This is a genomic window from Massilia sp. YIM B02769, from assembly GCF_030411995.1.
Lineage (GTDB): Bacteria > Pseudomonadota > Gammaproteobacteria > Burkholderiales > Burkholderiaceae_D > Telluria.
This window is the reverse complement of record NZ_JASNRC010000008.1, coordinates 171,646-254,108: the sequence shown is the minus strand read 5'-3', so window position 1 is coordinate 254,108 and position 82,463 is coordinate 171,646. Positions and strand designations below refer to the sequence as shown.

Sequence of the window (82,463 nt, the reverse complement as noted above, 5' to 3'; positions counted from 1 at the left end):
GCCCCCCCCCCCCACCGGGTAGGGCGCATGAACAATCTACATCGGTCGTAGGGTGGGTTCTCGAACCCACCTGGTAGCGCGCGCGACGGTCGATATGCATGCATCTCCACCTGCGGTAACATGTTGCGATTCTCGTCACCCATGGAATCCCCACGATGCGTCTTCGTCCTCCCGTATTGACGGCCTGCGCCGCCTTCGTCCTGTCCTGCCCGGCCTTTGCCCAGGAAGCCCCGCTGCTGAAAGAGCCGGCCCTGCGCGCCCACCTCTCCTTCCTGGCCGACGACCTGCTGGAAGGCCGTGGCACCGGCCAGCGCGGCGGCGACCTGGCGGTGCGCTACCTGGAAACCCAGGCGGCGGCGATCGGCCTGCAGCCGATGCCGGGCGGCGGCTACCGCCAGCCGGTGCCGATCGTCGGCACGCGCCTGGTGTCGGGCGAGGTCAGCTTCGAGGCCGGCGGCAAGCGCATCGCGCCCAAGCTTGGCCAGGAGATCGTGTTCGGCACGGCCAGCGGAAAGGCGGACCTGGCGTTCGACGCGCCGCTGGTCTTCGTTGGCTACGGCGTGTCGGCGCCGGAAGAAAAATGGGACGACTACAAGGGCCAGGACGTGAAGGGCAAGATCCTGGTCATGATGGTCAACGATCCGCAGCCGACCGCCGAGGAACCGAACCGCTTCGCCGGCAAGGCCTACACCTGGTACGGCCGCTGGCTGTACAAATTCGAGGAAGCGGTACGGCGCGGCGCGGCCGGTGCGCTGCTGATCCACACCACGCCGTCGGCGTCCTACGCCTGGAGCGTGCCGGCCAACAGCTTCTCGCACGAGCGCTTCCGCCTGGCCAGCCCGGGCAACCCGGTCGAAGGCTGGCTGCAGGAAGACACGGCGCGCGGGCTGTTCGCCGCCGCCGGCTTCGACCTCGACACCCTGCGCGCCCAGGCCGAGCGGCGCGACTTCAAACCGGTCGACCTGAAGACTTCCGTGAAGGTGCGGATGAAGTCGGCCGTGCGCCAGGTCGAGCAGTTCAACGTGGTCGGCGTCGTGCCGGGCAGCGATCCAAAGTTGAAAGACCAGGCGGTGGTGTACTCGGCCCACTGGGACCACTTCGGCATCGACGAGAAGCTGGGCAGCGAAGGCGACCACGTGTTCAACGGCGCCATCGACAACGCCACCGGCACCGCCGCCTTATTGGCGATGGCGGCCGAAGCCGTGCGCAAGCCGGCGCGCCGCACCCAGGTCTTCCTGTGGCCGGCGGCCGAGGAGCAGGGCCTGCTGGGCAGCGCCGCGTATGTGGCCAATCCGGTCGTGCCGCTGGCGAAGACCGCCGCCGACCTGAACCTCGACAGCCTGAACTTCGTCGGACGCACGCGCGACATCGGCGTGCCCGGCGCCGAGCGCAGCAGCCTGTACGACACGGCCGCCGTGGTGGCGAAGAAGATGGGCCTGAGCCTGGCGCCGACGATTCCCGACATGTCGGGCGCCTACTTCCGCGCCGACCACTTCAACTTCGCCAAGGCCGGCGTGCCGGCCTTTAACGTCGGCTCGGCGGTGTTCTCGGGCGACGGCCACTTCACCTTCGAGCACGACCAGGCGCATGCCAGCGCGCAGATGGTCGGCTTCAAGCAGGACTACCACCAGGTGAGCGACGAGTACCGTCCGGAGTGGGACTTGTCGGGCATGCTGCAGCAGGCCCAGTTCACCCTGAACCTGGGCTATGCGGTGGCCAACGCGCCGGGCATGCCGACCTGGAAGAAGGGCGACCCGTTCGGCAGCGTGAAACGATGAACTTGGCGTGGACGGCTCCGCCGTCCACGCGTTCAGCTGCACTGCGCCTTGCTTCGGTACGGGGTGCGTCACTGCGGGCACTGGCTGAACGCGTGGGCGGCGCACACGCCATGGCTGTGCGCATGCACGGGTGGAGCCGACCACCCTACGCACCTGGTCGGCAGCGTGAGGTGGCAGGGCGGATCGTCGCAATCACGGTGCCGGCGGGCAGATGCGCCCCTTGCCGGCGCGCTTGGCCTGGTACATGCGCTCGTCGGCTTCCTTGATCAGCCCCTCGGGCGTCGCCTCGCCGTTCGGCGCGAACAGGGCGAGGCCGATGCTGGCGCCGACACTGGCCTCGCCGCCGTCGACCGCGACCGGACGGCTGACGGCCTCGATGATCTTGGCCGCCGCCACGTGGGCGCTGCGGGCGTCGTGCAGGCCTTCCAGCAGCACGGTGAACTCGTCGCCGGCGAGGCGGAACACGCTGTCGGTCTTGCGCACCACGCCGCGCAGGCGGGTGGCGATCTCGGTGAGCAGACGGTCGCCGGCCTCGTGGCCGTGGGTGTCGTTGACGGCCTTGAAGCCGTCGAGGTCGATGAACAGCAGGCCCAGGCTCTGGCCGCCGCGGTTGACGCGCGACTGCGCGATCGGCAGCGTCTCCATCAGGGCGCGCCGGTTCAGCAGGCCCGTCAGCATGTCATGGCGCGATTCGAATTCGCGCCGGGCCTCGGCCTGCTTGCGTTCGGAGATGTCGTGCAGGAAGGCGCTGTACATCCTCGTCCCGCGCACCTCAAGTTCGTTGATGCGCACTTCCACCGTCAGGAGCGTGCCGTCCTTGCGCATCGCCGGCAGCTCCACGCGTTTGCCGAGCGTGGATGCCGCGCTGCCCGTCAGGTAGCGCAGCAGGCTGCCGCGGTGCTCGCGCAGCAGTGCCGGCGGCACGATCAGGCTTTCCAGCTGGCGCCCGGCTGCTTCCAGCGGGCCGTAGCCGAAGGTGTCTTCGGCGGCGCGGTTCCAGACCGTGACCGCGCCGTTCTCGTCCAGGCCGATGTAGGCGTCGTTGGCGTTCTCGATCACGCTGCGCAGTTCCGCTTCGCGCTCGCGCAGTTCATCCGTGCGGCTGGCCACCCGCCTTTCCAGGTCGGCATGCAGGGTGTCGAGCGCGGCCTGGGCTTCCTTCTGGGCCTGGATGTCCTTCACCACCGAGATCAGGTATTCGATCTCGCCGCCGGCCTTGCGCTTCGGGCTGACATTCAGGTTGATCCAGACCGTGCTGCCGTCCTTGCGGATGTAGCGCTTCTCGAGCTGGTACTGGCCGATCGTCCCCGCGCGCAGCTGTTCCAGCTGGCGGAGGTCGAGGTCGAGGTCGTCGGGGTGGGTGATGTCCTGGAAGGTCTTGCGCATCAACTCTTCCTCGGTATAGCCGACGATGTCGCACAAGGCGCGGTTGACGCTCAGCCAGCCGCCATGCGGCGAGAGCAGGGCGATGCCGATACTGGCCAGGTCGAAGATGGTGCGGAAACGCGCCTCGCTGGCGTCGAGCACGGCCTCGGACTGCTCCAGGTGGCGTCCGGCCACGGCCAGGCGCTCGCGGTATTGCACTTCCTTCTGCACGATGTCGGCCAGGTCGATCATGATGCACAGCTCGTCGGCGGTGAGCACGCGCGCATGGTCGTCGATGGCGCACAGGGTGCCGATCGGCAGGCCGCCCGAGGAGCGGATCGGCACGCCGGCATAGAAGCGGATGTTCGGCGCACCGGTCACCAGCGGGTTGTCGGCGAAGCGCGCGTCGGTGGCGGCGTCGGCCACCACCAGCGGCTGGTCCTGCAGGATGGCGTGGGCGCAGAACGCCTGCTCGCGTGGCGTTTCAAGGGCGTCAAGGCCGACGCGCGACTTGAACCATTGGCGGTCGGCGTCGACCAGCGAGAACAGGGCGGTCGGTACCTTCAGCAGGCGCGCCACCAGGCGGGTGATGCGGTCGAATACCTCCTCGGCTTCGGTGTCGAGCAGGCGGAGCGAATCCAGCAGTTCCTGGCGTTCGGCTTCGTTGGTCGGATAAGCGGCTGCGGGCATGGGTTCCTGGTCCGGCGTCCGGCGGGACCGGGCACCATGTTGGCACATTGTTGATACATTCGCACCCTTACTGTAGCAGATCGGCGCCGCCGCTTCGCTCGGCAGTTGTCTCACGTAAATACAAACGGACGCTGCCGTTCCGGCATTGCCGCTTCGTTCACGGCTGTCGCATTTCGGCAATAACGCACGCCGAATTCACACTTTTTTTCACGAACTTAACAGTTCTCCATCGAGTTCCTAGCCGGCAGGCCGTAATCTGCTTTCCATGCGGCAATTTATGCCATCGCAGTGATCGATGAATACCGGAGTAAGCGTGAGCGAAGCAAACAACAACGAACTGGAAGTGCTGTCCTTCCGCCTGGGTAAGGAAGAGTACGGCATCAGCATCCTGAAGGTGCAGGAAATCCGCGGCTACGACGCCGTGACGCGCATCGCGAATGCGCCTGCCTTCCTGAAAGGCGTGATCAACCTGCGCGGCCAGATCGTGCCGATCGTCGACATGCGCATCAGGTTCGCGCTGGGCCAGGCCGAGTACGACGCCTTTACCGTCGTGATCATCCTGAACATCGGCCGCCAGGTGATCGGCATGGTGGTCGATAGCGTGTCCGACGTGGTCACGCTCGCGCCCGAGCAGGTGCGCCCGGCCCCGAGCATCGGCGGCGGCATCGACGCCGACCATCTGCTGGGCCTGGGCACGGTCGGCGAACGCATGCTGATCCTGCTCGACATCGAGCGCCTGATGGCCTCGCCCGACATGGGCCTGGTGACCACGATGGCCGACGCGGCCTGATTCAACCTTTATCCCGACTTCCATGAACCTCTCGAACATGAATATCGCAAAGCGCCTGGCCATCGGCTTCGGCATCGTCGGCGTCCTGCTGCTGGGCAGCCAGACCTTCGGCATCACCATGGTGTCGCGCGTCAGCGCCGGCACGGCCGAACTGGCCGAGCGCAGCATCCCGAACACCAACGCCACCAATGCCGTGCTGGCGGAAATCAACGACGTCGCCGTCGCCCTGCGCAACATGATGCTCGACGCCGATCCGGCCGACCGCCAGAAGCAGCTCGAGGAAATCGCTTCCTCGCGCAAGGCCGGCCAGGAAAAACTCGAGCTGCTGCGCAAGAACCTGACCAAGCCGGATACGGTGGCGGCGCTCGAGCGCATGCTGGCCGCGAACGACAAGTACGTGCAGGGCCAGGAAGAGCTGATCAAGCGCATCAACGCGGGTGACGACGCCGGTGCGCGCGCCTACCTGAAGGAGGTGCTGCGCCCGGCGCTGCGCGACCTGAAGGCCGCCGTCAACGACGAGCTGGTGCTGCAGCAGCGGCTGGCCAGCGACCGTGCCGCCGAGGCGCGTGCCACCGAATCCTCGACCCGCACCCTGATGATCGCGCTGGCGCTGGTGTCCCTGGGCCTGGCCGCGCTGGTCGCCTGGTGGAACACGCGTTCGATCACCCGTCCGCTGGCGCGTGCGCTGGAAGTGGCGAACACGGTCGCCGCCGGCGACCTGACCAGCCGCATCGAGGTCACCTCGCGCGACGAAACCGGCATGCTGCTGCTGGCCCTGAAGACCATGAACGAAAACCTGGTGCGCACCGTCACCACCGTGCGCACGAGCAGCGAGACCATCGGCACCGCCTCGGGCGAGGTCGCGGCCGGCAACCTCGACCTGTCGAGCCGCACCGAGCAGCAGGCCAGCTCGCTGGAAGAAACCGCGTCGTCGATGGAAGAACTGACCTCGACCGTCAAGCAGAACGCCGACAACGCGCGCCAGGCCAACACCCTGGCCGAGGCGGCGTCGCACGTGGCCGAGCGCGGCGGCCAGGTGATCGGCGAAGTGGTCGGCACCATGGAACGCATCAACAGCTCGGCCGGCAAGATCGCCGACATCATCGGCGTCATCGACGGCATCGCCTTCCAGACCAACATCCTGGCGCTGAACGCCGCCGTCGAAGCGGCGCGTGCGGGCGAGCAGGGCAGGGGCTTTGCCGTGGTCGCCACCGAAGTGCGCAACCTGGCCCAGCGCTCGGCCGCCGCCGCCAAGGAGATCAAGGGCCTGATCGGCGACTCGACCGACGCCGTGGCAGCGGGCAGCAAGCTGGTGAACGACGCCGGCGCCACCATGAGCGAGATCGTCGACAGCGTGCGCCGCGTGACCGACATCATGAGCGAAATCACCGCCGCCAGCAGCGAGCAAACGGCCGGCATCGAGCAGATCAACGAAGCCGTGGCCCAGATGGACCAGGTGACCCAGCAGAACGCCGCGCTGGTCGAACAGGCCGCCGCCGCCTCGGCCTCGATGCAGGAGCAGACCGTGAAGCTGGCGGAAGCGGTGAGCGTGTTCCGCATCGACGGTTCGGCGGCGGCGCCGGTCCAGGCGTCCGTGCAGCCGGTCGTTCGCGCTGCGCCGGCACGGCCGGCCCTGGCCAAGCCCGCCGCCCGTCCTGCAGCACCCGCAGCGCGCAAGACCGCGGCCAAGCAGTCCGCCAAGGCCAGCGCCGACGGCGAGTGGGAAGAGTTCTGATTCCTGGCAAGGAATCAGAACGGTAGGGTGGGTTCTCGAACCCACCACTGCACTGGGAAGAGTTCTGATTCCTGGGAAGGGATCAAAACGGTAGGGTGGGTTCTCGAACCCACCACTGCACTGGCAAGAGTTCTGATTCCTGGGAAGGGATCAAAACGGTCGGGTGGGTTCTCGAACCCACCACTGCACTGGCACGAGTTCTGATTCCTGGGAAGGGATCAAACCGGTAGGGTGGGTTCTCGAACCCACCACAGCACAGGCAAGAGTTCTGATTCCAGGGAAGGGATCAAAACGGTAGGGTGGGGTCTCGAACCCACCACTGCACTGGCAAGAGTTCTGATTCCTGGGAAGGGATCAAAACGGTAGGGTGGGTTCTCGAACCCACCAGGCTGTACCTGGCGCCTGGGGCGGCGCACGCTACGAAAACCGGGCAGTGGCGGGAGCCGGAGTCATGCCGGCTGTGCAGTGGTGGGTTCGAGAACCCACCCTACGCCATATCGCTCCTACATTCCCACCGGCAAAGCTGCGCAATCCCCCGCCAGCTCCATGCTAGGATCGATCCACCATCACCACAGGATCCGATCCCCGTGCACGCCCCCATCCAGCAAGCCTCCTTCGGCACCCTCCCCAACGGCGACGAAGTCAGCGTCTTCACCCTGACCAACGGCGCCGGCATGACGGTCAAAATCCTCGACCTCGGCGGCGTCATCACCGAAATCCACGTCCCCGACCGCGACGGCGTGTTCGCCGACGTCGCCCTCGGCTTCGACACCCTGGCGCCCTATCTCGGCGACAGCCCGTATTTCGGCGCCCTGATCGGCCGCTACGGCAACCGCATCGCCGGCGGCCGCTTCACCCTCGACGGTGAAACCTACTCGCTCCCGGTCAACAACGGCAAGAACCACCTGCACGGCGGCGTCCCCGGCTTCGACCGCGTCAAGTGGCAGGCCCGCATCGAGGGGCAGGAACTGGTGCTCACCTACCGCAGCCCGGATGGCGAGCAGGGCTACCCCGGCAACCTGGACGCCACCGTGCGCTACAGCCTCGACGAGGACAACGAGCTCGCCGTGCACTTCCACGCCGTGACCGACCGCGCCACCCCGGTCAACCTGACCCAGCACAGCTACTTCAACCTGGCCGGCGGCGGCTCCATCCTCGGCCACCGCATCGCCATCGACGCCGACGCCTTCATCGCCATCGACGCCGACCTGATTCCCTTCGGCGCGCTGGCGCCGGTCGACGGCACGCCCTTCGATTTCCGAGAAGCGCGGCCCATCGGCGAACGCATCGCCGAGGATGACGAACAGCTGCGCCACGGCGGCGGCTACGACCACTGCTTCGCGCTGAACAAGCCGCTGGAAAACGCGATGCGCGTGGCCGCGCGCGTGGTCGACCCACAATCGGGCCGCGTGCTGGAACTGATCACCCAGGAACCGGGCGTGCAGTTCTACAGCGGGAACTTCCTCGACGGCTCCCTGCGCGGCAAGGGCCAGACCTACGGCCACCGCAGCGGCTTCGCCCTCGAACCCCAGCACTTCCCGGATTCGCCGAACCAGCCGGCCTTTCCGAACACGATCCTGCGGCCGGGCGAGGTGTACGAGACGGAGTCGCGCTTCCGCTTCTCGGTGGAGGCGTAACGCGCCATGCGGGCGCCTGGCGGGTATGCCATCTGGTGTGAGCGCACGGGGCGCCTGTTCTGGACCGATGGCGGAGGCATGCAGCTGTGGGCCTGGACGCCGGCGACGGGCCAGCGCCAATCCTGGCGCATGTCCGAACCGTTGTGCTGCTTTGCGCTTACCGCAAGCCGCGAGCGCCTGCTGCTGGCGCTCGCATCGCGGCTGGCCTTCCTCGACCTGCATACTGGCCTGCCCGCACCGGTCTGCGAGGTGCCGTCTTCCACGATGCCGAGCGATGGACGCTGCGACCGCCAGGGGCGCTTCGTGTTCGGCAGCGCCGGCATCGGGAAGGGTATGCGCGGCGCCTTCTGGCGCCTGAACCACGACCTGTCGCTCGAACGGCTGCCGCTGGGAGACGCCGGCGTCGCCGGCAGCATCGGCTTCAGTCCGAACGGACGCACCCTGTATTACGCGGACGCTGCGCAAGAGGCGATCGGTTGCTGCGACTACCACCCCTGTTCGGGCGAGATCACGCGGCCGCGGCGGTTTGCCGATAAAGGCGCCGGGGATGGATCAGCGGTTGATGCCGAAGGCGGCCTGTGGACCGCACGCCAGGGCGCCATGGGGCTGCACCGCATCGCTGCGGACGGCAGCAGCCGGCCTTCGGTACGACTGGAGATGGCCTGCGCGGGATGGCCGGTATTCGGCGGCGCGGATTTTGGTACGCTCTACCTGCCGGGCGCGGACGGCATCGCCGAACTGGCGCCCGGCGTGCATGGCCTGGCCGAGCAGCGTTTCCTCGGCCGCCTGCCATCGCGCTGACGGCGCTTCAAGCAGCCATCACGCGCCAGGCCAGGCGCACGGCAATCGTCCAGCAGATGGCCAGGCTGCCCAGGTACAGGATGGCGCGCCAGGGCTGCAATCCCGCCAGATAGGCGCCGGTATGCAGCCAGCGCAGGCCCACGTACAGGCCGAACAGCAGCCAGGCCTCGACAGCCCCCGCACCCGACAGCATCCAGCTCAATGCCAGCACCAGGAACAGCGGCAGGTTCTCGACATCGTTGCGCCACACGCCAGCTGGTGGCTGTCGAGCTGGTTCCGCCACAAGTTCCCCGACGTGCGGCTCGATGCCGATGCGCTGGTGGTGCAGGATGGGGCCTTGGTGTCGTCGGGCGGCTTCGGCTCGACGCTGGATTTGGCGCTGTGGCTGGTCGGGCATTTCGGCGGCGAGGAGCTGCGCCAGCTGACCGCCAGGATCCTGGTGATGGATGCGCACCGCGCGAGCCAGGCGCCGTATGTGTCGGACGCCATCGCGGCCCAGGGCGCGCACCCGACGATCGAACGCGCGCGGCGCTGGCTGAATGCGCGGCTGGACCAGCCGTGGACGATGGCGGAGCTGGCCACGCATTGCGCCCTGAGCCAGCGCACGCTGCTGCGGCGCTTCCAGGAGGCGCTCGGTGTGAGTCCGGTGCAGTACGCGCAACAGCTGCGGGTGGAGCGCGCCAAGGCGCTGCTGGAGACGACCGGGTTGTCGCTGGAAGAGATCACGGTGCGCTGCGGGTACGAGGATGCGGCGACGTTCAGCAAGGTGTTCAAGCGGTGGGCGGCGTTGACGCCGCGGGAGTATCGGCAGCGGTTTGCGTTGGTGAGGTGAGGGCGCAGGTTTGCATGCTTAAACGCGTGGGCACAGGGCGCCCACCCTACGTACGCATAAGCCTACAGCTTCGATGACCGTAGGGTGGGCGCCCCGTGCCCACGCGTAAACCTCGATCAGCCACCTGCTTTGGAAAGCAACCCTGCCATCTGCTCCAGCAAACGTGCACGCGCCCCATCTAGCTGATCCGCATTCGTCTTCCCCGACAAGGCCGCACGCTCCTTGCGCCCCAGGAAGTAGGCCACCCGCTCCGCATTCGCCCCCGACGGATGCGGCAAGCCATGCAAAATGCGCTCGCGCCGGATCACGCCTTCGCCCGCCAGCCACGCCAAGCCCTCAGCGACGCTCGCCCCCATCGGAATGTACAAGGCATCCGGCAAGGCCGCCGCTTCCTCGGCAAAATAACGCAGCACCTGCTCGCGCAGGAAAGCCACCTTCGCCATGCCGGGCGAGCCGCTGTAGTTCTTCTCGCCGTCGAACACCGGATGCCTCAGGATGGCGCCGATGTGCACCAGGTCCGCATCCACATCGAACAGCGTCGCGCAGCTTTCGATGCCAAGCCAGCGCTGCACCCCGATCGCATCGAGCAGCGCCACGAAATTCGGCCGGATCGCACCACTGAAGGCGCCGGTCAAACGGGCTGCGCGCAGCAGGTCATCGGTCGACGCGCCAGCCGCCAGCTGCCGCTGCGCCTCGCGCATCGCATTCTTCCACTGCACGAAGCCCGGCGCGATGCCGACGATGACCAGCCGCGCCCGCGTATTCACGTGTTCGAACGGGATGTAGTGCACGCTGTAGCGCCCTTCGCGCGCCAGCAGGAATTCCGGCGGAATCTGCGCCGACGTGTTGATCGCGGCGAGATCGAGACGCGCGATCTCATCCAGGTAGCGCGGCAGCAGCAGTTCCGCCATGGGCGCCTCAGTTCACCAACTCAGTTAACCAGGTTTCGCTGGACAATGGCATCGGTCGCCGCCTGCGCCTGCTGCAGCGGCTGGTCCAGCGCCTTTGTCGCATAATGCGCCGGCGTGGCTGCCACCGCACCGAGCGCCGTGCCATCCTTCTTGCTGATGTCGACATCGACCGTCGCCGACAGCCCCACGCGCAGCGGGTGCTTGGCCAGTTCCGCCGGGTCGAGCGCAATGCGCACCGGGACGCGTTGCACCACCTTGATCCAGTTGCCGCTGGCGTTCTGCGCCGGCAGCAGCGAGAAGGCGCTGCCGGTGCCGGCGGCCAGGCCCACCACCTTGCCGTGGAAGGTGACGGCGCCGCCGTACATGTCGGCCTCGATCTTCACCGGCTGGCCGACGCGGATGTCGCGCAGTTCCGATTCCTTGAAGTTGGCGTCGACCCAGAGCTGGTCCAGCGGCACCACCGACAGCAGCGGCGCACCCGGCGCGATGCGGCTGCCGACCTGCACGCTGCGCTTGGCCACGTAGCCCGACACCGGCGCCACGATGGTGTTGCGGCGTGTCGCCAGCCAAGCCTGGGTGTAGTCGGCTTTCGCCGCCAGCACGCTCGGGTGGTGGGCGGCGTCGACCCCGGCCAGGCCGGCGCGCGCGGCCGACACCTGCTTCAAGGCCACGTCCAGCGCGGCGCGCGCATCCTCGACCGCGCGGCGCGCATGCGCCACGTCTTCGCCCGAGACCACCTGCTCGGCTGCCAGCGGTGCGCGGCGGGCCAGGTCTTCCTGGGCCGTCGCCAGGGCGATCTTGCGCTGCTCGACCACGGCCAGCAGCTGGTCGACGTTCGAATAGCGCTCGCGCTGCTGGCGCACGGCGCTGCCCAGGCGCGCTTCGGCCTGGGCCAGGGCGACTTCGGCGTCGGCCGGATCAAGGCGCACGATCTCGGCGCCGGCCTGCACCTGCTGGGTTTCGTCGGCGCGGATCTCGACCACGCTGCCGGCCACCTGGGCCGACACGTTGACCAGGTTGCCGCCGACATAGGCGTTGTCGGTCTCGACGCGTTGCGACAGCACCAGCGTGTAGTAGGCGCCGTAGGCGATGCCGGCGACGACGAAGACGCCGGTGATGCCCAGCAGGACGGCCTTGCGCTTGTTCGGGTTCTTGGAAGTTTCGGTAGTCATGGAAGCAGGTTCAATGTTGTTGGGTCGATGCCGATGCCGATGCAGAGACTGCTGCGGTGGCGATGGGCTGGGCGCGGTAGCCGCCGCCGAGCGCACGCACCAGCGCCACTTCGGTCTGCAGGCGTGCGTCCTGCAATTGCAGGGCGCCGTCGCGCTGGCGCAGGGTTTCAAGCTGGGCCTGGAGCAGGGAAGAGCGCTCGGCCAGGCCGCGCTTCAGGCGCGTTTCGGCGCTGGACGCGAGGCGTGCGGCGGCTTGTTCCGCCATGGCGTGGGCGCCGATTTCGTTCCCGATGCCTTGCAGGGTCGCCCCTTCGGCCGCCACGTCGCGCACGGCGGCCAGCACGGCGTCGTTGTACTCGGCCAGCAGGGCGTCGCGTTCGGCGCGCGCCACGCCGAGGCCCGCTTCCAGGCGGCCGCTGTCGAACAGCGGCAGTTCCAGCGTCACGCCGCCCAGCATCGTACGGCTGGCGCCGCGCAGCAGTTTGCCGAGCGAGATCGCATTCAGGCCGAAGGAGCCGGCCAGGTTCAGGTCCGGGTAAAAGGCGGCTTCGCTGGCGCGCACACGGCCCAGCGCCGCTTCCACGCGCCAGCGCGCCGCCTGCAAGTCCGGGCGCCGCGCCAGCAGTTCGATGCCGAGGGTGCGCGGCAGCGTGGCCGGCGTCATTGGCGGCAGTTGGCGTTCCAGGTTGGCCAGGTCGTCGGGGCCGGCCGCGACCAGCGCGCGCAGGATCTCGCGTTCGCGCGCGGCCTGGGTGCGCAGCAATTCGCTTTGCTCCAAGGTGCGGCCCAGTTCGAGTTCGACGCCGCGCTGGGCGTCGACAGTGGCCAGGCCGTGCGCCAGGCGCGCGTTGCGGTCGGCCAGCAGCGCGCGCTGCACCTTGGCCAGCGCGGCCATGTTGTCGTCGCGCGCCCACAGCAGTTGCAGGCGGAAATAGGACTGGGCCACCAGGGCCGTCAGGGCCTGGCGCGCCTGCGCCGCTTCGGCGGCATTCGCGTTGGCTTCGCCGACGGCGGCGGCCACCTGGGCGCGGTGCTTGCCCCACCAGTCGACGTCGTAGCTGGCGCGCACCTGCAGGGTCGAGTCGGTGTAGAAGCTGCCGCCGATCGGTTCCGGGAACAGGCCGTTGGCCGAATAGCGCTGGCGGTTCAGGCCCGCACCGACGCCCACCTGGGCGCCGCCGGCGGCTTGCTCGGATTTCACCACGGCCTGGGCCACGGCGAAGCGGGCCTGGGCCGCGGCCAGGCTGGGGCTGGCGGCGAGCGCCCCCTCCATCAGCGCGTCGAGCTGGTTGTCGCGGTAGTCGCGCCACCACGTTTCAACGGGCCAGGCATCGCGTGCCAGGACAATCGTGTCCGCATGCTGGGCCTGCGCGAAGTCGGGCCCCTTGGCCGTGCTTTGGTCAACCGGCACGTGGGCGCAGCCGGCAAGCGTCAGCAGCGCGCCCGCAAATAAGGTAAGTGAAAAGTGTCGCACTGTTATACGAGTCATGGTTAATCGAGGGCGGCGTGGTCGACCGCTGCCGGCGCATCGGTGCGCTTGGGCGGGCGGATCAGGAGCAGCATCGGGATCACGGCGGCGGTGAGCAGCATCATCAGCCAGTAGTCATCGACGTAGGCGATCATCGAGGCCTGGCGCCCGATCTCGTTGTTGATCAGGGCGGCGCCGGCATCGGTGGCCAGGTTATAGACGCTCGATGGATCCTGCAGCGCCGGATTGGCGTTGTGGACCTGGCTTGCAAGCTCCGCTTGCACGGTGGAGGTGTTGCGCACCAGGAGCGTCTGCACCAGGGCGATGCCGATGCTGCTGCCGATATTCCGGATCAGGCTATACAGGGCCGTGCCTTCGGCGCGCATCTGCGGCGACAGCGTAGCGAAGGTCGCCGCCGACAGCGGCACGAACACCAGGCCCAGACCGATGCCCTGGATGATGCCGGGCCAGACGATGTCGGACTGCGACAGCACCAAGGTGTAATGGGTCATCTGCCATAGCGAGAACGCGGTGATGGCGAAGCCGGCGCCCAGCAGCAGGCGGAAGTCGACCTTGCCGGTCAGGCGCCCGACCACCAGCATCGCCAGCATCGTGCCCAGTCCCGACGGCGCGGTCACCAGGCCGGCCAGCGCCGCCGGATAGCCCATCAGCCCTTGCAGCATGGTCGGCATCAGCGCGCGCGTGGCGAACAGCACCATGCCGACGATGAAAATCAAAAATAGGCCGGTCACGTAGTTCGGGTTCTTCAGCAGGCGGTAGTCGAGGAAGGACTGGCCGGCCGGGCGCAGCAGGGTGTGCGCGACGAAGTACGAGAGGCTCAGGGCCAGCAGCACCGCCTCGAACCAGGTTTCGGCGGACTGGAACCAGTCGTTCTGCTCGCCGCGGTCGAGCAGCATCTGCAGCGCGCCGATGGCCAGGCTGAGGGTGACGAAACCGAACATGTCGAACTTCACGCGGCGCTGGGCCGGCGTGGGGCGGATGTAGCGCCAGATGCCGTAGAAGGCGAGGGCGCCGACCGGCACGTTGATGAAGAAGACCCAGCGCCAGTTGTAGCTGTCGGTCAACCAGCCGCCCAGCGTCGGGCCGAGAATGGGGCCGATCATCACGCCCATGCCCCACACCGCCATCGCCGAGCCATGCTTCTCCTTCGGATTGATGTCGAGCAGGACCGACTGCGACAAGGGCACCAGGGCCGCGCCGAACACGCCCTGCAGCACGCGCGCGGCGACGATCTGCGCCAGCGAGCCGGCCACGCCGCACAGCACCGAGGCGACCGTGAAACCGGCCACCGAGACCAGGAACACCTTTTTCAGGCCGAAGCGGTCGACCAGCCAGCCGTTCAGCGGCGTGGCAATCGCGGCGGCGACGATGAAGGAAGTCAGGACCCAGGTGATCTGGTCGGTCGACGCCGACAAACTGCCCTGCATGTGCGGCAGGGCGACGTTGGCGATTGTCCCGTCCAGGGCCTGGATGATGGTGGCGAGCATGATCGAAATGGTGATCATGCGCCGGTTCAGCGGCGCCTCCGGCACTGCGGCGGCGGTAGCGGCAGCGCTCACGGACCCTCTCCAATGCGGGCGCGCAGGCCTTCCAGCAGGTCGGCGGCGGCGTTCAGGGTGGCGGGGTCGAGACCGTCGAGCATGGCCGAGCGGAAGGCGTCGGCTTCCTCGCGCACCTTGGCGTACAGGGCGCGGCCGTCGTCGGTGAGGTGGGCCAGCTTGACGCGGCGGTCGAGCGGCGAGGGTTCGCGCCGCACCAGGCCGTCGCGTTCCAGGCGGTCGAGCATGGAGACGACCGACGGGCCTTCGATGCCGAGCAGATCAGCCAGGGCGCGCTGCGACAGCGGTTCCCTGGCCTTGGCGATCATGGCGATGGTCATCCAGCCGGACTGGCCGACGCCCAGGTCCTTCAGCCGCTTGTCGATGGCGATGCGCCATTCGCGGGCAGTGGCGTGCAGCGCCATCGAGAAGCGCTCGGCCGGCGTGAGCACCGGGTTCGGTAGGTGAGACATGATGAGTTATCTATTCAGTAGGTAGCTATCTATTCTAATCTGAGCAACATCTCTGAGTAAAGCGGCTTTGTGCGGAGGGCGAGACTGCCGTTGTGCGATGCGCGTGCGCGGCGGTGGAGTGGTAAGCTGGTGATCGGAATTTGCTTCAACTATTAAGCAAATTCTTACTCTTCCAGAGGAGGCCGCCATGCCCACTGTCGCACTCGTCTCGGTCCACGGAATGGGCGAGACGCCGCGCAACTACGCGGCCGAGGTGTTCGGGCAGATGCGCTCGCGCCTCGGCCCCGACCTGCGCGAGCGCCTGGCCTGTTACTCGGTGTACTACCAGGACATCCTGCAAAAGAACGAGCAGCTGGTGTGGAACCGGGTCGACCGCCAGAGCAAGGTGCATTACGACGAGCTGCGCAAGTTCATGCTGTTCGGCTTTGCCGACGCCGCCGGGCTGGAAAACCGCAAGGAAATCCCGGGCTCGGTGTACGAGCTGGCCCAGGGCGAGATCGCGCGCAACCTGCTCGGCGCCTGCACCGCGAACCACGCGATGCCGGTGGTGTTCCTGGCGCATTCGCTCGGTTGCCAGGTGCTGTCCAGCTATCTGTACGACGCCCAGAAGGCGCGCGCCGGCGGGCGCGTGGAGGCGGGCGTGTGGCGCGACATCGATGGCTGGGCGCGCATGGCGGTGGGCAGGGTGCTGAGCGAGCGCGAGAAGCTGTACCTGGCCGGCGGCACCTGCAGCGGCTTGATGACCACCGGCTGCAATATCCCGATCTTCGTGGCTGCGCACCGCAACATGCAGATCAAGCCGATCGCGCCGCCGACGCCGATCTTTCACTGGCTGAACCTGTACGATCCGGACGATGTGCTGGGCTGGCCGTTGCAGCCCTTGTCCGAGGATTACCGGGTACTGGTGGAAGACCGCGCAATCAATGCGGGGCAGGGGGCGGTGAACTGGATGCTCAAGAGCTGGAATCCGCTGTCGCACAGTGCGTACTGGCAGGATAACGCGGTGCTGGCGCCCTTGGCGGGGATGATCCGGCGGATGATCGAGTAACCGCGGCGGCATTGCGGTGGCAACGGTGACCGTACGGTGGGGTCTTTGAGGCCGGGGGCCTCAAAGACGAAGTGCCCACGCGGAAGGATGCATGGTGATGACGCTGTTGGACGACGCATCGGGTGAATGTCGAAACGTTTCGAGATGATCATCTGGACACGCTGACAAACATCGCATGGCTTGGCCAGAACAACGCCAACACGGCGGCACGTTCCGCGTGGGCACAGGGTGCCCACCGTACGAGGCACGCCTCGTATCGTTCATTCGATTCGACTACGCCCGCTGCAACGTGAACAGCGTCCGGATATCCCCCGCCAGCGTGCCGCGCGCATTGTGGATCTCCGGCCGGCGGAAGCGTTCCAGCACAGTGCGTTTGGCGTCGTCGAGCAGGCCGAGTTGGTCGAGCACGTTGTAGGTCACCGTGTGCATGCCGCGGTTGTTGCCGTCGGCGATCTTGATGGCGATGCCGATGCCGGCCGAGCGGATGCCGATGGCCTGCACCGCGTCGGCGCCGACCTTGGCCACCCAGTCGCCGCCGCCGGCCGTCATGATCACGAGGTCGCTGCGCTCGGTGCCCGAGACCATGTCGGGCCGGCCGGTCATGGCGTCGAACAGCGGGCCGAGGGCGTTGCCGAGGCGCGCATCCTGGCCGCCTTGCCCCAGGCGCGCATACAGGTGGGCGAGTTTCGACAGCGGCAGCGCATAGTTCGGCGCCGAGCAGCCGTCGATCCCGGTCGGCATGCTGGATTCGGGCAGGTCCACTGCATCGGCCAGGCTCGCGCGGATCGCACGTTGCAGCGGGTGCTCCGGATCCACATACCCGGCGGTCGGCGCGCCGTGCAGGCGGCACCAGCCCAGGAAGCCGCTGTGCTTGCCCGAGCAGTTGTGGTGCAGCGGTGTCCACTGGCGGTCGATCGACGCCGGCAGGTTGACGAAGTCGTAGTACAGGGGCACGCCGCAGCCGCATTCCAGGTGCCCGGCATCGAGCCCGATCTTGCCGAGGATGGACTGCACGCCGGCCAGGTGCTTTTCTTCGCCGGAGTGGCTGGCGCACAGCAGCGCCAGTTCTTCCTGGGCCAGGCCGAATTTATTGGGACCATCGGACAGCAGGAAGGGCAGGGCCTGGAAAGGCTTCAGGGCCGAGCGGGTAAAGGTCTGGTAGTGCGGGTCGCCGGCCCAGGCGACCAGGCGCCCGGAGGCGTCGACGACGGCAACCGAACCGGCGTGCACGTTTTCGATCGTGTAGCCGGTGGAGGGGTAGCCACGCGTGGTGGCCACCAATGGAACGGGAACGGCTTGCATGCTCGGGTCTCGCAGGGAAGTGATAGACCCGGTCACTCTAGCGCAGGGCGCGCAAACGCAGCGCCACGGCTGCGTTGGCGCCGCTTCGACCCTTGCTTACATCGGCGCGCCGAACTTGCCCGCCTGGTAATCGCGGATCGCCTGCTCGATCTCGGCGCGCGTATTCATCACGAAGGGACCGTGCGCCACCACTGGCGCGCCGATCGGCTCGGCGTGCCCGAACAGCACCAAAGCGCCTTCGGCCGAGGACAGCAGGATCTCGTCGCCGTCGCCGCTCAGCTCTACCAGGTGGAAGGCGCCGACGCGGTCTTCGTAGTTGCCGACCTGGGCGGCGCCCCGTACCACGTACAGGAAGACGCTGCGGCGCGCCATGTCGCCGATGCGCAGGCTGGCGCCGGGCCGCAGTTCGATCGTGCTCATGAAGACGCCGGTGAGCGACTCCACCGGCCCGGCTGTGCCATCCCAGGTACCCGCGATCAGGTTCATGGTGACCTTGCCGTCGTCCAGCGACAGCGCAGGAATCTGGTCCTTCTGCAGGCCGGTGTAGGCCGGCTGGGTCATCTTCAAATGCGGCGGCAGGTTCACCCACAGCTGCAGGATCTCCAGCGGGCCGCCGGTTTCCAGGAATTCGCGCGGCGAGATCTCGGCGTGAATCAGGCCGCTGCCGGCCGTCATCCACTGTACGCCGCCGGCGCGGATGATGCTTTCGTGGCCGGCGCTGTCCTTGTGGGTCAGCATGCCCTCCAGGATGAAGGTGACGGTCTCGAAGCCGCGGTGCGGGTGCGGGCCGAAGGGCAGGCCGCGGTTGTGCGGCGGGTAGGTTTGCGGGCCGTGGTGGTTCAGGAACAGGAAGGGATCGACCTGGTCCAGGTGGGCGCTGGGCACCGGACGCTGGGTGATCAGGTCGCCGATGTCGTCGCGCAGGGCCGGGTGGACCCGGGTGACGGTCTTGTCGCTCATGGTGGGCTCTCAGTATGCTTGGATGCTCGTTACGATACCGGATTGCCGGATAACCCGCCGCGAGGTGCTGTGCTAGACTCGTTGCGCCTTTGCAATGGAGACTACGGCACCTATGAAAAGAACGATACTTGCCAGCCTGCTGCTGGCCTGCGCGGCGCATGCCGTCGCTGCGCCCCAGGACAGCGCCGCACCTGCTACCCCTACCAACCCCGATACGAAATCCACCGCCGCCGCCCCGAGCGACGCCGCCGTCAAGGCCGCCAAGTACGCCGTCACGACCTACCGTACGGCGGTGGTCGACACCCTGTCGAAACTGGTCAGCTACAACACGGTGGCCGACCTGAATGTCCCGTCCGACCGCGATCCGCAGCACATTGCCTTCAAGGCTTACCTGAAAAGCGAGGCAGACCGTCTCGGTTTCGATTTCGCCGACCATGGCTGGGTGGTGGTCGTCGGCATGGGGCAGGGTACCGAGCGTGTCGGCGTCGTGACCCATGGCGACGTGCAGCCGGTCGATCCGAAGAAGTGGAAGAAGTCGCCTTTCGTGCTGGACCAGACCAGCGAGCCAGGCAAGCTGCTGGCGCGCGGCGCCGAGGACGACAAGGGGCCGATTGCCACCGCGCTGTACGCGATGAAGGCGCTGAAGGACCAGCAACTGCCGCTCTCGAAACGCATCGAACTGTACGTGTACATGGGCGAGGAATCGAACTGGCAGCCGCTGGTCGACTTCCTCAAGACCCACGAGCCGCCGCAGGTGAGCATCACGCTCGACGCCGAATATCCGGCGGTGGTGGCCGAAAAGGCCTCGGGCACGATCGCGGTGACGATTCCCAAGACCGGCGCCGCGACGCCGGCTGAAGGCGAACCGCATGTCTCTGCCTTTGCCGGCGGCTTCTTCGGCAGCCAGATTCCGGAAGACGCCAGCGCCGTCGTCGCCAACGCCACCCCAGCCCTGGAAGCCCAGATCAAGGCGCGCGGCGCGAAGCAGGACGGCATGCGCTACACCTTCGAGCGCAAGGACAAGGACCTGCACATCACCGCCCACGGCCTGTCCGCGCACTCGTCGAAACCGGAAGACGGCGTGAACGCGATTGCCATGCTGGCCGATGCGCTGGCCGTGCGTAGCTGGCCGAACACGGTAGCGGGCGGCGTGGTGAACTACCTGAACGAGCTGGTGGGGACGGGCCTGTACGGCGAGAAGTTCGGCGCGATCGCCTACCGCGACAGCTTCATGGGACCGATGACGGTGGCGCCCACCGTGATCAAGCAACGGGACGATGGCATCGAGGTGTCGATCAATTTGCGCCGCCCGCAGGGCAAGAGCATCGAGCAGCTGACCAACGAGGTGAATGCGGCGCTGGCCCAGTGGCAGGGGCGCAACCTTGAACTGGCCAACATCACGGTGCGCACGGGCGAGCCCTGGGTACGCAAGGATGCGCCGCAGCTGCCGGTGCTGATGAATGTGTTCTCCTACTTCACCGGCGTCAAGGACCCGAAGCCGGTGGCGATTGGCGGCGGCACCAATTCGCGCCTGTTCCCGAACGCGGTGAGTTTCGGTCCGGCGATGCCGGGCAAGGTGTACACGGGGCACTCCGAGCACGAGTTCATCACGCTCAAGCAGTTGCTGCTCAATTTGCAGATGTACACGGCAGTGCTGGCCGAGCTGGCCAAGTAAAGCTGGCTGGATCGAAACGGTGTTTTCATTGGTGGGCACAAGTGCCCACCCTACAAAACCCCATATCCCACCCTGTTGAGCTTGTAAGAGCTTTTCTCCCTGCGCAGTGTCAATACTGCCATTCATTTTGTAGGTTTAGGCCTACAACATTGCTCCCTCTCCTAAGCCAACCCAGCCATTCCTCCCGCTCTTCATAGGAGCGCACTACGCACCTGCAGCAATTCCTTTGGTCCGCTTCCGAAGAGTCATTAACCAGCGGAAAATCCCTCCCTTCCCTCCAGAAAGTGTGGCGAAAACGCCATGTTAGGATCGTTCCCTAGCCGCGTTCGCAGGGCCTGCCGTGCCTGCGAGTGCTTGTGGACTGCCCGACATTAGCGAAGCCATGTACAGCAAAGAACTGACCAAGCCCGACGGACGACACCTTACTCTCTACAGCAACCAGCCGATCCCGGACGGGCTCATCGCGCCCAGTCCATTCCCCGACCCGATGAACGCGAACCCGCACCTGCGCTGGCACCCCCTGCGCGGCGAGTGGGTGACCTATGCCGGGTTCCGCCAGAACCGCACCTTCCAGCCGCCGCCGCAGTACAACCCGCTGGCGGTGACGGTCGATCCGGACAACCCGACCGAGCTGCCCCAGGGCGACTACGAAGTGGCCGTGTTCGACAACCGCTTTCCCTCGCTGGCGCTGGAATCGCACGATCCGCCGGCACTGACGGTGCCGACCGCGCCCGCCAACGGCCATTGCGAAGTGGTGGTCTTCACCCAGGACCCGAATGCGGCCCTGGTGCACCTGCCGCTGTCGCGCATCGAGCTGCTGTTCAAGGTCTGGGGCGACCGCACCACGCGCATCGGCGCCCAGCCGCACATCCAGTACGTGCTGCCGTTCGAGAACCGCGGCAGCGAAGTGGGCGTGACCCTGCACCACCCGCACGGCCAGATTTATTCCTACCCCTTCATCCCGCAGGTGCCCGAGCGCATGCTGGCCCAGGAACGCGACTGGTACCTCGAACACGGCACCAGCCTGCTGTGCGACATGGCGAAGAAGGAATCCGAAGATGGCCGGCGCGTTCTGTTCGAGGATGAGCACGCGATCGCCTTCGTGCCGGCCTGTGCCCGCTACCCGTACGAGGTATGGGTAATGCCGAGCGCGCCCTGCAAGGACTTCGCGTCATTGAGCGACGCCCAGCGCACCAGCCTGGCGCGCGCCCTCAAGACGGTGCTGCTGAAGTACGAAACCATGTGGAACCGGCCTTTCCCTTACCTGATGGCTTGGTACCAGGCGCCGACCGACGGCATGGACCATCCGGAAACCCAGCTGCACGCCCAGTTCTATCCGCCTTACCGCTCGCGCGAGCGCCTGAAATACCTGGCCGGCACCGAGCTGGGCGCCGGCATGTTCGCGATGGACGTCCTGCCTGAGAACACCGCCGCTGAACTGCAGGCGGTGCAGGTGTCGCTCGAGGAGGACGCATGAGCGTGGCTCCCGACGCATTGGCGATCCGCGTGGCCGAAGTCCAGGCCAAGCTGGCCGTGCTGCGCGAATGCCTGGGCAAGACCGGCGCCGCCGCGATCCGCCTGCGCGGCATCGACTGGTTCGCCTGGGTCACCGCCGGCGGTTCCAGCGCCGTGCTGCATTGCGCGGAAACCGGCGTGGCCGAAGTACTGGTCACCCAGGACGAAGCCGTCATCCTGACCGACGAAATCGAGCTTGCGCGCCTGCGCGAGGAAGAGATACCGGCCGGTTTCAGCTTCCACGCCTCGCCCTGGGCGCAAGTCGAGCTGCGCGAACGTTACGTGCTGGGCCTGGCCGGCGACGCCATCGTGCTGTCGGACCGTCCGCACAACGGCGAGCAGCCGCTGCCGAACGCGCTGCGCCTGCGCCGCCTGGTGCTGGGCGAGGCCGAGCAGATGCGCTACCGCGCGCTCGGGCGCGAAGCGGCCGAGGCGATGAGCGAAGTGCTGCGCACGGCCCGCCCCGACTGGACCGAATACCAGCTGGCCGGCGCCGGGGCGCACGCCCTGTGGCGGCGCGGCATCCATCCGGCCCTGGTGCTGGCGGCCGGCGAACGGCGCCTGCCCCTGTACCACCATCCGGTGCCGACGCACGAGCCGATCGGCAAGCGCGCGATGCTGGTGTTCTGCGCACGCCGCCATGGGCTGTATGCCAATCTGACGCGCTTTGTCAGCTTTGGTGCGGCGCCCGAGGAGCAGGCGGCGCTGATGGAAGTCGAAGCCACCGGCCTGAGCGCGGTGGAGCCGGGCAAGTCGCTCTCGGCCGTGTACCACGCCTTCGATGCCGCCTACAAGCATGCGGACCGCGCCGAGGCCCTGAACGAGCATCACCAGGGCGGCATCACCGGCTACCTGGCGCGCGAGATCGTGGCCACGCCGAGTACCGCCACCGGGCTGGAAACCGGCATGGCCTTCGCATTCAACCCCAGCTTTGCGGGCATCAAGATCGAGGACACCTTCCTCCTCGGTCCGCAAGGACTGGACAACCTGACGTACGACCCGCAGTGGCCTGCCTCAAGCGTGCATGGCCGCCAGCGCCCACTCTGGCTGGAGGTGACCTGATGCTCACGAGCGACTCCTTCTTCGGCGGCGCGCCCGAAGTCAACGCATCCGCACCCGGACGCGTGAATTTGCTGGGCGAGCATACCGACTACAACGATGGCTTCATGCTGCCGGTGGCCACGCCCCAGCGCACCACGGTGGCGATGAGCCGCAGCGGCGACGGCCATTTCCACTTCTATTCGAGCACGCTCGACGCCCACGTCACGTTCGCGCCCGACGGTAGCGCGCCATCCGGCTACGGCAGCTATATCGAAGGCTGCATCCGCCTTGTCGAGGCCGAGGGCGTCGAGGTGCCGCCGCTACGCGTGTGGGTCTCGACCGACGTGCCCGTGGGTTCCGGCCTGTCGTCGAGCGCGGCGCTGGAAGTGGCGACCTTGCGTGCGCTGCGCGAATTGCTGGCTTTTGAGCTCGACGACGTCAAACTGGCGCGCATCGCCCAGCGCGCCGAAATCGAATACGCCCGCGTGAACTGCGGGATCATGGACCAGATGGCGTCCAGCCTGGCCGACGAAGGCCACATGCTGTTCATCGACGCCCGCTCGCTGGAACACCGCCTCGCGCCCTTGCCGCCCGATGCCGAGATCATCGTCATCGACTCCGGCATCGCGCGCAAGCTGGCCGGCAGCAAGTACAACGAACGGCGCGCCGAATGCGAGGAAGCCTCGCGCAAGCTGGGTGTGCAGGCGCTGCGCGATGTCCTTGAACCGGCCCTGGTGGAAAACCTGCCCGAGCCGATCCGCCGCCGCGCGCGCCACGTGGTGCTGGAAGACCTGCGCGTGCTCGAAGCGGTGAAGGGTGTGTCCGCCGAGCGCTTCGGTGCGTTGATGAACGATTCGCACACCAGCCTGCGCGACGACTACGAAGTGTCGATCCCCGAACTCGACGAACTGTGCGAATTGCTGCGCCAACAAGAGGGCGTGTACGGTGCGCGCCTGACCGGCGCCGGTTTCGGCGGCGCCTGCGTGGCCCTGTGCCGCGCCGGCATGGGCACGCAGGCAGGGCAGGCGGCAGTGGATGCTTACAACAACAAGGACGGACGGCAGGGGCGGCTCCTGATTCCCGTTCCGGCTGAATGAAGGCTGAAAGAAAGGAAAACGATGAGTCAATTCGAATATCCCCGTCCCCAACTGGTACGCGACGACTGGACCAGCCTGAATGGCACATGGCGCTTCTGCTTCGACGACGAGATGCGCTACAAGCTGCCGGGCGACGTGGCGGAATGGACCCACGAGATCGAGGTGCCGTTCGCGCCCGAGACCGCGCTGTCGGGCATCGGCGACACGGGCTTTCACCGGGTCTGCTGGTACGAGCGCGAGTTCACGGTCATGCCGACCGAAGGGCGGACCATCCTGCACTTCGGCGCGGTCGACTATTCGGCGCGTGTGTGGGTGAACGGCCAGCTGGTGGCCGAGCACGAGGGCGGCCATACGCCGTTCGCGGCCGACATCACCTCGGCGCTGAAGGCCGACGGCCGGCAAACCGTCACCGTGTTCGTGGAAGACGATCCGGCCGACCTGGCCAAGCCGCGCGGCAAGCAGGACTGGCTGCTGGAACCGCACTCGATCTGGTATCCGCGCACCACCGGCATCTGGCAGACGGTCTGGCTCGAGCAGGTCGACAAGACCTATATCGCCAAGCTGAAATGGACTCCGATCTTCGAGACCTTCGAGATCGGCTGCGAAGTCTTCGCCGGCGGCCAGATTCAGCCCGACATGTTCGTCGAAGTGAAGATCTGGCACGGCGAACACCTGCTGGCCGACGACCACTACAAGCTGCTGGGCGGCGAGGCGAACCGCAAGATCGCGCTGTCCGACCCCGGCATCGACGACTCGCGCAACGAACTGCTGTGGAGCCCCGAGCGTCCGACCCTGCTCGACGCCGAGGTCACGCTGCGCTGCGGCGACCGCGTGGTCGACCGCATCCGCTCGTACACGGCGCTGCGCTCGTTCGCGATCAACCGCGACCGCCTGATGCTCAATGGAAGGCCGTATCAATTGCGCCTGGTGCTGGACCAGGGCTACTGGCCCGAGTCCTTCCTCACCGGCCCGTCCGACGAGCACTTGAAGCGCGACGTGGAGCTGGCCAAGCTGATGGGCTTCAATGGCGTGCGCAAGCACCAGAAGATCGAGGACCCGCGCTACCTGTACTGGGCCGACAAACTCGGCCTGCTGGTGTGGGAAGAAATGCCTTCGGCCTACCGCTTCAGCCCGCGCGCGATCACGCGCATGGTGCGCGAGTGGACCGAAGCCATCGAGCGCGACTACAGCCATCCCTGCATCATCGTCTGGGTGGCGTTCAACGAATCCTGGGGCGTGCCGAACCTGACGCTGACCCAGGCGCACCGCAACGCGGTCGAGGCGCTGTACCACCTGACGCGCACGCTCGATGCGACGCGCCCGGTGATCGGCAACGACGGCTGGGAAGCCTCGGCCACCGACATCCTCGGCATCCACGACTACGACTGCGATCCGGAAAAGGTCAAGGCGCGCTACGAAGTCACCGACCCGGTGCGCACCCTGTTCGACCAGCGCCGTCCGGGTGGACGCATCCTGACCCTGGACGGCTTCCCGCACCGCGGCCAGCCGATCGTGCTGACCGAATTCGGCGGCATCGCCTTCGATACCAAGGGCGAGCCGGAAGAGGGCACCTGGGGTTACTCGCGCTCGACCACGGCCGACGGCTTCCATAACCTGTACCGCTCGCTGCTGAAGGTGGTGAACGAGACCTTCATGTTCGCCGGCTTCTGCTACACGCAGTTCGCCGACACCTTCCAGGAAGCGAACGGCCTGCTGAACGCCGACCGCACGCCCAAGCTGCCGTTCGACGTGATCTCGGCGGCCACGCGCAACGCGGCGCTGCCACCCGCGAAAGACGAGGACAACGACAAGGAGGAACGGGGACCAGATCCTGCTTGATTATGCGCCTTCGAGCGCTGGGCGGTCGGCGCGGTAGCGAAGGAACCAAACAACCGGCCGCCCACGAGGAGTGATCATGGTGACGATTGTCGTATTCAGCCACTTGCGCTGGGATTTTGTGTTTCAGAGGCCGCAGCACCTGCTCACGCGGCTGGCGCGGCATTACCGCATCGTGATCGTCGAGGAGCCGCTGCACGACGCCGCCGGGCCGACCCGGCTCGAGCGCTCCGAACCGCTGCCGAACATCACCGTCTGCCGCCCGCGCACCCCGCTCGACGTGCCCGGCTTCCACGACGACCAGATCGCCCTGGTGGCGCCGCTGCTGGCGGACCTGCTGCCGCCGGGCGAGACGCCGATCGCCTGGTTCTATACGCCGATGGCCCTGCCGCTGCTGCAGGAACTCACGCCGCGCCTGGTGGTCTACGATTGCATGGATGAACTGGCCTCGTTCAAGAAAGCGCCTCGCCAGCTGCTGCAGCGCGAATCGGCGCTGTTGAACCTGGCCGACCTGGTGTTCGCCGGCGGTCCCAGCCTGTACGAGGCCAAGCGCCACCGCCACCCGCACGTGCACTGCTTCCCGAGCAGCGTCGACGTCGCCCATTTCGCCCAGGCCCAGGGCCTTGTTGCCAGCCATCCCGACCAGGAACACATTCCCGGGCCGCGCCTGGGCTTCTACGGCGTCATCGACGAGCGCGTCGACCTGGCGCTGGTGGCGGCGCTGGCCGACGGCCATCCCGACTGGCAATTGGTGCTGGTGGGGCCGGTGGTCAAGATCGGCGAAGACGAACTGCCGCGCCGCCCGAACATCCATTACCTCGGCCAGCGCGACTATGCCGACTTGCCGCGCTTCCTGGCCGGCTGGGATGTGTGCCTGATGCCGTTCGCGATCAACGAGGCGACCCGCTTCATCAGCCCGACCAAGGTGCTCGAATACATGGCGGCCGAGCTGCCGATCGTCAGTACGCCGATTGCCGACGTGGTCGGGCCGTACGGCGACGTGGTCGCGATCGCCGCCGGCGCCCAGGAGTTCGGGGTGGCCTGCGCCGAAGCGTTGGCGCTCGGACCGTCCGAACGCGCGGCGCGGTTGGCGGCGATGCGCGAGCAGGTGGCGCGCACGTCCTGGGAGCGCACCGCGCAGGCGATGGCGGGCTTGCTGGACGCGGCGTATGCCGAGGCGGCGCTGGCTGCCGAGGAAGCCGCCAGCACACTGGTGCGACGCGCAGGCACGGCCTGAACGGGCGGCGCGCGCCAGCGGCTTGAACCAGCAGCTTCGACCAGCGGCCAGCGCCAACGGATCGACCGCGGACTTGTTCAAGCCAGCATATGGATGCGTCATGCGGTGATGTGCGGGAAGCGGGCATGGCGGTGGGCTTGCCGGCCGGCGTGCGCACGGCGTTGACACTGCTGATGCCGCTGACGCTGCTGACGCCGCTGACGCCGCTGACGCCGCTGACGCTGCTGACGCCGCTGACGCTGCTGACGCCGCTGACGCTGCTGACGCCGCTGACGCTGCTGACGCTGCTGACGCCGCTGACGCTGCTGAAGCCGCTGAAGCCGCTGACGCTGGCATGGAGTTTCTTTCTCGCATGGAGCATGCGCGCGCTGCCAGCCGCAGGCGCGGCGCTGATCGCGGGTGCAGGCCCGTCCCTGTTCGCAGGGACACTGGCGGCGCTCCTGCCCGCACACATGGCCCGGGCCGAGCCCCTGGCTTCGAGCGAATACGCCATGCATGCGCCGCACGCCGACGGCCCGGCGCCGGTACGGGCCCGCCACCAGGGCGGCTTCTACCGTATCAGCGGGCACGGCCGTGTTGCCTACCTGTTCGGCACCATCCACGTCGGGCAACGCTCGTTCTATCCGCTGGCGCCGGAAGCCGAGCGCGCGCTGGCCGGCGCGGACCACCTGGTGGTCGAGCTCGATACCCGCGCCGACACGGCTTTCCTGCGCGCGGTCGACCTGCATGGCCGCTACGCCGCCGGCGGCGACCTGCGGCGCCGCCTGGACCCGGAGACCCTGGCGCGCCTGCGCACGGCCCTGCACGCGCAAGGCGTCAGCCTGGCGAGCATGGCGCACCTGAAGCCCTGGCTGGTCGCCAACCTGCTGCTCGGCATGCGCCTGGAGCGCGAGGGCTTCCGCCGCAGCGATGGCGTCGAGCAGGTGCTGCTGGCCCAGGCGCGCCAGCGCGGCACCCGGGTGGCCGAGCTCGAAAGCGCGGAGGCCCAGTTGGCGCTGTTCGACAGCATGAACGACATCGAAGCCGAACGCTACCTGCGCGAGACCCTGGCCGGCCTGGAAGACGGCAGCGCCGTGCGCCAGGCCGGACGCGTCATCGAGGCCTGGCGCTCGGGCGACACCGCCGCCCTCGATGCGCTGTTGCCGGACGCAACGGCGGGCGGCAGCACGATTGCCGACTTCACGCGGCGCAAGCTGCTGGGACGGCGCAATGCCGACATGGCGGCGCATATCGACACGCTGATGGGGCAGGGCGGGGTGATGTTCGTGGGTGTTGGCTTGTTGCACCTCCTGGGCGCGAATGGCTTGCCGGCCTTGATGGCGCAGCGCGGCTACCTGGTCGAGCGCGTGTATTGAAGGGAGTTCATGACCGTGCAGGCGATGGGTCTGCCTGCACGGCCGGCTTCCGTGGGCTGGCCTGTCAGCGCCCGATCACGCCACTGTTCAGGCTCACGCGGTCGCCGCTGCGGAAGTCGGGCGTGGTTTCCTGGGTAACGACCTGGGTGCTGCCGTCGTCCATGCGCAGGGTGATGCGGTAGACGCGGTCCGAGGCCATCGAGCTGCCGGTGGCGCCGCTGCCGCTGCTGCCGACCGCGGCGCCCGCCACCGTGCCGCCGCCGATGCTGCCGCTGGGGCGGGGCACCAGTTCGATGGCGACCACGGTGCTGTTCGGGCTGGCGCCCGACGCCGTGGCGGTGCCCGCGCTCGTGCTGCCCTGGGCGCTGCCGGAGGCGGTATCGCTCATGGTGCCGGCGGAGCTGCCTTCGCCCATGCTGCTGGCGCTGCCGGTGGCGCCGCTGGTGCCGCTGGTGCCCGAGCTGCCGGACTGGTCGGTGCCGCTGCTGCCGGATGTCCCGGACGTGCCCGAGGAACCGGACTGGTCGCCGCTGCTGCCGCTGCTGCCGCTACTGCCGCTCGTGCCCGAGCTGCCCGAGCTGCCCGACGAGCCCGAGCTGCCGCTGCCCCAGCTGCCCGCGCCGCTGGTGCCCGTGCCGGCGCCGGTGCCCGACATGCCGCCGCTGCTTTCGGTGCCGCTGCTGCCGCTGCTTCCCGTTGCGCCGCTGCTGCCGGAACTGCCGCTGGCGCCTTCGCCGCCGCGCATGCCGGAGCAGCCGGCCAGGCCGAGCGCCATGGCCAGCAAGCCCGCCAAGACCACGCCTTGGTGTTTTTGGTTCATGATCGACTCCTTGGTTGGATTTTGTCAGTGGGTATGCGTGACGATGTCGTCTGCCACCCGGGTAAGAGGGGCGAACGGGCACGACGTTCCAGCTGACTCGGGTAGGCACTGAGCCAGATCAAGTCATATTCAAAGGCACGAAACTCAAGGAAATTTTGCTCAGCCGCGAGCGAGCTCGGCTTTCGGCAAGACCAGCCACAGGATCGCACAAGTGACGATCGCGGCGCAGCAATCCACCATCCAGTCGTGCACGTCGGCGCCGCGGTAGGGAAAGAAGCTCTGGACGAACTCGTCGATGGCGCCCATCACGGCGATCGCACCCACGGCGGCCAGGCTGCGCGCCGCGCCGCTGCCGCGGCTGGCGGTGAACCAGAGCAGGGCCAGGCTTGCATAAGCGAGCGAATGCAGCACCACGCCGGAAGCGTACTGGCCGATGTCGGCGCGGGCGCCGGGAATCGATCCGGCGATCACGATGGCCAGGAACAGGACGATGGCAGTGGCGTAGCGCAGCGTGCGCAGGCGCGTGTCGAGCAGGAGTAGATGGAGGAGCGAAGGCATGGTTGACGCAATGGCAAAATGTCAACCATACCATGTTGGACAGCCGTGCGCGTACACGGCCGCCGGTGGACGGAAAGCGTCAGATCGTCAGCGCCGGTTCGCCGTCGGCGTATTGCGCATCGAAACAGCTTTCGCATTCGGCGCAGAACAGGTGCGCCATGCGCACCGAGGCCTGGCGCAGGACCAGCTTCAGGCTGCCCTGCTGGCACTTGGGACAAAATTCGCGCACGCTGCCGAAGGTCATGATGGTCAGGGTTGCCTGGTCGGCCTGGCCCGCCTCGACGTGATCGATCACGACGTGCGGGTTGAGTTCGCGGAGGATCAGGTGATCGACGCCATCGTTGCGGCGGCGGCTGTCGTTTGCTTGCGGGTGTTGGTTTTCAGGCGATTGAACATTCATCGGTCCGACTCCCTATTTTGGTTGGTTTGACGCAAGGCCGCGGCACGAGCTGAGCGCGCTGCAACCGGGCGCGAACTTCATCATAGTCAAATGTGCGTGGTCTTCAAGCCCCGAGCTGGACTTTTGCGCTGCACCGCACATAAAAAAATGCCCGCCAGGAGAGAGGTGGCGGGCACAACCCAAGATCGGGCCAAGAGACGTTGTTCGGTGGGTGTGCAGCGCGATTGCGCTACACACCTGTCTGCCGTCACGCATATCGGTTGCGTGTACCGCAGATGAATCCAGTATAGGCAGGGTTTGTGACGCGGACATGACACAGCGCAAGCTCATGCGTGGTTAGGCGAACCGCTGGGGCTGCGGCTGGTCTACTGATATACAAGGCAAAATGCCGCGTCGAGGAGGAGACGATCTGGAGTTTCTTGAGCGAGGTCAAATCGAAGCACAAAAAAAAAGCCCGCTGGTTGAGCGGGCTTAAAACTATTTTCTTGGAGGAGAATAGTGGAGACAGGTGCCATTATGCTGCGTTGCGGCATACGTGTCTAATTGCAAATACAGATACCAGACATACGAAGCGTGAATAGCAAGGCTCCTGATGCTGGCCGCATGGGTCATTGCTGCTCGTCGTCGCGCACCGCCACCGTGTAGTTCAGTGGCATGCGTCCGCCGTCCGCGTACAGGGTCTGGCCGGTCATGTAGGAGGCGTCGTCGCTGGCCAGGAAGGCGACGATGGACGCTACTTCCTCCGGCTCGCCGCAGCGGCCCAGCGGCGTGCGCGACAGGATGGTGTGGCGCGCCTGCGGGCTGCCGAGCACGGCCTGCTTGGCCAGTTCGGTGAGGATCGTGCCGGGGCCGACCGCGTTCACGCGGATGCCGTGCTGGGCCAGGCTGATCGCGGCCACACGGGTCAGCTGGTTCACACCGCCCTTGGACACGACATACGGAATCTGGTTCGGAATCACCAGCTCGGCGTTCACGCTCGACATGTTGATGATGCAGCCGCTGTTGCGCTTGACCATGTCGCGCGCCGCCGCCTGGCTGCACAGGAACATCGATTTCAGGTTGATGCGCAGCACGCGGTCGAAGTCGTCTTCGTGGAGGTCGAGGAAGTCGGCGGCATGGGTCACGCCGGCATTGTTCACCAAGATGTCGATGTGGCCAAAGGCGTCCAGGGTGGCGGCGAACAGGGCGTCGACGTCGGATTTCTGGCTGACGTCGGCGCAAAAGAAGCGGGCGGCGTCGCCCAGGGCTTCGGCCGCGGCCGCGCCTTCCGGGCGCACGTCCGCCAGCATCACGCGCGCGCCTTCGCGCACCAGGCGTTGGGCGCAGGCCAGGCCGATGCCCTGGCTGGCTCCGGTGACGATGGCGGTCTTGTTGGCGAGTTTCATGGCAGGGCTTTCAGGGTGTCTGGAAAGCCCAGATTGTAGCGAGAACCTGCGCAGGCAGGTAGGCGTTGCCCCTATAGCATGATCGGATGGTCCGGCAATTCATTGGGGCGCTCGCCATTGGCCGGGAAGTGCTCGCGCAGCAGCGAATTGACTTGCTCGACCGCCGCCAGCGCCGCCTGGTGGAAGTCGCCGCGCCGGAAGCCGTCGGTCATGGTGCGGCACACGGTTTGCCAGGTGCCGGTGTCGATCTTGCGGTCGATGCCGCGGTCGGCCACGATGTCGACCTTGTGGTCGGCCAGGTTCACATAGATCAGCACGCCGCAATTGTCCTCGGTGTCCCAGACGCCGTAGTCGGCGAACAGGGCCAGGGCGCGCTGGCGATTGGTGACGCCGTCCCAGATCTCGTCGGCCGGCAAGGCCTTTTCGACGATGAAGCGCACCTCGCCGCGGTGGGTGCGTTCGCCGGCCGTGATGGCCTGGGCCACGGCTTCCAGGGTGGCGTCGGGGAAGGCGCGCCGCGCATCGGCCTTCGTACTGCGCCAGTGGCGCAAGACGCGTCCCAGGCGCTGGCCGAAGGAAGCTGCTGTTTCTTGTGTCATCACCAGTCTCCCGAGGCGCCGCCGCCATCAAAACTGCCGCCACCGCCGGAGAACCCGCCTCCGCCGAAGCCGCCGCCACCGCCCGAAAAGCCGCCGAAGCCGCCACCGCCACCGCCGCGGCCCATGTTCGCAAGAACGTTACCGAGGATGAAGCCGGTGGCGCCGCTGCCCCAGCCGCCGCGCGACAAGCGGGTACGGCGCGGGCGCAACATCGAACGCACCAGGGTGAAGCCGACCACCAGCAGCACGATGCCGACAATACCGATGCCGCCGCCGCCATCGCCCTGGGGCACGCGCGCCGGTTGTGGCTGCTGTTTGGGCGCCGGGAATTGTTCCTGGTTCAGCAGGGTAGCGATGGCGCCGACGCCGGCGACCAGGCCTTCGTAATAATGCTCTTGCCGGAAGTGGGGCGCGATCGTGTCCTGCAGGATGCGTTTCGATTGGGCGTCGGTCAGCACGCCCTGCACGCCGCGCCCGGCCTCGATGCGCAGGCGGCGCAGGGAACTCGGATTGTCGCGCGCCACCATCAGCAGCACGCCGTCGTCCACGCCCTTGCGGCCCAGCTTCCAGGCGTCGGCCACGCGGATGCCGAACTGCTCGATGGCTTCCGGCTCGGTCGACTTGACCAGCAGCACGGCGATCTGGCTGCCGGTCTTCGCCTCGTAGTCGGTCAGCACGGCTTCCAGGCGCCCGTGCTGGTCGGCGTCCAGCATGCCGGCCTCGTCGGTGACGTGGCCGGCCAGCGGCGGCACTTCCTTCAGCTGCGCCCGGGCCGATGTCGGCACCACGGCGGCGAGCGTCGCAGCCAGCACGAACAGCCAGAGCGTGCGCAGGACAGTCATCGCTGCGCCTTATTTGCCGAAGTCGACCGTCGGCGCGGTCGAGATCGCTTTTTCGTTCTCGACCGTGAACGAGGGCTTGGCGTCGTAGCCGAACATCATCGCCGTCAGGTTGGTCGGGAACTTGCGCACGGTGACGTTGTAGTCCTGGACCGAGGCAATGTAGCGCTGGCGCGCCACGGTGATGCGGTTTTCCGTGCCTTCGAGCTGCGATTGCAGGTCGCGGAAACTGGTGTCCGCTTTCAGGTCCGGGTATTTTTCGGAGACGGCCATCAGGCGCGACAGCGCACCCGACAGTTCACCCTGCACCTGCTGGAATTTCTGGAAGGCTTCCGGGTTGTTCAGCACTTCCGGCGTGATCTGGAAACTGGTGGCGGCGGAACGGGCGCGCGTGACCGCTTCCAGCGTTTCGCGTTCGTGCGAGGCATAGCCTTTGACCGTGTTGACCAGGTTCGGGATCAGGTCGGCGCGGCGCTGGTACTGGTTGACCACTTCGCCCCAGGCGGCCTTGGTCGCTTCGTCCTTGGTCTGGAAATCGTTGTAGCCGCAGCCCGAGAGCAGGGAACCGGCCAGCAGGGCGCCGGCCAGCATGCGCGTCCAGCGCGCGAGTAGGGAAGACGTCATCATGTGCTTGTCCATGGCGAGTTGTCGAATGAATAAAATATACCCCAAGAGGCGCTGCCCTGGTCGCACGGCCGGGCCGGCGCCGGCGACCGTCGCGGCGGCGACAGGTAAAATAGCGGGTTTGCATTGACACCGTGAAGAGGGGCTAGAGTGAATTTCATCAATAAACTGTCCGCAGCCTGGACCCGCAACGATTCGCTGCTGTGCGTGGGCCTGGACCCCGACCTGGCGCGTTTTCCGGAAGAACTGCGCGACGCACCGGACGGTATCGTCCGCTTCTGCAAGGCCATCATCGATGCCACCGCCGACCTGGCCTGCGCCTTCAAGCCGCAGATCGCCTATTTCGCCGCGCTCGGCGCCGAAGCGCAGCTGGAGGAAATCTGCCGCTACCTGCGCGAGACCTATCCCCACATTCCGCTGATCCTCGACGCCAAGCGCGGCGACATCGGCGCCACCGCGCACCAGTACGCGCGCGAAGCCTTCGACCGGTATGGCGCGGATGCGGTCACCGTCAACCCGTACATGGGCTTCGATTCGGTCGAGCCTTACATGGAATGGGCGGACCGCGGCGTGATCGTGCTGTGCCGCACCTCGAATGCGGGCGGCTCGGATCTGCAGTTCCTGGATGTGGGTGGGCAGCCGTTGTACCAGCACGTGGCGCGGCTGGTGGCGGAGAAGTGGAACCGCAACGGGCAGTGCGCGCTGGTGGTGGGGGCGACCTTCCCGGAAGAGCTGGCGCAGGTGCGGGCGATTATTGGCGACATGCCGCTGCTGGTGCCAGGGATTGGCGCGCAGGGTGGGGATGTGGGGGCGACCGTGCGTTCGGGGCGGACCGCTGATGGGGCCGGGATGATGATCAATTCCTCGCGGGCGATTATTTATGCGAAGCCGGAAGCGGGTGAGGATTTCGCGGCGGCGGCGCGCAGGGTGGCGCGTGAGACGCGGGATGAGATCAATCGGTATCGGGGGTGATGTGGGCGTGGCCGACGGCGTTGTTGCGGTCGGCCGTGTTGTCCCGAATTGAGGGACGTGGGGCTGTTGCCTGTGCCGGTATCGGTGTGCATGATCCGCGTGGGCTCGAGAGCCCACCCTACGGAATACGGTCGTAGCGAGTTCAAGCGAACCCCGATTTGGTTTTCGTATGAACTCGCCTATAACGTATCCTGTAGGGTGGGCTCTCGAGCCCACGCGGATTCAACCTACCAGTAACGCCACAGGCAACAGCCCCAATAACGCCAGCATACGCCAGACTCAATATCGCTCAGGCGCAATCATCTCCACGTAATCATACAAGGCGCCAAGAACCTCCTGCGCCCGCTCATCCGCCGTCTCCGACAACGCATCGATCTCCCCAAACAACTGATCGACCGTCCGCGCATTCCCCGCCCCATCGAACAAGCGCGCCGCGCGGTGCTCTTCCCAACGCGCCATCTCCACTTCGTTCAAGGTCTCGGGGAAATTACGCGCACGGTAGCGGAACAGCAGTTCAGTCAAGCGCTCGTCCTCGAACGCCGCCTGCATTGTCGCCAGCCGCGCCGGCGTTTCGCCGCGCATGGAATCGAGCTTGCGCCGGTCGTTGTTGCCGACAAACCCGCCATACAGGTCTTCATCCACATCCGTCTCGTTCACCGACGACGGCTTCTTGAACACCTCCGCCCACACCGCCGCCATCTCCGGCGCCTGCGCCGCCACCTGGGCGTGCGCGCGGTGCTGCGCCACGTCGATGCCCCAGCGCTCGGCCATGGCCGGGCTCAGTGTTTTCAGATTCCCGACCAGCATCGGCGACTTGTTCAGGTGCACGCTCTTGATCGGCAGCCGCGTCACGCCCTCGGGCAAGTCGCTTGAGCGCGTGAACATGCGCAGGCGAATCGTCTCGACGTCCAGGCCAAACAGTTCCGACGGATCGTGGCGGCAATCCCAGACCAGGATCTCGTTCTTGTTCGACGGATGCTGGGCCAGCGGCCATACCAGTCCCAGGCAACCCTGTTCCGCCGGGAACATGCCCGACACGTGGAGGAAAGGCTGGCGCAGCGCCGGCTCCAGGTGCAGCCCCATCTCGGCCGCGACCCGGTCCTTGCGCCGCAGTTCCAGGCAGAAGTCGAAGAGTTTCGGCTGCTTGCTGCGGATCAGGCGCGCCAGGGCGATGGTGGCGCGCACGTCGGACAGCGCGTCGTGCGCCGCTTCGTGGGCCAGGCCGTTTGCGGCCGTCAGGTGTTCCAGGCGGAAGCTCGGACGGCCATCCTCGTGGCGCGGCCACTCGATGCCCTCGGGACGCAGCGCATAGGTCATGCGCACCACGTCGAGCAGGTCCCAGCGGCCGCAGCCGTTCTTCCACTCGCGCGCATACGGATCGATCAGATTGCGCCAGAACAGGAAGCGCGTCACCTCGTCGTCGAAACGGATGGTGTTGTAGCCGACACCGACCGTACCTGGCTCGCTGAAGACGGCCTCGATCTGGCGCGCGAACGCGTGCTCGGGCACGCCCAGTTCCAGGCATTGCTGGGGCGTGATGCCGGTGATCAGGCAGGACTGCGGATCGGGCAGGTAATCGTTGGCTGGCCGGCAGTACAGCATGATCGGCTCGTCGATCTCGTTGAGCTCGGCATCGGTGCGGATCGCGGCAAACTGGGCCGGACGGTCGCGGCGCGGCTGGGCGCCGAAGGTTTCGTAGTCGTGCCAGAGGAAGGTGTGGTTGCTCATCGAAGTCCAGGAAGGTAACGCTGGTGAAGGTGTCGCTCAGCGTGGCACGGAATTGTCGTGGGCAAGTCCCGTTCCGTCAACCGTCCATGGACTCGATGGCTTATAAACTGACGCAGTTGCGGCCAGCTTCCTTGGCGCGATACAAGGCGGCATCGGCCGCTTCGATGAGGGCGGTTTCGTCGGCGCTCGGGTCGAGCACGGCCACGCCGAAGCAGGCGGTCAGGTGCGGCATCGGCACGCGCATGTCGGGGAAGAGCACGGTCTCGCGCATCTTCTGGCACAGGCGGTTCGCGACCATGTGCGCCATTTCGGCATTGGTGTCGGGCAGCACAGCCATCAATTCTTCGCCGCCATAGCGCACCGCAAAGTCCGACGGACGCAAGCCGTCGCGGATGACGTTCGCCGCCGCGCACAGGGCGGCGTCGCCGACCAGGTGACCATGGGTGTCGTTGAACTTCTTGAAGTTGTCGAGGTCAACCATGAGCAAGGCCAGCGGGCTGCCCTGGGCACGGGCGCGGCCCACCAGTTTCGGCAGCATGTCGGCCAGCCAGGTGCGATTATAGAGCCCGGTCAGGGTGTCGTTCAGCGAGAGCTGGCGATAGAACTCGCCCAGCTTCTGGCGCCGGCGCAGCAGGGCGTTCGCAGCGCGGATGCGGAAGGACAGCAGGCGCAGCAGGTTGCGCGCCACCGCGTTCGAATGGTCGATGAGTTCCCAGGCCAGTTCGGATTCGATCACGAGCAGGGTGGTTTCTTCCACCGCGCGCACGGCATCCAGGTTCACGGCATCGTCCAGCACCGATTGTTCGCCCACGCTTTCGCCCGGCAGGATGCGGTTGACGTTGCCGTCCGAGGTGCCGGCGTGGCCGTCGGTTTCGACCTCGAGCATGCCGCTGAGCACGATATACAGGCGGGCGCGGACCGTGTCTTCGATGAGTTCGCCTTCGGTGACGCGCACGATGTCGCACTCGGCGATCGAGCGTGCGGCTGCGGCCATGTCGGCTCCGCGAAACAATTGCAGGTCGTCGATTTTGTGACCCGACTGGCCAAACTTACCGATGTGTTTCAAGACTTTCCTCCGCGTGGTTGCTGGCGCAGTGTAAACCATAAGTTGCATGATAAACCATCATGCGAATCGGATCGGCTGGTGTTTCGGAAACATCAGTGTTCCAATAGCGCCATGACTCCTCCCGCCTCCCATCTCGTCGACGCCCTCGGCGTCCAACACCTGCCGGCGCCCGGCGCGCGCATCGTCTCGCTGGTGCCTTCGATCACCGAACTGCTGTGCGATCTCGGCCTGGCAGGGCAGGTGGTCGGGCGCACCGGCTTCTGCATCCATCCGGCCGAGGTCGTCAAAACAATCCCGAAGATCGGCGGCACCAAGGACGTCAACATCGAGAAGATCCGCAAGCTGGCGCCGACCCATCTGGTGGTGAACATCGACGAGAACGAAAAACCGACCGTCGAGGCCCTGGCGGAATTCGTGCCGCACATCGTCGTCACCCATCCGCTGGCGCCGCGCGACAACCTGCACCTGGCGCGTCTGCTGGGCGGCATCTTCGGTGCGCTGGACAAGGCCGAGGCCTGGTGCGCCGCGTTCGAAGCCGAGTACGCGGCGCTGCGTGCCCAGGGAACCGGTCCGGCGCGCACGGTGCTGTACTGCATCTGGCAAGACCCGTGGATGAGTATTTCCAGCGACACGTATATCGCGCGCATGCTGGGCGAGCTGGGCTGGAGCGTGCCGGCCCTGGGCGAGGCCCGCTACCCGCGCTTTGCCTGGTCGAGCGAACTGGTCGATCAATTGGACGCGGTGCTGCTGTCGACCGAACCCTACCGCTTCACGCAGACGCACGCGGACGCCCTCGAGAAGCAGCTCGGCATCCCGGTCTTCCTGGTCGATGGGGAAATGATGTCCTGGTATGGCAGCCGGGCCTTGCCCGGACTGCGTTACCTGCGCGATGTGCGCGCGATGGTCGAGGGGACCGTGCCGGGCTGATGGGGCAAGGCCCCGGCCCGGCAATGCCGCGTGGCGCAGCGTCGAAAATTACACGCCGCTGGTCAGGTTCTTGTCGGACAGGATGTCCACGGCGTCGTCGACTGGCGGCGCCTCGTGGCGGCCCTTGTCGTTCAGGCGGCCGATGGCGCTGTCGAGCGCGCGCTTGAGCTTGCCGCCGGCGTTCGAGATCGCCTGGTGCAGGTTGACCGCGTGCTCTTTCACTACCACTGGTGCGTAGCCGGCGACGCGTGCTTCCATCATGCAGTAGTTGCCGCCGTCCAGCTGCTTCTGGCTGTTTTCATTGCTCAGGTGGACGTCGACGCGGTTGACGTGATCGCTGAAGCGGCCGATCGAGGACTGGACCACGCTTTCGACGTGTTCGTCCAGGCCCTGGTGTTTTTCGATGGTGTGGTCGGTGTTGACATTGATTTGCATAGTTGGCTCCCTATTCGTAAGTCCTGGAGCCGATCTTACACATCCTGCATGTTTTACTGCGTTCGGAAACGCACCTACCTGGCCAACTCGCCTTTCTTCTCGTGGTGCGGGAAGCGGTCCATTTTAGACAGTACCGGGAACAATACGGCCCACAAGCCGGTCACCGCCAGCGTGGCGGCGCCGCCCAGCAGGATCGCACGCGTCAGGCCGAGCCAGCCGGCGGTGATGCCCGATTCGAATTCGCCCAGTTCGTTCGAAGCGCCGATGAAGACCGAATTCACGGCGCTGACGCGGCCGCGGATCTCGTCCGGCGTTTCGTACTGCACCAGCAGATGGCGCACGTAGACGCTGACCATGTCGCCGGCGCCGAGAACGAACAAGGCCGCCAGCGCCACCGGGAAGCGGTCGGTGAACCCGAGGGTCAGCACGGCCAGCCCGAACACGGCCACGCCGCCGAACATCCAGGCGCCTACGTGGCGGCGCAGCGGGAAGAAAGCCAGGGCGATCGAGCACAGCGCGGCGCCGGCGCCGGGTGCGGTACGCAGCCAGCCGAGTGCGGTGGGGCCGGCATGCAGCACGTCGTGGGCATAGGCCGGCAGCAGGGCGGTGGCGCCGCCGAACAGCACCGCGAACAGATCGAGGGAAATCGCGCCCAGCACGATCGGGCGCGACCAGACGAAGCGCAGGCCTTCGAGCAGGGTATGCCAGCTGACCGGCGCCGTGCTGCGCGCCTGCGGGGCGCTTTTCGCCGAGGCCATCAGGATCACCGACACCAGCAGCAGCGCCGCCGACACCGAGTACACGAAGACCGGACCTAACACGTACAGCAGGCCGCCCAGCACCGGGCCGGCGATCACGGCGACGTGGAAGGTGGAGGAGGAGAGGGCAACGGCCTGGCCGAAATCCTTGTCCGGCACCAGGTTGCGCAGCACCGCCTGCGAGGCCGGCATCATGAAAGCACGCGCACTGCCGAACAGCACCAGTACCGCGAACACCGGCCAGACGACCTTGCTGCCGCTGAAGGTAAAGGCCAGCAAGAGGGCGCTGACCAGCAGCTGGGTCAGCATGCAGAAGACGATGATCTTGCGCCGGTCGTGGCGGTCGGCGACGTGGCCGGCCCACAGGATCAGCACCAGGAAAGGCGCGAACTGGGCCAGGCCGATCAGGCCGAGGTCGAACAGGCTGCCCGTGATCTGGTAGACCTGCCAGCCGACGGCGACGCTTTGCATCTGGACGGCCAGGGTGCCGAGGAAACGGGCGGACAGGTAAAAGGAGAGGTTGCGGTTGCGCAGAAAGCCCAGACCGCCGGTGGGGGACAACTGAGACATGGATTAGACACGATGACTGGCGAGGAGCCGGTCATTGTGCCCGAATTAAGACGAGGCTGCTGACGGCAGAGTGATTGGCCACGCAGGGCCTGCGGCCTTGAACACGTAGGGTGGGCGCCCCGTGCCCACGCGTGAACCATGCATCACGTTAACGCATCCGTCAGCTGATCCATGGATATATCAGCTTTGCGCACCGAGGGCATTTGCTAACATGACGCATGCATCACGCGTGGGCACAGGGCGCCCACCCTACCTCATCCAAGCCCGTGACTACGATTGCGCCAGATCCGCCTCGGTCGTGAACGAGTCCGCAAAGAACTCGTCCTCCGGCAGTCCGCACTGCGCCACATACTCGCTGCGCGCCGCATCGACCATCACCGGCGCGCCGCAGGCATACACCTGGTACCCCGACAAATCCGGAATGTCCTGCATCACCGCCGCATGCACGAAACCGGTCCGTCCCGTCCAGTTATCTTCCGGCAGGGCGTCCGAAATCACCGGCACGTACTGGAAGTCGGGCAGGGTGGTGGTCCAGGCCTGGCACAGTTCGTCCATGTACAGGTCTTGCGGACGGCGTCCGCCCCAGTACAGGCGCACCGGGCGTTCGGACTTCAGGTGCATCAGGTGCTCGACCAGCGCCTTCACCGGCGCGAACCCGGTGCCCGAGGCCAGCAGCACGATCGGCTTGTCCGACTCCTCGCGCAGGAAGAAGGTGCCCAGCGGACCCTCGAAGCGCAGGATGTCGCGCTCCTTCATGGCGCCGAACACGTGGTCGGTGAACAGGCCGCCCGGCAGGTGGCGGATGTGCAGTTCCAGCGGACGCTGGAGCGAGGGCGCGCTGGCGATGCTGTAGGCGCGGCGCTTGCCGTCCTTCAGCAGGAATTCGATGTACTGGCCGGCGCGATAGGCCAGCGCCTCGTTGGCCGGCAGTTGCAGGGTGACGATGGCGACATCGGGCGCGGCGCGGGTGATGCTTTGCACGCGGGTCGGCATCTTGCGCAGCGGGTAGTCGCTGCTGCCGCCGACTTCGCGCGCCTCGATGGTCAGGTCGCCATCAGGCACGGCGCAGCAGAACAGCGACATGCCCTGCAGCTTTTCCTGATCGCTCAGGGCGCGCGCCTGGTGCGGCTTGTGGGCGACGCTGCCGTCGACGACCTTGCCCTTGCACGAACCGCAAGCGCCGTTCTTGCAGCCATACGGCAGGCCGACGCCGGCGCGGATCGCGGCGGCGAGCACGGTTTCGTCGGACTCGCAGGCGAATTGGTGGCCGCTGGGCTGGACAGTGATCTGGAACGTCATGGGTGGTATGGGCTGATTAGGCAGTCGGTGATAAAGGAGTGACAGCTTCGCTGCCATAAAGGATGGCTATTTTACACGCCACCGACCAGGCCGAGCGCCGCCAAGGCAGCGGCACGAAACAAGGGGAATTGCACAGCTAACTGGATTACAATTATTTCTTGATAACAATAACCAAGGAAACCCATGCATGCCGGTGATACCGCGTCCCTTCCCGCGCGGTGTGCGCATTTGGTAATCCGCCGCGTGACTGCACGATACGTACTCGACTGGCTGGCCGCTGGCTGGGCCGATTTCCGGCGCGCGCCGGCGCCATTGTCCGTGGCCACCATTGTGCTGTTGATCCTCGCCGTGCTTGGGACCCGTGCCGTTGGCTGGTTGCCGGTCTTGCTGCTACCGATCTACCTCGGGACAGTTGCGGCGTATTCACGTATGGCCGACCAAGGCCAGGTGTTCCTGGCCGGCAGCGGCGCCTGGCGCAACGCGCGCCTGTGGGGCCTCGCGATTGTCATCGTCCTGCTGGGCGCCGTGCTGAATGGCGTGCTGGCGGCCGGTGCGATCTTCACGCTGCAAGCGCTGCTGCACATGCCCACGGAGGTCTACCTCGTGGCACAGGCTTTCCTCATCCTTGTCAGGTTGCTGGGGTTGCTGGTACTGGCCGCATGCTGGCTGGCGCCGGCCTTGATCGTTAATCGCGATGCTGGCGTGCTACAGGCCTTGCGCCTGAGCATGACAGGATCGTTCCGGAACGCCAGCGCTTTCCTGGTCATGGCGCCTGTGGCCTACGGCCTGCTTTCGCTGGCCGCCTTGCCGCTCGGACTGGGGCTGGTCGTGGCGTTGCCGGTGCTGGCAGGCGCCGCCGTGCGTGCGGCGGACGACATCGTCGGCGAGGCGCACTGAGCGAGAAGCCCCGGGTAGCATACAATCGCTGCCGTGAATACCTCATCTTCCCGATTCAATCGGCCGCGCCTGCTGCTGGTGGGCTGCGGCGACGTCGGCATGCGCTTGCTGCCGCTGCTGGTCCGGCGCTACCGCGTGTTCGCCATGACGCGCGACCCCGAGCGCTGCGCCGACCTGCGCGCGGCCGGCGCCGTGCCGGTGCTTGCCGACCTCGACCAACCGGCCTCGCTGGGGCGCCTGCGCGGCCTGGCGCGGCAAGTCGTACACCTGGCGCCGCCGCGTCCCGAAGGCGAACGCGACGTCCGCACGCGCAGCCTGGCGGCGCTCCTGCCCGAAGGCGCGCGTGTCGTCTACGTCAGCACCACCGGCGTATATGGCGACTGCGGCGGCGCACTGGTGACCGAGACGCGCAGCGTGGCGCCGAGGAATGCGCGGGCAGGGCGGCGCGTGGACGCCGAGCGGGTCCTGCGCGCCTGGGCGCGCCGCAACGGCGGGCAATTGTCCATCCTGCGTGTGCCGGGCATCTATGCCGCCGAGCGCCTGCCCCTGAAACGCCTGCGCGAAGGCACGCCCGCCCTGCGGCCCGAGGACGACGTTTATACGAATCACATCCAGGCCGACGACCTGGCGCGGATCATCCTGCAGGCCTTGCGCCGGGCCTTGCCGAACCGCGTGTACCACGCGGTCGACAACACGCGCATGAAGATGGGCGATTATTTCGATGCCGTGGCCGACGCTTATGGCCTGCCGCGTCCGCCGCGCCTGGCGCGCGAGGACTTGCGCGCCCAGGTGTCGCCGATGCTGCTGTCGTTCATGTCGGAATCGCGCCGGCTCGACAATGCGCGCCTGCGCGAACTGGGGGTGCGCCTGCGCTATTCCGACGTGTCCGCGGCCCTGGCGGAATGGGCGCCGGTGGACGCTGGTACAATGCCCGCCTTGAGGAAAGACACATGACTTACGAAGAATACCTGGACGAAGTGACGACCCTGATCGTCGAAAAATACAATCTGGCGGACGAGGCGGCGATCAAGATCGTCGTCGACGCGCAGGACAAGGGCTATTTCATTGCCCATGACGACAAGAAGTCGATGCGCACCCTGGAGCGTGCCCACGAAGACGCACGTGCCTTGTTCAAGGCCAGCGGCAAGAAATAAACGCGCACTCCGCGCTGTTCCACCAAGCTTCATACACCAGCACTTCCTTCCTGCAGGCGCCAGCCGGCGCCTGCACCTTCCCCTTCGACCATTCCTGTGATGCATCCTCGCATGCAGGCATCGTCACGTCGCTTCCGTTGGTTAACTTCTACATTTTCCTTTCAAGTTGTAGGGCTATTCCTACAATTGCTTGAATAAAACGTAACTTTCCCATTATCATTGCTTCTTCAAAAAATCACCATATAAATGGTGCTGTTTTATCTCGTCAGGCCAATTTTTTACGCTCAAAAGTTAATTGTAAAAAATTACTGACGGATTGTGATATTTGGAAAGAATTCAGACAATGCCTATCAGAAGACTGCCGGAAGGCGCAGATTACGACCCCAACCGCGTCCTCGACGCCATCATCACCAAGCTGCAACTGAAGAACGACGCGGCCCTGTCGCGCGCGCTGGAAGTCGCGCCGCCGGTCATCAGCAAGATCCGCCACAACACCCTGCCGATCGGCGCCACCATCCTGTTGCGCATGCATGAGATCAGCGATTTCAGCATCCGCGAACTGCGCGCGCTGATGGTATCGACCAAGTCGGAAGCGGCCGTGGCCTGAGGACAAACAAGCCGGCAAACGATGCCGGCTTCGTGAAGGGCAGGGCGGTGCAAACCGGCCCTGCCTTTTTTATTTGGAACGAACGCTTCAGGCGGCGACCGGCGCCCGGCCGCACCATGCGGTCTGCACGGCGGCGGCCTCGGCGCCGGCCGGTGCACGGCCGCACCATGCCGTTTCCTTGGCGCCCGTTTCGGTCTTTGCCGGCGCGCGGCCGCACCATGCGGTGTCCCTGGCGCTCGCCTCGGCCTTTGCCGGCGCCCGCCCGCACCATGCGGTCTCGTTGGCGCCCGCCTTGGCCTTCAGCGGTGTCCGGCCGCACCAAGCGGGGTCCTGGGCGATGGTCTCCGTCTTGGCCGGCGCACGGCCGCACCATGCGGTCTGCACGGCGTCGGCGATTGCCTTGATCGGCGCACGGCCACACCATGCGGTCTTCGCCAGGGCGGCGTTGGCCGTGGCCGGTGCGCGTCCGCACCAGGCGGTCTGGGTGGCGCCCTCGGCGGCAACCGCGGGAGCGCGGCCGCACCAGGCGGTTTGCGCGGCGCCCTCGGCGGCGGCCGGCGCACGGCCGCACCATGCCGCCTGCGAAGCAGCCTCGATCACGTCGGCTGGCGCACGGCCGCACCAGGCAGCGTCGGCTGCCGCTTCGGCTTCGAAGCGGAAGTAGGCTTCGCCGAAAGTCGATTCGTAGAGTTCGCGCATGCGGTCGCCGGCTTGCTGCTGGACGACGACGTCGTCTTCGCTGCGCAGGCCGATATAGGGGTAGTGATGCAGGAAGTAGCCGAAGGCCTGTTCGCAGTCCTTGGCGTACTTCATGGTGTCCAGGATATGGTAATGCCAGAAGGTGTCGACATCGACCTGCGGCGCCGTCTCGTCGTTCGGGAAAGCTTTCATCAGATACAGGAAGCGGCGGTACTCGATTTCCATGGCATTCGCCTTTTCCGGCGACCAGCCTTCGCCGGATTCCTTGTGCATCAGCTTGACCTTGATCGGGTTTAAGTCGAGAGCGGCAATAGCTTCAAAATCGTTATTCGAGATCATGATTCATCCTTTAGTTTTGGACACTGCATCGTTATTGTGTGTGTTCTGCGTGGACGGTCGATGATGTCTGCTGACGAATGATGTGGTCCTCCTCGTGTCGGTTGCTGCGTGCTTTGAAGCGCCCCGTTTGATGCATCACAGTGAGATCCATTCTCTACCCCAAGCTTGCGGAAATAGTTGATTTATCGCAAGTTGAGTGAGGTCAAGCAATTTCCTGTGGTAAATCGCACTACAGGCTTTCAAACGCCTTGCTTTGCACGGCAGCAGCCGGGGACGCCTGCACGACGGAGAGCAAATTGTCGGCGGCGGGAATCGAAACATGGACGGTCGTGCCGGCATTCGGCCGGCTGGTAATCACGCACTTGCCACCGAGGATGCGCACGCGCTCCTCTATGCCGACCAGGCCGAAGGAACCGGGCTTTTGTCCGCCGCCCTTGTTCAGGCCGATGCCGTTGTCGCTCACCGTCATCGCAATCGATTCGGCGTCGAGCGCAAGTTCGACCCGGACGGAAGTGGCGCGCGCGTGGCGCGAGACATTCGTCAGCGATTCCTGCAGGATGCGGAACAGGGTGGTGGCGCAGCGGTCGCTGACGTGCAGCTCGCGCCCGTCCGACACCAGCTCGCAGGCAATCCCGGTGCGGCGCTGGAATTCGGCGATCTGCCAGTCGACCGCCGCCGTCAGGCCCAGGTCGAGCACGTGCGGACGCAGGTCGTTGATGATCTGGCGCACGCTCTTGATGGTGGCGTCGATCTGCTCCAGGGTCCAGCGCGCCCGTGCATGCAGGCGCGGATGGCGCCCGCTGGTGCGCGAGGCCAGCAGATCGGCCTCGATGCGCAGGGCCAGCAGGTTCTGGCCGAGGTCGTCGTGGATCTCGCGCGCAATGCGCTTGCGCTCGCTTTCCTTGATGGTTTCGGCGTGGGCCGCCAGGCGCCGCAGGTTGTCGTTGGTCTTTTGCAGCTTGGCTTCGCTGGCGCGCAGTTCGCCGGTCATTTCCTCGGCCAGTTCGATGGCGCGGCGGCGCGAGGAGCTCAGGGTCTGGTACAGCGCGTACAGCAGGCCGGTGCCGATGATACCTGCCAGCATCGCCACCCAGGGCAGATAGACGTCGATCTCCGAATACATCTCGCGCTTGCTGACGCGGAAATCGATGTCCCAGCCGCGCCCGCTCACACCCACCGGCAATAAAGCGCGGAACATGCCAGGATCGTGCTCGGCAGCATTCGGATGATTGTCGAAAAACACGGTGCGCTTGTACACGCCCGGCGGCCCGCCCGGTTCCTCCACCGGGCTCATGCCCGAGATGACGAGCCGCGTGGAGTGTCGCGGCATGTTGTCCAGCACGCCTTTCGCCAGGCGCTCGACGCTGAAGCCGATGCCCACCGAGCCGATGTAGGCGGCGCGGCGCTGGGCCACGTCGTTCAGCGGCATGGCCGGCCGGTAGACCGGCATCCGCATCCCCAGTCCGCTGGCGCTGCTCTTGATCGCCACCCGGGTACCCGAGGTTGAGGCTTCGCCGGTGTCGCGCGAGTGGGCCAGCGCCAGGGCCACGGCCGGGCGCGACTGCAGGTCCATGCCAAGGCGATTGTTCCAGGCCTGGTTCGGCTCGACGAAGGTCAGCACCGTGTATTCGGGGCGCCGGCCTTCGGGCCAGATGCGGAAAGCGTGCTGCCTGCCGTCGAGCTCGCTACGCACCTGTGCCTCGAAGGCGGCGCGGTCGGCATCCAGCACGTGGCGCGCGAAGTTGATGGTCTCGACGCCGGGAAAATGGTTGCTCAGGTCGAGGCCGACCACGAATTGCTGGAACTGCCGGCGCGACAGATTCTCGTCGGTCAGGAACAGGGCCGAGGCGCTGCGCAGCAGGTCGGCATAGGTCTTGATGCGGCCGTCGAGGATGGACTGGACGCTGCGCGCCATGTGCAGGAAGCGCTCGTGAGAATCGTTCTCGATCGCGCGGCCGGTGCTGATGTGCAGGCCGGCGCCGACGGCGAGCGAGAGGAGTGCGCCCAGCCATGACCCGAGCTTGATGGCGCGGATTTTCCCTGTGAAGTCGGCTGTCATCCCCATGTCCGCCTCGATTTGCGCGTTTTTTATGAGTTTTCTGATTTCGATCAGAATCGCGCAGACAGCCCCCGCTGTTACCTAGCAGGTTTACCGGGTTGATTGCGGCGTGCGAACAACATAAAAAAAATCCCGCCGCGGTGACCCGGGCGGGATTGTTTATGCGAGGAAAAGTGCTTATTTACCCCAGCTATCCTTCAGCGTCGTCACGCGGTTGAACACCGGCTTGCCTGGCTGCGAATCGACACGGTCAGCCACGAAATAGCCATGGCGCTCGAACTGGAAGCGCTGGTCGGCCACAGCGTCTGCCATGCCCGGTTCCAGGTAGGCGGTAACGGTTTCCAGCGCGTTCGGATTCAGCGCGGCCTTGAAGTCCTTGCCGCCGGCGTCAGGCTGGGCTTCCAGGAACAGGCGGTCGTAGAGGCGCACTTCCGCTTCCAGTGCAGAGGCGGCGCTGACCCAGGTGATGTTGCCCTTCACCTTGTAGTTGTCGGCGCCCGGCGTGCCCGACTTCGAATCGGCGAAGTATTTCACGTGCACGGCCGTGACTTTGCCGTTCTCGTCCTTGTCGTAACCGGTGCACTCGACCACGTAGCCGTACTTCAGGCGTACGCGCGCGCCCGGCTGGTCGCCGATTGGCGGGGTGAAGCGGAAGTAACCCTTGGTCGGGGTTTCCATGAAGTCTTCCTGCTCGATCCACAGTTCGCGCGTGAACGGGAAGTGGCGCAGGCCCATTTCCGGATGGTGCGGGTGGACCGGCGAGGTGCAGTCGTGTGCTTCGCCTTCGGGGAAATTATCGACGATCAGTTTCAAAGGACGCAGCACGGCGATCGCACGCGGCGCCTTCGGATCGAGGTCGTCGCGCAGCGCGCCTTCCAGCGTGCTCATGTCGATCCAGCCGTCGGCTTTCGACACGCCGATGCGGTCGCAGAACAGCTGCAGCGATTCCGGCGTGTAGCCGCGGCGGCGCAGGCCGACGATGGTCGGCATGCGCGGATCGTCCCAGCCGGTGACCACGCCATCGTCGACCAGGGCGCGCAGCTTGCGCTTCGAGGTGACGACATACGTCAGGTTCAGCCGCGAGAATTCGTACTGGCGCGGCACCGGGCGCGCGAAGAAACCGCCTTCTGCCAGGGTCTCGACCAGCCAGTCGTAGAACGGGCGGTGGTCCTGGAATTCCAGGGTGCACAACGAGTGCGTGATGCTTTCCAGCGCATCCGAAATCGGGTGCGTGTAGTCGTACATCGGGTAGATGCACCAGTCGTCGCCCGTGCGGTGGTGGTGCGCATGGCGGATGCGGTACAGGGCCGGGTCGCGGTTGGTCATGATCGGCGAGGACATCGCGTCCTCGGACATCTTGGCGCGCAGGATGTGTTCGCCGTCCTTGTACTTGCCGGCCTTCATGTCACGGAAGAGCTGCAGCGATTCTTCCGGTGGGCGATTCCGGAAAGGCGAGTTGGTGCCCGGCGTACCGAAGTTGCCGCGGTTTTTCGCCATGTCTTCGGCGCTCTGGCTGTCGACGTAGGCGTAGCCTTTGGTGATCAGGTACTCGGCCATCTCGTACAGCTTGCCGAAGTAGTCCGAGGCGTAGTGCAGGTACTCTTCGCCGCCTTGCTCCCAGGTGAAGCCCAGCCACTTCACGCTGTCCATGATGGTGTCGACGTATTCCTGGTCTTCCTTTTCAGGATTGGTGTCGTCGAAGCGCAGGTGGCAGCGGCCGGCGTAGTCGCGCGCCAGGCCGAAGTTCAGGCAGATCGATTTCGCGTGGCCGATGTGCAGGTAGCCGTTCGGCTCGGGCGGGAAGCGGGTGATGACTTCCGGCATGCCGTCGCGTTTGTGGGTGCCGGCCGCCAGGTCGTTCTCGATAATGGCGCGCACAAAATTCGACGAAGGCGCGTTGGCCGCCGCATTGTTCTTTTCAGTGCTCATGAAAGATGGAGTTTGAATAGGTAAAGTTCTTGCCATTTTACCGTAGACGGGGGCGCCACGGCCCGTGTATGTGGTGGAGCGCACGGAGCGCGTTTCATGCGAAGCCCATACTTGGGCGCTATTACTCGCGCTTGCAAGGGGCTGCCATGGGTTTTCCATCTGTCCGGTGGCCCTGACAAGTTGGTGATTTCTATAGGATAATCTCGTTTTGCCGTTTTTCGGCACCAGCCGGAGAGTTCCAAATTGGAAAATTTATACGCGATCCTCGGCGTCGCGCCGAACGCCAGCGATGACGAGATCAAGAAGGTCTACCGCTCGCTGGCCATGCGCTACCACCCCGACCGTAATCAGGCGCCGGGTGCGGAAGCGCGCTTCAAGGCCGTCACCAAGGCCTACGAGATCCTGTCCGACCGCGCCAAACGCGACGAATACAACCAGAGCGTGAACCACCGCATCGTGCTCGATGCCGAGGCCGAGGCCTTCGAGCTGTGGCGCTCGCTGTTCGCGCTGAACGGCGTGACGCTGCAAGTCTGAGCTGAATAAAGAGCCGTGCCGATCCAGGCACATCCCGGCATGGGCCCTCGAACCCCTACAGGAACAAGAACATGAAAAGAGTACATCCCGAATTCGCCTACCAGTCGCGTGAGCTGGAGGGCCAGATCGACGGCACCCTGGGCGACCCGCCCAACAAGAAGAACTACGACATGATGGTCGGCGCCCTGGTGTCGGAATACGCCGGCGGCTCGGGCATCGACGATGTCAACCTGATGGCCTTCGCCCTCGTTGACAAGATTCGCTTCACCGACCCGAAGGGCCTGCTGCGCGAAGCGGCCGACTACGAAGGCGGCGACCCGGCCCCGGTGTTCGCCATGGCCACGTGCGAAGGCGAGGACGGCGCGGCCATGTACGCGGCCATGACGGAAAACCATCCGGAACTGGCGCGCCAGGCCATCATTACCGCCTTCTTGTATAAACACCAGCAGCGCTGGCAGGACGACGACCAGTCGCTCGACCAGCTGGCCGAAGGCGACGAGGGCGACGACGAAGACGACGTCCAGAGCATGGACGACACCGCCGCCACCGACGACTTCACCCAGATTTTCGATCAGGGAGAACGTGAATGAGTGACAAAGCCAACCTGCCGGCGCTGACCAAACAGGTGAGCGAACTGGTACTGGCCGGCTCGCTGCAGCACGCCGAAGAGGCGTTCTCGCAGGCGGCCGACGAACACGGCGACTACGCCGTGGTGGAGGTGCTGTCGACCCTGCCGCCGCAAGTGACGGCGCTGCACCTGGCCGGCTTCGACGGCGCCAAGACCTCGCTGGCGACCATGCTGGTGCCGCCGAAAGCCTGGGCCGAGAGCCTGGCCTACCTGGCCGCGACCTGGCCCGACAACCTGATCGAGGACGACCCCGAGCGCCTGGCCGAAGGCCTGTTCAACCACGTGCACGGCGTGGTCTACGCCAACGACGACGAGGACCGCCGCCACGAGCTGCTGCAGGAGGCCTCCGCGACCGACCACGGCGCCACCGTGTTCGCCATCATCTGGTCGCTGGCGCCGAAGGAGATCATGGAAGTGGCCGGCGAAATCAACCTGAAGGGCCGCTACGTGACGGGCCAGACCTCGGCCGACAGCGACATCATTCCGCTCGCGGTCGACCTGGCGAAAGCCAGCGAAGACGGCTGGGAGCGTTCGCTGATCGAGCTGTTCCCGGAGTTCCGTCACAGCGCCGAGATGGCCGACGCCGAGTACCCGGACGATCCCGACGAAGACCCGGAGTTCCAGCAGCGCGGCACGCGCGAGCTGCTGTACCGCCTGCGCAAGCAGGTGCCGTCGGTCCGCACCATGCCGCGCCGCAGTACGCGCAAGAGCATGGGCTCGGACATCTTCTCGTGAGCGGGGACGGTTCGCCGATGCTGCCTGCACTCGTTATCGAGAAACTGCCGCGCCTGGTCCGTGCGATCAAGCTGCTGGCGAAGGAAGAGCCGGACGAAGCGGCGATCCTGGCCGACGAACTGTCCGGGGTCACCGCGATGGTGGCCGAGAAGTTCACCAACGACCGCACCGCCGAAGGCATACAGCGCGCGCTGCTGCTGACGGTAGGCGGCGTGTCGCTGGGCCTCGAAAACATGCTGGTGGAAGAGGGGATCAGCGAGGAAGAGGGCGATGCCGTCGCCCTCGACATGCTGATCGAGGAGGGCATCGAGTACGTGTTCCAGACGGGCTTCCGCCTGATCCGCGAGCTGTCGGCGCTGCCCGAGGACAGCCTGGTCGGCGAGTACGACAGCGACCCGGTGTACGCCCAGCGCCGCCTGAAGGAACTGTTCGTCGACCTCTGCACCGCCGACCCGGGCGAAACCTGGAGCGGCTACGAGCGCTACCTCGGCCAGCTGCAGCAGCGCCAGGGCGTGCAGGCCGTCGTGCGCGCCGCCCAGTGGCTGCGCAAGCACCACTTCGAAGGCCCGGTCAACGACCCGGACCTGAACGCCGAAGGCGTGATCGCGCTGGCGGTCATCTTCGCGGTGGAGGGCGGCGGCACCATCGTCGCGCGCACCACGCAGAAGGGCTTCGAACGCTTCGTGAAGGCGGTGCGCAAGGACGACCCCGACTTCGAGACCGGCTGGGCCCATTTCCTCGACAAGATCCCGGCCCCGCACCGCGCAATCATCGCCGAGCGCGTGCAGACCTACCGCGAACATTGCACGGTCCTGCAAAGCATCCGCACCAAGGCACCGATGAAGCAACTGATCGCGGAGCTGGAAAACTATGCCGGGTCGGAGCTGGATACCGAGTATCCATAACAGGTGCAGGGTGGTCGGCTCCACCCGGCTGTGTGCGTGGTGACGGCTTGAACGCCGCCCACGCGTTCAATGGTCTCGGGATATACCGCAACGGATCACCCGCCCGTTGAACGCGTGGGCACGGGAGCGCCCACCCTACGTATGCATCCTTCACCTAAAGTATGACACGTAGGGTGGGCGCCCTGTGCTCACGCGGACATTCGATTCATGTTAACGGACTTCTACCCGCGTTCGATGCATACCGCCGCCCCCGTCAACACACCCACCGAAACCCCGCCCCCTCCAGCAGCCCCGGCCAATCTCCGTTATCATGGGCAGTCGCGTTCCAGGATCACCCCATGTCCAACCCTGCCATCGCTGCCGGCAGCACCGAATTCAAGCGCGTCAACCGCGCCATGGCCTTCGGTGGTTTCTCCACCTTCGCACTGCTCTACAGCGTCCAGCCCCTGATGCCCCTGCTGGCGCGCGACTTTGCCCTCACCCCAGCGCAAAGCAGCCTGGCCCTGTCGATCTCCACCGGCGCCCTGGCGATCTCCCTGCTGATCTCGAGCATCCTGTCCGACCGCTTCGGCCGCAAACCCCTGATGGCCGCCTCGATGTTCAGCGGCGGCCTCCTGACCCTGCTGGCCGCCTTCACGGGCGACTACGCGCAACTGGTTGCCCTGCGCGCCCTGATGGGCTTCATGCTGGGCGGGATGCCGGCCGTCGCCATGGCTTACCTCAGCGAGGAAATCGAAGGCAGCTCGCTCGGCCTGGCCATGGGCATGTACATCAGCGGCAGCGCCTTTGGCGGCATGTTCGGGCGCGTGCTGGCCTCGGTGATCAGCGACTTCTATTCCTGGCGCCTGGCGCTCGGCCTGATGGGCGCCGCCGGCCTGTACGCGGCCTGGGAATTCTGGCGCAGCCTGCCGGTGTCGAAACGCTTCCGGCCGGGGCAGGGCGGTTTGTCCGGCCTGGTCGACGGCGCCCGGCGCCACCTGTTCGATCGCGGCCTGCCTTTCCTCTTCATGCTGGCCTTCCTGCTGATGGGCTCCTTCGTCAGCCTGTACAACTACATCGGCTACCGCCTGCTTGGGCCGGAGTTCGGCCTGCGCCAGAGCGCGGTCGGCGCCTTGTCCGTGCTGTACCTGCTCGGCATCTTCAGCTCGGTCTGGGCCGGGCGCCTGGCCGACCGCCTGGGCCGGCGCAACGTGCTGTGGCTGGTGATGTCGCTGATGCTGGCCGGACTGCTGCTGACGCTCTCCGGCAACCTGGTCGCGGTTGTCGCCGGCGTCGGCCTGTACACCTTCGGCTTCTTCGCCTCGCACTCGGTGGCCAGCAGCTGGGTCGGCCGGCGCGCGCGTCCGCCGCAGGCGCTGGCCTCGGCCTTGTACCTGTTCTTCTACTACCTCGGATCGAGCGTGGTCGGCTGGTTCTCGGGCTACCTGTGGGAGCACGGCGGCTGGTTCGGCGTGGTCGGCCTGCTCGGTGCGATCCTGGTGCTGGCCATGCTGATCGCCTTGCGCCTGCGTAGTTTGGCCCCGCTGGAATCGACGCCAGCTGTCGCGCCGTAAGCGCTCACTGACATCGAAAGCCGGCCTGCATCCGGCAAAATATTTCACTTCTGCATTGATTCCCGTCATGTTGCACGGGCTATTTCCGCACTTTCAGCTTCGGTAAGATCGACGGCTGTGCGTGTCCGGGCGGGCTCGACAATTCGCCTGCCCGACACCTCTTGTCGATTTCCCGCATCGCGAAGGAGTCCCGGATGGCATCGATCGCAGTCCTGTCTGCCCAATGAACGCCCCGCCCGAGTTGGCCGCCCTCGGCATCGCACTGGGCCGGTTTGGCACCGGTCTCAGCCAGCATGCCCGCCTCATCACCCTGGCCAGCGCCCAGGACGCCAGCCTGCCCGAAGCGCCCGCCGTCGAAGCTTTCAACGGACGCGAAGCCGTCAACGAACTGTTCGCCTTCGAGGTCGATGCCCTCAGCACCTCGGCCGACCTCGACCTGGCGGGCTTCATCGGCGAGGAATTGACCGTCGGCCTGCTGCAGCCCGACGGCAGCCGGCGCGCCTGGCATGGCCTGTGCACGGGCGCCGCCTGGCTCGGCGCCGACGGCGGCATCACGCGCTACCGCCTGCAACTGGAGCCGGCCCTGTCGCTGCTGACGCTGCGCCGCGACAGCTATCTGTTCCAGGACAAGGACGCGCGCGACATCGTCAGCGAACTGCTGGCCGACTACCCGCAGGTGCGCTTCGCGTTCGACATCACGCAGGAACTGCGGGTGCGACCGGTCTGCACCCAGTACCGCGAATCCGACTTCGACTTCCTGGTGCGGCTGCTTGCAAGCGAAGGCCTGAACTGGCGCTTCGAACACGACCAGGCCGACGATGCCCCTGACGCGCTTGGCCACGCCCGTCACAGGCTCGTGATCTTCGATAGCCGCGCACGCATTCCGGCTACCCCCGGCGGCGATGTGCTGCGCTTCCACGGCGTGCGCGCCACCGAAAACGATGACGCCGTCGACGACTTCCGCGCGCGGCGCAGCATGCAGGCGAATGGCGTGGCCATCAGCAGCTGGGACCCGGCGCAACTGGTGGCCCCGAGCGCCGAGCAGCAGTCCTGCCTCGACACGGGCGACTTGCCGGTATTGCAGGTCTACGACGGCAGCGGCGAGCGCATCGCCACCGAACGCGGCGCGCCTTTCGCGCACAGCGACCTGATGCTGCTGGCGCTGGAACAGGACAACAAGGTCTTCGAGGGTGGCGGCGCGGTGCGTCGCCTGGCGGCCGGCCATGGCTTCCAACTGACCCAGCACGATCGCTATCCCGGCGGCGAGAACGCCTTTACGGTGCTGTGGGTCGAGCACGCGGCGCGCAACAACTTCCGTACCGGGATCGCTGACAGTGCACCGGACGGCCTGGAGAACGGCACCTACCGCAACCGCTTCGGCTGCGTGCGCGAACTCGTGCGGCTGGTTCCGCGCGCCACCAGCGCGCCACATCCGTCCACCGCCCTCGGTCCGCAGACGGCGCTGGTAGTCGGCGTCGCCGATGCCATGTCGACCACCACGCGGGACCACCAGGTGAGAGTGCAGTTCGCATGGCAGCGCGGGCAGGGCGCGAACCGAGGCGGGTTGGAGCACAACCAGGATAAACGCGGCTGTGCGCCGGGCGACCAGCGTTCCGGCACCTGGGTGCGCGTATCCGAAGCGCTGGCCGGCCCGAACTGGGGCACCGTGTTCACGCCGCGCATCGGCACCGAAGTGCTGGTCGACTTCATCGAAGGCGACATGGACCGGCCGGTCGTGGTGGCCCAACTGTTCACCGGCTCGGACCTGCCGCCGTTTTCGGCCGGCGTCGATTCCGGCGTCGATCACGCGGGCGTCGTGTCCGGCATTCACACGCACGGCTTCGACGGCAGCGGCTACAACCAGTGGCAGATCGACGATACCCAGGGCCAGTTGCGTACGCGGCTGGCAACCAGCTGTGCGTCGACCCAGCTGAACCTGGGCTACCTGATCCAGCAGTCGCCTAGGTCAGCGCGGCGCGGCGCGTATCGCGGCAGCGGCTTCGAACTGCGCACCGATGCCTGGGCCGCGATCCGCGGCGGCGAGGGCGTGCTGATTTCGACCAGTGCACGGTCGCAGCTGGGCAGTGGTGTCAGCTCGACCCAGATGGATGCGGCGGAGAGCGTGTTGCTGTTCAAGGGGGCGCAGGCGCTGGCGACCACGATGGGCGACGCCGCCGCGCAGCAGGGGGCCTTGTTCAGCAAGGATGCACTGAAGGCGCAAGCGGACTTCATCGAACAGATCGATCCTGCCGCGCAGGGCAAGTATGCGGGCGCTGTCGGAGGCCAGGAAGCGCTGAAGGCCAAGCCGGGATCGCGCGAGCTCGATGCGGGGCTGCCGGTCGAGAAGTTCGGTTCGTCGCTCGTGCTAATGGATGCGGCAGCCAGCATGAACTGGGCGACGCCGGCGTCGACCGTGATCTATGCGGGGCAGCAGCTGCACTGGACGGCGCAGTCGGATTTGCACTTCGCCGCTGCGCATACGGTGTCGTCGGTGGCGGGCGGTGCAGCCAGTTTCTTCACCCATTCGGGCGGCATCCAGGCAATCGCGGGGAATGGGCCGGTGTCGCTGCAGGCGCATACGGATCAGTTGGAGATTTTGGCGGACAAGGAGATCACGGTGATTTCGGTGAACGACTGCATCGAGATCAAGGCGAAGGAAAAGATCGTGCTGCAGGCGGGGCAGTCGGCGGTGACGCTGGAGGGTGGGGATATTACGTTTGCTTGTCCAGGGAAGTTTTCGGTGAAGGGTGGGAAGCATACCTTCAAAAGTGGCGATAACGGTCTTGCTGAGCTTTTTGATCTGCCTGACACCCGGGCTAGAATTTTTAAAGAACGTATACGTGCAGTTGATCACATCAGTGGCGAGCCAATAAAAGACTTACCTTATCTAATCCAGTTTTCCGATGGATCTACGATTTCTGGACATACTGATGAGGAAGGGGTGACTGCGCAAGTTGCAACCCCAGAGCCGGCAGTATTTAAGGTCTTTTGGAACGTTGAAGTTGAAAATTCATCTGATGATCCGCTTACGGATGAGGGATGCTGAATGCCGAATCCTAAACCTGCATTAATTGCAACTACCGAGCTTGATAACGAGGCCACCAAAGATGTAAAGGTTGAGCAGGGCCGGAAAGTTACTTACGTTTTTAATATAACTACTTATGATAACTTAAAAATTCCGTATGCGGTTTCTATCAACGGTAAGGTTCAAGATGAGTTCAAAAGCAAAACAAAAAGGATGCCAATAAATGGAACGATTATTGTTTCGAATGTAAAGCCAGGAGCAAGTGTGTCGCTATTTCTGAATAGCGATGCGCATCCACTTTACCGTAAAGAACCGGTTTATACGGTTACCCCTCTGGTTCATGATGTGGTCGTAAAAATTCTAGAAAAGAAGGGGAAACACCGTGATGAAGCTGTTCCATTGCAATCCAAAAATAATGGCGGTAACAGCATTAGCGCGCAAGAAGTACAAACTTATACTTCCGTACTTACAGGCGATATCTGGTTAAAGGTGTCTCATAAATATACGTCCGATGAAGTAAATTCACTCCTTCCACCAGAAACAACCCCTGAAATTAAAGCGGCAGTTCTAAGAATTTATAATGGTCTGACTCAACCTAAGTTGACGATCGCCTTGTCTGCAAAGCTAGGCAAGGAGGAGAAAACTATATCGGTTAAGTTTGAAGACGGCGAGAATCCGCATGAAAATATAGCATCTGGATATGATCTCCTAAAGGAAGGTTTGACGCGTGTTCATCCTGCTGGGTATGCTGCAATATTTAGTGCTGCAGTCGAGGCGGGAGTTTTTTCGATTACCATGAGCTCAGCTTGGCGACCTATGCTTGGGTCAATTGCACACCGTGCTGGATTAGGATTGGATGTGACCTACCTTGGTGCAACAAAACTGAACCGGCAGAGTTTGTCTATTCCAACTGCCCGGCAAAACGACAACGTTAGTAATACAGAAAAGGAATTGTTCAGTGCGGTTAAATTAGCTAAAGCCCAGCAGCTTTCAGCTGCCAAGAATCTTACTGGCGCTAAGCTTGAGTTGAAGGCAGCAAGTGGCGATTCGCAGCAATTGCCTATAGCCAGGGCGAAGCTTAAAAAAACAGAAGAGCTGCATGCATCTGCGGAACTTGCTCGGAGAGAAGCTGAGCTCGCTTGGAATACAGAGCGTGATAAAAATGAGCCAGAGGAGGTGCGTAAATTTCGTGCGGCTCTTATTCGATCCCAGAGTATTGCGCAGATATTTGACCCTTGGTTTATAGACTTCAATGTTAAAGATAAGGTGAGCGCAAGTCCCAATATGCAAGGAGATAAAAATGAACAAACACACGCACATCATTTGCATATAACTGTTCGGGATGCGAATATAATATGAAAATTTCTTATTTTCTAGCAATCGTTGCCTGTTCGGCCATCTTTGTCGCTTTGCGGCCGCTTCCTTCTATTGCTGCAGATGCCACTAAAGCATATCGTCCCTTAAAGGTGGAAGGATTTTTATACCCTAATGCTTGCTTAATAGATGAGAGGAAGAATGTCGAAAGTTCCGTGTTAAAGCTCGGTGTTAAAGAGGCGAGTGAAGCTTGGCGTATCATCGATTTGCTTACCTGCGCTCCACGTAACGATTCTACTCGGAAAAGTGTAACGTCTTTGATGGCCACTAAATTAAGAGTAGATTTTTCCTCGACAGGTGATCAGCCTTCAGCTGAAGTAGTAGCGCCGAGTGCTCAAATCGTAGAGCGTGTTATCAGGGCTGGCGAGGCGTGGAGTCCTCAAGTTCGCGAAGAGTCCGGTGATGTTATTGTTCAGTATTTTGTAGACGAAGCTTGTGTGAGAGACGTTACCCTCAAGTATCGCAAATCAACGTGGTTAATACATGGTATTGGAATGGCCTGTGATTGAATTGTTATCGATGCCGAGGGGTACATAAGGCGTTTGCGCATTCGTAACGCTGGGTAAGAACATACGTCAGTGGGGCGATATTATTATTCACCGCTACTATTTGCTATTATTGTTCTTGCTGCTATTATGATTCTTACTTCATGGTAAACGAAGCAGGCGTTGCTCTTATATTATTTTCTTCATTGAGATATCTTGAGGGCTTGAGAAATCGTATTGCAGCTCTTAGAATCTTTGCGAAAGATATTCCCGATGCAAGTCATGATGAAGGACGAGATCAGGTGCTTCGTAGTAGGCAATGGGGACGCCAAAACACAAGCGAAAACTGGGAAAATAACGCTGGCCATTTCTTGGTGATTTTCAGCGTTCAGTAGTGCAGAGTATTGCGGATATTAAGTTGAACACCTATCACACAACAGATGCATGCCAATGTGGTCGCGGTATGGCAGAATTTTCGATGCAATGGACTACGCCAGCAGAACAAGAGCAGTTTGATCGAATGTCTGAAGCGTTGTCTAAATATGCACGGTATATTGATAACGCAATGGATAGGTCGCATCGCCGGGCGAAATGGGTGATTGATGAGATCGGTAGCGCCTGCGACTAGCGCTGTAACCTGTGCAAATCCGCTCAGCAGTCGGCCATTCCAGCTGTCGGTACGGATACTGGAGAAACCGCCAGGATCACACGGGCGCTGCACATCCCTGGTTGTCTCCCGATTTCAGAAGGCTGTTCTCGCAACACAGCAATTCGAAATCGCAGCTATTCCATGTCGGGAACTGCGCGCCGCTACTTGCCGTCCTCAAAAAATCGGGCGAAAAAGTGCAGGGCTTTCTCTGCAGTGGCAAGGCCAGTTCGGTCGTTTATCTGACGCTGTACGCTCCGTCGAATAAGCGCACCACCTCCAGCGAACTAACGATTTCATCCGGGTAACGTACGCGCAAAACGCATCCATTTTCTCCCGGCGCTAAAATCGGCTGCTCTCTTCAAAACGGAGGTCATCATGTTGCAAGCAAACGAAATCCAGCAACGCTACAGCCATCTGCAGCAAACCATCGGTGAAGCCGAGCAGGCTTGCCGCTCGTCGCAAGACACGCCGAAGGAAATGCGCGACTGTATCGAGAAAATTTCGCGCGAGCTGAAGCAAGCGCGCGATGTCATGCAGTCGAACGATGAAGCACGAATCGTCCAGTGCGTCGACAGCCTGGAAGACATGGGCGACGAAGCCAAGCGCATCAGCCGCTCCAGCCCGCAAATGCCGGCGCACCTGGAAGCGGTGGTCACCCGCGTCCACGCGGAGCTGTCCGACTTCAAGCACAAGCTGCACTAATCCGCAAACAGCGCAGCAGGGGAAGAAAGCCTACACCACACCCTTGCCGCGCAGCGCCGCAATCTCGTCGCCGTTCTTGCCCAGCACATCGCGCAGTACCTCGTCGGTGTGCTCGCCCAGCAGCGGCGGCGCCTTTGCACTGGTCGCCGGCGTGGCCGACATCTTCATTGGACTGCGCACCAGCGTCACCTTGCCGGCCGCCGGATGCGGCAGATCGATCGCCATCCCGCGCGCCTGCACCTGTTCGTTGGCGAACACCTCGCCCACGTCGTTGATCGGCCCACACGGCACGCCCACTTCTTCCAGCATCGCGATCCACTCGTCGCGCCCGCGCGTGGCCGCCATCTCGGCCAGCAACGGTACCAGCACGTCGCGGTTCTGCACGCGCAGCGGGTTGGTGACGAAGCGTGGATCGTGCGCCAGTTCGGGCTTTCCGCCGGCTTCGACAAATTTCTGGTACTGGCCATCGTTCCCGGCAGCGACGATCATGTGGCCGTCGGCGCAGGCGAAGGTCTGGTAAGGGACGATGTTGGCGTGCGCATTGCCCCAGCGTTTCGGCGCCTTGCCGCTGTTGAGGTAATTGCTGCCGACGTTGGCCAGCATCGCCACTTGCGTGTCGAGCAGGGCCATGTCGATGTACTGGCCTTCGCCGGTGCGGTCGCGGTGCGTCAGTGCGGCCAGCACGGCGATGGTCGCGTACATGCCGGTCATCAGGTCGGTCAGCGCCACGCCGGCCTTTTGCGGGCCGCCGCCGGGCAGTTCGTCGCGTTCGCCGGTCACCGACATCAGGCCGCCCATGCCCTGGATCAGGAAGTCGTAGCCGGCGCGGTGCGCATACGGGCCGTCCTGGCCGAAGCCGGTGATCGAGCAGTAGACCAGGTCCGGCTTCACCGCCTTCAGCGATTCGTAGTCGAGGCCATAGCGCTTCAGGTGGCCGACCTTGAAGTTTTCCAGCACCACGTCCGAGTGGCGCGCCAGTTCGCGGATCAGGGCCTGACCTTCGCTGCTCGCGATATCCACCGTCACCGAGCGCTTGCCGCGGTTGGCGGACAGGTAATAGGCGGCTTCGCTGGTGTCCTGACCGTCCGCGTCCTTTGCGTAGGGCGGACCCCAGGCACGCGTGTCGTCGCCGCTGCCGGGACGTTCGATCTTGATCACGTCGGCGCCCAGGTCGGCCAGGTTCTGTGCGCACCAGGGGCCGGCCAGCACGCGCGAGAGGTCGAGCACGCGGATGTGGCCGAGTGCTTTCGAAGTATCGGTCATTGTCTTTTTCGCCAGGTTGAAAGAGGGCCGATTATAGCTGGCCGCGTTCGATGATTTTTACTTCACGCGCGCCCGGTGCGAGGGCCTGGTCGATGACATCGAGCGCCAGTTGCGGCCGCGCGGCGCCGCACATGAAGATGTCGGCGGCGGCAAAGCCGACCTCGGGCCAGGTGTGGATCGAGATGTGCGATTCGGCCAGCAGCAGCACGCCGGTGATGCCCATGCCGGGGCCGAAGGCATGGAAGTGACTGTGCAGGATGCGTGCGCCGGCGGCCAGCGCGGCTTCGCGCAGCAGGGCGTCGATGCGTTCGGCGTCGGTCAGCAGCGATGCCTCGATCCCGTGCAGATCGGCCAGCAGGTGGATGCCGGCGGGACGGTGCAGCGCCGTCACTTGTGCCCACCGCCGTAGGAGCCGCCTGAATACCCGCCGCCGGAATAGCCGGAGCCGCCGCCCCAGCGCCCGCCGCCGGTGTTCGACGAAGAGCTGAACAGCGATATCCAGCTCACCACCACGATGACGATGATAACCAGCAGGGCATAGGCGGAGTACTTGTTACGCATGGGGTGTCAGGTTTCCTTCGACGTCAACATCAGCGGTAGCCAGAGCAGCACCAGGCCGATGATGGTGAAAAACAGCACGGTGCCGAAATTGAAGAGCAGTGGCACCAGGTTCAGGGCGATCAGCCACATCGTGAACTTCGCCGCCGATCCGCTGCCGCCGTCCATCTGCGCCGCCGCATGGGGCTTCACCGGCGCGGCCATCTGCTTGCCGAACCAGGTACGGACCTGGTCGTCGGCCACCGGCGTCGAACGGCTCCAGGTCAGCTCGTCCGCCGTCAGTTCGGCCGACAGGCGCGTGGTGCCGCGCTCGTACTCGACCACCTGCGCCTTGTCGCCGGCCGCCACGCGCCAGTTGAAGGCGCCAGCCGCGTACAGCACCGTGGCCTCGTAGCCGTACAGCTTGCGGTAGGGGAGCTTGTCGAGCATGACTTCCTCAACCACCGGATTGGCTGGCGTCGGCCAGGTGTCGAGCACCTGCGAACGCTGCCAGCCTTCGTCGGTCTCCACCAGCCACAGCAAGCCGCCCTTGGCATCGAACAGCAGGTACTCGAACCAGGTCGATCCTTCGTCGTCCATTCTTTGCATGACGCCGCTGACGCGCAGCTCCTGGCCGTTGATGCGCGCCGTGGCGCCGAGCGGGATGGTCAACTGGACGCGGCCCGCTTCTTCTCCCTTGGCCAGCACCTGCACCTGCGGCGTGCTGGCGTCCAGGCGCGTCTGGCAGGCAGGACACACCAGGTTGGTGGCCATGCCCGGCTGGTAGCCGATCGCCGTACCGCAGGAAGGGCACAAGAGCGACTCGACGCGCCCGCGGTAACGCCCGGCGCTGGCCTTGATCTGTTCGTCATCGCGCAGCAGCTGGGCCTTCAGGCCGGGCAGGGTGACCGCGAAGCCGCTGTACAGCAGGGGCTTGTCGCCGTCGGAGTAATCGAGGGTGGCGAACTGGCTCTCGCGCCGGAAGTCGGCCACGCGCGCCTGCCAGCCGGCGCCGACGCGAAACGGCAGCTCGCCCTGGCCGCCGGTGCAGGTGGCCACGCGGCGGTCGGCCAGCGTTTGCGGTCCGAGGCCGAAGCGGTATTGGCCGCCCGGGCGCATGGCATCGAAGGCCGGATAGTCGTCCTTCAGTTCCTGCTCGGCCGTGAGCACGTACTGGCTCGATGCGTCGGACAGCCAGCCGCCCGCGCCGTCGTCGTACAGCACATACCACTCGTTCCACATGGCGGCGTCGTAGCGCAGCTGGATGCGCCCGACCACGGTGAAGCTGCGCCCGCCATGCTCGCCGCTTGTGCCGACCTGGATCGGCGAATAGTCTTCCAGCACCTCGGACATCTTGCCGAGGTCGCGCACCGCGCCGGCTTCCTTGAGCACGCAGGCGCGGCAGAATTCGCACACCGCCATGACGGAGGCGTGGGAACGGAAGGAGACCGGGGCGCCGCAGGAAGGGCAGGAGACGTTCTGCATTGGCAGCCGTTCAGCCGATCAGCTTTTTCAGCAGCTCGGCCTTCGTGCTGTCGTAGTCGGCGGCGGAAATCAGGCCTTTATCCAGCAGGCCTTTCAGCTTGCTCAGGCGGTCCTCGATCGAGTCCTGGGCCGGCGCAGCCGGCGTTTGCGGAGCGGCAGCCGGTACACCTGGCTGCTGCGCAAACGCGCCAGTCATGCCCTGGGCCATGGCCTGGCCCACCGCCATGCCGGCGCCCACGCCGGCGCCGATGCCGGCCAGGCCGCCTTCGTTCTGCGCCGCCAGCGGGATGCTGCTGGCCACCTGGAATTGCGTGAAGCCGCTCATGCGGTCGGCACCCAGGCTGCCCTTCATGCCGGCCGAGATGCGCTCGTCCAGCGCCGCCTGCAGTTCTTCCGGCAGGCTGACACTGGCCACGTTGAACTCGTCGAGCTTCACGCCGTAGCGGGCAAAGGCAGTGGCCAGGTCCTTGTAGACCTGCTGCGCCATCAGCGCCTGGTTGGCGGCCATGTCGAGGAAGGCGACGTTCGAGCCGCCCAGCGACGACGCCATGGTCGCCATCAGGATGCCGCGCAGCTGGTCTTCGACCTGGTCGCGCGTGTAGGTGTCGCGCGTGCCGCTGATTTCGGTGAAAAAGGCGCGCGGGTCGCCGATGCGGTACGAGTACATGCCGAAGGCGCGCACGCGGATCATGTCGAAGTCCTTGTCGCGGATCGTGATCGGCTGCGGCGTGCCCCACTTGCGGCCGGTCTGCACGCGGGTGCTGAAGAAGTACACGTCCGACTTGAAGGGCGAATCGAACAGCTTGTCCCAGTTCTTCAGGTTGGTCAGCACCGGCAGGGTGCGCGTGGTGAGCGTGTGGGTGCCGGGGCCGAACACGTCGGCGATGCGGCCTTCGTCGACGAAGACCGCCATCTGCGATTCGCGCACGTTCAGCACGGCGCCGTTCTGGATCTCGAAGTCCTGCATCGGGAAGCGCCAGGCGAGCACGCCCTCGGCATCTTCGTTCCACTGCAGGACGTCGATAAACTGCTTCTTGATGAATGAACCGAGGGACATGATGGGCTCCAGGAAGGAACGGGAACGGAAAAAATCAGGAAATGCTGCCGGCGTTGATCAGGCCGATCGACAGGGAGATCGCGCCGAGCAGGCCGCCGAAGGCGCAATTGTTCGCCTCGATCTGGTCCTTCGACATGCGCAGCATGCGCGTGGCGACCAGGAACACGAGCAGCTGCACCACCATGCCGACCAGGCCCCAGCCGAGGAACTGGTAGTAGCTGGCGGTGTGCATCAGGGCCGAGGCGACGGTGGCGGAAAAGCCGAGCAGGGTGCCGCCCAGCGACAGCGCGGCGGCGCCGTTGCCCTGGCGGATCAGCAGCACTTCGTCATAGGGCGTGACCCGGGTGTACACCACAAAAAATGCCATGACCATCGCAATGGCTGTCGCGAGGTGCAGCAGATAGGCTAGGATGGCGGGCACTCAGGTTCTCCAGAGAAAGTTGTCTTTATGACGACACATCGCGATCTTAGAACAAAAGCCGTTTCATGACCAAAAGAATTCTTATCCTGTCGGTGTTCGTTGTCGCTTCCTGCGGCCTGGCTTACGAACTGATCGCCGGCGCGCTGTCGAGCTACCTGCTTGGCGACTCGGTGCTGCAGTTCTCCACCATCATCGGCTGCTACCTGTTCGCCATGGGCGTCGGCGCCCACTTCTCGAAGTACGTGCGCGACGAAGACGTGCTGGCGCGCTTCATCGACATCGAACTCGCCGTGGGCCTGATCGGCGGCGTCTCGGCCGCCTTTTTGTTCATGGCCTTTTCGTGGATGGCCGGCCCCTTCCGCACGCTGCTCTACACGCTGGTCTTCATGATCGGCATGCTGGTCGGGATGGAGGTGCCGCTGGTGATGCGCGCGCTGAACGAACGCCGCACCGAGTTCGCTGAACTGGTGAGCCGGGTGCTGACCTTCGACTACCTGGGCGCGCTGGCCGTGTCGCTGCTGTTCCCGCTGGTGCTGGCGCCGCACCTGGGGCTGGTGCGCACCGGCTTCCTGTTCGGGATGCTGAATGTCGGCGTTGGCCTCTGGACGCTGTACGCCTTCCGCCGCGAACTGGCGAACATGACCGGCCGCGTGCTGCGCGCCTGCTCGGTGCTGCTGGTGCTGACGATGGGCTTCGTGCTCTCGGACCGCATGGTCGGCTGGGGCGAGCGCAGCCTGTTCGGCGACGACATCGTCTACTCCACCACCACGCCTTACCAGCGCCTGGTGATCACGCGCTGGAAGGACGACCTGCGCCTCTACATCAATGGCAATTTGCAGTTCTCCTCGCGCGACGAATACCGCTACCACGAAGCGCTGGTGCACCCGGTGCTGCAGCAGCTACCCTGGGCCAGGCGGGTGCTGGTGCTGGGCGGCGGCGATGGCTTGGCCCTGCGCGAAGTGCTGCGCTACCCGAACATCGAGCACGTGACCCTGGTCGACCTCGACCCGGCCATGACCGGCACCTTTGCCAGCCGCCCGGAACTGGTCAAGCTGAACGCGCACGCTTTCGCCGACAAGCGCGTGACGGTGGTGAATGCCGATGCCGCGATCTGGCTGCAGCAGGACCGCGGCATGTACGACGCGGTGATCGTCGACTTTCCCGACCCGTCCAGCTTCGCCCTCGGCAAGTTGTATTCGGTGCCGTTCTACGGCGTGCTGAAGAAGCACGTGGCGGCGAATGGCCTGGTGGTGGTGCAATCGACCTCGCCGTATTTCGCGCCGAACGCCTACTGGACGGTGGACGCGACGCTGCGCGAAGTGGGCATGCAGACCTGGCCCTACCACCTGTACGTGCCGTCGTTCGGGGAGTGGGGCTTCATCCTCGCCTCGCCGCAGGGACGCTACCAGCCGCCCGACAGCTACCGCCTGCCGATGCGCTACCTCGACGCCGAGACCACGCGCGCCATGTTCGCCTTCCCGCCCGACATGGGGCGGCGCCAGATGGCGCCGAACCGCCTCAACACGCAGTCGCTGGTGCACGAGTTCGAGGAAGACTGGCGCCAGGTGATCCGCTGATGGACCGCAGGTCGTTCTTGCTGTCGGCCGGTGGCGCGTCGCTGGCGGCGCTGGCCAGCGGTGCCGGTTTCATGCGCTGGCAAGAGATCGCGCCGCATCTCAGCTATCCTGGGCGCGAAGAGGGCCACTTCCTGCGCGATGCGCGGGCCTTGCCGCCGCCCTCCAGCGCGATCGAGACCGACGTCGTCATCCTCGGCTCGGGCATCGCCGGGTTGACGGCGGCCTGGAAGCTGGGGCGGGAAGGGGCGCGGGCGCTGATGATCGATGGGCCGCAAGCCTTCGGCAACGCGGCCGGGGCGCGCTACGGCGAGCTGGAATGCCCGACCGGCGCCCACTACCTGCCGCTGCCGTCGACGGAATCGACCCACGTGCGCGCGATCCTGTCCGACCTGGGCATCATCGAACGCGATTCCTTTGGCGAGACGCCGTATTACGACGAGCGCTACATCGTGCATGCGCCCGAGGAGCGGCTGCTGGTGAACGGGCGGTGGCAGGAGGGCCTGGTGCCTGCGCTCGGCGTGCCGGAGGCCGAGCTGGCCGAGCAGCGGCGCTTCTTCGCCCACATGGAACGCCTGCGCGGGCAGCGCGGTGCGGACGGCAAGCGCTTGTTCGTGTTCCCGTCGGCGCTGTCGTCAACCGACATGGCGCAGGCGGACCTCGACCGCATCAGCTTCAAGGCATGGCTGGAACGCGAAGGCTACCGCGCGCCCAGCCTGCACTGGTACCTGAATTACTGCTGCCGCGACGACTACGGCGCGCGCTACGACCGGGTCTCGGCCTGGGCCGGGCTGCATTACTTTGCCGGGCGCAGCGGGCGGGCGGCGAATGCGTCCGATTCGGCGGTGCTGACCTGGCCGGGCGGGCTGGCGCCACTGGCGGCGGGCATGGCGGCGCGCTCGGGTGTCCCGCGCCGGCCCGGCACGGCGGTGCGCGTGCGCCGTACGGGCAGTGGCGTCGAGGCGCTGTGCTTCAGTTTGGAAAACGGGATGCCCATGACTTACCTTGTCCGCGCCCGCAAGGCGGTCTGCGCGATGCCGGTCTTTGTCGCGGCGCGCGTGGTCGAGGGGATGGCCGACGACGGTTTCGATATGCGGCGCCATTTGCCCGAATACGCGCCCTGGCTGGTCGCCAATTTCGTCATGCGGCACCCGCCGCGCGAGCGCGACGACGTGGCGCTGTCCTGGGACAACGTGGTGCAGTCCGAGCCGGGGCTGGGCTATGTGGTCTCGACCCACCAGGACATCCGCATGGAGCCGGCCGAGCGCAGCGTGTTCACGGCCTACGTGGCGCTGTCGCACATGACGGCTTTGGCGGCGCGGCGCTGGATGCAGTCGGCGGGTGCGCGAGAATTGATCGAACTGGCGAGCGCCGACCTGAAGGCGGCCTATGGCTGGACGCTGGCGGCGAACGTCGAGCGCGTCGACATCACCTTGCGCGCGCATGCGATGGCGGTGCCGGCGCCGGGTTTCCGCTCGAACGCGGGGATGGCGGCGCTGCGCGAAGCGGACGGTCCTGTCCTGTTCGCGCATGCCGATTTGTCCGGCTTGTCGGTGTTCGAGGAAGCCTCGTGGTGGGGCTGGCGCGCGGCGGAGCGTGCCCTGGCTTGACGCGTCAGGCGCGGTGCGTGCCGGCTTCGCGCAGGCCGGCATCGTTCAGCTGCTCGGCGAAGAGGTCGCGCTCGCGGTCGACGATATCGTCCACGGTGCGTTCGTCCAGGCCCATCGTCTCCAGCACGAAGGCCGACAGCTGCAGGCTCGCTTCCAGCGTCTCCGGCACCACCACCGTGGCGCCGGCCAGGCGCAGGGCGCGTGCGTGCTTTTCGTCGCGCGAGCGCACGAACAGCGGCACGTGCGGGAAGTCGCGCCGGATGCCGCGCACCGCCTGCAGGGCCGATGCCGGGTGATCCATGGTCAGCACGATGGCGGGTGCTTCGTCGGCGTGCACGCGGCGCAGCAGCTCGCAGCGCGCGGCATTGCCGAAGTAGACCGGCAAGCCTTGCGCATGCAGCGTTGACACCATCCTGGCGTTGTTCTCGAAGGCGATGAAATCGATGCGCTGGGCCTCGAGCAGCTTGCCCAGCTGCTGTCCCACGCGGCCATAGCCGGCGATGATGATGCGGCCGCGCGCCGCCGCCAGGTCGGCATCGTCGACCTGCATGACGTGTGCCTGCTCGCGGCGTTCGGCGCGCTCGCCGATGCTGCGGCCCAGGCGCGCCAGCAGCGGCGTGATGAACATCGACAGGCCGACCGCCAGCATCACGCGCGCCCCCAGGCCGGGTGCCAGCAGTTTGGTCGAGATGGCGTAGCCGATCACGATGAAGGCGAATTCGCCGCCCTGGCCGAGCAGCAGGCCGCCTTCGACGGCGCGCGGCCAGGGCAGGCGGCCGATGCGGAAGATCACAGCAATCACACCTGCCTTCACCAGCACCAGGCCGGCGACGAACGCCGCCAGCCAGAGCGGCGCCTCGACTACCTGGCGCGTATCCATCTGCATCCCGACGGTCATGAAGAACAGGCCCATGAGCAGGCCCTTGAAGGGCTCGACCATCAGCTCGACCTCGTGCTTGAACTCGGTCTCGGCCAGCAGCAGGCCGGCGATCAGGGCGCCGAGCGCCATCGACAAACCGGCCGCCGCCGACAGCCCGGCAATGCCGAAGGTGCTGAGCAGGATCAGGGCCATGAAAACGTCGGGCTGGCGCTGGCGTGCGAATGCCTTGAACAGCGGGTGGATCACGCGTCCGCCGACCAGGTAGATGAGAGCGATCGCACCGCCGGCTTTCGCCATCGTGACCACGGCCAGCATGGCGGCGCCGTCGCCGTTTCCTTTTGCCAGCGCGCCGATCAGGATCAGGATAGGCACCACGGCCAGGTCTTGCAGCATCAGGACGGCGAACGCGGCCTGGCCCAGGCGCGAGCCGGTGCTTTGCTGCTCGCTCATCAGCTGCATGACGACGGCGGTGGAGGACAGCGACAGCACCAGCCCAAGGATGATGGCGCTGGGGGCGGGCTCGCCGAGCAGGAACACGACGGCGGCGCCGATGATGGCGGCGCTGGCCAGTACCTGCGCGCTGCCGGCGCCGAAGACCCAGCGCCGCAGCGACCATAAGCGCGCGGCCGAGAGTTCGAGGCCGATCATGAACATCAGGAACAGGACGCCGATCTCGGCCAGCATCGAGATGCCGGGGCCGCTGGGGAAGGTGAGCCAGGACAGCCAGTGGACGTCGGCAGCGAGTAGACCGAGGCCGAAGGGGCCGACCAGGGTGCCGACGGCCAGGAAGCCGAGCACCTGGTTGATGCGCAGGCGCTGCAGCGTCGGGATCAGGATACCGGCGAGGATCAGGAACAGCAGGATTTCGCGCAGGAAGGGGAAGGCGTGTTGCTCGTGCACGGGGAAAGGCCTTTGCGGTTGTGGGCTGGCATTGGCATTTTATAACGGCGGATTTTCGGGACGCGTGAAACCCGATGGCGTGATCGATGGCCGGGCTGTTGGATAACGTAGGGTGGGCGCTCCGTGCCCACGCGTAAAGCATGATCACTGTTGGCGGTATGTTCGGACAAAAATACGCCAACAATGATCGACCGTCACGCGTGGGCACGGGGCGCCCACCCTACGTCGCAAGCCGATCGTCCTAGAAGCTCTTGGCCTGGAACGCTTCCGCCGGCGTTTCTTCCTGCTGGCGATGCCCGCTCGCCACCGGCTGGCGTGACTCGGCCGTCTTGACCAGTTCCTCGTACTCGGGATCGTCGGTGCCGCGCAGTTCGATGAAACGGTCCAGCGCGTTCTCCAGCTTCGGCAGCAGGATCGCACGCTCGCTGTGCAGCACGCTATACGACGGGCGTGGCGCCGTCATGCCCAGCTCCGACGAGGCGCGTGCTTCCAGGCGGCCAGTCTCGATGCCGGCCTTTTCCGCCGCCATCTTCGCCAGCTCGTACCAGCTCACCGAGCCTACGTTGTTCAGGTGCCAGATGCCGCACTCGCGGTCCACGGCCAGGTCGAGGCAGGTATGCACCAGGTCCGGCACATAGGTCGGCGACACCGTCATGTCGCTCGCAGCGACGAAGGACTCGCCACGCTCCAGCGCACCCAGCGCCTGGGTCACGAAGTTGTGCTGGTCCCATGGCCCGAAGAAGGCGCTGGTACGCACCACCAGGGCGCCCGGATGGGCGTCGAGCACCGCGGCTTCGGCTTCTGCCTTGCTGCGCCCGTAGGCATTCAGCGGCGCCACCGGATCGCTCTCGACATACGGGCTGCCCTTCGCACCATCGAACACCAGGTCGCTCGAGAAGGTGGTCAGGTGCACGCCGTGGTGGGCGCAGGCTGCGGCCAGGATCGCGGCGCCTTCGCGGTTTTCGCGGAAGCAGCGCTCCAGGTCGCCCTCGGCATCGTCCACGCGCACGTAGCCGCAAGTATTGATCACGGCCCAGGGTTTATGCAGGCCGAGCGCGCGTTCCACCGAGGCCGGGTCGGCGATGTCCATGTCGTGGCGCGACAGCAGCTTGTAGTTCAGGTGGCGCTTCTGGCAGATGCGGGCAAAGGCGCGGCCCAGGGTGCCGCTGGCGCCCAGGATCAGGATCGGCGCCGCGCTCGTGCCGACCAGGGTATGGCCATCGGCCGAGATCGAGGTGAGGGCGGCGGGCGTGGCGACCGGCGCGCACAGCCAGCGGCCCGGACGGCGCCACCAGCCCTGGCCGCGCAGCACCGGGTGCGACAGCGGCTTGCCATCGGCCAGTTCGCGCATCATCGCTGCCAGCGCGGTCGGGCGCGGCAGCGGCGAACGCACGTCGAAAGGACCCGGTTCGTAGTAGCCGCGGTTCTGCGTGACCAGGCTGTTCCAGTCGAAGGAGCCGAGCAGCGACCACACCGTGACGGCGCGGATGTCGACGCCGTTGGCGCGCGCCGTGTTCGCGGCCTGCCAGATCTCCAGCAGCCAGCGCAGCTGGTCTTCGCGATTCGCGTCGATGTGGGCTTCGGTGATCGCGATCTGCAGGTGGTAGCGGTCCCAGACTTCCTGCAGCAGCGGGCCGATGCCGGCGGTCGGCGTGGCCAGCGCGCGCGAGGCTTCGATGTCGGCGCAGGGAATGCCGTCGGCGATGCCGCGGTGGTGCTCGGGATAGCGCTCCGGACGGTGATCGAGCCAGCGCTCGCTGGTCACGTAGTAGTTGACGCCGATGACGTCCGGCGGGCAAGGATTCTCGCGGAACCAGAGGAATTCCTCGGCGGCGATGCCGGTTTTCGTGAGGTAGTTCCACAGCGTGTGCTCGGGGCCGACGGTGCCGCATAGCAGGTCCCAGGCCAGCCAGCGGCGCTCGTTATAGAAATCGGCGACGTCCGCCAGTTCGGGCGTGCTGTAGGTTTTGCCGAGGTCGTCGGTCTGCACCAGCTTGGCGTTCGGATTGACCTTGCGGATTTCGCGCATGCACAGCACCACGGCGCGGCATTGGATCAGCAGGGCTTCGATGAAGCTGCGGTCGTCTCTGGCGTGCGGGTACCAGACGCCGTACAGGCCGGCGAAGCGGGCGGTGGTGCAGGGCTCGTTGACCGGGGTGTAGTACTCGAGCCAGGGATAGCGTGCGGCCACGGCGCCGGCGTATTCGGCCAGGCGTTCCGGGAAGGCCGGGTCCATCAGGCTGGTGTCGCGCGGGCCGCTGCCGTGGTGGATCAGGCCGGCGATCGGGGTGACGCCGGCTTCACGCAGGGCGGGCAGGCGCTCGTCGGGCCAGGACCAGTCTGCTTTATCGATGCCCTCCGGGGCGGTGCGCTCCCAGAGGATGGGGTAACGGATGGCGCGGATGCCGAGCGAGGCAAAACGGCCGATGTCGCAGGCCCGCAGTGCGTGGCCATTGCGGTCGAGCTGGCTGAAGTAGTCGTCGCGGACGCGGTTGACGGTGCATTCGAGGCCGCCCCAGAGTTCCAGGGGGCGGGATTGGCTGTTCAGGCTCGTATTGGTATTCATAAATCACCACTCTTTATAATTTTGACAACAGCGAATTTTTTAGATGGCCGCCGAAAGCAGAAAGTTCGGTCTGGTTAGCCGGGTCCCCCTGTCCCGATCAATAAGTGCAATTGTCGCAACGCGCGGTTGACAGCGCGCCGCCAACCTGCAACCATGCCACCCATGAATTTCTTGAAACCACATCGTTCGCTCTGCACCTGGTGGCGCCGCTGACAGCGCGCGGCCCAGAGAAGATGTGACTCGATGAACGCCGCCTCGATTCAGGTGGCGTTTTTCGTTTAGCGCGGCAGGATCGGGGCACCACTAGGAACCGGAAACCCGATGAGCCAACAACACACCCCAGCTTCAGCCCAGCATCCAGAACCAGCACCGGTCATCCTGACCGGCGACCGTCCGACCGGTCCCTTGCACCTTGGCCACTTCGTGGGCAGCCTGCGCAACCGCGTGGCTTACCAGGACCAGTACCGCCAGTTCGTCATGCTCGCAGACGCCCAGGCGCTCACCGACAACATGGACGACACCAATAAGGTGCACCGTAACGTGGTCGAGGTGGCGCTGGATTACCTTGCCGTGGGCATCGACCCGTCGCGCTCGACGATCTTCATCCAGTCCCAGGTTCCGGAACTGGCCGAGTTGACATTTTATTACTTAAATCTCGTGACTGTCGCACGCTTGGAGCGTAACCCGACGGTCAAGACGGAAATTGCGCTGCGCGGCTTCGAGCGCGACATTCCGGCCGGCTTCCTGACCTACCCGGCCAGCCAGGCATCCGACATCAGCGCCTTCAAGGCGACCCTGGTGCCGGTGGGCGAAGACCAGATCCCGATGATCGAGCAGTGCAACGAGATCGTGCGCCGCTTCAACCGCATCGCGAACCGCGACATCCTGGTCGAGTGCAAGGCCCTGGTGCCGGAAATCGGCCGCCTGCCGGGCATCGACGGCAAGGCCAAGATGAGCAAGTCGCTCGGCAACACCATCAACCTGGGCGACAGCGCCGACGCCATCCGCGCCGCCGTCAAGCAGGTCTACACCGACCCGCTGCACCTGAAGGTCTCGGACCCGGGCCACCTGGAAGGCAACGTCGCCTTCCTCTACCTGGACGCCTTCGATCCGGAGAAAGAAGCGCTGGAAGAAATGAAAGCGCACTACACCCGCGGCGGCCTGGGCGACAGCATCGTCAAGAAGCGTCTCGACGTGGTGTTGCAGGAAATGCTGGCGCCGATCCGCGAACGCCGCGAGCACTATGCCCAGGACAAGGGCCAAGTGCTGCAGATGCTGAAAGAGGGCACGATGAAGGCGCGCGAAACCGCGGCGCAGACGATGGACGAAGTGCGCCGCGCGCTGGGCCTCTCATACTTCTGATGTTGGTGGCGCCGTTCGCGTTGCCATGATGTAGGGTGGACGGCTATACCCCCTGGCGTGAATACACGCGACGGGTGCGCCGGCCACGCGTTCAACGATCCTGTGAATTGCCGTGACGGTTCTGGAGCCGCTTGAACGCGTGGGCGGCGTCCACGCAGCGTGCTTTCCACCACCCGGGTGGAGCCGACCACCCTACGCCACTTTCCGATACCCCCGGTATCGCGGCATGCTCCTTCGTTCTGCCAGCTGGCCCCTCGCTTTGACATGTGACAAGCTGCGCTCCATCGTCATTCGAGGAGCTTGTCATCATGTCAAAAGGGTTGCGCTTGACCGAGCGGTGGATGGGCCGCGCACTGTGGCTGGTTGCTTTCATTTTCGCCGCCTTCCTGATCGGGCTGGGCGGCAAGATCGTCGAAAATCTGTGGGACGTCGAGGCGCCCCTGACGGTCGAGCAGTTCATGGACCCGCAGCGCCTTGCCGCGCTCCAATCCCAGCGCGATGCGGCCGAGCACAAGCAGACCGCCGCCCGAGCCGCGCTCCAGCAAGCCGAACAGCAGCACGAGGTGGCGCGCTCGAACACGGCCTCGGCCCGTGCCTCCTTCGATAACTGGCTCGCCACGCGCCGGGTCACGGCGCGGCCCGACCAGGACACCGAACTCATCACCCGCACGAAAGCGCTCGACGCCCTGGAAGCCGAGGAGCGCAAGGCCCTGGGCGCGGTGGAAGCCCAGCGCCAGGCCATGCTCGACGCCACCCAGCAGGCCGAAAGCGTGGAGCGCAACTGGCAGGCGCTGGAAGCCCCGGCCATGCAGGCGCACTATGAAGCGGCGCGTTCCAAGGAATTGCGTGTCTTCCTGTACCGGCTGGCGTTGACCCTGCCGCTGCTGGCGGTCGCCGGCTGGCTGTTCAAGCACAAGCGCAAGAGCACCTGGTGGCCCTTCGCCTGGGGCTTCATCTACTTTGCCCTGTTCGCCTTCTTCTTCGAGCTGGTGCCTTATTTGCCGAGCTATGGCGGCTATGTGCGCTACCTGGTGGGGATCGTGGTGACGGTGGTGGTGGGGCGCTATGCGATCCTGTCGCTGCAGGCTTACCTGGCGCGCCAGAAGGAAACCGAGGCGCTGCCCGACGTGGCGCGGCGCCAGACCATGCGCTACGACATGGCCTTGCAGCGCCTGGCCAAGAGCGTGTGCCCGGGCTGCGAGCGTACGGTGGATTTAAAGGACACGAGCATCGATTATTGCCCGCACTGCGGCATCGGCCTGTTCGACCGCTGCGGCTGCTGCAACACGCGCAAGAACGCGTTCGCGCGGTTCTGCTTCTCGTGCGGAACCGCGGCGAACACGACGCTGGCGGATTGAAGGATCGGCTCAAGGACCGGCGGCGGCAATGCCGGCGCAGTCCTTGAGCCTTAACTACCCTAACTACCGCTAACGCAAAGCCTTATTGCAGGTCGGCCGGCACCTTGCCGCCGTTTTCGGCCAGCTTCTTCATGACCTGCTTGTGCAGCCAGATGTTCATCGAGGCCGAGTCGCTTGTGTCGCCGCTGTAGTGCAGCTCGGCGGCGAGTTCCTTGCGCGCGGCCAGGCTGGAGTCGAGGTCGAGCAGCTTCATCAGGTCGACGATCGAGGTGCGCCAGTTCAGCTGCTGGCCCGAGGCTTTCAGCTTGGCGTTCAGGATTTCTTCCACGTCGACCTGCTGGTTCAGGGTCGAGGCCGGGGCGGCGGCGGCTGGGGCGGTCGGGGCCGGGTTCGGTGCGGCCTGGCCTGCAGGCTGGGCAGGCGCGGCCGGTGCCGGTGCGGCGGCTGGCGCGTTTTGCTGCGGCGCCGGGGCCGATTTCTGCGGGAAGATCTTATGGAAGATATTGCTCAGGATGCCCACGTTGTTCTCCTTTTCGGGGGTGGAAGTTGAATTGCGGCGCTGGATGCCCTGCGCCATGGCGCCGAGTGCAACGGCCAGCGCGGTGGCGCCGATGGCCTTCACGGCGGTCGGGTGTTCGGCATAGAACTCGCCCATGCGGTCGAGGATGCCAGGGTTTTCCTTCTGCGCCTGTTCGGCGATGTCCTTGATCTGCTGCTCCGAGACTTGCGAAGCCTGTTCCGGCGTGATCTTGCCGCCGGCATTGCCACCGAACAGGCCGCCCAGCTTGCCCAGCAGGCCAGGGCCGGCGCCGGCGATCAACTGGTTCAGCATGCCCGCACGCTGGTCTGGATTGCTGTTGCCGAACATCTGGGCCAGCATCTGCGGGAAGGGTGGCGTCTGGTCCGAGCGCAATGCCTGGGCCAGGCCTTGTGCGAGGGTGTCGCGCGGCGCCGCTTGCGCTGCGCGGTCGAAATCGTCCGATGCCTGCGCCGTGTTGGCGCCGCCGCCCAGGTATTGCCCGAGCAAGTTCCCTAAATCAAAACCCATGTGTCCTCCTGCTTCATTGACGTTGAAGCGAAAGGGTAGGACGGTTGAGCACTGCGTTTCGGTACGCTGACGAACGCACAACAGAGAAAAACCGGCATTCGCTGCCGGCTGGTAATTACGGGCCGCCCGCGCTAAGCTGATGGGATGCCTTATCTGCCTTTGCTCCTCTTTGCCTTTCTGTACGCCGGCGCGGCACTGGCCTGGGACTTGCCCTGGCTGGTGGCCGGCGCCTATGTTGTGACCAGTCTCAGTTGCTTCGTGGCCTATGCGATCGACAAGTCGGCGGCGAGGAAGGGCGGCTGGCGCACGCCGGAGCGCACCTTATTGCTGCTGGGGTTGGTGGGCGGCTGGCCGGGTGGGCTGTTGGCCCAGCAATGGCTGCGGCACAAGTCGACGAAGCGGTCGTTCCAGCGCTTGTTCTGGATGACGGTGGCGGCGAATGTGGCGGGCTTCGTATATCTCTCTTCGCGGATGGCTGGCGCATGAGCCCGGCCTTTCCTGGCTGGGTTTACCCCCAACGCGTGTTGGCGCACCGCGGCGGCGGCACGCTGGCGCCGGAAAACACCATGGCTGGGCTGCTGGAAGGCATGCGGCGCGGGTTCCGGGCCATCGAATACGACATCATGCTGGCGCGCGATGGGGTGGCGGTGGTGATGCACGATCCTTATCTCGGCCGCACGGTGGTCGGGGCAGGGAATGTGTTCGATTACGATGGGTTGGAGCTGGCGGCGATGGATGCCGGGAGCTGGTTCGGGCGGGCGTTCGATGGCGAGCCGGTGCCGCTGTTCGTCGAATACGCGGGATTCTGCAAGGCGCATGGCGTGTGGATGAACATGGAGATCAAGCCGGCGCCGGGGTATGACATCGAGACCGGCGGGACGGTGGCGCGGATTGCTGCGGCCATGTTTGCCGACGAGATCGCGGCCGGGCGCTGGGCGGAGGTGCCGCTGCTGTCGTCGTTCAGCGAGCTGGCGCTGGAGTCGGCGCGCGAGGTGGCGCCCGAGGTGCCGAGGGCGCTGTTGATGAGCGAACTGCCGCCGGATTGGGAGCGGCGGGTGCGGGCCGTGGAGGCGGTGGCGGTGCATGTGAATCATCGGCATTTGACGCGCGAATTGGCCGAGGCGGTGAAGGCGGCGGGATTCGCGCTGTTTTGCTATACCGTGAACGAGCCGGCGCGTGCCCGTGCGCTGCTGGGGTGGGGCGTGGATGCCTTTTGTACCGACCGCATCGATTTGATCGGGCCCGGGTAGGGTGGACACCTGTGTCCACGCGGTGTCATCGAACGATCATCGGCGCCGCCAACCGAAAATCGCTTGCATACGCGCGTGGGGCTGTTGCCTGCACTGTTATTGGTATCTTGAATCCGCGTGGGCACGGGGTGCCCACCCTACGGAAGACGCTGCGGACTCGCGGACACGACCCCCGCAGCACACCATATAAATAAGTTACCAGTGACTGATATAATCGTTTCCTTTATATACCGTACTGCTCTCTTTCCGCATCCGCCAACATGAAATCCTCCGAAATTCGCGAAAAGTTCCTCAAGTTCTTTGAGTCCAAGGGCCATACGATCGTACGGTCCAGCCCGCTCGTGCCGGGCAACGATCCGACCATGTTGTTGACCAACAGCGGAATGGTGCAGTTCAAGGACGTCTTCCTGGGCCTCGATTCGCGCCCCTACAAGCGCGCCACCACCGTGCAGCGCTGCGTGCGCGCCGGCGGCAAGCACAACGACCTGGAAAACGTCGGCTACACCGCGCGTCACCATACCTTCTTCGAAATGCTGGGTAACTTCAGCTTCGGCGATTATTTCAAGCGCGACGCGATCAACTTTTGTTGGGAGCTGCTGACGAAAGTTTACCAGCTGCCGGCTGAAAAACTCACCGTCACCGTCTACTTCGAGGACGACGAAGCCTACGACATCTGGGCCAACGAAATCGGCGTGCCGAAAGAGCGCATCATCCGCATCGGCGACAACAAGGGCGCGCGCTACGCGTCGGACAACTTCTGGCAGATGGCCGACACCGGCCCTTGCGGCCCGTGCACCGAGGTGTTCTACGACCACGGCGCCGACATCTGGGGCGGCCCTCCAGGCTCGCCGGAAGAAGACGGCGACCGCTTCATCGAGATCTGGAACCTGGTCTTCATGCAGTTCAACCGCGACGAATCGGGCGTGCTGACTCCGCTGCCGAAGCCGTCGATCGACACCGGCATGGGCATGGAACGCCTGGCCGCGGTGCTGCAGCACGTGCACAGCAACTACGAGATCGACCTGTTCCAGAATCTGATCAAGGCAGCCGCCCGCGAAACCGGCGCGAGCGACCTGAACAACAACTCGCTGAAAGTGATCGCGGACCACATCCGCGCCGCTTCCTTCCTGATCGTCGACGGCATCATTCCGAGCAGCGAAGGCCACGGCTACGTCCTGCGCCGCATCATCCGCCGCGCCCTGCGCCACGGCCACAAGCTGGGCCAGACCCGTCCGTTCTTCTACAAGCTGGTGGAAGACCTCGACATCGAGATGGGCAGCGCTTACCCGGAACTGACCGACGCCAAGGAGCGCGTGGCCCAGGTGCTGAAGGCCGAGGAAGAGCGTTTCGGCGAGACCCTGGAAAACGGCATGAAGATCCTGGAAGCCCAGCTGGCCAAGGATCCGCAAAAGCTGGACGGCGGCACCGCCTTCACCCTGTACGACACTTACGGTTTCCCGCTGGACCTGACCGCCGACATCTGCCGCGAGCGCAATGTCACCCTCGATGAGGAAGGTTTCACTGCCGCCATGGAGCAGCAGAAGAAAACCGCCCGCGCCGCCGGCAAGTTCAAGATGGCCGCCAAGGTCGAGTACGCAGGCGACAAGACCAAGTTCGTCGGCTACGAGTCGCTGGTGCACAACACCCACGTGCTGGCGCTGTACAGCGAAGGCGTGTCGGTGCAGGAACTGAAGGCGGGCCAGGAAGGCATCGTCGTCCTCGACACCACCCCGTTCTATGCGGAATCGGGCGGCCAGGTCGGCGACCACGGCTTGATTCGCGCCGGCGCCGGCGAGTTCGAAGTCGAAGACACCCTGAAGATCCAGGCCGATGTGTTCGGCCACCACGGCGTGCTGCGTTCGGGTTCGCTGAAGGTCGGCGACACCGTCGATGCACAAGTGGACCAGGCCAAGCGTGCGCGCACCATCCGCAACCACTCGGCCACCCACCTGATGCACAAGGCCTTGCGCGAAGTGCTGGGCGGCCACGTGCAGCAGAAGGGCTCGCTGGTCGACCCGGACAAAACCCGCTTCGACTTCAGCCACAACGCACCGGTCACCGCCGAACAGATCGCCCAGGTCGAGCAGATCGTGAACCGCGAGATCCTGGAAAACCACGCGACCCTGGCCCAGCACATGTCCTTCGACGACGCCGTGAAACATGGCGCCATGGCCCTGTTCGGCGAGAAGTACGGCGACGAAGTGCGCGTGCTCGACATCGGTTCCTCGAAAGAGCTGTGCGGCGGCGTCCACGTGACCCGCACCGGCGACATCGGCCTGTTCAAGATCGTGTCGGAAGGCGGCGTCGCAGCCGGCATCCGCCGTATCGAGGCAGTGACGGGCGAGGGCGCCCTGGCCTGGGTGCAGGCAACCAATGCCAAGCTGCTGGCCGCCGCCTCGGCCCTGAAGACCGGCCCGGACGAGCTGCCATCGCGCATCGCCCAGGTGCAGGATCAAGTCAAGGTGCTGGAGAAGGAAGTCGCGGCGCTGAAGTCGAAACTGGCCGCCGGCCAGGGCGACGAGCTGCTGAACCAGGCCGTCGACGTGAACGGTATCAAGGTGCTGGCTGCAACGATGGAAGGCGCCGATGTCGCTACCCTGCGCGAAGCGATGGACAAGCTGAAGGACAAGCTGGGCACCGCCGCCATCGTGCTGGCCAGCGTGGTCGAGGGCAAGGTCAGCCTGATCGCGGGCGTAACCAAGGACGCCACCGGTAAAGTGAAGGCGGGCGAACTGGTCAACTTCGTGGCCCAGCAAGTGGGCGGCAAGGGCGGCGGCCGTCCGGATATGGCGCAAGCCGGCGGTACCGATCCGGCTGGCCTGCCGCAGGCACTGGCCGGCGTGGCCGGCTGGGTGGGCGAACGCGCCGCCTGAGCCACCGCGCTTCCGCTTTGCTTCAAAAAACGCCGCTCCATGCGGCGTTTTTTTTTGCCGGGAATGGACGGCATCTCCGGCGCGTGCAGGCCGATGCCACGGCATGGCCGAATCACCTCGTGCACCGCCCCGGTGCTTATTGATGAGCACATGTCGCATGACAGTGCAAGCGTTCCCGTCACTTTCGTGCTTCGGTTGTAGCCCTGCAACAATGTGTGACTATTTTGGTGCGCTGCGTCATACTGCGCGAATTGGAGTAGTATGCGATTTCAGTACCACCACCTAGCAGGCGAGCGATGAGCGACACCATTATCGACATTGACACCATGGAGTTCCAGAAAGACCTGGATGCGCGCGGACTGAACTGTCCCTTGCCCATCCTGAAAGCCAAGAAGGCGCTGGCCGAGATGGAAAGCGGGCAAGTCCTGCGCATCGTGGCCACCGACACCGGCTCCGTGCGTGACTTCCAGGCATTTGCCAAGCAGACCGGCAATGCCTTGCTGGCCCACACCGCCGAAAACGGCGAGTTTACCTTCCTGATGCGCCGTAAATAAACCTTCCGGTGCACGCGGCGCCAAGCGGCGGGGCGGCTTCCTTGCCCCGTCCGTTCCCTCCTGATTTTCACGGATTCTTAGTCGTTGAGCACGATTTCGAAGATTCACTCTAGCCAAAAATCGCACGATCGTGCTTTAATCCGGTTTGGCAGCAGTTTATCTCTTATAATCTAGGCCACTTTAGCTGTCCTACTCTTCCATTTTTCAAAGGCACACCTATGAAAGTCCTGGTACCCGTCAAACGCGTGGTCGACTATAACGTCAAGGTCCGCGTCAAGTCCGACGGCAGCGGCGTCGATATCGCCAACGTCAAAATGTCGATGAACCCGTTCGACGAAATCGCGCTCGAAGAAGCGACCCGTTTGAAGGAAGCCGGCAAGGTCACCGAGGTGGTGGCAGTGTCGGTCGGTGTGCCGCAGTGCCAGGAAACCCTGCGCACCGGCATGGCGATCGGCGCCGACCGCGGCATCCTGGTGGAAACCGCCGGCGACACCGAGCCGCTGGCCGTGGCCAAGATCATGAAGGCGCTGGCCGATAAAGAGCAGCCGCAGCTGATCATCCTCGGCAAGCAGGCCATCGACGACGACTCGAACCAGACCGGCCAGATGCTGGCAGCCCTGCTGGGTTGGCCGCAAGCGACCTTCGCCTCGAAAGTGGTGCTGGAAGACGGCAAGGTGACCGTGACCCGCGAAGTCGACGGCGGCCTGGAAACCGTGGCCTTGAGCCTGCCGGCCATCGTCACCACCGACCTGCGCCTGAACGAGCCGCGCTACGTGACGCTGCCGAACATCATGAAGGCCAAGAAGAAGCCACTGGAAACCGTCAAGCCGGAAGACCTGGGCGTCGACGTGACCCCGCGCCTGAAGACCCTGAAAGTCGCCGAGCCGGCCAAGCGCTCGGCCGGCGTGAAGGTGCCGGACGTCGCCACCCTGGTGCAGAAACTGCGCACTGAAGCCAAAGTCATCTAAATATAGGACACATCATGGTCGCACTCGTAATTGCTGAACACGACAATGGCTCCCTGAAGGGCGCAACCCACCACACCGTGACCGCGGCCGCCCAGTGCGGCGGCGACGTCCACGTCCTGGTCGCCGGCTCGAACTGCGGCGCCGCCGCCGAAGCCGCAGCAGGGATCGCCGGCGTCGCGAAAGTGCTGGTCGCCGACGCGGCTTACTTCGCCGACGGCCTGGCCGAGAACGTGGCCGAGCAGATCCTGGCCATCGCCGGTTCCTACTCGCACATCCTGGCTCCTGCCACCGCCTACGGCAAGAACATCCTGCCGCGCGTCGCCGCCAAGCTGGACGTCGCCCAGATCTCGGAAATCACCAAGGTCGATTCGCCGGACACCTTCGAGCGTCCGATCTACGCCGGTAACGCGATCGCCACCGTGCAGTCGAGCGACAGCGTGAAAGTCATCACCGTGCGCGGCACCGGCTTCGACGCCGCAGCAAGCACCGGCGGCTCGGCTGCCGTGGAAACGATCGCCGCCGCTGCCGACTTCGGCAAGTCCGCTTTCGTGGGCCGCGAGCTGGCCAAGTCGGACCGTCCGGAACTGACCGCCGCCAAGATCATCGTTTCCGGTGGCCGCGGCATGGGCTCGGGCGACAACTTCAAGATCCTGGAGCCGCTGGCCGACAAGCTGGGCGCCGCCATGGGCGCCTCGCGCGCCGCGGTCGACGCCGGCTACGTGCCGAACGACTGGCAGGTTGGCCAGACCGGCAAGATCGTCGCCCCGTCGCTGTACATCGCCGTCGGTATCTCGGGCGCGATCCAGCACCTGGCCGGCATGAAGGACTCGAAGACCATCGTCGCCATCAACAAGGATCCGGAAGCGCCGATCTTTTCGGTGGCCGACTACGGCCTGGTCGGCGACCTGTTCGAAGTGATTCCGCAGCTGGCGCAAGAGCTGGGCTGAATGTAGGGTGGGTTCTCGAACCCACCATTCGCGTGCATTGACGCAACCGTGACAGGTGGGTTCAAGAACCCACCCTACGTTGTCGGTGAGCCACAGTGCTCGTAGGGTGGGTACTCGTACCCACCATGCCAGAACATACACAGGCCACGCTGGTCCGGCAATTTGCCCGGCTACCGTGGCCTGAATTACATCCAATGCGAGGAGACCAAGGTGAGCTACCAAGCCCCGATCAAAGACATGCTGTTCGTCATGAACGAACTGGCCGGCCTGAACGTTGTT

74 protein-coding genes (1 of these 74 running past the window's edge) are annotated in these 82,463 nt (G+C 65.2%); 41 read left to right on the top strand and 33 right to left on the bottom strand.

Annotated features, from left to right (window positions below; translation table 11 throughout):
- Positions 1-155 precede the first annotated feature (155 nt).
- Positions 156-1,778 carry a M28 family peptidase gene (locus tag QPK31_RS14965; RefSeq protein WP_290423724.1) on the top strand — a complete coding sequence of 541 codons (1,623 nt, stop codon included), beginning with the start codon at positions 156-158 and terminating at the stop codon, positions 1,776-1,778.
- A 192-nt stretch (positions 1,779-1,970) separates the two neighbouring features.
- Here the strand turns inward: QPK31_RS14965 and QPK31_RS14960 are convergent, their stop codons facing one another.
- Positions 1,971-3,833, bottom strand: a complete 1,863-nt coding sequence (locus QPK31_RS14960) for a PAS domain S-box protein (RefSeq protein ID WP_290423723.1) — start codon at positions 3,831-3,833, stop codon at positions 1,971-1,973.
- A gap of 313 nt (positions 3,834-4,146) precedes the next feature.
- On the opposite strand from QPK31_RS14960, the gene QPK31_RS14955 reads away from it, so the two are divergent.
- From QPK31_RS14955 to QPK31_RS14940, 4 genes are all read left to right on the top strand, one after another.
- The gene (locus tag QPK31_RS14955) at positions 4,147-4,623 is read left to right on the top strand and encodes a chemotaxis protein CheW (protein WP_290423722.1); all 477 of its coding nucleotides are present in this window, start codon (positions 4,147-4,149) and stop codon (positions 4,621-4,623) included.
- Between the two features lie 37 nt (positions 4,624-4,660).
- A complete protein-coding gene (locus QPK31_RS14950) occupies positions 4,661-6,358 on the top strand; it encodes a methyl-accepting chemotaxis protein (protein ID WP_290423721.1) in 1,698 nt (565 codons plus the stop codon).
- A gap of 587 nt (positions 6,359-6,945) precedes the next feature.
- Positions 6,946-7,995, top strand: a complete 1,050-nt coding sequence (locus QPK31_RS14945; protein ID WP_290423720.1) for an aldose epimerase family protein — start codon at positions 6,946-6,948, stop codon at positions 7,993-7,995.
- A 6-nt stretch (positions 7,996-8,001) separates the two neighbouring features.
- Positions 8,002-8,796: an SMP-30/gluconolactonase/LRE family protein gene (locus tag QPK31_RS14940; RefSeq protein WP_290423719.1), complete on the top strand. Its 795-nt coding sequence runs from the start codon at positions 8,002-8,004 to the stop codon at positions 8,794-8,796.
- Between the two features lie 7 nt (positions 8,797-8,803).
- On the opposite strand, the gene QPK31_RS26245 is transcribed toward QPK31_RS14940, so the two are convergent.
- Positions 8,804-9,046 (bottom strand): MAPEG family protein, encoded by a 243-nt coding sequence (locus QPK31_RS26245; protein WP_374045811.1) that lies wholly within the window; start codon positions 9,044-9,046, stop codon positions 8,804-8,806.
- A 45-nt stretch (positions 9,047-9,091) separates the two neighbouring features.
- On the opposite strand from QPK31_RS26245, the gene QPK31_RS14930 reads away from it, so the two are divergent.
- Positions 9,092-9,628, top strand: coding sequence for a helix-turn-helix domain-containing protein (locus tag QPK31_RS14930; protein WP_290423717.1), 537 nt, complete (start codon positions 9,092-9,094; stop codon positions 9,626-9,628).
- A 116-nt stretch (positions 9,629-9,744) separates the two neighbouring features.
- On the opposite strand, the gene QPK31_RS14925 is transcribed toward QPK31_RS14930, so the two are convergent.
- From QPK31_RS14925 to QPK31_RS14905, 5 genes are read right to left on the bottom strand one after another with little or no spacing between them, the layout of a single operon-like run.
- Positions 9,745-10,539, bottom strand: coding sequence for a hypothetical protein (locus QPK31_RS14925; protein WP_290423716.1), 795 nt, complete (start codon positions 10,537-10,539; stop codon positions 9,745-9,747).
- A gap of 20 nt (positions 10,540-10,559) precedes the next feature.
- Positions 10,560-11,711 (bottom strand): efflux RND transporter periplasmic adaptor subunit, encoded by a 1,152-nt coding sequence (locus QPK31_RS14920; RefSeq protein WP_290423715.1) that lies wholly within the window; start codon positions 11,709-11,711, stop codon positions 10,560-10,562.
- 10 nt (positions 11,712-11,721) lie between these two features.
- Positions 11,722-13,185 (bottom strand): efflux transporter outer membrane subunit, encoded by a 1,464-nt coding sequence (locus QPK31_RS14915; RefSeq protein ID WP_290423714.1) that lies wholly within the window; start codon positions 13,183-13,185, stop codon positions 11,722-11,724.
- A gap of 17 nt (positions 13,186-13,202) precedes the next feature.
- A complete protein-coding gene (locus QPK31_RS14910; protein WP_290423786.1) occupies positions 13,203-14,705 on the bottom strand; it encodes an MDR family MFS transporter in 1,503 nt (500 codons plus the stop codon).
- 50 nt (positions 14,706-14,755) lie between these two features.
- Positions 14,756-15,211: a MarR family winged helix-turn-helix transcriptional regulator gene (locus QPK31_RS14905; protein ID WP_290423713.1), complete on the bottom strand. Its 456-nt coding sequence runs from the start codon at positions 15,209-15,211 to the stop codon at positions 14,756-14,758.
- Positions 15,212-15,398: 187 nt separating this feature from the next.
- Here QPK31_RS14905 and QPK31_RS14900 point away from each other — a divergent pair, with 187 nt between their 5' ends.
- Complete coding sequence (locus QPK31_RS14900; protein ID WP_290423712.1) at positions 15,399-16,259, top strand: hypothetical protein; 861 nt, start codon at positions 15,399-15,401, stop codon at positions 16,257-16,259.
- Positions 16,260-16,532: 273 nt separating this feature from the next.
- Here the strand turns inward: QPK31_RS14900 and QPK31_RS14895 are convergent, their stop codons facing one another.
- Both QPK31_RS14895 and QPK31_RS14890 read right to left on the bottom strand, forming a co-directional pair.
- Positions 16,533-17,561: an asparaginase gene (locus QPK31_RS14895; protein ID WP_290423711.1), complete on the bottom strand. Its 1,029-nt coding sequence runs from the start codon at positions 17,559-17,561 to the stop codon at positions 16,533-16,535.
- A 96-nt stretch (positions 17,562-17,657) separates the two neighbouring features.
- A complete protein-coding gene (locus tag QPK31_RS14890) occupies positions 17,658-18,521 on the bottom strand; it encodes a pirin family protein (RefSeq protein WP_290423710.1) in 864 nt (287 codons plus the stop codon).
- Positions 18,522-18,633: 112 nt separating this feature from the next.
- Here QPK31_RS14890 and QPK31_RS14885 point away from each other — a divergent pair, with 112 nt between their 5' ends.
- The 7 genes from QPK31_RS14885 (at position 18,634) to QPK31_RS14855 (ending at position 28,277) form a co-directional block, all read left to right on the top strand.
- A complete protein-coding gene (locus tag QPK31_RS14885) occupies positions 18,634-20,196 on the top strand; it encodes a dipeptidase (protein ID WP_290423709.1) in 1,563 nt (520 codons plus the stop codon).
- A gap of 382 nt (positions 20,197-20,578) precedes the next feature.
- Positions 20,579-21,673, top strand: coding sequence for a galactose-1-phosphate uridylyltransferase (gene galT / locus QPK31_RS14880; protein WP_290423708.1), 1,095 nt, complete (start codon positions 20,579-20,581; stop codon positions 21,671-21,673).
- The gene (locus tag QPK31_RS14875) at positions 21,670-22,773 is read left to right on the top strand and encodes a Xaa-Pro peptidase family protein (protein WP_290423707.1); all 1,104 of its coding nucleotides are present in this window, start codon (positions 21,670-21,672) and stop codon (positions 22,771-22,773) included. The genes galT and QPK31_RS14875 overlap by 4 nt, the downstream gene beginning before the upstream one ends.
- Positions 22,773-23,849 carry a galactokinase gene (galK, locus tag QPK31_RS14870; protein ID WP_290423706.1) on the top strand — a complete coding sequence of 359 codons (1,077 nt, stop codon included), beginning with the start codon at positions 22,773-22,775 and terminating at the stop codon, positions 23,847-23,849. Before QPK31_RS14875 ends, galK begins: the two co-directional genes overlap by 1 nt.
- A 21-nt stretch (positions 23,850-23,870) precedes the next feature.
- Entirely contained in the window at positions 23,871-25,688 is a 1,818-nt protein-coding gene (locus QPK31_RS14865; protein ID WP_290423705.1) for a glycoside hydrolase family 2 protein, read from the top strand.
- A 76-nt stretch (positions 25,689-25,764) separates the two neighbouring features.
- Entirely contained in the window at positions 25,765-26,922 is a 1,158-nt protein-coding gene (locus QPK31_RS14860) for a glycosyltransferase (RefSeq protein WP_290423704.1), read from the top strand.
- Positions 26,923-27,047: 125 nt separating this feature from the next.
- Positions 27,048-28,277: a TraB/GumN family protein gene (locus QPK31_RS14855; RefSeq protein ID WP_290423703.1), complete on the top strand. Its 1,230-nt coding sequence runs from the start codon at positions 27,048-27,050 to the stop codon at positions 28,275-28,277.
- A gap of 64 nt (positions 28,278-28,341) precedes the next feature.
- Here the strand turns inward: QPK31_RS14855 and QPK31_RS14850 are convergent, their stop codons facing one another.
- The 7 genes from QPK31_RS14850 to QPK31_RS14820 form a co-directional block, all read right to left on the bottom strand.
- Positions 28,342-29,097: a hypothetical protein gene (locus tag QPK31_RS14850; protein WP_290423702.1), complete on the bottom strand. Its 756-nt coding sequence runs from the start codon at positions 29,095-29,097 to the stop codon at positions 28,342-28,344.
- A gap of 159 nt (positions 29,098-29,256) precedes the next feature.
- Complete coding sequence (locus QPK31_RS14845; protein WP_290423701.1) at positions 29,257-29,655, bottom strand: VanZ family protein; 399 nt, start codon at positions 29,653-29,655, stop codon at positions 29,257-29,259.
- 79 nt (positions 29,656-29,734) lie between these two features.
- Complete coding sequence (locus tag QPK31_RS14840; protein ID WP_290423700.1) at positions 29,735-30,055, bottom strand: hypothetical protein; 321 nt, start codon at positions 30,053-30,055, stop codon at positions 29,735-29,737.
- A 608-nt stretch (positions 30,056-30,663) separates the two neighbouring features.
- Positions 30,664-31,440: an SDR family NAD(P)-dependent oxidoreductase gene (locus QPK31_RS14835; protein WP_290423699.1), complete on the bottom strand. Its 777-nt coding sequence runs from the start codon at positions 31,438-31,440 to the stop codon at positions 30,664-30,666.
- Positions 31,441-31,511: 71 nt separating this feature from the next.
- A complete protein-coding gene (locus tag QPK31_RS14830; protein ID WP_290423698.1) occupies positions 31,512-32,039 on the bottom strand; it encodes a TPM domain-containing protein in 528 nt (175 codons plus the stop codon).
- Entirely contained in the window at positions 32,039-32,881 is an 843-nt protein-coding gene (locus QPK31_RS14825) for a YgcG family protein (RefSeq protein WP_290423697.1), read from the bottom strand. The genes QPK31_RS14830 and QPK31_RS14825 overlap by 1 nt, the downstream gene beginning before the upstream one ends.
- A 9-nt stretch (positions 32,882-32,890) precedes the next feature.
- Positions 32,891-33,469: a LemA family protein gene (locus QPK31_RS14820; RefSeq protein ID WP_374045813.1), complete on the bottom strand. Its 579-nt coding sequence runs from the start codon at positions 33,467-33,469 to the stop codon at positions 32,891-32,893.
- 183 nt (positions 33,470-33,652) lie between these two features.
- Here QPK31_RS14820 and pyrF point away from each other — a divergent pair, with 183 nt between their 5' ends.
- The gene (gene pyrF, locus QPK31_RS14815; RefSeq protein WP_290423696.1) at positions 33,653-34,474 is read left to right on the top strand and encodes an orotidine-5'-phosphate decarboxylase; all 822 of its coding nucleotides are present in this window, start codon (positions 33,653-33,655) and stop codon (positions 34,472-34,474) included.
- Between the two features lie 279 nt (positions 34,475-34,753).
- Here pyrF and sbcB read toward each other — a convergent pair whose 3' ends face one another.
- Positions 34,754-36,202: an exodeoxyribonuclease I gene (sbcB, locus tag QPK31_RS14810; RefSeq protein ID WP_290423695.1), complete on the bottom strand. Its 1,449-nt coding sequence runs from the start codon at positions 36,200-36,202 to the stop codon at positions 34,754-34,756.
- 100 nt (positions 36,203-36,302) lie between these two features.
- Positions 36,303-37,268: a GGDEF domain-containing protein gene (locus tag QPK31_RS14805; RefSeq protein WP_290423694.1), complete on the bottom strand. Its 966-nt coding sequence runs from the start codon at positions 37,266-37,268 to the stop codon at positions 36,303-36,305.
- A gap of 111 nt (positions 37,269-37,379) precedes the next feature.
- Here QPK31_RS14805 and QPK31_RS14800 point away from each other — a divergent pair, with 111 nt between their 5' ends.
- Positions 37,380-38,195 carry a helical backbone metal receptor gene (locus QPK31_RS14800; protein ID WP_290423693.1) on the top strand — a complete coding sequence of 272 codons (816 nt, stop codon included), beginning with the start codon at positions 37,380-37,382 and terminating at the stop codon, positions 38,193-38,195.
- A 48-nt stretch (positions 38,196-38,243) separates the two neighbouring features.
- On the opposite strand, the gene QPK31_RS14795 is transcribed toward QPK31_RS14800, so the two are convergent.
- The 3 genes from QPK31_RS14795 to QPK31_RS14785 all read right to left on the bottom strand — a co-directional run bounded on the left by QPK31_RS14795 (position 38,244) and on the right by QPK31_RS14785 (position 41,257).
- A complete protein-coding gene (locus QPK31_RS14795; protein ID WP_290423692.1) occupies positions 38,244-38,630 on the bottom strand; it encodes an HPF/RaiA family ribosome-associated protein in 387 nt (128 codons plus the stop codon).
- Between the two features lie 74 nt (positions 38,631-38,704).
- Positions 38,705-39,958 carry an MFS transporter gene (locus QPK31_RS14790; RefSeq protein ID WP_290423691.1) on the bottom strand — a complete coding sequence of 418 codons (1,254 nt, stop codon included), beginning with the start codon at positions 39,956-39,958 and terminating at the stop codon, positions 38,705-38,707.
- 270 nt (positions 39,959-40,228) lie between these two features.
- Positions 40,229-41,257: a CDP-6-deoxy-delta-3,4-glucoseen reductase gene (locus QPK31_RS14785; RefSeq protein ID WP_290423690.1), complete on the bottom strand. Its 1,029-nt coding sequence runs from the start codon at positions 41,255-41,257 to the stop codon at positions 40,229-40,231.
- Positions 41,258-41,440: 183 nt separating this feature from the next.
- On the opposite strand from QPK31_RS14785, the gene QPK31_RS14780 reads away from it, so the two are divergent.
- The 4 genes from QPK31_RS14780 (at position 41,441) to QPK31_RS14765 (ending at position 43,915) form a co-directional block, all read left to right on the top strand.
- Positions 41,441-42,154 carry a hypothetical protein gene (locus QPK31_RS14780; RefSeq protein ID WP_290423689.1) on the top strand — a complete coding sequence of 238 codons (714 nt, stop codon included), beginning with the start codon at positions 41,441-41,443 and terminating at the stop codon, positions 42,152-42,154.
- Positions 42,155-42,253: 99 nt separating this feature from the next.
- Positions 42,254-43,108: a sugar nucleotide-binding protein gene (locus tag QPK31_RS14775; protein ID WP_290423784.1), complete on the top strand. Its 855-nt coding sequence runs from the start codon at positions 42,254-42,256 to the stop codon at positions 43,106-43,108.
- On the top strand, positions 43,105-43,308 hold the full coding sequence (locus tag QPK31_RS14770; RefSeq protein ID WP_290423688.1) for a hypothetical protein: 204 nt from the start codon (positions 43,105-43,107) through the stop codon (positions 43,306-43,308). Before QPK31_RS14775 ends, QPK31_RS14770 begins: the two co-directional genes overlap by 4 nt.
- Before the next feature lie 343 nt (positions 43,309-43,651).
- The gene (locus QPK31_RS14765; protein ID WP_290423687.1) at positions 43,652-43,915 is read left to right on the top strand and encodes a hypothetical protein; all 264 of its coding nucleotides are present in this window, start codon (positions 43,652-43,654) and stop codon (positions 43,913-43,915) included.
- 87 nt (positions 43,916-44,002) lie between these two features.
- Here the strand turns inward: QPK31_RS14765 and QPK31_RS14760 are convergent, their stop codons facing one another.
- From QPK31_RS14760 to QPK31_RS14750, 3 genes are all read right to left on the bottom strand, one after another.
- Complete coding sequence (locus tag QPK31_RS14760) at positions 44,003-44,953, bottom strand: glycine-rich domain-containing protein-like (RefSeq protein WP_290423686.1); 951 nt, start codon at positions 44,951-44,953, stop codon at positions 44,003-44,005.
- Between the two features lie 229 nt (positions 44,954-45,182).
- Positions 45,183-47,012 carry a CHASE domain-containing protein gene (locus QPK31_RS14755; RefSeq protein WP_290423685.1) on the bottom strand — a complete coding sequence of 610 codons (1,830 nt, stop codon included), beginning with the start codon at positions 47,010-47,012 and terminating at the stop codon, positions 45,183-45,185.
- Between the two features lie 177 nt (positions 47,013-47,189).
- Positions 47,190-48,941, bottom strand: coding sequence for a glutamine--tRNA ligase/YqeY domain fusion protein (locus tag QPK31_RS14750; RefSeq protein ID WP_290423684.1), 1,752 nt, complete (start codon positions 48,939-48,941; stop codon positions 47,190-47,192).
- Between the two features lie 243 nt (positions 48,942-49,184).
- On the opposite strand from QPK31_RS14750, the gene QPK31_RS14745 reads away from it, so the two are divergent.
- The 10 genes from QPK31_RS14745 to QPK31_RS14700 all read left to right on the top strand — a co-directional run bounded on the left by QPK31_RS14745 (position 49,185) and on the right by QPK31_RS14700 (position 59,531).
- On the top strand, positions 49,185-49,475 hold the full coding sequence (locus tag QPK31_RS14745; protein ID WP_290423683.1) for a DnaJ domain-containing protein: 291 nt from the start codon (positions 49,185-49,187) through the stop codon (positions 49,473-49,475).
- A gap of 71 nt (positions 49,476-49,546) precedes the next feature.
- Positions 49,547-50,065 carry a hypothetical protein gene (locus tag QPK31_RS14740; protein WP_290423682.1) on the top strand — a complete coding sequence of 173 codons (519 nt, stop codon included), beginning with the start codon at positions 49,547-49,549 and terminating at the stop codon, positions 50,063-50,065.
- The gene (locus QPK31_RS14735) at positions 50,062-50,838 is read left to right on the top strand and encodes a hypothetical protein (protein ID WP_290423681.1); all 777 of its coding nucleotides are present in this window, start codon (positions 50,062-50,064) and stop codon (positions 50,836-50,838) included. The genes QPK31_RS14740 and QPK31_RS14735 overlap by 4 nt, the downstream gene beginning before the upstream one ends.
- Positions 50,839-50,855: 17 nt before the next feature.
- Positions 50,856-51,743, top strand: coding sequence for a hypothetical protein (locus QPK31_RS14730; protein ID WP_290423680.1), 888 nt, complete (start codon positions 50,856-50,858; stop codon positions 51,741-51,743).
- Positions 51,744-52,081: 338 nt separating this feature from the next.
- The gene (locus QPK31_RS14725) at positions 52,082-53,296 is read left to right on the top strand and encodes an MFS transporter (protein ID WP_290423679.1); all 1,215 of its coding nucleotides are present in this window, start codon (positions 52,082-52,084) and stop codon (positions 53,294-53,296) included.
- Between the two features lie 223 nt (positions 53,297-53,519).
- Complete coding sequence (locus tag QPK31_RS14720; RefSeq protein WP_290423678.1) at positions 53,520-56,342, top strand: type VI secretion system Vgr family protein; 2,823 nt, start codon at positions 53,520-53,522, stop codon at positions 56,340-56,342.
- Complete coding sequence (locus QPK31_RS14715) at positions 56,343-57,680, top strand: hypothetical protein (RefSeq protein WP_290423677.1); 1,338 nt, start codon at positions 56,343-56,345, stop codon at positions 57,678-57,680.
- Positions 57,677-58,204 (top strand): hypothetical protein, encoded by a 528-nt coding sequence (locus tag QPK31_RS14710; protein WP_290423676.1) that lies wholly within the window; start codon positions 57,677-57,679, stop codon positions 58,202-58,204. Before QPK31_RS14715 ends, QPK31_RS14710 begins: the two co-directional genes overlap by 4 nt.
- A 140-nt stretch (positions 58,205-58,344) precedes the next feature.
- Positions 58,345-58,575: a hypothetical protein gene (locus QPK31_RS14705; RefSeq protein ID WP_290423675.1), complete on the top strand. Its 231-nt coding sequence runs from the start codon at positions 58,345-58,347 to the stop codon at positions 58,573-58,575.
- 629 nt (positions 58,576-59,204) lie between these two features.
- Entirely contained in the window at positions 59,205-59,531 is a 327-nt protein-coding gene (locus QPK31_RS14700) for a hypothetical protein (protein WP_290423674.1), read from the top strand.
- Between the two features lie 30 nt (positions 59,532-59,561).
- On the opposite strand, the gene QPK31_RS14695 is transcribed toward QPK31_RS14700, so the two are convergent.
- From QPK31_RS14695 to QPK31_RS14670, 6 genes are read right to left on the bottom strand one after another with little or no spacing between them, the layout of a single operon-like run.
- The gene (locus QPK31_RS14695; protein WP_290423673.1) at positions 59,562-60,794 is read right to left on the bottom strand and encodes a CaiB/BaiF CoA-transferase family protein; all 1,233 of its coding nucleotides are present in this window, start codon (positions 60,792-60,794) and stop codon (positions 59,562-59,564) included.
- A gap of 31 nt (positions 60,795-60,825) precedes the next feature.
- Complete coding sequence (gene speD / locus QPK31_RS14690) at positions 60,826-61,185, bottom strand: adenosylmethionine decarboxylase (RefSeq protein ID WP_290423672.1); 360 nt, start codon at positions 61,183-61,185, stop codon at positions 60,826-60,828.
- On the bottom strand, positions 61,182-61,355 hold the full coding sequence (locus QPK31_RS14685; RefSeq protein ID WP_290423671.1) for a hypothetical protein: 174 nt from the start codon (positions 61,353-61,355) through the stop codon (positions 61,182-61,184). Before QPK31_RS14685 ends, speD begins: the two co-directional genes overlap by 4 nt.
- Positions 61,356-61,361: 6 nt before the next feature.
- The gene (locus QPK31_RS14680; RefSeq protein WP_290423670.1) at positions 61,362-62,816 is read right to left on the bottom strand and encodes a DUF4178 domain-containing protein; all 1,455 of its coding nucleotides are present in this window, start codon (positions 62,814-62,816) and stop codon (positions 61,362-61,364) included.
- A 10-nt stretch (positions 62,817-62,826) separates the two neighbouring features.
- Positions 62,827-63,873: an SPFH domain-containing protein gene (locus tag QPK31_RS14675; protein ID WP_290423669.1), complete on the bottom strand. Its 1,047-nt coding sequence runs from the start codon at positions 63,871-63,873 to the stop codon at positions 62,827-62,829.
- 34 nt (positions 63,874-63,907) lie between these two features.
- The gene (locus QPK31_RS14670; RefSeq protein WP_290423668.1) at positions 63,908-64,294 is read right to left on the bottom strand and encodes a DUF350 domain-containing protein; all 387 of its coding nucleotides are present in this window, start codon (positions 64,292-64,294) and stop codon (positions 63,908-63,910) included.
- A 65-nt stretch (positions 64,295-64,359) separates the two neighbouring features.
- On the opposite strand from QPK31_RS14670, the gene QPK31_RS14665 reads away from it, so the two are divergent.
- Both QPK31_RS14665 and QPK31_RS14660 read left to right on the top strand, forming a co-directional pair.
- Positions 64,360-65,871 (top strand): polyamine aminopropyltransferase, encoded by a 1,512-nt coding sequence (locus tag QPK31_RS14665; RefSeq protein ID WP_290423667.1) that lies wholly within the window; start codon positions 64,360-64,362, stop codon positions 65,869-65,871.
- Positions 65,871-67,478 (top strand): NAD(P)/FAD-dependent oxidoreductase, encoded by a 1,608-nt coding sequence (locus QPK31_RS14660; protein ID WP_290423666.1) that lies wholly within the window; start codon positions 65,871-65,873, stop codon positions 67,476-67,478. Before QPK31_RS14665 ends, QPK31_RS14660 begins: the two co-directional genes overlap by 1 nt.
- Before the next feature lie 4 nt (positions 67,479-67,482).
- Here QPK31_RS14660 and QPK31_RS14655 read toward each other — a convergent pair whose 3' ends face one another.
- Both QPK31_RS14655 and QPK31_RS14650 read right to left on the bottom strand, forming a co-directional pair.
- Positions 67,483-69,258, bottom strand: a complete 1,776-nt coding sequence (locus QPK31_RS14655) for a cation:proton antiporter (protein WP_290423665.1) — start codon at positions 69,256-69,258, stop codon at positions 67,483-67,485.
- A gap of 241 nt (positions 69,259-69,499) precedes the next feature.
- Complete coding sequence (locus QPK31_RS14650) at positions 69,500-71,824, bottom strand: family 1 glycosylhydrolase (RefSeq protein ID WP_290423664.1); 2,325 nt, start codon at positions 71,822-71,824, stop codon at positions 69,500-69,502.
- Positions 71,825-72,145: 321 nt separating this feature from the next.
- Between QPK31_RS14650 and trpS the strand changes: the two genes are divergently transcribed.
- Both trpS and QPK31_RS14640 read left to right on the top strand, forming a co-directional pair.
- On the top strand, positions 72,146-73,186 hold the full coding sequence (gene trpS, locus QPK31_RS14645) for a tryptophan--tRNA ligase (RefSeq protein WP_290423663.1): 1,041 nt from the start codon (positions 72,146-72,148) through the stop codon (positions 73,184-73,186).
- Positions 73,187-73,494: 308 nt separating this feature from the next.
- Positions 73,495-74,544 (top strand): serine endopeptidase, encoded by a 1,050-nt coding sequence (locus tag QPK31_RS14640; protein ID WP_290423662.1) that lies wholly within the window; start codon positions 73,495-73,497, stop codon positions 74,542-74,544.
- Positions 74,545-74,626: 82 nt separating this feature from the next.
- Here the strand turns inward: QPK31_RS14640 and QPK31_RS14635 are convergent, their stop codons facing one another.
- Positions 74,627-75,064, bottom strand: a complete 438-nt coding sequence (locus QPK31_RS14635; protein ID WP_290423783.1) for a DUF3597 domain-containing protein — start codon at positions 75,062-75,064, stop codon at positions 74,627-74,629.
- A 672-nt stretch (positions 75,065-75,736) separates the two neighbouring features.
- On the opposite strand from QPK31_RS14635, the gene QPK31_RS14630 reads away from it, so the two are divergent.
- From QPK31_RS14630 to QPK31_RS14600, 7 genes are all read left to right on the top strand, one after another.
- On the top strand, positions 75,737-76,078 hold the full coding sequence (locus QPK31_RS14630) for a DUF1294 domain-containing protein (protein WP_290423661.1): 342 nt from the start codon (positions 75,737-75,739) through the stop codon (positions 76,076-76,078).
- Positions 76,075-76,842: a glycerophosphodiester phosphodiesterase gene (ugpQ, locus tag QPK31_RS14625; RefSeq protein WP_290423660.1), complete on the top strand. Its 768-nt coding sequence runs from the start codon at positions 76,075-76,077 to the stop codon at positions 76,840-76,842. Before QPK31_RS14630 ends, ugpQ begins: the two co-directional genes overlap by 4 nt.
- A gap of 260 nt (positions 76,843-77,102) precedes the next feature.
- Positions 77,103-79,715: an alanine--tRNA ligase gene (gene alaS / locus QPK31_RS14620; protein ID WP_290423659.1), complete on the top strand. Its 2,613-nt coding sequence runs from the start codon at positions 77,103-77,105 to the stop codon at positions 79,713-79,715.
- Positions 79,716-80,041: 326 nt separating this feature from the next.
- Entirely contained in the window at positions 80,042-80,269 is a 228-nt protein-coding gene (locus QPK31_RS14615; RefSeq protein ID WP_290423782.1) for a sulfurtransferase TusA family protein, read from the top strand.
- A 218-nt stretch (positions 80,270-80,487) separates the two neighbouring features.
- Positions 80,488-81,237: an electron transfer flavoprotein subunit beta/FixA family protein gene (locus QPK31_RS14610; RefSeq protein WP_290423658.1), complete on the top strand. Its 750-nt coding sequence runs from the start codon at positions 80,488-80,490 to the stop codon at positions 81,235-81,237.
- A gap of 14 nt (positions 81,238-81,251) precedes the next feature.
- Positions 81,252-82,184, top strand: a complete 933-nt coding sequence (locus QPK31_RS14605) for an electron transfer flavoprotein subunit alpha/FixB family protein (RefSeq protein ID WP_290423657.1) — start codon at positions 81,252-81,254, stop codon at positions 82,182-82,184.
- A gap of 210 nt (positions 82,185-82,394) precedes the next feature.
- Positions 82,395-82,463 carry the 5' end (the start) of an acyl-CoA dehydrogenase gene (locus QPK31_RS14600; RefSeq protein WP_290423656.1) on the top strand. 1,722 nt of this gene lie beyond the right edge of the window, so 69 of the gene's 1,791 nt are visible here — the first part of the coding sequence; the start codon lies at positions 82,395-82,397; its stop codon lies off the right edge, out of view.

What these genes read in the sequence shown, in the direction of transcription:
- QPK31_RS14750 (WP_290423684.1), bottom strand. Translation starts at nt 48,941, where the DNA reads ATGAGCACTGAAAAGAACAATGCGGCGGCCAACGCGCCTTCGTCGAAT.
- sbcB (WP_290423695.1), bottom strand. Translation starts at nt 36,202, where the DNA reads ATGAGCAACCACACCTTCCTCTGGCACGACTACGAAACCTTCGGCGCC.
- QPK31_RS14865 (WP_290423705.1), top strand. Translation starts at nt 23,871, where the DNA reads ATGAGTCAATTCGAATATCCCCGTCCCCAACTGGTACGCGACGACTGG.
- QPK31_RS14660 (WP_290423666.1), top strand. Translation starts at nt 65,871, where the DNA reads ATGGACCGCAGGTCGTTCTTGCTGTCGGCCGGTGGCGCGTCGCTGGCG.
- QPK31_RS14755 (WP_290423685.1), bottom strand. Translation starts at nt 47,012, where the DNA reads ATGACAGCCGACTTCACAGGGAAAATCCGCGCCATCAAGCTCGGGTCA.
- QPK31_RS14820 (WP_374045813.1), bottom strand. Translation starts at nt 33,469, where the DNA reads ATGCTGGCCGGCGCCCTGCTGGCCGGTTCCCTGCTCTCGGGCTGCGGC.
- QPK31_RS14950 (WP_290423721.1), top strand. Translation starts at nt 4,661, where the DNA reads ATGAATATCGCAAAGCGCCTGGCCATCGGCTTCGGCATCGTCGGCGTC.
- QPK31_RS14780 (WP_290423689.1), top strand. Translation starts at nt 41,441, where the DNA reads ATGCATGCCGGTGATACCGCGTCCCTTCCCGCGCGGTGTGCGCATTTG.
- QPK31_RS14965 (WP_290423724.1), top strand. Translation starts at nt 156, where the DNA reads ATGCGTCTTCGTCCTCCCGTATTGACGGCCTGCGCCGCCTTCGTCCTG.
- QPK31_RS14925 (WP_290423716.1), bottom strand. Translation starts at nt 10,539, where the DNA reads ATGGCGGAACTGCTGCTGCCGCGCTACCTGGATGAGATCGCGCGTCTC.
- QPK31_RS14685 (WP_290423671.1), bottom strand. Translation starts at nt 61,355, where the DNA reads ATGCGTAACAAGTACTCCGCCTATGCCCTGCTGGTTATCATCGTCATC.
- QPK31_RS14890 (WP_290423710.1), bottom strand. Translation starts at nt 18,521, where the DNA reads ATGAGCGACAAGACCGTCACCCGGGTCCACCCGGCCCTGCGCGACGAC.
- QPK31_RS14735 (WP_290423681.1), top strand. Translation starts at nt 50,062, where the DNA reads ATGAGTGACAAAGCCAACCTGCCGGCGCTGACCAAACAGGTGAGCGAA.
- QPK31_RS14675 (WP_290423669.1), bottom strand. Translation starts at nt 63,873, where the DNA reads ATGTCCCTCGGTTCATTCATCAAGAAGCAGTTTATCGACGTCCTGCAG.
- QPK31_RS14795 (WP_290423692.1), bottom strand. Translation starts at nt 38,630, where the DNA reads ATGCAAATCAATGTCAACACCGACCACACCATCGAAAAACACCAGGGC.
- galT (WP_290423708.1), top strand. Translation starts at nt 20,579, where the DNA reads ATGTACAGCAAAGAACTGACCAAGCCCGACGGACGACACCTTACTCTC.
- QPK31_RS14860 (WP_290423704.1), top strand. Translation starts at nt 25,765, where the DNA reads ATGGTGACGATTGTCGTATTCAGCCACTTGCGCTGGGATTTTGTGTTT.
- QPK31_RS14715 (WP_290423677.1), top strand. Translation starts at nt 56,343, where the DNA reads ATGCCGAATCCTAAACCTGCATTAATTGCAACTACCGAGCTTGATAAC.
- QPK31_RS14825 (WP_290423697.1), bottom strand. Translation starts at nt 32,881, where the DNA reads ATGACTGTCCTGCGCACGCTCTGGCTGTTCGTGCTGGCTGCGACGCTC.
- ugpQ (WP_290423660.1), top strand. Translation starts at nt 76,075, where the DNA reads ATGAGCCCGGCCTTTCCTGGCTGGGTTTACCCCCAACGCGTGTTGGCG.
- QPK31_RS14905 (WP_290423713.1), bottom strand. Translation starts at nt 15,211, where the DNA reads ATGTCTCACCTACCGAACCCGGTGCTCACGCCGGCCGAGCGCTTCTCG.
- QPK31_RS14605 (WP_290423657.1), top strand. Translation starts at nt 81,252, where the DNA reads ATGGTCGCACTCGTAATTGCTGAACACGACAATGGCTCCCTGAAGGGC.
- QPK31_RS14900 (WP_290423712.1), top strand. Translation starts at nt 15,399, where the DNA reads ATGCCCACTGTCGCACTCGTCTCGGTCCACGGAATGGGCGAGACGCCG.
- QPK31_RS14640 (WP_290423662.1), top strand. Translation starts at nt 73,495, where the DNA reads ATGTCAAAAGGGTTGCGCTTGACCGAGCGGTGGATGGGCCGCGCACTG.
- galK (WP_290423706.1), top strand. Translation starts at nt 22,773, where the DNA reads ATGCTCACGAGCGACTCCTTCTTCGGCGGCGCGCCCGAAGTCAACGCA.
- QPK31_RS14835 (WP_290423699.1), bottom strand. Translation starts at nt 31,440, where the DNA reads ATGAAACTCGCCAACAAGACCGCCATCGTCACCGGAGCCAGCCAGGGC.
- QPK31_RS14765 (WP_290423687.1), top strand. Translation starts at nt 43,652, where the DNA reads ATGCCTATCAGAAGACTGCCGGAAGGCGCAGATTACGACCCCAACCGC.
- QPK31_RS14885 (WP_290423709.1), top strand. Translation starts at nt 18,634, where the DNA reads ATGAAAAGAACGATACTTGCCAGCCTGCTGCTGGCCTGCGCGGCGCAT.
- QPK31_RS14910 (WP_290423786.1), bottom strand. Translation starts at nt 14,705, where the DNA reads ATGATCACCATTTCGATCATGCTCGCCACCATCATCCAGGCCCTGGAC.
- QPK31_RS14785 (WP_290423690.1), bottom strand. Translation starts at nt 41,257, where the DNA reads ATGACGTTCCAGATCACTGTCCAGCCCAGCGGCCACCAATTCGCCTGC.
- alaS (WP_290423659.1), top strand. Translation starts at nt 77,103, where the DNA reads ATGAAATCCTCCGAAATTCGCGAAAAGTTCCTCAAGTTCTTTGAGTCC.
- QPK31_RS14730 (WP_290423680.1), top strand. Translation starts at nt 50,856, where the DNA reads ATGCTGCCTGCACTCGTTATCGAGAAACTGCCGCGCCTGGTCCGTGCG.
- QPK31_RS14875 (WP_290423707.1), top strand. Translation starts at nt 21,670, where the DNA reads ATGAGCGTGGCTCCCGACGCATTGGCGATCCGCGTGGCCGAAGTCCAG.
- QPK31_RS14790 (WP_290423691.1), bottom strand. Translation starts at nt 39,958, where the DNA reads ATGTCTCAGTTGTCCCCCACCGGCGGTCTGGGCTTTCTGCGCAACCGC.
- QPK31_RS14705 (WP_290423675.1), top strand. Translation starts at nt 58,345, where the DNA reads ATGGTAAACGAAGCAGGCGTTGCTCTTATATTATTTTCTTCATTGAGA.
- QPK31_RS14710 (WP_290423676.1), top strand. Translation starts at nt 57,677, where the DNA reads ATGAAAATTTCTTATTTTCTAGCAATCGTTGCCTGTTCGGCCATCTTT.
- QPK31_RS14770 (WP_290423688.1), top strand. Translation starts at nt 43,105, where the DNA reads ATGACTTACGAAGAATACCTGGACGAAGTGACGACCCTGATCGTCGAA.
- QPK31_RS14720 (WP_290423678.1), top strand. Translation starts at nt 53,520, where the DNA reads ATGAACGCCCCGCCCGAGTTGGCCGCCCTCGGCATCGCACTGGGCCGG.
- QPK31_RS14680 (WP_290423670.1), bottom strand. Translation starts at nt 62,816, where the DNA reads ATGCAGAACGTCTCCTGCCCTTCCTGCGGCGCCCCGGTCTCCTTCCGT.
- QPK31_RS14830 (WP_290423698.1), bottom strand. Translation starts at nt 32,039, where the DNA reads ATGACACAAGAAACAGCAGCTTCCTTCGGCCAGCGCCTGGGACGCGTC.
- trpS (WP_290423663.1), top strand. Translation starts at nt 72,146, where the DNA reads ATGAGCCAACAACACACCCCAGCTTCAGCCCAGCATCCAGAACCAGCA.
- QPK31_RS14855 (WP_290423703.1), top strand. Translation starts at nt 27,048, where the DNA reads ATGGCGGTGGGCTTGCCGGCCGGCGTGCGCACGGCGTTGACACTGCTG.
- QPK31_RS14960 (WP_290423723.1), bottom strand. Translation starts at nt 3,833, where the DNA reads ATGCCCGCAGCCGCTTATCCGACCAACGAAGCCGAACGCCAGGAACTG.
- QPK31_RS14615 (WP_290423782.1), top strand. Translation starts at nt 80,042, where the DNA reads ATGGAGTTCCAGAAAGACCTGGATGCGCGCGGACTGAACTGTCCCTTG.
- QPK31_RS14665 (WP_290423667.1), top strand. Translation starts at nt 64,360, where the DNA reads ATGACCAAAAGAATTCTTATCCTGTCGGTGTTCGTTGTCGCTTCCTGC.
- QPK31_RS14740 (WP_290423682.1), top strand. Translation starts at nt 49,547, where the DNA reads ATGAAAAGAGTACATCCCGAATTCGCCTACCAGTCGCGTGAGCTGGAG.
- QPK31_RS14850 (WP_290423702.1), bottom strand. Translation starts at nt 29,097, where the DNA reads ATGAACCAAAAACACCAAGGCGTGGTCTTGGCGGGCTTGCTGGCCATG.
- QPK31_RS14775 (WP_290423784.1), top strand. Translation starts at nt 42,254, where the DNA reads ATGCGCTTGCTGCCGCTGCTGGTCCGGCGCTACCGCGTGTTCGCCATG.
- QPK31_RS14920 (WP_290423715.1), bottom strand. Translation starts at nt 11,711, where the DNA reads ATGACTACCGAAACTTCCAAGAACCCGAACAAGCGCAAGGCCGTCCTG.
- QPK31_RS14895 (WP_290423711.1), bottom strand. Translation starts at nt 17,561, where the DNA reads ATGCAAGCCGTTCCCGTTCCATTGGTGGCCACCACGCGTGGCTACCCC.
- QPK31_RS14695 (WP_290423673.1), bottom strand. Translation starts at nt 60,794, where the DNA reads ATGACCGATACTTCGAAAGCACTCGGCCACATCCGCGTGCTCGACCTC.
- QPK31_RS14840 (WP_290423700.1), bottom strand. Translation starts at nt 30,055, where the DNA reads ATGAATGTTCAATCGCCTGAAAACCAACACCCGCAAGCAAACGACAGC.
- QPK31_RS14650 (WP_290423664.1), bottom strand. Translation starts at nt 71,824, where the DNA reads ATGAATACCAATACGAGCCTGAACAGCCAATCCCGCCCCCTGGAACTC.
- QPK31_RS14630 (WP_290423661.1), top strand. Translation starts at nt 75,737, where the DNA reads ATGCCTTATCTGCCTTTGCTCCTCTTTGCCTTTCTGTACGCCGGCGCG.
- QPK31_RS14845 (WP_290423701.1), bottom strand. Translation starts at nt 29,655, where the DNA reads ATGCCTTCGCTCCTCCATCTACTCCTGCTCGACACGCGCCTGCGCACG.
- QPK31_RS14800 (WP_290423693.1), top strand. Translation starts at nt 37,380, where the DNA reads ATGACTCCTCCCGCCTCCCATCTCGTCGACGCCCTCGGCGTCCAACAC.
- QPK31_RS14725 (WP_290423679.1), top strand. Translation starts at nt 52,082, where the DNA reads ATGTCCAACCCTGCCATCGCTGCCGGCAGCACCGAATTCAAGCGCGTC.
- QPK31_RS14610 (WP_290423658.1), top strand. Translation starts at nt 80,488, where the DNA reads ATGAAAGTCCTGGTACCCGTCAAACGCGTGGTCGACTATAACGTCAAG.
- QPK31_RS14760 (WP_290423686.1), bottom strand. Translation starts at nt 44,953, where the DNA reads ATGATCTCGAATAACGATTTTGAAGCTATTGCCGCTCTCGACTTAAAC.
- QPK31_RS14940 (WP_290423719.1), top strand. Translation starts at nt 8,002, where the DNA reads ATGCGGGCGCCTGGCGGGTATGCCATCTGGTGTGAGCGCACGGGGCGC.
- QPK31_RS14700 (WP_290423674.1), top strand. Translation starts at nt 59,205, where the DNA reads ATGTTGCAAGCAAACGAAATCCAGCAACGCTACAGCCATCTGCAGCAA.